Source organism: Dyadobacter jiangsuensis (assembly GCF_003014695.1).
In the GTDB taxonomy this organism is placed as follows: domain Bacteria; phylum Bacteroidota; class Bacteroidia; order Cytophagales; family Spirosomataceae; genus Dyadobacter; species Dyadobacter jiangsuensis.
In genome coordinates, this window is sequence record NZ_PYAS01000020.1 from 1 (window position 1) to 87,668 (window position 87,668).

At 49.7% G+C, this 87,668-nt stretch carries 72 protein-coding genes; 31 read left to right on the forward strand and 41 right to left on the reverse strand.

Annotated features, from left to right (window positions below):
• The first annotated feature begins 474 nt into the window (after positions 1-474).
• The 6 genes from CLV60_RS30085 to CLV60_RS30110 all read left to right on the forward strand — a co-directional run bounded on the left by CLV60_RS30085 (position 475) and on the right by CLV60_RS30110 (position 6,347).
• Positions 475-849, forward strand: coding sequence for a BlaI/MecI/CopY family transcriptional regulator (locus CLV60_RS30085; protein ID WP_106599120.1), 375 nt, complete (start codon positions 475-477; stop codon positions 847-849).
• Positions 850-861: 12 nt separating this feature from the next.
• Entirely contained in the window at positions 862-2,601 is a 1,740-nt protein-coding gene (locus CLV60_RS30090) for a M56 family metallopeptidase (protein WP_106599121.1), read from the forward strand.
• A complete protein-coding gene (locus CLV60_RS30095; protein ID WP_106599122.1) occupies positions 2,598-3,179 on the forward strand; it encodes an OmpH/Skp family outer membrane protein in 582 nt (193 codons plus the stop codon). Before CLV60_RS30090 ends, CLV60_RS30095 begins: the two co-directional genes overlap by 4 nt.
• 390 nt (positions 3,180-3,569) lie before the next feature.
• On the forward strand, positions 3,570-4,466 hold the full coding sequence (locus tag CLV60_RS30100) for a helix-turn-helix domain-containing protein (protein ID WP_106599123.1): 897 nt from the start codon (positions 3,570-3,572) through the stop codon (positions 4,464-4,466).
• A gap of 92 nt (positions 4,467-4,558) precedes the next feature.
• The gene (locus tag CLV60_RS30105) at positions 4,559-5,377 is read left to right on the forward strand and encodes an enoyl-CoA hydratase/isomerase family protein (protein ID WP_106599124.1); all 819 of its coding nucleotides are present in this window, start codon (positions 4,559-4,561) and stop codon (positions 5,375-5,377) included.
• A 34-nt stretch (positions 5,378-5,411) separates the two neighbouring features.
• Positions 5,412-6,347 (forward strand): NADP-dependent oxidoreductase, encoded by a 936-nt coding sequence (locus CLV60_RS30110; protein ID WP_106599125.1) that lies wholly within the window; start codon positions 5,412-5,414, stop codon positions 6,345-6,347.
• Between the two features lie 908 nt (positions 6,348-7,255).
• Here the strand turns inward: CLV60_RS30110 and CLV60_RS30120 are convergent.
• A complete protein-coding gene (locus CLV60_RS30120; RefSeq protein WP_106599127.1) occupies positions 7,256-8,995 on the reverse strand; it encodes a serine hydrolase domain-containing protein in 1,740 nt (579 codons plus the stop codon).
• Between the two features lie 205 nt (positions 8,996-9,200).
• Positions 9,201-9,950, reverse strand: a complete 750-nt coding sequence (locus CLV60_RS30125) for a DeoR/GlpR family DNA-binding transcription regulator (protein ID WP_106599128.1) — start codon at positions 9,948-9,950, stop codon at positions 9,201-9,203.
• A gap of 123 nt (positions 9,951-10,073) precedes the next feature.
• Between CLV60_RS30125 and CLV60_RS30130 the strand changes: the two genes are divergently transcribed.
• The gene (locus CLV60_RS30130; RefSeq protein ID WP_106599185.1) at positions 10,074-10,940 is read left to right on the forward strand and encodes a sugar phosphate isomerase/epimerase family protein; all 867 of its coding nucleotides are present in this window, start codon (positions 10,074-10,076) and stop codon (positions 10,938-10,940) included.
• A gap of 43 nt (positions 10,941-10,983) precedes the next feature.
• Here the strand turns inward: CLV60_RS30130 and CLV60_RS30135 are convergent, their stop codons facing one another.
• Positions 10,984-11,550 (reverse strand): glycosyl-4,4'-diaponeurosporenoate acyltransferase CrtO family protein, encoded by a 567-nt coding sequence (locus tag CLV60_RS30135; RefSeq protein ID WP_106599129.1) that lies wholly within the window; start codon positions 11,548-11,550, stop codon positions 10,984-10,986.
• 67 nt (positions 11,551-11,617) lie between these two features.
• Entirely contained in the window at positions 11,618-12,181 is a 564-nt protein-coding gene (locus tag CLV60_RS30140; protein ID WP_106599130.1) for a dihydrofolate reductase family protein, read from the reverse strand.
• A gap of 442 nt (positions 12,182-12,623) precedes the next feature.
• On the opposite strand from CLV60_RS30140, the gene CLV60_RS30145 reads away from it, so the two are divergent.
• On the forward strand, positions 12,624-15,749 hold the full coding sequence (locus CLV60_RS30145) for a SusC/RagA family TonB-linked outer membrane protein (RefSeq protein WP_106599131.1): 3,126 nt from the start codon (positions 12,624-12,626) through the stop codon (positions 15,747-15,749).
• A gap of 20 nt (positions 15,750-15,769) precedes the next feature.
• On the forward strand, positions 15,770-17,344 hold the full coding sequence (locus CLV60_RS30150; RefSeq protein ID WP_106599132.1) for a SusD/RagB family nutrient-binding outer membrane lipoprotein: 1,575 nt from the start codon (positions 15,770-15,772) through the stop codon (positions 17,342-17,344).
• A 189-nt stretch (positions 17,345-17,533) separates the two neighbouring features.
• Here CLV60_RS30150 and CLV60_RS30155 read toward each other — a convergent pair whose 3' ends face one another.
• The 4 genes from CLV60_RS30155 to CLV60_RS30170 form a co-directional block, all read right to left on the reverse strand.
• Positions 17,534-18,220: a phosphoribosyltransferase gene (locus CLV60_RS30155; protein ID WP_211302295.1), complete on the reverse strand. Its 687-nt coding sequence runs from the start codon at positions 18,218-18,220 to the stop codon at positions 17,534-17,536.
• A gap of 70 nt (positions 18,221-18,290) precedes the next feature.
• Positions 18,291-18,620: a DMT family transporter gene (locus tag CLV60_RS30160; protein ID WP_106599133.1), complete on the reverse strand. Its 330-nt coding sequence runs from the start codon at positions 18,618-18,620 to the stop codon at positions 18,291-18,293.
• Between the two features lie 74 nt (positions 18,621-18,694).
• Positions 18,695-19,258, reverse strand: coding sequence for a Crp/Fnr family transcriptional regulator (locus tag CLV60_RS30165; protein WP_106599134.1), 564 nt, complete (start codon positions 19,256-19,258; stop codon positions 18,695-18,697).
• Positions 19,259-19,262: 4 nt separating this feature from the next.
• Positions 19,263-19,622: a DUF4180 domain-containing protein gene (locus CLV60_RS30170; RefSeq protein ID WP_106599135.1), complete on the reverse strand. Its 360-nt coding sequence runs from the start codon at positions 19,620-19,622 to the stop codon at positions 19,263-19,265.
• Between the two features lie 440 nt (positions 19,623-20,062).
• On the opposite strand from CLV60_RS30170, the gene CLV60_RS30180 reads away from it, so the two are divergent.
• The 3 genes from CLV60_RS30180 (at position 20,063) to CLV60_RS30190 (ending at position 23,238) form a co-directional block, all read left to right on the forward strand.
• Entirely contained in the window at positions 20,063-21,676 is a 1,614-nt protein-coding gene (locus tag CLV60_RS30180; RefSeq protein WP_106599137.1) for a sensor histidine kinase, read from the forward strand.
• Positions 21,669-22,082 carry a response regulator gene (locus CLV60_RS30185; protein ID WP_106599138.1) on the forward strand — a complete coding sequence of 138 codons (414 nt, stop codon included), beginning with the start codon at positions 21,669-21,671 and terminating at the stop codon, positions 22,080-22,082. The genes CLV60_RS30180 and CLV60_RS30185 overlap by 8 nt, the downstream gene beginning before the upstream one ends.
• A 175-nt stretch (positions 22,083-22,257) precedes the next feature.
• Positions 22,258-23,238, forward strand: coding sequence for a glycosyltransferase (locus CLV60_RS30190; RefSeq protein WP_229211197.1), 981 nt, complete (start codon positions 22,258-22,260; stop codon positions 23,236-23,238).
• A gap of 23 nt (positions 23,239-23,261) precedes the next feature.
• Here CLV60_RS30190 and CLV60_RS30195 read toward each other — a convergent pair whose 3' ends face one another.
• Positions 23,262-24,161 carry a DMT family transporter gene (locus CLV60_RS30195; RefSeq protein WP_106599140.1) on the reverse strand — a complete coding sequence of 300 codons (900 nt, stop codon included), beginning with the start codon at positions 24,159-24,161 and terminating at the stop codon, positions 23,262-23,264.
• A 421-nt stretch (positions 24,162-24,582) separates the two neighbouring features.
• Here CLV60_RS30195 and CLV60_RS30200 point away from each other — a divergent pair, with 421 nt between their 5' ends.
• The gene (locus CLV60_RS30200) at positions 24,583-25,698 is read left to right on the forward strand and encodes a hypothetical protein (RefSeq protein WP_170118906.1); all 1,116 of its coding nucleotides are present in this window, start codon (positions 24,583-24,585) and stop codon (positions 25,696-25,698) included.
• A gap of 71 nt (positions 25,699-25,769) precedes the next feature.
• Here the strand turns inward: CLV60_RS30200 and CLV60_RS30205 are convergent, their stop codons facing one another.
• From CLV60_RS30205 to CLV60_RS30215, 3 genes are all read right to left on the reverse strand, one after another.
• Positions 25,770-26,351: a DJ-1/PfpI family protein gene (locus CLV60_RS30205; protein ID WP_106599141.1), complete on the reverse strand. Its 582-nt coding sequence runs from the start codon at positions 26,349-26,351 to the stop codon at positions 25,770-25,772.
• Between the two features lie 89 nt (positions 26,352-26,440).
• The gene (locus CLV60_RS30210) at positions 26,441-27,082 is read right to left on the reverse strand and encodes an SCO family protein (protein WP_106599142.1); all 642 of its coding nucleotides are present in this window, start codon (positions 27,080-27,082) and stop codon (positions 26,441-26,443) included.
• An 81-nt stretch (positions 27,083-27,163) separates the two neighbouring features.
• Complete coding sequence (locus CLV60_RS30215; protein WP_229211198.1) at positions 27,164-27,556, reverse strand: hypothetical protein; 393 nt, start codon at positions 27,554-27,556, stop codon at positions 27,164-27,166.
• Positions 27,557-27,739: 183 nt separating this feature from the next.
• On the opposite strand from CLV60_RS30215, the gene CLV60_RS30220 reads away from it, so the two are divergent.
• The 5 genes from CLV60_RS30220 to abc-f all read left to right on the forward strand — a co-directional run bounded on the left by CLV60_RS30220 (position 27,740) and on the right by abc-f (position 31,673).
• Complete coding sequence (locus CLV60_RS30220; RefSeq protein ID WP_106599143.1) at positions 27,740-28,324, forward strand: TetR/AcrR family transcriptional regulator; 585 nt, start codon at positions 27,740-27,742, stop codon at positions 28,322-28,324.
• Positions 28,325-28,399: 75 nt separating this feature from the next.
• Entirely contained in the window at positions 28,400-28,810 is a 411-nt protein-coding gene (locus CLV60_RS30225; RefSeq protein WP_106599189.1) for an OsmC family protein, read from the forward strand.
• Between the two features lie 218 nt (positions 28,811-29,028).
• Positions 29,029-29,241, forward strand: a complete 213-nt coding sequence (locus CLV60_RS30230) for a hypothetical protein (protein ID WP_106599144.1) — start codon at positions 29,029-29,031, stop codon at positions 29,239-29,241.
• 165 nt (positions 29,242-29,406) lie between these two features.
• Positions 29,407-29,907 (forward strand): methylated-DNA--[protein]-cysteine S-methyltransferase, encoded by a 501-nt coding sequence (locus CLV60_RS30235; RefSeq protein WP_106599145.1) that lies wholly within the window; start codon positions 29,407-29,409, stop codon positions 29,905-29,907.
• Between the two features lie 176 nt (positions 29,908-30,083).
• On the forward strand, positions 30,084-31,673 hold the full coding sequence (abc-f, locus tag CLV60_RS30240; protein ID WP_106599190.1) for a ribosomal protection-like ABC-F family protein: 1,590 nt from the start codon (positions 30,084-30,086) through the stop codon (positions 31,671-31,673).
• Positions 31,674-31,867: 194 nt separating this feature from the next.
• On the opposite strand, the gene CLV60_RS30245 is transcribed toward abc-f, so the two are convergent.
• Together CLV60_RS30245 and CLV60_RS30250 are read right to left on the reverse strand one after the other, a co-directional pair.
• Positions 31,868-33,037 (reverse strand): DUF4139 domain-containing protein, encoded by a 1,170-nt coding sequence (locus CLV60_RS30245; RefSeq protein WP_106599146.1) that lies wholly within the window; start codon positions 33,035-33,037, stop codon positions 31,868-31,870.
• 44 nt (positions 33,038-33,081) lie between these two features.
• Positions 33,082-33,627: a DUF4140 domain-containing protein gene (locus tag CLV60_RS30250; protein WP_106599147.1), complete on the reverse strand. Its 546-nt coding sequence runs from the start codon at positions 33,625-33,627 to the stop codon at positions 33,082-33,084.
• Positions 33,628-33,784: 157 nt separating this feature from the next.
• Here CLV60_RS30250 and CLV60_RS30255 point away from each other — a divergent pair, with 157 nt between their 5' ends.
• The gene (locus CLV60_RS30255) at positions 33,785-34,699 is read left to right on the forward strand and encodes a pirin family protein (RefSeq protein WP_106599148.1); all 915 of its coding nucleotides are present in this window, start codon (positions 33,785-33,787) and stop codon (positions 34,697-34,699) included.
• Positions 34,700-34,781: 82 nt separating this feature from the next.
• On the opposite strand, the gene CLV60_RS30260 is transcribed toward CLV60_RS30255, so the two are convergent.
• The 7 genes from CLV60_RS30260 to CLV60_RS30290 form a co-directional block, all read right to left on the reverse strand.
• On the reverse strand, positions 34,782-35,600 hold the full coding sequence (locus CLV60_RS30260) for a helix-turn-helix domain-containing protein (protein ID WP_106599149.1): 819 nt from the start codon (positions 35,598-35,600) through the stop codon (positions 34,782-34,784).
• 15 nt (positions 35,601-35,615) lie between these two features.
• Complete coding sequence (locus CLV60_RS30265) at positions 35,616-36,503, reverse strand: oxidoreductase (RefSeq protein ID WP_106599150.1); 888 nt, start codon at positions 36,501-36,503, stop codon at positions 35,616-35,618.
• A gap of 89 nt (positions 36,504-36,592) precedes the next feature.
• On the reverse strand, positions 36,593-37,270 hold the full coding sequence (locus CLV60_RS30270) for a GNAT family N-acetyltransferase (RefSeq protein WP_106599151.1): 678 nt from the start codon (positions 37,268-37,270) through the stop codon (positions 36,593-36,595).
• A gap of 317 nt (positions 37,271-37,587) precedes the next feature.
• Positions 37,588-38,409 (reverse strand): helix-turn-helix domain-containing protein, encoded by an 822-nt coding sequence (locus CLV60_RS30275; RefSeq protein WP_229211199.1) that lies wholly within the window; start codon positions 38,407-38,409, stop codon positions 37,588-37,590.
• Positions 38,410-38,780: 371 nt separating this feature from the next.
• Entirely contained in the window at positions 38,781-39,917 is a 1,137-nt protein-coding gene (locus CLV60_RS30280; protein WP_106599153.1) for a sensor histidine kinase, read from the reverse strand.
• Between the two features lie 9 nt (positions 39,918-39,926).
• Positions 39,927-40,730, reverse strand: a complete 804-nt coding sequence (locus CLV60_RS30285; protein WP_106599154.1) for a LytR/AlgR family response regulator transcription factor — start codon at positions 40,728-40,730, stop codon at positions 39,927-39,929.
• Between the two features lie 59 nt (positions 40,731-40,789).
• Positions 40,790-43,948 (reverse strand): lantibiotic dehydratase, encoded by a 3,159-nt coding sequence (locus CLV60_RS30290; RefSeq protein WP_106599155.1) that lies wholly within the window; start codon positions 43,946-43,948, stop codon positions 40,790-40,792.
• A gap of 227 nt (positions 43,949-44,175) precedes the next feature.
• Between CLV60_RS30290 and CLV60_RS30295 the strand changes: the two genes are divergently transcribed.
• Positions 44,176-45,309, forward strand: a complete 1,134-nt coding sequence (locus CLV60_RS30295) for a glycoside hydrolase family protein (protein WP_106599156.1) — start codon at positions 44,176-44,178, stop codon at positions 45,307-45,309.
• An 87-nt stretch (positions 45,310-45,396) separates the two neighbouring features.
• Here CLV60_RS30295 and CLV60_RS30300 read toward each other — a convergent pair whose 3' ends face one another.
• The 3 genes from CLV60_RS30300 to CLV60_RS30310 form a co-directional block, all read right to left on the reverse strand.
• Complete coding sequence (locus CLV60_RS30300) at positions 45,397-46,671, reverse strand: T9SS type A sorting domain-containing protein (protein ID WP_106599157.1); 1,275 nt, start codon at positions 46,669-46,671, stop codon at positions 45,397-45,399.
• Positions 46,672-46,678: 7 nt separating this feature from the next.
• Positions 46,679-48,217 (reverse strand): tail fiber domain-containing protein, encoded by a 1,539-nt coding sequence (locus tag CLV60_RS30305; protein WP_106599158.1) that lies wholly within the window; start codon positions 48,215-48,217, stop codon positions 46,679-46,681.
• 430 nt (positions 48,218-48,647) lie between these two features.
• Positions 48,648-49,319, reverse strand: coding sequence for a response regulator (locus CLV60_RS30310; protein WP_170118907.1), 672 nt, complete (start codon positions 49,317-49,319; stop codon positions 48,648-48,650).
• A 182-nt stretch (positions 49,320-49,501) separates the two neighbouring features.
• Between CLV60_RS30310 and CLV60_RS30315 the strand changes: the two genes are divergently transcribed.
• Positions 49,502-50,143 (forward strand): response regulator transcription factor, encoded by a 642-nt coding sequence (locus tag CLV60_RS30315; protein ID WP_106599160.1) that lies wholly within the window; start codon positions 49,502-49,504, stop codon positions 50,141-50,143.
• A 35-nt stretch (positions 50,144-50,178) separates the two neighbouring features.
• On the opposite strand, the gene CLV60_RS30320 is transcribed toward CLV60_RS30315, so the two are convergent.
• From CLV60_RS30320 to CLV60_RS30330, 3 genes are all read right to left on the reverse strand, one after another.
• A complete protein-coding gene (locus tag CLV60_RS30320; protein ID WP_106599161.1) occupies positions 50,179-50,805 on the reverse strand; it encodes a response regulator in 627 nt (208 codons plus the stop codon).
• Between the two features lie 81 nt (positions 50,806-50,886).
• Positions 50,887-57,780: a DUF7948 domain-containing protein gene (locus CLV60_RS30325; RefSeq protein WP_106599162.1), complete on the reverse strand. Its 6,894-nt coding sequence runs from the start codon at positions 57,778-57,780 to the stop codon at positions 50,887-50,889.
• A 244-nt stretch (positions 57,781-58,024) separates the two neighbouring features.
• Complete coding sequence (locus tag CLV60_RS30330) at positions 58,025-58,654, reverse strand: response regulator transcription factor (protein WP_146151622.1); 630 nt, start codon at positions 58,652-58,654, stop codon at positions 58,025-58,027.
• Positions 58,655-58,944: 290 nt separating this feature from the next.
• Between CLV60_RS30330 and CLV60_RS30335 the strand changes: the two genes are divergently transcribed.
• Together CLV60_RS30335 and CLV60_RS30340 are read left to right on the forward strand one after the other, a co-directional pair.
• Entirely contained in the window at positions 58,945-62,046 is a 3,102-nt protein-coding gene (locus CLV60_RS30335; protein ID WP_146151623.1) for a sensor histidine kinase, read from the forward strand.
• A 100-nt stretch (positions 62,047-62,146) separates the two neighbouring features.
• Entirely contained in the window at positions 62,147-63,163 is a 1,017-nt protein-coding gene (locus CLV60_RS30340) for a TolB family protein (protein WP_106599165.1), read from the forward strand.
• 23 nt (positions 63,164-63,186) lie between these two features.
• On the opposite strand, the gene CLV60_RS30345 is transcribed toward CLV60_RS30340, so the two are convergent.
• Together CLV60_RS30345 and CLV60_RS30350 are read right to left on the reverse strand one after the other, a co-directional pair.
• Positions 63,187-63,726, reverse strand: a complete 540-nt coding sequence (locus CLV60_RS30345; protein ID WP_146151624.1) for a hypothetical protein — start codon at positions 63,724-63,726, stop codon at positions 63,187-63,189.
• A 101-nt stretch (positions 63,727-63,827) separates the two neighbouring features.
• The gene (locus tag CLV60_RS30350) at positions 63,828-64,706 is read right to left on the reverse strand and encodes a hypothetical protein (RefSeq protein ID WP_106599167.1); all 879 of its coding nucleotides are present in this window, start codon (positions 64,704-64,706) and stop codon (positions 63,828-63,830) included.
• Positions 64,707-65,052: 346 nt separating this feature from the next.
• Here CLV60_RS30350 and CLV60_RS30355 point away from each other — a divergent pair, with 346 nt between their 5' ends.
• The 3 genes from CLV60_RS30355 to CLV60_RS30365 all read left to right on the forward strand — a co-directional run bounded on the left by CLV60_RS30355 (position 65,053) and on the right by CLV60_RS30365 (position 67,961).
• Positions 65,053-66,003, forward strand: coding sequence for a hypothetical protein (locus tag CLV60_RS30355; protein WP_106599168.1), 951 nt, complete (start codon positions 65,053-65,055; stop codon positions 66,001-66,003).
• A 91-nt stretch (positions 66,004-66,094) separates the two neighbouring features.
• On the forward strand, positions 66,095-66,652 hold the full coding sequence (locus CLV60_RS30360) for an RNA polymerase sigma factor (protein ID WP_229211200.1): 558 nt from the start codon (positions 66,095-66,097) through the stop codon (positions 66,650-66,652).
• Positions 66,639-67,961, forward strand: coding sequence for a hypothetical protein (locus CLV60_RS30365; protein ID WP_106599170.1), 1,323 nt, complete (start codon positions 66,639-66,641; stop codon positions 67,959-67,961). Before CLV60_RS30360 ends, CLV60_RS30365 begins: the two co-directional genes overlap by 14 nt.
• A gap of 30 nt (positions 67,962-67,991) precedes the next feature.
• On the opposite strand, the gene CLV60_RS30370 is transcribed toward CLV60_RS30365, so the two are convergent.
• The 12 genes from CLV60_RS30370 to CLV60_RS30425 all read right to left on the reverse strand — a co-directional run bounded on the left by CLV60_RS30370 (position 67,992) and on the right by CLV60_RS30425 (position 82,271).
• Positions 67,992-68,582: a TetR family transcriptional regulator gene (locus CLV60_RS30370; RefSeq protein ID WP_106599171.1), complete on the reverse strand. Its 591-nt coding sequence runs from the start codon at positions 68,580-68,582 to the stop codon at positions 67,992-67,994.
• Positions 68,583-68,633: 51 nt separating this feature from the next.
• The gene (locus tag CLV60_RS30375) at positions 68,634-69,248 is read right to left on the reverse strand and encodes a c-type cytochrome (RefSeq protein ID WP_106599172.1); all 615 of its coding nucleotides are present in this window, start codon (positions 69,246-69,248) and stop codon (positions 68,634-68,636) included.
• Positions 69,249-69,272: 24 nt separating this feature from the next.
• Positions 69,273-69,632 carry a hypothetical protein gene (locus CLV60_RS30380; RefSeq protein ID WP_106599173.1) on the reverse strand — a complete coding sequence of 120 codons (360 nt, stop codon included), beginning with the start codon at positions 69,630-69,632 and terminating at the stop codon, positions 69,273-69,275.
• A 1-nt stretch (position 69,633) separates the two neighbouring features.
• The gene (locus CLV60_RS30385; protein WP_106599174.1) at positions 69,634-69,963 is read right to left on the reverse strand and encodes a DUF3817 domain-containing protein; all 330 of its coding nucleotides are present in this window, start codon (positions 69,961-69,963) and stop codon (positions 69,634-69,636) included.
• A 14-nt stretch (positions 69,964-69,977) separates the two neighbouring features.
• Complete coding sequence (locus tag CLV60_RS30390; RefSeq protein ID WP_106599175.1) at positions 69,978-70,442, reverse strand: hypothetical protein; 465 nt, start codon at positions 70,440-70,442, stop codon at positions 69,978-69,980.
• A gap of 70 nt (positions 70,443-70,512) precedes the next feature.
• Complete coding sequence (locus CLV60_RS30395) at positions 70,513-71,229, reverse strand: ThuA domain-containing protein (protein WP_106599176.1); 717 nt, start codon at positions 71,227-71,229, stop codon at positions 70,513-70,515.
• Positions 71,230-71,257: 28 nt separating this feature from the next.
• Positions 71,258-73,570 (reverse strand): glycosyl hydrolase family 95 catalytic domain-containing protein, encoded by a 2,313-nt coding sequence (locus CLV60_RS30400; protein WP_106599177.1) that lies wholly within the window; start codon positions 73,568-73,570, stop codon positions 71,258-71,260.
• Positions 73,567-75,453 carry a glycoside hydrolase family 97 protein gene (locus tag CLV60_RS30405; RefSeq protein WP_211302296.1) on the reverse strand — a complete coding sequence of 629 codons (1,887 nt, stop codon included), beginning with the start codon at positions 75,451-75,453 and terminating at the stop codon, positions 73,567-73,569. The genes CLV60_RS30400 and CLV60_RS30405 overlap by 4 nt, the downstream gene beginning before the upstream one ends.
• A gap of 8 nt (positions 75,454-75,461) precedes the next feature.
• Positions 75,462-76,925: a RagB/SusD family nutrient uptake outer membrane protein gene (locus tag CLV60_RS30410; protein WP_106599178.1), complete on the reverse strand. Its 1,464-nt coding sequence runs from the start codon at positions 76,923-76,925 to the stop codon at positions 75,462-75,464.
• An 11-nt stretch (positions 76,926-76,936) separates the two neighbouring features.
• Complete coding sequence (locus CLV60_RS30415; protein WP_211302297.1) at positions 76,937-80,335, reverse strand: TonB-dependent receptor; 3,399 nt, start codon at positions 80,333-80,335, stop codon at positions 76,937-76,939.
• A gap of 239 nt (positions 80,336-80,574) precedes the next feature.
• Entirely contained in the window at positions 80,575-81,582 is a 1,008-nt protein-coding gene (locus CLV60_RS30420) for a FecR family protein (protein ID WP_106599179.1), read from the reverse strand.
• Between the two features lie 113 nt (positions 81,583-81,695).
• Entirely contained in the window at positions 81,696-82,271 is a 576-nt protein-coding gene (locus CLV60_RS30425; RefSeq protein ID WP_106599180.1) for an RNA polymerase sigma factor, read from the reverse strand.
• A 387-nt stretch (positions 82,272-82,658) separates the two neighbouring features.
• Between CLV60_RS30425 and CLV60_RS30430 the strand changes: the two genes are divergently transcribed.
• The 5 genes from CLV60_RS30430 (at position 82,659) to CLV60_RS30450 (ending at position 87,168) form a co-directional block, all read left to right on the forward strand.
• Positions 82,659-83,618 carry a hypothetical protein gene (locus CLV60_RS30430; RefSeq protein WP_106599181.1) on the forward strand — a complete coding sequence of 320 codons (960 nt, stop codon included), beginning with the start codon at positions 82,659-82,661 and terminating at the stop codon, positions 83,616-83,618.
• A 106-nt stretch (positions 83,619-83,724) separates the two neighbouring features.
• Positions 83,725-84,591 carry a helix-turn-helix domain-containing protein gene (locus CLV60_RS30435; RefSeq protein WP_106599182.1) on the forward strand — a complete coding sequence of 289 codons (867 nt, stop codon included), beginning with the start codon at positions 83,725-83,727 and terminating at the stop codon, positions 84,589-84,591.
• A gap of 219 nt (positions 84,592-84,810) precedes the next feature.
• On the forward strand, positions 84,811-85,737 hold the full coding sequence (locus CLV60_RS30440) for an alpha/beta hydrolase (protein ID WP_106599183.1): 927 nt from the start codon (positions 84,811-84,813) through the stop codon (positions 85,735-85,737).
• Positions 85,738-85,831: 94 nt separating this feature from the next.
• On the forward strand, positions 85,832-86,758 hold the full coding sequence (locus tag CLV60_RS30445; protein ID WP_106599184.1) for an alpha/beta hydrolase: 927 nt from the start codon (positions 85,832-85,834) through the stop codon (positions 86,756-86,758).
• Positions 86,759-86,763: 5 nt separating this feature from the next.
• A complete protein-coding gene (locus CLV60_RS30450) occupies positions 86,764-87,168 on the forward strand; it encodes an NAD(P)H-binding protein (RefSeq protein ID WP_106599193.1) in 405 nt (134 codons plus the stop codon).
• The last annotated feature ends 500 nt before the right edge of the window (positions 87,169-87,668 follow it).

The following is an 87,668-nucleotide window of genomic DNA, read 5'->3' on the forward strand; positions in this document are numbered from 1 at the left end:
CCGCTACTTTACCGCCAGCTTAGTGGCGTACTTTGCCCAGGAATAAATGGCGTACTTTCGGAGGAATCGTGGCGTACTTTGGAGAGGAATATCCATTCCTTCAATTATCAGCAGTCCAACTACCGGACCTCACATCTGACATTATACAACGACCATTCGAAATCCAGATTGTGCTTTCGTGGGTTGTCCTTGAGCCCAAATTTTCCCATTTCTCAGTGCAGGCACGCCCGATAGAGTACATAAAAACCCCCGAACAAATTGTCCATACAGGCCAATAGAGTAAATCTATAAACTTCCCAATGACCAAGGACCGGAAGTCGTTCCGAGGGACGGTGGAACACTATCATAATGGGAAGCAAGAAAGAACGAGAAATTGAATCCTACTAAAACATTAGTAAAAAAACTAACCACTTAGCTTGTATACTAAATTTTTAGTAGTTTACTTGCGCCCATCATCAGTCATTAATCCAGAATATGGAACCTCGTTCACTTACTAGGGCCGAAGCAGAAATCATGAAAATTCTCTGGCAATTGGGTAAAGCATTCATCAAAGATATCCTCGCGCAAATGGATGAACCCAGGCCCGCATATACTACTGTGGCGACCTTCGTGCGAATACTGGAAAAAAAGGGCATCGTTGCCCATAAGACGTATGGCAACACGCACGAATTTTACCCGCTAATCAGCGAGCAGGAGTACCGCAAATATGAAGTTCAGCAACTTGTCGAAAATTACTTTGACAATTCTGTGACTAACCTGGTCTCTTTCTTCATGAAAGACGATAATTTAAAGAAGAGTGACCTTGACGATTTGGCCGCATTTATCGAGAAAAATAAAAGCAAAAAATAACCATCCTGAAATATGGAAGCACTTCCCTATCTACTGAAAGTCAATATCTGCTGGGTAGTATTCTATGGGTGCTACTGGCTGCTATTCCGGAAGCATACCTTTTTTATGCTCAACCGTGCCTATTTACTTTTTTCATTGATCGTCAGCTTTATAATTCCCGCTCTTGAATTGCAGCAAACGGTCAGCGTCGTTGAAAGTGCGGGAGCTGCGGTAATCGCAACCGGCACAGTGATAGTTGGGGAAGTAACCCCTAACACAAATTATACAGCATATTTGCTACTCGCATGTTATTGTGCCGGAGCGATTTCAATGGCTATTGCTCTGATCAAAGCTATTTTACAAGTATGTCAAATCGTACGAAGCGGGATCTCGGTTCCCATGCAGGAGTACCAACTGGTGATAAGTCAGCGCCAATATGCCCGGAGCGGATCGTTTTCATTTCTGAAATGGATGATTATTTCCAATGATGACTACGAACAAAACTTTGAACCCATTTTTACGCATGAAATGGTGCACATCAGGCAATGGCATACGCTCGATATTCTTCTGATTGAAATCTTAAAGGTGCTATTTTGGTTCAATCCGGCCCTCTGGCTCTACAAACGCGCATTGCAGGATACCCATGAGTTTCTAGCTGACGAACAGGCTACCGACAGAGATAATTATGCTACCTTTCTGCTTACATACGCAAAAGGTGCTATTTCCTCTTCGGTAACCAACCAATTCTTCAACGCATCGCTACTTAAAAGGCGCATTCATATGATATACAGGAACCGGACAGCCGCCTGGCTAAGGGGCAAGTACCTCCTGTTACTGCCGGTGCTCGCATTAGCAGTAGTTCTGATGGCTGCCAGAAAGTATGTCTCCGAAGAAAGGAACACCGAAACCAAAAATAAATATGGCACCGGTTTGATATCGGTTAAGGGAATTGTAACTGATGAATCAGGATTGCCTGTGACCAATGCTGCAATCACTTTCTCTGGTACCTATGAAAGTACGGTAACCAATACGACCGGCAACTTCGAGGTCAATAATATCCCTCGAGGGTCAACAATCACAGTGATACATGACGATTTCTTGCGCTACACTCAAAAAATCCGCAAGCCGAACGCCGAATACCATATTCGCCTAAAAAGCAATGCAAAGCAACTTTTGACGAAACAAGAAAGAAGTGCAGCCAAACGAATGCTTGCCGGTAATGAATCGTCCCGCATTCCACTGGACCGTTGGCCAGGACTTCCTGGTAGGAGCAATTTTATCGCCATGACGCTAAAATATCCGGAGCAGGCCATACTTGATGGTGTTGAAGGGCATGTCTCGGTATCTTTCCATATTGATACAGCTGGAATTGTAAGCGATGCTAAAATAGAAAAAGGCGTTAGGAAAGATCTGGATAATGAAGCTTTACGAATCGTTCGCATGATGCCAAGATGGCGACCCGCTGAAAAAAACTTCAAACCCGTGGCGGTTCGCTATACGATGAATATCGCCTTCAACATTGCAGTCGATACGTTACCGCTTGCCGTGCGGCAGACAGCGCCACCAGGATTTTGGGGAAATAGATCCATTTATTCGCCCGCGAAAACCGGCCCGATTGGTGACAAACTCGTCAGGGAGCTTTTCGAGAAGAGCGTCCTTGACCTTCGTGACAGCACTCCTCCGACGACAAAATTGCAAAGATTCCGAATCGCGATGTATCGCCCACTGCCGGGGAAAATGGTCGATATGAGAATTAAACTACCAAAAAAATGACGCGCATCCTGCTGTACATATCGGCAATAACATCGCTAGCGTCCACAAGAGCACTAGGTCAAAACATTAAGATCGCAACAGTTGACCTCGAATATGTGTACGCTAATCTTCCGTCGTACAAAAAACTGATGACCGAGATCGATAGCTCATCTTCAAGATATCAGGTACTCCAAAAAGAAAAATTGGCAGCTTACCAGCAAAAATTGCAAGCTTATCAGAATTTAGGGAAACAGACGCCAGAACCCGTTTTGAAGGACAAAGCGACCGAGCTAGAAACGCTTCAAGCCTCTATGCAGGAATTTCAGGCTAATGCAGAAAATGACCTGCGCATGAAATATGCGAGCAAGTTTCCCGAGATTGAGAAGACGGTTAAAGCTGCAATCGCTGAATGCGCTAAGGAGCTTCACGTGACTTACGTTGCCAGAAATTATCCAAACTACAATGCCGGCGAATCAGCGCCCCTAGTACTATATTCGAATGATCTACAAACCGATCTAACAGATCAAATTCTAAGTAAACTGGGAGTTCCGAATCATACTGAAAAAGGTAAGAATAGGAAAAATGGAATAATCAGGTAATTCCCGCTTTCGACAGCACAAATAAGAGAGCCAACCATTCATCAGTCATTGGCTAAGTTGCATTTAAACGCGTGCACTTCGTAATTTATGAACTAAACAACCCTGCTTAGACCCTCCGATTGCACTTTATACACATACCAGCATAGTACGCTTAAACCACCGTATTTTCGTACGCTCTTAGTTCCAACACTCAACTTTGCATCTCGTTTTCAGGCATTTAACTCAGATATTGATTCTAGATCATCAAGAAAATGGTTCGACATTTGTTCCGTTGCGGGTACGGTAGCCCTTCAACGCAAGTTGAGGGGCTTTTTTTGTGCCTAACACGACAACTGTTGCCGTTTATCTTGTAAAAAGGCCACAAGCCGGCATTCTGATTACTTTTGTGGCATGAAAGTATTCGACGATCTCACCCCATATAACAAATACCTGAACCTATCTAACCCGATGCATCCGTTGATGGACAGCCGGATTTGCAAACAGGCCATCCCCAGTTTTCCAGCTCAAAGCGCCGAGATCCAGGTAAATCTTTTTAAGATAGCATTTAAAAAGAATTTTTCGGGTGATATCAGATATGGCAGCGGCAAGTACAAGACTGAAAACGGTGTGATGCTCTTCAGCGAACCGGGCCAAGTCGTTTCATGGGACACACTGACTTTTTGGGACGGTTACGCTTTTGTTTTTCATCCCGATCTGATCAAAAGAAATCCGATCGCTGCCCGGATCAGTCGTTACAAATATTTCAGCTATGAAATTGATGACGCGTTGTTTCTGACCCCAGAGGAGGAAGAGACCATTACCTGGCTTTTTACCAGGATTCATACGGAACTGCTCAACAACAAAGCCGATGCTAATATAGAGGTGGTTCTTTCATTGCTGAATGTGGTACTCACTTACGCGGAAATCTATTATGAAAGGCAATTTCGTGATCGCCAAAGCCCTTCGCGATCGATCATTTCCAAAGTAAAACAGCTTCTGCAACAGCATTACAACAACTTTTCCAAGCCTGTAAGCGGGGTACCAACCGTATCCGCATTAGCCTCAAAGCTCAACCTTTCGCCTAATTACCTCACTGACCTGGTACGGCAGGAAACAGGGAAAAACACCATTGCACTGATCCATGAATATGTGATAGAGCAGGCGGAAATTCTGCTAACCCAAACCGATATGAATGTACAGGACGTGGCGTATCAGCTGGGTTTTGACAATACCCCCTACTTCTCTCGTCTCTTCAAAAAAATAAAAGGCAAATCGCCGGTTGAAATCAGAAATCAGGGAAAAGTGTAAGGATCTCCTTGGTTTGTGTTGGCTGGCTGAAAGTGTCGGTTTATAGTTTTGAGCATTCTAAATATTTGCTCCATAACTATTCAAACACAAACATGATTTTCAAAACCGACAAGATCAGCGAGGGCTATTGGAAAGTCACTTTCGACAATCCGCCGATCAATATGTTTGATACCGAGTTCTCCAAACAGCTGATGGTACTATTGGATGAAATGGAGGCTAACGACAACCTGAAAGTGGTCGTCTTTGAAAGTGCTAACCCTGACTTTTTTGTGGCCCATGTCGAGCTGCTCAATGTAAATGACTTCCCCAAGGGTATGGGTAAAACCGGCCTGTCAATTGCCTGGCCGGATATGGCCAAGCGTCTGGAGCAAGCCAGCTTCGTAAGTATCGCAGCCATTCGCGGAAGAGCGCGGGGACTGGGAAGCGAGTTCGCTCAGGCATTCGATATACGTTTCGCCAGCAAGGAAAAGGCCCTCCTCGCGCAAGTCGAGATAGGCATCGGTTCATTTCCAGGCGGCGGCGGATTGGAGCGTTTGCATCTGTTGACAGGCAAGGCCCGGGCGCTCGAAATTATTTTGAGCGGACAGGATTATGATGCCGAAACAGCAGCAGCCTATGGTTGGGTAAACAGGGCTATTCCGGACGCAGAGCTGGATTCATTCGTTGAGCAGTTTGCGAAAAGGATTGCCTCATTCGATCAAAAAGCAATTGCCTCAATCAAATCCATTATGAATGAAAGAGCAACCCTTCCCAAAAACGAAGATATCACTGATACGCAGGTCAAATTTTTCGCATCCCTGGAATGGCCTGAAGCCCGCCGGCGAATCAAAAATCTGTTGGGCAAAGGCTTGCAACAAAATGGAGATCTCGAACTTAATCTGGGTGAGCACATCTTCCAAAGTGACATTTGAAAGCTCACAACACTTACAAAGCTGACTAAAAACAATGAAGGCAATAATATTAAACGGGCCCGGCGGCGTCGACCAGTTGGAGCTTGTTGACATCGCAATTCCCGAAATTAAGACTGGCGAAGTATTGGTCAAAGTGAAAGCAATCAGTGTCAACCCCGTCGATACAAAAGTGCGCGAAGGCAAAGGGATATACGCTGCTTTGAAGGACACATTACCAATTATTCTCGGTTGGGACATTGCGGGAGTCGTGCAGGAAAGCCAGAGTGAATTATTCAAACCCGGAGACGAAGTTTTTGGCATGGTCAATTTTCCAGGCCATGGAAAGGCCTACGCCGAGTATGTTGCTGCGCCCGCGACTCAGCTGGCCATCAAACCGGCCAATGTTTCATTTGAAGAAGCGGCGGCATCGACCCTTGTCGCGCTGACTGCCTGGCAGGCGTTCGTATCAAACGGTAAAGTGCAGCGCGGCCAAAACGTATTAATTCACGCTGCCGCGGGCGGAGTTGGCCACGTGGCAGTACAGCTGGCAAAATACCTGGGCGCCAATGTTACCGGTACATCCTCACACAGCAATCAGGACTTTGTGATGAGCTTGGGAGTCGACAGGCATATCGATTATCATGGTTACGATTGGCTGATCCAGAGGCGCGAATATGACTTCGTTTTGGATACCATTGGCGGAGTTAACATCGAGCACTCTATCGCAGTAACCAAAGAAGGAGGAACAGTCATCAGCATTCCAACCGGGCTAAATGACCAGGTGACCGAAAAAGCAAATGAGATGCGAGTAAACGCTTACTTCATTTTGGTGAAGTCTGATGGAGATGATATGAGGCAAATAGCTTCGCTTCTGGAAAAAGGTGTGATTAAGCCCCACGTGTCTCACATATTTAACTTTTCTGAAATGCCCCAGGCACACTTGCAGATCGAAACGGGAAGGACTATCGGCAAAGTCGTTGTCGCATTGTAAACCTATTATTATACTGATGAAATTTCAGGGGCCCTCATTGCGCAGGGTACCATTCATTTGGTACTCTGTTCAATGATGAGATTATCGTACTCCAAAAGCAAGCCACAAGCAAATAAACACCTCTCTGTTAGCCACCTATCTGCAACACAAATTTTAGATCATCGAGAAACCGGTTCGACATTTGTCCCGTTTCGGGTGCGGTAGCCCCTCAACTTGCGCTGAGGGGCTCCTTTTTGTGCTTAGGAGTATTCCAAAACACCATTTTTGAATATTTGACGGTTGATTTGGTGTTCGACTATCCCGTCAAACACCTTCCCGACTTACAATTCAACTTTGACCCAATAGCGTTACAATTGCATTGGCAGTTCATGGAGAGAGGAAGAAGGTTTTAGTTTGTATCTTGCTCGCAAACTATCACGTTATCTTTGGCGTGTAGTGCTGGCAGGCATTTTAACCACAACGCAATGAAGGAATCGATCAGCAAAAAGGCATTTATTCCTGTGGGGATACTTCTCAGTTTGGGCGTACTATTGAGCTTCATTTTATGGTTAAAACTAAGTCTAACGAACGAGATCAATTTTGAAACCGCCAGGCAGTTGTATTTATCAAATTACCCGCCATTTTTAAGAAACGCCCGTGTTCTGACTACTTTGCACATAGGTATGAACGTATTGGCAATCACCTGCTTGCTACGGGTCTCACTTTCTTCACCTAAACTCACTACACTGATAAGATTCTTCGTAATTCTCAACCTTGTGATGATGATATGGCAGATATTCAGCTTAATGTAGAATCCAGGAAATCTTTTTGATCAAATCCGGATCATATCATAAAATTCCTAAATAGCCAAAAAGCCCCTCGGCATAAGTTGAGGGGCTTTTTTGTGCATAATTCGTTTCAAATAGCTATCATTTTTCAACGAGATCGCAATCCGTAACCAAGCCATCGGACGTCAGATGGACGAGAATATAGGTGTCCGGCTGATTGGATTTTAATTGGTAAGTTACTATTTCGCTTACATCACTTCCATGGCGCTGGATCCCCCGCCCTGCGACGTTTTCTGAATGAATAAAAGTCAATGATTTCAAAGCTTCCGGCTCCCGCATTCCTTGGGCAAAATCGCGTTTGGCTCCGGAAGTGAGGGCTGATGCTTCTTCTAATATTTTACCACCTTTTACCATAGCCTGCAAAGCCGCCATGATTTTGGGAGTGCGTGACGGATCAGGATCGGCGTTGTTTTTACGGCCATCGGCAAGAGGCCCGATACGCGGTACCGTTCGCTCATAGCCTTGATTGTTGTCTTCAAGCTTAAAACTTGTCACATTTCCATTTGCATCGGAAATGAAGGTCACTGAAACATTGCGGTCAGTCGATGTAAATTTATTGCTGCCGACTGGCACAAACTCTTCATCAACAAATCCGTCTTCCAAGGTAAAGAGTCGCTGATTTTCAGCCTCAAAAGTGACCATTCGATTATTAAACAATTCATATCGACCTTGAAAAGCCTTTAAAGTTTGTGAATCCACCTCTACTGCAACCGGTTTAGTCTTTACAGGAAATCCATCCCAGTGGTAATAGTCGGCGATAAAATCAACAATCCTGCCCATCATATGCGAGTTGTCATTCGCATTGATCATGATCACAACGCCTTGTCCCTTGGCCACACTGGCAGTAAGTAACGCATCAAAACCCTCGTCGCGCCCATTATGACCGAAGCGGAGCGAAGTACTATCACCCTGCAAAAAAACACCAAGTCCATCCCTGTTCTTCTGATCTGTCAACATTTGGCGGGTCATGGACTGCGATAAAACGCCTCCTGATTTTCCTGCATAAGCATCCTGAATGCTAATCGCGAATCGAGCCAGATCGGATGGCGTTGTCCACAATCCTGCTGCCGCCATCTCGGGATAAACGTGCCAGCGCCCTTCCACCAAGCTTCGGTTGTTATAGTGGCCGGTCGCCGTCAATTTTGCCAGTTCCGAAGGCAACGGTTGCTGGTAAGTACTATTTTTCATACCCAATGGTGAAAGCACACTTTTTTTCATGAATTCCGGAAAAGCAGCCCCAGTCACATCCGTCATCAGTTGCTGCATGACGGTATAACCGCCCCCTGAATACCTCCACCGGGAGCCCGGAACAAAGTCCACGCGGACCGGTGGTGTATTGGCTGGGTCCGCCCCATCGAGAATCTGAACTATCGAAGGAACCTTCGCGCCCACCGCGTATCCCGGGAATCCGTGCACGGTCAAGCCGGTCGTATGGCTGAGTATCCCGCGCAGCGTAACCTTTTTGTCATTTGTAAATTCATTATCAGGTACTTTCCAACTTTTAAGTTTTTCATTCACGTTCTCATCCAGAACAAGTTTATCATGCTCAACAAGATACAGCGCGCCCATAGCCGCCACCGATTTACTCACCGAGCCCGCCTGAAACAAGGTGCTGGTCGTGACAGGCACCTTTCCATCCTTATCAATAAATCCATATGCCTGAGCTTTCAAGATTCTTCCGTTCTGAATGATAGCCAGGGATAAACCGGGAATACGCCGCTTCTGCATTTGGCTCCGGATAAAATCGTCCAGATCATCGGCCTGGACTTGAAATACAACTAATAGAAAGGAAAGAATCAGAAAGAGGCGTTGATTTTTCATGGATGGTTTGGTCGGAAAAGTGATTACTTTTTTTTGCTTTTAAGAATTTCACCCACTGGGTGGTCGCCACCCGGTGGGTACCCGGTGCGGTGCCAGCAAAGCTAAACAGTTTCCGTCCTGTCGTCTGTTAATGCCTTGTAAAAGAAGGTTAATGAAATGTAAATACTGCAACCAATCAACATGGCAAACAAAGTATTTACCAGCGTCAAAGGATCTCGCGACCGGCAAAGCGATAGGCATTTAACCGGAAGTCGTCGCTAGGTAAATCTGTGACGATCGTATCGATCGCATCCAGATTTGCGACTTTGAAAAAATCAATCCGGCCTATCTTCTCTTGTGTAACCACCGCAATGGTTTTGCGAGAGGATGCCAGGAAGGCTCTCTTTACTTCTCCATCTTCTGCGACTTGGGCAGTTACGCCCAATGCATGGTCGATGCCGCATGCGCCCATAAGGTAAAGATCAGCCACGTATTTGCACGCCTCCAGGCAAGTTTGTGCTCCGGTAGTGGTCCGCGTGTTCCGGTTATAGTTTCCGCCGAGAGAAATGATTTCTACCTGCTCGTGTTCGTGCAATACCGCAGGCAAAGCCATATTGTTGGTAATGATCCGTAACTCGGCATTGATTGGAATAGCCGCGGCGATAGCCAGTATTGTAGTGCCGCCATCCATGAATACCGTCTTCGCCTCCGACAAATGCGGCTGCACCTTAAATGCAATACGTTCCTTTCCCTCCGGAAACAAACTGGCCCGCTCCTGAAACGAAAGAGGGTTAATCGCCGGGATAATGCCCCCCCGGCGCACCTTGACCAGAAGCCCGTTTTTCCCAAGAATATCTATATCTCTTCTGATCGTATCTTCGGACACATTCAATTCGACAGCAAGCTCTTCAAAATGAACTCGTTGATTAACACTCAGCTTCGTCAAAATATGCTCAAAACGGTCTTCCTTGGTCATTTTGTCAGATTATACACTCTGCAATATTTTGCGAAAAATCAATATTTTGCAATAATTTGCAAGAAAAATTTCAATTTCTACATTTTCAATTTTTATAGTCGCTACGACATTCCCATTATTATCATGTTAAGAAGAAACTTTCTAAAACGCTCCGGCCTGGCGGTTGCCGGTGCATTGGCTGCTAATTCGTTGGAGGCATTAGCTGCACCTAAAAAATTGATTGACCCATTTGGTGTTCAGCTTTTCAGCGTTCGCAGCTTGCTGCCGGATGATCCGAAAGGCGTCATGACAAAACTTGCCGAAATGGGTTACAAGCAATTCGAGAGTTTCAGCGGACCCAAAGGCTTTCTGTGGGGTATGGAGCCGAAGGAAATCAAGAGCTTCCTGGATGGGCTTGGCGTAAAGATGGTCAGCACGCATTTCGATTTCAAGGGTGCGGCCGAGAACCCCGAGACCCTGAAAAAATACATCGACATGGCGCAGGGCGCGGGACTGAAATATTTGATCTGCCCGTGGATTGGCCCGCAAAAAACATGGGACGAGTGGAAAATCGTTGCCGACAACTTTAATCAGGTCGGTGAACAGGTAACCAAATCGGGATTGAAATTTGGTTACCACAACCATGACTATTCGTTCCGTCCGCTGGATGGCAAGCTGCCGCAGGACTACCTGCTTCAAAACACCGATCCGAAAAGTGTCATGTTTGAACTAGACCTTTGCTGGATCGACGTGGCGGGCGTTGCCACTGCGGAGCACCTTAAAAAGCATGGCAAGCGGTATGAGCTCTGCCATGTGAAAGACTACAATAAGGAAAACGGCAAGCCCGTACAAAACGACCTGGGTAAAGGTAGCGTCGATTTCAAAAAGACTTTGCGCCTGGCTAAGGATAGCGGCATCAAGTATTTCCTGGTGGAACAAGAGGAATACCCGGTATCCCCTCTTGTCAGCTTGGCAAACGATGCAGAATATATGAAGAAGCTCTCAATCTAAATCGACGGGTAAAGCTCATAGCCCCTCATTTGTTCGATTGCATTTACGAAAGCCTTCCAGCAAAAGCCGGGAGGCTTTTTTTAAGTTTCTCAATCATCCGCAGCAATCTTGGACGGGTATAACGCTGTAACAACACAGGGTAGAAATTAAGTAAGACATTGAACACAACCAGCCATAGCGCATCCCTGACCGAGTAGGCCAACATTACGTAGCCAGTGACGATTAAAACAACGACGCCTGCTGCCAAATGTCCTGCTTCTGCCACGCGGCTTGCCCGCTCGTAGGCCTGAAAGTCATGAAGGCTTTTTCTGATGGGGGTAGACTTTTGCCGCAACTTCTCCCACCCGCTTTTGATCAGAATGGCCCGGTACCACTCTACACCTAACATCCGGTATACTCTCCCCTCCTTCTCAAAAGGGTAAGAATTAAAAAAGGGCGAGTCGAGAGCGGGTTTGAGCTGAGTTTCGAGCACCGAGGCCCAGAACATTTGCGCAAAATTGAATCCGAAACTGAATGCTGCCGACGTGACATCCATATAACGAAGCATCAGGCCCGTAGTCACCAGCGCAAGACAGACTACAAGCAGAATTTTGACCCATTTAATAAGCATAGGGAGCGATCTCTCATTTTTCGCCCTAAACTATCAAAAATTTCGCACCGCAGGTGACATGGAGAGTTCATTTATCACCCGGTTCTTTCACGGGTTCATAATAATGTAGTACCGCCCCGGAGTCGAAGACTTTTACTTGGGTCAATTTCAAAAGCTTCCTGTCGCGGATGTTTTCAAACAACTTCATACCCTCTCCCGCAATAACGGGATGGATCATCAGCTGAAACTCATCTATTAAATTCAATCGCAAGAGGTCGATGATGAGGCTGCGGCTACCCACCAGAATGCGCTTGCCGGGTTGCTCTGCAAGCGTGCGTGTCTCTTCTTCCAGGTTCCTCTTTGCCAGCGCAGCACTTTTCCAGTCGACATCATGCAACGTGCGCGAAAAGACAATCTTCGGGATGCCATCGATCGCCACCGCGAAGTCGTCCAGGGATTGATTACCCGACGGACTTTCCAGAAGGCTCTTCCAGAATTCCATCAGCTGGTAGGTGATCCTCCCGTACAGAATCGCGTCGGTCTGGCGCAGCAATTCTTCATAGTGTTTATGGACTTGAGCATCCGGGTCCACCTTCGTATGGTCGCATACGCCATCCAGCGTCATGTTAATCCCGGCTATTATTTTTCCCATGTTAATTGACGTCTATTGATCAGCTTTAAACTGACGCCAAATTAGACAGATGCAGCACAACATCGCGTAGTCATTCGGGACAAATAGAGGGGGAATTAGGGACACGATATTCGGCTGTGTGTCCTTCGGTAACTACCTAAGCGAGAAAATTGAAATTTTTTAGAATAAACTCCTACCAAATGTATCAGGTACCCAATAAAATTACTATTTTTAAAAAAACTTCAAAACGAACTACCTGTTCAATACACTTATTGCATAATTTAATTACTTTTTAATAAAAATTACGAGTATTGCCTATGCCCTAACCCTCTACATCTCAATCCTTCCCATCGAAAGAAGCCTTAAAGTCAGCACTTTGACGCTCTTCAACGCCTGGTCACCTCGCAGAGGTGATGCAGAGCCTCTATGCCAAATTTTTCCTAAAATTTAACCATTCAGAGTTATGAAAAGAAAACAGGAAGTAAAGTGTCCGCGGTGGATGAAACTTTCTTTTTACCAGATTGCCGCGCTTACGGCTTCCGTAGGCACGTCCTTTGCCGTTCCCACGATCGCCCCGGGAGGCATTTCGAAAAACAGAGTCGCGTCGGTAGCCGCTGTAAGAGGCGTTACCGGAAAAGTAACCGATAACAAAGGTGAAGCCGTACCGGGTACCACGGTAGTGATCAAAGGCAGTGAAGTCGGTACGATTACGGATGCCGAAGGTAAGTTCTCCATCGAGGTTCCAAATGATCAGACCATATTAATATTCTCATCCATTGGCTTCACCCGTAAAGAGGTGGTCGTTGGATCACAAAGTGTGCTGGATGTAGTCCTGGAAACATCAGCCGCTACACTGGACGAAGTGGTCGTAACGGCATTGGGTGTTCAACGCGACAAGAAAGCGCTGACCTATGCAACACAGCAAATCGGCGGACAAGAATTACGTGCCGCTGCCAACACCAACTTCGTAGATGCTCTTAACGGTAAGGCCGCGGGTATCGACATTAAAGTGAGCAGCTCTGGCGCGGGCGGTTCTACCAGAGCCGTACTCCGCGGTAACAAGTCGTTGCAAGGATCCAGCGAAGCCCTCTATGTAATCGACGGTATCCCGATGGTCAATAACAAAGGTGGCCAGCCAGGGTCTTACGGTGGAACTGATGGTGGTGATGGTCTTTCGTCTATCAACCCTGCCGACATCGAAAGCATCAGCATTTTGAGAGGTGCAAATGCTTCTATCCTTTATGGTAGCCAGGGCGCCAACGGGGTGATCCTGATCACTACTAAAAAAGGAAAAGAAGGGAAACTCTCGGTGGACTTCAATTCCAGCGCAGTTTTGGAAAAAGTATCGGGTCTTCCCAAGTTCCAGTACCGCTACGGCACCGTGGGCGGGGATTACAGCTGGACACCCGTCGGAACAGCTGAAGTAAAATCTGACAATTATCAGAAAAATTACATCGACGACTTCTTCCGCACCGGTACTACCTTCACCAATTCGGTAGCCGTCACAGGCGGAAATGCGAAGACGAATGTATACTTCTCCTACGCCAACGTGTCTTCTAATGGTATTATGCCCACAAATACCTACCGGAAGAACAATTTCTCGTTCAGACAGAGTACCAAAATGCTGAAAGACAAAATTACGATCAGCTCCGGTGTAATCCTGTCTTCCGAAGTATCCAAAAACCGCCCTGGCGCAGGTTATTACAACAACCCGCTGACCGGCCTGTACCTGTTCGCCAGAGACCGCGACTTCCAAAGCTATAAGGACAATTACGCGGTGTTCAATAAGGAGCGGAATATGGACAAAATGAACTGGTATTCCACCGAAGAGAAGCAAAACAACCCTTACTGGGAGCTTTACAAGGATCCGAAACTGCAATCCTACAAAAGGATCATTGCGAATGTAAAAGCATCCTACGATATCGTTGAGAACCTGCGATTCGAGGTACGTGCTAACATTGACTACAACAACGTGTTGGACGATAAGCGTTACGCAGCGGGAGGTAACTCTGTGAGCGTTAGCCCGAACGGTACCTGGAACTACGCACGGTATACAGACCAGTCTATTTATTCGGACGGTATCCTTACCTATAATAAGACCCTGGGCGATTTCAGTTTGAATGCATTGGCTGGTCTCAGCTATCAGAAAAACAAGTACTATGATGGTATGACCGTAAACAACGGAACGGTATCATTGCAGTATCCAAACGTGTTCACCTTCTCGAACATGCCTTACAACGTGGTTTTCAATAACCATCCGGGATACAGCAATACCATCAAGCAAGGAGCCTTCGCCAACTTGTCTCTCGGGTACAAGGAGTTCCTCTTCCTCGACCTGGCCGGACGTAACGACTGGGCTTCAACCCTGGCGCTTACCGGTAACCAGTCGTACTTCTACCCATCTATCGGTGGATCGGCTGTGATCAGCCAGATGCTTGATTTGCCACAGGCTATTTCCTTGTTGAAAGTTCGGGCTTCGTTCTCGCAAACTGCCAACGAAGTACCTTATAACAGAGTACTTCCTTTGAGCACCATTGGCGGCGCGGGTGGACCGAGCGGTATCGGTGGTATCAACAGACCTACGCAGGTTCCGTTTACCAACCTGAAACCGGAAAAAATCGTAGCTAACGAATATGGTATCGAAACCAAGTTCTTCCACAACAAACTGGGACTTGACTTCACTTATTACAATGGCGTAAGTACCAATCAGTTCCTTTCGCTGGCAGCACCTTCGGGCTCGGGTTATACTACCTATTATGTCAATGCAGGAAGGATCGAGAACAATGGATTTGAGCTGACTTTGAATGCAGAGCCTATCCGCACGGACCGTTTCAGCTGGAACACGACTGTCAATGCCTCACAGAACAAAAACAAGATTGTTGAGTTGATCGCTTCTAACCCTAACTATCAGGTAGGCGGCGACAACGAGGGTTTTGCTTCGATCATCAAGGCGGGTGGTTCTTTCAATGACGTTTACGTTTATCATTTCGCACGCAACGACGCCGGCCAGATTATCCTGGATAAAAACGGTGTTCCTACCAAAGCAGCCAAACAAGAAAAAGTTGGTAATGTGAACCCCAAGCTTCTTTTGGGATGGACTAACAACTTCAACTACCGCAACTTCTTCGCTAATGTGCTCGTTAACGGTAAATTCGGCGGCGTTGCATTCTCTAAAACAGAGGCGTTCCTGGATTCCTACGGTGTGAGCGAAAGATCAGCGGAAGCAAGAGATGCAGGATCGGTAGCGATCAATGCGGTTTCGTCTGAGGGAGCAGCTGTCAGCTCTATCGCTCCTTATACCTATTATTCTGCCATCGGAGACCGGAATAAAATCATGGAACCATATGTGTATTCCAGAACGAATATCCGGTTAGGACAGCTTGTATTGGGCTATAACTTCAAAAGCAAAGGCAATGTGTTCAAAGACGCATCCATCTCTTTCGTAGGCCGCAACTTGTTCTTCTTCTACAAAAAAGCGCCTTTCGATCCTGAGCAGGCTATGAGTACCAACAATGATCTGCAATCGACGGACGTATTTGGTTTGCCGTCAACCAGATCCTATGGTTTGAACCTGAAGTTTTCTTTCTAAAAAACTCTAAAGTTATTGACATGAAAAAATTAGTTATAGCACTGGTATCCCTGATTGCATTCGCGGCTTGTACCGACAATTTCGTGGAGACAAACCAGAATCCATATCAAATTTCGGATGACCTCCTCAAGCAGGACTTCAACCTTGTAGGGTCGCCTTTCTCCAATATGATTTTCAACCTCAATGGTCACCAGATCGAAGAGGACCTTTGTTCCGACAACTGGATGGGTTACATGGGAACCCCTACGGACTTTGTGGGTAACGTCAATAATACGACGTATTACATCCGCTGGAACACTTACTGGGATCGCGTGTATGGCAGCGTAATGTCGCCCGCCAAGCAGGTGATCAAGCTCGCAGCAGATAACAACCTGCCGTTGTTTGCAACCTGGGCTAAGCTGATCCGCATTTACGCGGTTTCCAAATTGACAGGCGTACACGGGCCGGTTATTTATTCCCAATACGGAACTACTGCCAATTCGATTGCATACGACAAAGAGTCGGACCTGTACCCGCTCTTCTTCAAGCAACTGGATTCAATCCAGACTGACCTCGGCGCCAACAAAGAGTATACCGGATTCAAAAAATTCGATCCTTCCCAATACGGCGGAAGCATTCCACGGTGGCAAAAGCTGGTCAACTCTTTGCGTCTGAGATTGGCTATGCGTATTTCAAAAGTGGATCCTGCGATGGCAAAAACCGAGGGAGAAAAAGCGCTGGCCGATCCTGCCGGCTTGATTGTCGCCAATTCGGACAACTTTATCAACTCATTGAACGGTAATAAAATACCGGTAGCGCAAATCTGCTACGAATGGGATGATACCCGCATGGGTGCTGTCATGGAGTCGTTCCTGGTGGGCTTGAAAGACGGTCGTATTTCCAAATACTTCGCTCCTATGTCCAATGCTGCCTTGTATGCGGACCACCCTTCTGTGCCTTACAAAGGCGTACGCAATGGTGCTTACATTAAAGCGAAAGCCGACCACGTTCCATTCTCGAAAGTGAGCGAAGATTTCCAGACGGTTCAAACCAGAAGAAACTTTACAGCGGCCGAAGTGGCATTCCTGAAAGCCGAAGCCGGATTGAGAGGCTGGGCAGGCGCCGGAGATCCTAAAACCAACTACGAGGAAGGTATCAAGCTGTCGTTTGCCGATTGGGGCGCAGGTGGTGTAGACGCTTATCTGGCCGATGCAACCAGCAAACCGATCAGCTACGTGGACCCGATCGACGCCCGCAACAACTTCACTGCCGCTTCCACCATCACCGTGGCCTGGAACAATGCAGATTCAAACGAGTTGAAACTGGAAAAAATCATCACCCAGAAATACCTCAACACCTTCACCAATACACAGGAAGCGTGGGTAGATTTCAGACGTACAGGCTATCCTAAAATCCCGCACGTGGCCAAAAACGATAGCAACAACGACTGGGGTGTAATTCCGGCAACAGAATGGATCAAAAGAATGCCGTTTGTAAATGCGGAGAGAAACGGCAACACGGCTGCCGTTGCGGATGCAGTTTCCAAAATGGGCACCGGTGCAAAAGACGATATCGCTACCCGCTTGTGGTGGGATACAGGCAAGGCAAATTTCTAATTACGCCTGACAAAGATTAAGTTATTTCGTACGTACATCGAGAGGCTACCTGAAATCCGGGTAGCCTCTTTTCATGAAGCCAGCGACCGCCGGTAATTCAGCGGCGTCATCACCTGCCCCGGCGCAGTACAAACCATAATACACTTGTCGAAATCATAGTAGCCGTGCCCGTAATGAAACAAAATAACCCTAAAAATGTAACCCCCGCACGTGTTCCCAACCCGACCGCAGGTATGCGCCCTTGCGAACGATCGCCAGCAGTTCATCGTCGGTAAGGTCGCGGAATGAGGCATACACCTGCTCCACCGCGTAAAACCATTCGGGCATAACGAGTATTTCGATGGCGTCGGCGTCGTTCAGGTGAGCGTCATAGTTATTGCCGGCCACCGGCACGGCCACTATCACGCGGTCGGCACCGCGGCTGCGGCAGAGGCGTAGTACGGGCACGAGCGTTACGCCGGTCGCAATGCCGTCGTCGACGATAATGACGGTCCGCCCCCGCAGATCCGGGAGCGGTTTGCCATGTTTGTATACGCCGATCCGGCGGTTCACCTCGTCGGTCTGCTCGTCGATGATCTCGCCGATAGTCTCCGGTTCGAGCGACCGCCTGAAACGCGGAGCGATGTACACCGACAAGTCTTCCGCAATGGCCCCGAAACCGACTTCCGGGCAGCCCGGTACCGGCAATTTCCGGGAAATAACCATATTCAGGTCTGTTTCCAGGCATTGGGCAACATAGTATGCCACCTCCACCCCTCCCCGGGCAATGCCCATTACGAGTGGGTCCGCGCCTTTATAGCGTGGGCTCAGGAAATGCCCCAGTTGCAGTCCGGCATCCTTCCGGTCGGCAAAAATGATTTGGTTGCTTCGGTTCATAGGCTTCGCGTCTGTACAAAAAAATCCACAGGACCGAATTGGTAAAAATCAATGCCGGAACTGCCATTGGCTAATGCTGCGAAACCATTTTGAGTCCCGCGATGGAGAGAATCAACGTGCTGATGAAGAATATCCGCCAAAAACTGACAGGATCTTTAAAAACCAGTATTCCCACCAGTACCGTTCCAACCGCTCCTATACCCGTCCACACAGCATAAGCCGTGCCAATGGGAAGCGTTTGCGTCGCTTTCAGCAACAATGCCATGCTCACAACCAGTGAGATGATAAATCCCGTAAACCATAAATACATTTCGCTTCCGCTTGTTTCACGGACTTTTCCTAAACAAGAGGCAAATCCGACCTCAAACAGGCCGGCGATAATCAAAATAATCCAGTTCATAACACTTTGTTTTTGCTTACAAAGGTCCGGCGCCGGATCCACAAAAAATTTTACAAATGATAAAAAGCGAAGCGCTACCTGATCTCCGCGCGAATGCGGCTCAGGCTTACCTGCGTAATGCCCAGGTAGGAAGCAATATGGCACAGGGGCACACGATGAAGCAGATCAGGGGTCGAAGATAGTAAATCGAGGTACCGTTGCTGGGCGGTTTTGAATTGCATGGAAATGAGCCGTTCCTCGGTCTTGATCAGCTCCTGGCCGATCAGTTTGCGTCCCCAGTTGGCAATGTGAATATCGCTGGCAAAAAGTGATTCCAGGTCCAGCGCCTTCATCTGGTACAAATCGCATGCTTCCAGGGTTTCGACATGCTCATAGCCCGGTTGTCCGGAGACATAGCTTTTCATCGAAATCACTACATCTCCCTCCTTTCCGAACCAGAAAGTCACATCCCCGCGATCGGCGTCTGAATATGCGCGTACGATGCCGCTCCGTATGAAGTAAAGCGTTTTCTCTACCCTGCCCGAGCGAATCAGCGTATGTCCTTTCGGATATTCTGCCTCCGAAATGCGCGCTTTCAAAGCCTCCCTGGAACCGGCCGGCAGCGGGTGAAAACGTTCGAGGATCTCATCTATCTCCATTGCATTAGCTTGCTAATCTTCCAACGGCTTCTTCCACCGAAGATACAAAATTGACCTGCCTGCCTTTGTTGCTTTCGAAAATGAAATCGCGCAGGCTTTTGCTTTCGTAGCGCCCAAAGTCACCCACGATGGCCAGGCGGACACGGTAAGTAGTAAACTTCTGCAAAATCTCGCCCGCAATACCCGTTTTCAGATCAAAGAAATCCGGCGTAATATTTTGTTCGTGCAAAATCATCTCACCATAACCCTGATAGTACAAGTCGACCATCAATTGCAGGCCGTCGCTCGGCGTGTGTACAAGGATCTGGTCGGAGGTTACTTCCGCAATCGCGGTTTCATTGTGTTGATGGATCTGAATATTCATAGCAAAAGCGCCGCCTGGTTTGTTGAGTGCGGCCTGCTAAATTAGTCAAAAAGTCCGCTGCCGGGCACATCTGGCGTTTGAACTTTTTCTACATTTCAATTTATTTATTCTAACTCCGTTTTATATTCCAGGAATAAAAGACACAAACAATCGTGACCCTCCATGGAGATAGAAATGTTGCACTGGCAGCTGATATTTGCGTCTTACAGTGTACAATCCAGCATTAAACGCAGCTCAACATAAGACCGATCGTCGGCAGAAAAGCCCCTGATACGCTTTACTAATTGCGATTCCTGTCTGTTCCTAAAACTATTTTTACAAATAAAGTAGAATAGTATTTTTACGGCATCAGGCAGTCTTGTTTTGAAAACGAATGCGCTGTTGTTTGGCATGAGTTTTATCATTAATATTTGCATACGCCTCCCGTTAATTAAGCATCCATGACCCCGCAAGCTGCGCAACATCATGCCATTTCAGACGACCGTATAACACTTTGCCATACGGGTTCAGCTCCCCTAAAAACAGGCGAGCAAGGGCTGCCGGAGCAAGTGGCAGAATTCTTCCGGGGGATTTTCAGCCAATCGGAATGGCCGGCACGCTGGTACTGCGGCTCGTGGTCGGATTTTCATGGTTGGATGTATATTATTTCCGACATTCTCATCTGGGCGGCCTATTTCCTGATCCCCATTTTCCTGATCCGGTTTATCCGCAGCAGAAAAGACTTTCCATTTCCGAAAACAATCTGGCTCTTCGTTGCATTCATCGCTTTCTGCGGCGCTACGCACCTGATCGATGCATTGATCTTCTGGATACCCGTCTACCGGTTCAGTGCATTGGTGAGGTTTGCCACGGCGATCATCTCGATGACCACGGTCTACTACCTCTTCAAAATCTTCCCCAATGTGCTCCTGCTCCGCTCCGTCTCCGATCTGCAGCGGGAAATCGACGAACGAACGGCCGTAGAGGAAAAACTGGCGGAAAGCGAGTTCCTGCTCAGTGCCGCAAGCAATGTAGGTAAACTCGGTGGCTGGGAATACGACCCGGCTACGGGGCAATTCCGCTGGACCGCCACCTGTGGTAACATACTGGAAACCAACGAAGAACATATCCATAGTGAAACCGACCTGCTGCGCTTTTTTCCGGAACCCTATCAGCTCATCGTCCGCGCGGCGCTCCGGGAGTCGATTGAAACCGGCAGCTCATGGGACCATGAACTGCAACTTACTACGGCCACGGGTGTGCGTAAATGGGTGCGATTTTCAGCGACGCCATCGCTGAATGCCAGCGGCCAGGTGACCCAAATCAGGGGCATTATCATGGATATCGACCGGTACAAAACGTTGGAACTGAAACTGGTCAAATCGATCGATCAGATGGCCCAGAAGAACAGCCAGCTGCAAAGCTTTACCCATATCCTTTCCCACAACCTCCGCAACCATTCGAGCAACATCGCCCTGCTCGCGGATTTTGTCGATGAATCGACCCTTACCAAGGACAACGAAGAGCTGTTCCAGAAGATCAAAACGGTATCCCGGCATTTGAACGGGACGCTCGACGATCTTTCACAAGTCATCAAAATCCGCGACAATCACCTGGAAGGCGAAAAGCTGAATATCAGGGAGGTAACGGAGCAAGTCCTCAGCGTGCTCGATGAAAGCCTGCACACCAGCCAGGCGGAAATCGGGATGGATTTCATGGAGGAAGAGATTACCTTCCCGCGCATTTACCTGGAAAGCATTCTGATGAACCTGATTTCCAATGGTATTAAATACAAAAAAGACAGTCAGCATCCCGTAATACAGCTTCGGTTCTACCGGAATGAAAAAGGCCTTAAAGTGTTGGAATACAGCGATCAGGGCAAAGGCATTGATCTTTCGCTTCACGCCGATAAGATTTTTGGTCTGTATAAAACTTTCCATAAACATGAAGATGCTCACGGAGTTGGCTTATTTTTGATAAAAAATCAGATAGAAGCCCAGGGCGGGAACATTCAGGTATTCAGTAAGGTCGACGCGGGTATTACATTCAAAATTACATTTAACGAAAATGCTTGAAATACTCTGCGTGGTAGACGACGACAAAATATTCACCTACCTGCTGAAACGCATCATCGAAAAAGCCAAAGTGGCCCGCGAAATCATTTTTTTTGAAAACGGGCAGGAGGCAATGGACTACCTCAACAGCCACAAAGAAGATGCGCTGAAACTACCCCAACTGATACTCCTGGACATCAATATGCCTATCCTCGACGGCTGGCAATTCCTGAACGAATACGGAAAATTGAAACCGGACGTCCCCAAGCCGATTTCAATCTGCATGATGAGTTCTTCCTCCGAAGTGGAGGATTACGACCGGGCCATGGGTTCGGGGCACGTGATGGATTACCTCCAGAAGCCCGTCCAGGTTCCTTCGCTGAAAGAGGTTACCGAGCGCGTACTGTCATTTCTTGGCCCGAAATAGCAGCAAACCCGCTATTTTTGCTTTGTAACTAAATTCCAAATCTACCCTGCCATTCCGTATCCTGATAGCGCCGCTGGACTGGGGACTGGGACATGCCACCCGCTGCATCCCCGTCATCCGCTACCTTATTGACAAAGGATGCGAGGTTACCATTGCTGCCTCCGGGGCGACCGCGGTGCTGTTGCAAAAGAACTTTCCTGGCCTGCCCCAGCTTCCGCTTCCCGGTTACAACATTACGTATAGTAGCAGCGGCGGCACTTTTGTACTGAAAATATTATCCCAAATCCCGAAAATTCTGAGGGCAATCCGTCGGGAAAGACAATGGCTCCGCGATATGCAAGCCACGCATCAGTTTGACCTCGTGGTTTCCGACAACCGGTATGGATTGAAAATTGAAGGCTTAAAATCGGTGATTCTCACCCACCAGTTACAAATCATGACGGGTTTTGGCTCGACCGCTGATTCCATCATGCGTCGGCTGCATTACCGTATGCTCGAAAAATTCGATGAATGCTGGGTAGTAGATGAACCGGAAAATGGCGGGCTCGCCGGCGCATTATCACATCCGCGAGAACTTCCCGCCAATTCGCATTACATTGGGTTGCTATCTCAACTGCTACCTCCGGCCGGGCATGTGCAGAATCGTCACAACACTATCCTTGTACTGCTTTCCGGCCCGGAGCCCATGCGGAGTATTTTGGAAGAAAATATGCTTCAACAAGCCGTTTTGGCCACGAATTATCATTTCCATATTATTGCCGGCAACCCCTCGGGCGCGGCGCGCGCGCATTTGCCTGCGCATATCACATACTCCACCTATGCGCGCACGCGGGAGCTTGCGGATGCGCTTATACATGCCCGGCTCGTCATTTGCAGAAGCGGTTACTCGACCCTGATGGACCTCGCGGTATTCGAAAAAAAGGCATTGCTTATTCCCACACCAGGGCAGTCGGAGCAGGAATACCTGGCCGGACATTTACAAACTCAGGGGATTGCTTTGAGCAAGCGTCAGGAGGAAGTTAATCTGGGCAAAGACATTACCGAAGCGTTGGGTTATCAAGGATTCACGCGTAAGCTTGCAGGAAGGCCAGACCTTATGCAAGTGGTCCTTGATAATACATTACAAAAACTGGAAAACGAAGCGGGGCTGCTTTAAAGAACATTCCCGCTTCGTTTTGCTCAATGGCTCTCCACCACCACCTGGCCCGCATTCCGATGCGCTCGCATCACTTGGAGCATTTGCAGCACCACGGATAGTATAATCAGCGCCAGACCGAGATAAAATGACCAACGGAGTTCCTTGTTTTCATGATAAATCAGAATGGCGAGGATAATCGTGTATACCGGTTCCAGGTTCAGGCTGAGATTCACCGTAAATGCCGAAATCCGGCGCAGTACCTGCGTTTGGAGCATGTATAGAACGAATGTACAGAAAAATGCCAGCAGCAGCAGGTAACCCAGGTCGGCCCATGATGGTAGCAGCGTTGCGACGGGGAAAAAATGGAAATACAACGGCATGAGCGGGGTCAATGCAATGGCGCCGCCGATCAGTGCATATACGGTGGCCGTTTCACTTTTGAAGGAATGCGCAAGCCGTTCATTGGTGATCGTGAAAAGTGAGCCAAGGGCCGACGACACCACGCCCAGCGTGATACCGATACGATACCGCGAGTCGAAACTGAAAATCAAAGCAATACCCAGCAATGTGAGCAAGCTCAGCAGCAACTCGGAAAGCACGAAACGCCGACGGTTGATCAACGGAGAAAAAATGGCCGTAAAAAAGCCGACCAGCGAGAAACATACCACCCCTACCGAAATATTGGAATACTTAATGCTTCCGTAAAAGAAAATCCAGTGCAACCCGAGCAACAGCCCGGTCAGCGATGTACGGCTAAAATCGCGGAAAGATATGCGTTCGAGCCTTTGGGTGGCTGCCAGGATCAACAGCATCAGAATGCCCGCGAGCCAAATGCGGTACCACGACAGTAGTCCTTCGTTGACCGTAATGAGTTTTCCGAAAATACCGGTAAAACCGGCCAGAATAATGGAGATATGGAGCTTGATGAAAGCTTGTTTCATTGGAATATCTGTTCAAAAAGGTATTGAAAATGAATATCGGGCGCAGTGAGTACAGCGCAAACCGGTTAAGCACAACCCTGCGAAAGGGCTAAGGCTCAACAACCTTCGTGAACAATGGTAACAGGGAATAACACTACCGCCTCCCAAGAAAACGGGAAGTACCAAAATAGATTCCGGTCATTAAGCCATTCAGGCTACCGGAGGAGGCGAAATGCAGAAAAGAAGTCTGTTCTCGGACATAAGATTGGTAATTGTCTCGCAAAAGTAGGGTTATTTGCCCGGAAGAGCAACGGTACATCTCTTTTTCAATTTTTCCGGACGAAATCATTGTACAATATTTTCATTTTTTTGACTTTATTTACCTTTGCAGCAATCAATTTAAAACAATCTCAACACAACAGGAACATTCCCCGAAAACAGAATGAAAAAACTTTTACAACTCTCAGCCGCATTGGTAATTACCCTTTGCGCTACTCAACGTTCATTTTCCCAGGGTTGTGTCGCCATTCGCGGCACCGGTAACGCGTGCATGATCGCGCACGCCGACAGCAGCAACCACAGCCAATGGGTTGTGAGCGCGAGCGGGCGCTATTTCAAATCATTCCGCCATTTTTCCGGACCCAACGAGAACAAGGAACGGCTCGTCCAGCACACCGAGGTGATCAACCACACGGCATCCCTCGATATCAACATCATGCGCGTTCTGAACGACCGCTGGTCGTTGATGGTCGATCTCCCGATCATTTCAAATGCGCGCTCTTCGCTCTATGAACACGGGCTGGTGAACGGCTCCAACAAGTACAACGAACGCCACAGTATGCATTCGTTCGGTATCGGCGACTTGCGTATCGCTGCCTACCGGTGGCTTTTGGATCCCAAAAAGAGTTATCGGGGTAATATTCAGCTGGGCTTGGGCATTAAGCTGCCTACCGGCGATTACAACTACCAGGATTACTGGTACAATGTAGGCCCGAACGGCGCGAAGGAGCTTCGCACCGTCGACCAATCCATTCAATTGGGGGATGGTGGAACGGGTGTGACCGTGGAGCTGAATACGTTTTATAATATCTTCCACAACTTCGGCGTATACGGCAACTTCTTTTACCTCGTGAACCCTCGCGAGCAGAATGGCGTACGCACCTACCGCGAAACGCTTTCACCGCGCCTCGCCAACGAAGCCATAATGAGCGTTCCCGATCAATATATGGCGCGCGGCGGTTTCAGCTATTCACTCAATCCGTTTTTGAAGGGCTGGGCCGTGTCTGCGGGCGCCCGTCTGGAAGGTATTCCTGTGCATGACCTCGTCGGAGGCAGCGGCGATTTCCGTCGCCCGGGGTACGTGTGGAGTGTAGAGCCCGGCATCACCTATTCGGGTGAGAAATTCAGCTTCTTCGCTACGGTTCCGGTTGCATTCGTTAGAAACCGCACCCAAAGCGTAACGGACAAAGAATATTCAGACAAAACCGGTGTCTTCACGCGCGGCGACGCTGCATTTGCAGATTATTCCATCAATGCAGGTGTATCCTTCAAGTTTTAGTTCAAATTAATACATTACAAAAAATGCCGGACCTGCGTAGCAAGTCCGGCATTTTTGCTTCAAAACCTTCATTAAATACCGCTGATCTGCACGCCGAGCAGTTTGTAAAACTCTCTCAAAATGGCGGGGTGACCGGGCCAGGCAGGTGAAGTAACCAGGTTACCATCCACAACAGCCTGATCAGCCGGGATGTTCTTCCAGGTTCCGCCAGCCAGCTCAATGTCGGGGCCCACGGCTACATAGGCTGTCAGTGTACGGCCTTGCAGCACTTTTGCGGCGGTAAGTATCTGGATCCCGTGGCAAATGGCAGCCACAGGTTTGTTAGCATCAAAGAAATGGCGGGTAATTTCCAGCACGCGCTTGTTGAGGCGTGTGTACTCGGGCGCGCGACCGCCTGCGATGTAAAGCCCATCATAATCAGCCGGATTGATACCGTCGAAATCGGCGGTAATCGCAAAACGGTGGCCCGGCGTTTCCTTATAAGTCTGGTCACCCACAAAGTCATGCACGGCCGTAGGCACGGTGTCACCCTTTTGGCGATCGGGAGCGAGGGTATCCACTTCAAATCCGACAGAAAGCAAGGCCTGGTAAGGCACCATAGCCTCGTAATCTTCTACATAATCCCCTGCCAGCAACAGAATTTTCTTCGACATAATGGTTTAAGGTTAGTGATTAAAGAAGTTGTACTGCGCTTAAAGCTACATGAAAATCGGCCTCCTGGTTCCTCCGGAGGCCGATTTTCCTATTCATATTCTTTGAGCAGCGTCCGGATATCCCGGATGAGCTCGTAGGTACCTTCGTCAGTCGTCCCGTCGTACATCCCGCGGATGTGACGGTCTTTATCCAGCAGCACAAAATGGCCGCTGTGCAGGAACCCTCCCGGCGATTTGGCGTCTTCGGCGGCCGTAATCAGGTAATGCCGCTGACCAATATTGTAGATTTTTTCACGGTCACCGGTAACAAACTGCCAGGTTGCATTGCTTACGCCCAGGTCGTTGGCGTAGGTTTTCAGCACCGCGGGCGTGTCGTGCTCCGGATCGATGGTATGCGAAAGAATGCGGACGGTCGGGTTATCCTTTACCTCGTCGTACACTTTGAGCATATTCTTTTTCATCACCGGGCAGATCGTCGGGCAAGTCGTGAAGAAGAAGTCGGCGACGTAGATTTTGTCTTTGAAATCCTGTTCAGAAACGGCTTTGTTATCCTGATTAATGAATGAAAACGCCGGAATCGACGGATAATCCGTTTCCTCGGTGGTTTTACCTTCCACAGTTTTAATAACAGTATGTGGTTCTCCCAGATAGGGCAGTTTGCGGTCTTCGCAGGCAGTCAGCACAGCCGCCGCCAGCAAACCGACGATGAATCTTCGGGTATGCACGCGCATGGTAAGTTTTTGGAAATAAAGAAATGGAAATGGTGGGCGGCAGTCTGGACCGCGCCTTTGGAAAACTAAGAAAGTGGCACTTTAAGCCAGTGGGGGATGAAAAATGTCCGCAGTTACCGTGCGGGAAAGGAATGGAGAAATATAGTCAAATGTTACCATCACCCATCCTTCGAAATGCTCGGGAGATTTGAAAATGAATGGCCTGCCGGTGTCCATAGCCTGGAATAGCAGATTAGCCATGAACGACTGTTCTGCCCGGCGCTCATCTTGCTTTTTCGCGTCGACAATCTTTTCGGCCAGGTAGCATTTACCTTCGCAGACCACAATCGGATTGTCGCGGTTGACGCAAAGATTTGCGATGATATATTCCTTCCGCAGTTCATAATCCAGGTACACCAACGGAATAACCCACGCTTTGACCAGCATCAGAAGCGTGAAACCCAGGGTGATCCATTGTTTACCGGCAGCTTTCAAGAAATGAATGGCAGATTTAGAATATGATAAATGCCCGCAAAGCTAATGCCACAGCCCGAGATAACCTACCGCCTCTTGCTCCTCCCCTTTCTCCATCCTCCTTTCTCCTCAAAAAAAAGTTTACTTTTATTTTGTACCAATTAGTAAAGTATTATACCTTTGTCCTATCAAACAAAGCAGACAATGGCAGGCAGACCTAAAATATATGACGAAACAGCGATCCTGGACAAGGCGGTGGAAGTCTTTTGGGAGAAAGGATATGCCAACGCGACTGCCGACGACCTGCTCCATGCCATGGGAATCGGAAAAGGCAGTTTTTATTTCGCATTCAAGGGTGGCAAGGAAGAACTGTTCCGGAAATCTATGGAACGGGTCGTAGAACTGAACTTCAAAGCCATCCGTGACGCGCTCACAACTTGCGCGGACCCGGTGCAGTTCATCAAAGATTTCTTCCTGTCACTTACCGGCAACGAGTCTCCGGTTGGTAACAAGGGTTGCTATTTCGGTAATGCATTGATCCAGGTATCGGCCGACGATGCAGGCCTCAAAATGATTGCTGCGAAATACCTCCACTTGCTCGAAGAAATATTCACAGAGGCCGTTCAAAAAGGTAAAGACCTCGGGCTGCTCCAAACTCAAGAGCCCGCGGCCGCACTTGGAACATATCTGGTGAACCTTTGGAATGGCATCAATGTGACACGCAGAATGGAACCCGATCAGCGCAAGCTTGCTGACCTGGTCCGTATGAACCTGAAAATCTTAGATTAATTTTTTTACCCAATTTTGTACCAAATAGTACAGTTTATTTTCAAACCATTTTTCAATTTTAAATTCAAAAAGATCATGAAACGCAAAGCAACAGCCGTATGGAATGGTGATATCAAAACAGGCGCCGGACATATCACAACAGGCAGCACCGTACTCAACAAAACGCAATATTCATTCAACAGCCGCTTCGCAGACGGTATCGGCACCAACCCGGAGGAGCTTCTTGCCGCCGCTCACGCGGGATGTTTCACCATGAAGCTCGACCTTGACCTCACCCAGGCCGGTTACACGGTCGAATCCCTGGAAACCCAATCGGTTGTTACGCTGGATAACGGCAAAATCACCAAATCGGAGCTCACCCTCCAAGCCAAAGTACCCGGCATTTCTGAGGAAGACTTCCAGGCTATCGCCAAGGGTGCCGAAGAAACCTGTCCGGTGAGCCAGGCATTCAGCTTCGAAATCGTATTGAGTGCCACCCTGCTTTAAGCAGATCAGTCATTGAATAGCGGTTGTCAACTGATTTTTAGACAGTTGACAACCGCTATTTTTTATTATTCAGCAGGCTATCATCCGTCTCACATAGCAATAAATACTACAAAAAACGTCAAAAATTGAGGGGTTAAATCGCTTTGTGATCATAGCTTAGCACTTTACTTTTGTAACAGGTACTAGCTAAATTGTTAACCACATTAAACACACTACCTATGCAATCCTCCATCACAACAACTAAAAAGCATTGCAGCGGAGATCAATGGAGCTCCCTGGTCCCTTCTCTTATTTCTGCTTCCATGGGCGGTGCCGTGATTGGCGGCAGCATTGCCAACATTTCCGGCGCATTGGCAGGCGGGGCGTTCAGGGTTTTCATCGCCCTTTGCTCCGAGTACAAAAACAGTAAAGCGTCCTTCACCAAGAACTGATTTCGACTTGGTTGATATGCTGAACTCAGTTATCAGGGATGCTCTCGCTCCCAGGACCATCTTTGTATTGGCCGGTTTGAGAAGCATTATTCTGCGATTCGGAATACTACCCATTCGAACCAATAAAATCCGGTTTTTTGTTGCATAAGGACAAATGCAGCAAACATGAGCAGCTTCTTTAAAAGAATGGCATCGCCGACAGGCACACTTACGCTGATCGCAAGCGAGAAAGGATTGAGGGCGGTGCTTTGGAACTACGATCCGCGAAAATCAAGCATTGACTGCGGCGTAGAAGATCAGGACCACCCGGTACTCGTCGAAGCGGAAAAGCAGCTAAACGAGTATTTTGCCAAAAAGCGCAAAACCTTCTCTCTCGAACTAGACTTCGTAGGCAGCGATTTTCAAGTACAGGTCTGGGAAGCCTTGCTGACAATTCCTTTTGGCGAAACGAGAACCTACGGAGATATCGCACGGCAGATAGGCAATCCCGATTCGGTAAGAGCCGTGGGCGGTGCGGCCAATAAGAATCCCATTCCCATTATAGCGCCCTGTCACCGCGTCGTGGGTGCCAACGGCAAACTCGTCGGGTTTGGCGGCGGGCTTGAAAACAAAGCGCTATTGCTTGAACTGGAAGCACCGTATCGTCAAACCAGCCTGTTTGATTAAGGAAAGCAATATAGTAACCGATAGTTAACCTATTATACTTTCGGAATTTGTTCTTACCTTTGCATTATTATTCACCAACCGGAAACACCAGGTGTAGGAAATCATTTCTTTCTGAAAAATAAATGCACGCGGCCGTGATGGCGGCTGCTATTATCCATTCTCAAAAGAAATTTGCTATGCTTTTTTTGCAAGGTGTTACCTATGCACACCCGAACCGGGATGTGCTGTTTTCTGATATAAATCTTACTGTCAATAAACAGGATAAAATCGCGCTCATAGGCAACAACGGCGCGGGAAAATCTACTTTGCTGGGCATTCTGGCGGGAAGGTTAAAGCCCACGTCCGGAACGGCAGGGGCCGATTCGAAACCCTATTTCGTTCCCCAGCTATTTGGCCAATATAATGCGCTGACAGTTGCAGAAGCGCTGGGCATTCACGACAAGTTACTGGCACTCCGCGAAATCCTGGAAGGGCATTTGACGGACATGAACCTCGAATTGCTCGACGACGACTGGGGTATTGAAGAGCGCTGCCAGGAGGCTTTTGCTCATTGGCAACTTGAGGGAATAACCCTTTCCCAACCCATATCCGAGCTAAGCGGCGGGCAAAAAACAAAGGTTTTCCTCGCAGGAATCATGATTCACGAGCCCGATATTGTGCTGCTCGATGAGCCCAGCAACCACCTCGATGCCCCTGGCCGGGCTCTTTTATACAACTATATTCGCTTAACGGGCAATACGCTGGTCGTAGTGAGCCACGACAGAACGCTCCTGAACTTGCTCGATACAGTTTGCGAACTCAGCAAACGCGGCGTTACCATGTATGGCGGCAACTATGATTTCTACGCTGAGCAAAAGGCGATCGAGCAAGAAGTCCTAAGCCTTGACGTAAAAGCGAAAGAAAAAGCGCTTCGCAAGGCCAAAGAAGTCGAAAGGGAGTCGATGGAGCGGCAGCAGAAGCTGGACGCACGGGGAAAAAAGAAGCAGGAGAAAGCAGGGCTGCCTACGATCGTTCAGAATGCATTCCGCAACAGCGCAGAACGAAGCACAGCCCGCATGAAGGGCATTCACGCCGAAAAAGTGAGTGGAATCGCTCAGGAGCTCAGCCATCTGCGCAGCGAACTGCCCGCACTCGATAAAATGAAGGTCGATTTTGACAATTCTTCCCTGCATAAAGGTAAAATCCTGGTCAAGGCAGAGCAAGTTAACTTCACCTACGGCGATCAGCCACTCTGGCCCGGTAACCTCGATTTCCAGATCACCAGCGGCGAGCGCATTGCCATTAAGGGTGCTAACGGATCCGGCAAAACGACATTGATACGGATGATCTTGGGCGAACTTCAACCCCTATCGGGCACCACTGACCGCGCGGATTTCAAATCGGTTTACATTGATCAGGACTACTCATTGATCAACAATACACTGACCGTCTACGAGCAGGCCCAGCAATTCAATTCGGGTGCATTGCAGGAGCACGACATCAAGATCCGTCTCAATCGCTTTTTGTTTACGCGGGAATACTGGGATAAGCCGTGCGCCAGCCTCAGCGGTGGTGAAAAAATGCGGCTCATGCTCTGTTCGCTGGCCGTCGCCACGCAGGCACCGGACTTAATCATCCTCGACGAACCGACCAACAATCTCGACATCCAGAACGTCGGGATACTCACCGCGGCGATCAACGAGTACCGCGGGACACTGCTCGTAGTGTCGCACGACGCGCACTTTCTACGCGAGATTGAGGCAGAAAGGGAGCTCATTTTGTCCTAGATAATTCGGGCTAATAATGCCGTTGAAATACCGGAGAATGCAGGCGACTATCTAAGAGTAGGCCCTCATTCTCCGGTCATATATCCGCTTTTGGGATATTTGACAGAATACCGCAAATTCAACTCTTTGCTTTCTCCCGCAGGTAGTGACAAGTTCCAGGTAAGCTCGCCGGTATTCTCATCCACCTTTGCATCCTAGGCCGACTTATCAAATACCTCGACATCTTTACTCCGTGCTAACGGGTATTGATCCTTCACCACGATCCTGACAGGTACCTTCTTCGTGTTGCGCAACGCAATACGGTACGAGCGATTTTCGGTCACGTTACTTCCCAGGAATTGCCTTTTGGTATAGCTCTTTACCTGTTCGCGGCGCACGGACACCGATTTATCCACACCAAAAGAAAGGCTGAGCGTATCCTCTGCATTGGCCGGATCGAGACGGGTTTTGCCTACGTAGCTGTTTTCGAGATACAGATTCACGTCGCCAGGAAGCAAATTCAGATTCGCCCATGACGGCAGGTAAGCATTCAAAAACACCTCTTGCCTCACTTTTGGGACGGCAAGGTATTCGTAATAACTGTCGGAAATTTGTTCTGTTTTCAGATCCGCGGTGTAAGTTTTACCGTCGGACAACAAGGTGTAAGCAACGGGGATTTCGTAGGTTACGCTCGTTGGTGCTTCTTTTTCACTGGTATTAAGACCAATAGACGCACCCTGCGCCAAACTCATACCGGCAACACGCGAGGCCAACCTTTTACTCTTCCCGCCGTAGCCTACCACAGCTACTTCCTGCAAAGCTTTAACATCCGGTTGTAGATTAATATCAATACGCCGGTCTGTTATGACCTGTGATTGAGCGACATAACCAACAAAAGCAAAAGTCAACTGACGCTGTTTTGCCGGTAGATTGCCTGGAATTGACAATTGATAAAAGCCATTGACATCCGTAGTCGTTCCGACATTCGTTCCCGTGATAATCACCGAAACCCCTGGTATCGGCCCATTCTGCTCGTCTTTTACAAATCCGCTGACTTCCGTGATACTATTATTGCCCGGAAGATCGTCCGTCGAGACCGCCTGATACTGGCTATAATCGTTTGGAGAGCCCCAGTACCAAGTCTTCAACTCCGGTACCAGCAATTTGTCTTTCGGATTGGCCGATGAAAGGATCAGTTTCACTTTCTTCCAATCTTCGCCGGAGTATTGGTACAGCCCCGCTTTGAATTGCAATGATAGCGGCGTCGATAAATCCGTCAGCTTCGCATCATAGCTCGGGTACCAGCCCGCATCCGCCAAATAGTAGCTCAATTCCAGTTTGACCTGTGCAGCTTTCTTTGCCGAAACCGTTACCACGATTTCCATCGTAGCCTTTTGAGAATCTGTAATGAGGGGTGAGAGTTCCTTGCCTACGGCTTTGAGGCTATCGTCCCACTTTTTGATATTGTTGGCAGTTTCTTTTGCAAAACCTCAATCAACCTTTTTCGCTGAAATTCAATGGCCTCCTTTAATTCCAGTGTCTTCACGGCAACCTTGTCCCCGCCCAATTGCTGGTTTTTAATCAGCATTTCCTCTTCCTGCTTATAAATCTGCTCCATACCGCGCTCGAAGGCGAGTTTTTCCTTAAAAGCCTCGCTCCTGGCCTCCAACTGCTTCATGGTCTTTGATTTCTCCCCTTCCTGGTTGTAATTCATTTTGGGTAAAACCGACAAAACGGTTAGATCGGCCAGACCTGAAAGCCGGATGCTCTCCTTATCCAGCGACCCCGACAGCCCCTTGAATACCAGTTCATGCATACCTTCATCCAATGCCACGGCGATATCCCTCGTCACTTCCGCACCATTTCGGTACATCGTAACTTGCCTGATACTGCTGTTTACGACTTGCGTCTTTTGTGCAAGTGCCTGAAACGACAAAAAGGTCGCCAAAACAATGCAAGCGGAAGATATTCGCATGTTTATATTTTGATTAAGGTGAGTCGGGATTGACAAGAGATCATGTTCAAAAAGTAATCAAAAAAAGTAAAACACAAGCGCTCTAAGTAACCTCAACTAACAAAAGGCACTTCTCACTTATCCCGCATTCCCTTATCTTTAACCAAAAAAATACTTGATGCTGGATATTGTAATCGAAGCCCGCAAGGCGGCAATCAGTGAATCGGTGGTGGTGAAGCGGATACTTCCTTTTCGCCTCAGGAGGATGGTCGGGCCATTCATTTTTATGGATCACGCAGGGCCGCTGGGTTCAGTTCCCGCCAACCCGTCCTCGATGGATGTGCTGCCGCACCCGCATATCGGGCTGTCCACAGTGAGCTATTTGTTTGACGGACAAGTTACACACCGCGATAGTACGGGAGCCCAGCAGATCATTAAGCCCGGCGAAGTAAACTGGATGACGGCCGGCAGTGGCATTGCCCATTCGGAGCGTTTCGAAGATCCGGCGGCGCTGGCTGGCGGACTGGAAATGATCCAGACGTGGGTCGCATTACCCGAAAAGGATGAAGAATCTACCCCGACTTTCAGGAATTACACCAAAAGCGAGCTACCGGTATTCACCGACAAAGGTGTGTGGATGCGACTCATTGCCGGCGACGCATTTGGCCTTTCCAACGGCGTCGAAACCCTCTCGCCGCTGTTTTATCTGCATGTCGTGTTGGAGGCGGGCGCTGTTTTTCGAGTTCCTGACGGATATTCCGAGCGGGCTATCTATGTAGTGAAAGGTTCTGTGGAAACCGCCGGCCACTTCTATGAGCCCGGCAAAATGCTGGTTTTCAATAAGAATGCGGAGCCGGTTATCAAAGCCCGGGAAAATACCACCCTGATGCTGCTCGGCGGCGAGCCGCTTGGCGAACGTTTTATATGGTGGAACTTTGTTTCGTCCCGGAAAGAGCGCATTGAGCAGGCGAAGGAGGATTGGAAACAAGGGCGCATTCAGCTGCCGCCAGCCGACGACCACGAGTTTATCCCCCTGCCCGAGGACTATTCGCGTCCGGCGGGGGCTCCTCCCCGGCCGGAACCGCTTTCCTGATATTCATACATTATACCGTGTTGCAAATTTCCTGATGCACTGAAACGTCAGGAAATTTGCAACACGGCTATACTGGTAGTTTTCAACTGGCCAACCTCGAAGGCGGCACGCCGAACATCTTTTTGAATGCAAACGAGAAATGGGAAAGGTCTTCGAAACCGATTTCGAGGTACACCTCTGAGGCCGCGCGCCCCTTTTCCTTGATCAGGTAATGCGCCTCCTGCAATCTGCGCTGTTGCAGCCAGCGGCTCGGTGATGTGTGAAATATATGTTCAAAATCGCGCTTGAATGTCGCCAGGCTACGGCCCGTCAGATAAGCAAACCGGTTCATTTGCACATTGAAATGGAAGTTTTTGTTCATGAATGCTTCCAGATCGATCTTACCCGGCTCACTGAAATCGAACAAAATATCTTTCATCGCGGGCGACGAGCGCAAAAGGATCATAATTGCTTCCCGCAATTTCAAGGCCTGTAAATCCACATCGATCAGCTGGTCGTCCTCGCAGTAGGGCATCAGCGAATCCATAAATCCTTTCACGAGCCCTCCGCCTTTCAATGCAATCACCGACCCCGCTTCCAGGCTGTGTGCATGATCGGCCTGGTACCCGTGTTCCATGGCGAAACTTCTCAGCGTTTCCTGGTCGAGGTAAACCGAAACGGATTTAAAAACGCCGTCCGAGGGTGGTTGTTTGATAAATTTCAGTAATTGGTTGCGCCGGGTAAACCGGTAATCGCCTGGTTTGAAAACATATTCCTGTTCCCCGTTGTTGATCGTAAGTGTCCCCGAAATCTGATAACTGAACACGTGCTCGGGTGCAAACTGCTCTCCCTCGCGGTTCCGGGTGAAATAGCAGGAATACGCGATGGGAGATTTATGTGTGTTGGATTTAAGATCGGCCATGAACAAAGTTAGCGATTAGGCGTTCTTTTTGATGCCGGTGTACCATTTGCCCATGGAGGTTTCCAGAAAATCCTCCGATTCGTGGTGGTCGGTTGAAATGCTTACCTCTTCCCACGCTTCCATCTCTGCCTTCCGGGCCTGGTCGGCGCTTTTCAATATGCCGATCGCCTCGCTACCCAGTACCAGGTGAACAGGCGGGGCGGGATGCACAGCCAAAGCTACCATTACATCGGCAGCTCTTTCCGGGTCGCCCACGGGCACAAATTTACCGGATTTGAAATAGTCGGTGCGCTGATTGACCATCTCATAACCTTCGATTTCACGGGCATAAGTCATGGAAGCGCCTGCCCAGTCAGTACGGAAACCACCCGGCTCCACACTCGTTACATGAATGCCCAGTGGAGCCACTTCTTTGGCGAGCGCTTCGGTGAACCCGCCCAGCCCGAATTTGGCCGCCTGGTACATCGTGAGTCCCGCATTGCCGACACGGCCTCCCACCGAGCTGATCTGCAAAATACGGCCGCTTCTTTGCTGGCGCATGTAAGGCAACACGGCGCGGGTGATTTCGATCGGCGCGTAGAGATTTGTTTCTAACTGGCTGCGAACCTGCTCATCGGTATAGGCCTCGGCGGCGCCGATGATCCCGAAACCGGCATTGTTCACCAGCACGTCAATGCGTCCGAAATGCGAAACGGCATCGGCCACCACGCGGTAAACCTGCTCGTAATCCGTCACGTCCAATGAAACCGGATAAATCTGATCGCCATATTGTGCCACCAGTTCATCGAGTTGCGCGGTGTTCCGTGCTGTGGCAACCAATTTATCTCCGCTTTTCAAAACTGCTTCTGCAAGGTTGCGTCCCAATCCGCGGGAGCTGCCTGTAATAAACCATACTTTTGTCATTGTCTTTGTGTTTTAAGTACAATGCAAAAGTAGCTTGCGTCGAAGGGCGTGACTTTGTTGAAAAGCTCAGAGTTGCTTTGTTAAAAAGCTCATCGCTGCAATACGTAAAAGTATATTTCGGTGCGAATCTCGAAACCCAGCGATTCGTACACGCCTATCGCACGGGTATTATCCGCCTTCACGTGCAGGAAAGGCTGTTCGCCGGCCTGTTGAATGCGGCTTACCTGCCGGAGGAGTAAATGCCTCGCATATCCCTTGCCCAGATGATCGGGATGCGTGCAAACAGCACTGATTTCCGCGTAGCCTTCCGGATGCATCCGTTGCCCGGCCATGGCTACAAGCTTGCCGTCGTCGAAAATTCCTTCGTAGTGTCCAAACCGGATAGTTTCCTCTGAAAATGGACCGGGAGCAGTAAGACTGGTCAATGCCACCATTTCCGGAACATACTCCAATGTGAGCGGAACGGTCGCCGGGCCGCCAGATCCCGGATTCTCCGGGCCGCGGTAGAGCATCTGGTAGCCGGGTACGGCTGCCAAAAGTTGCCACGGCTGCGGTATTTCCACGTTTTCGTTGCTCACAAATATCACGTTGCTATCGAAGGGAATGGCTTCATACAATGCAGGTAAGCCTTGCAGCGCCGGACCTTCCACCGCTACAAAAGGCGAAACTGCCGGTTGGAAATAGGCCGAACCTCCCTGCACGTTTCCGAGCACTCGGTTGTGTGTACGCAATGCATGCCAGGCCGGATTGTCGAGGATTTGTTTCATTTTGAATAGTTACTTCTCGGGCTGACTTATGCCAGCCAGCTGTTTCATCGGTCAACAACAGCTGCCGCGGCTTTGTTGCATTCGCGGGCGTAAAAACAAAAAAGTGGCTGCTATGAAAAGCAGCCACTTTTGCCAAAACACACGAAAACACTATTCGAAACAGAAGGCCGCAAAGCCACTTCATGCTAGTCAATAACGGGTTGTCGGCCCGTATTTTGCTTGCGCAAAATTGATATGACAAATATCGGGAAAGCGGAGCCGATCGGCCCGCACGATCTGTCCGAAGATTAGGACAATCTGAACATCGGCCTCACCAGCTAGCGGGCGCCGGCGCGGAACTCTTCCGGGGTGAGTCCGGTCTGCTTTTTGAAAAAACGTGCAAAATAGGATTGATCGCTAAACCCTAACCCATAGGCTATTTCCTTCACCGAATGCTGCCGGTGGTACAGCTCCCGTTTCGCTTCAATGAGCATGAGGCGGTAGAGCAGCTTGCTCACCGTCGTTTTCATTTTTTCGCGAAGGAGCTCGTTCACCCTCTTCGGTGTAAGACCAATTTCCCGGGCATAAAATGCGGCCGACTTTTCCTGTCGGTAATGCATTTGCATCAATTGAAACAGCTTTACCAGTCGGTGATCCTCGGCACCAGCTACCCTGTGGCTACGCTTGCCAAAACGGTAGAGATGGGTAAGGTAGGCCGTCGTATATTTCAGAAGTAACGTTAAATCCGCTGCGCCGGCACATTCGAGTAGTATGAGGTCGAAAAGCTGCGTCAAAGGCATCAGCATTTCGGGAGGAATGACGAATGCCTCGTTTTCAAAAGGCAGAAATAGCTGGCGTAAATGCGGCTCGTCGATGCGGTCGAAAACATCATGTGCAAACACGATCGTACGCGCACGCGGGAGCGTGGCCGCAGGAATGGAATGAACCTGATTAGGCGCCAGCAAAAAAACTTCATTGGCCTTTACCGGAAATGATTCGAAGTCGATATGATGGGTACCGCCGCTCTCGGAAAACCAGACAATGGCAAAAAAACTGATACGGTGGCTCGGCGCATGATCCCCCAATGCAAGGCCGCTATCCGACGCCATAAAACGCGCCGGTGGTAGTTCATGCAAGGGAAAATCGGTATGTTGTGCCATGGGCAATCGACCGTGAGATCTTGTTATGTGGAACGTGCCGGGGATCTCCCCGACGCGTTCCACAAATTTACATACCAAAACTACACTGTCACTTTTTACATCAGGATTGTTCTACATGACATTGTACTGTGCGTGGTATCTAACTGTATAAAGTCCTTATTACCACCGGCTTTTGAGACGCCTTTGAGCCGTGCCACTGTGATTCTGACCAATTGGAGCTTTGACTGAGATGATGCTTGCGTTTTCATCGGGTAGGTTATCGTTTAAAGGTTATCACTATCCCGAAATAAGACAGTAAAAACATTCCTTTTAAACTTTTTATACCAACGTAAGTGGACGTTCGACCAAAGTGCGAATCCTGTCGTACAAGGCTATTGTACTGGTATTTGTACAGAAACCTTAAACTCGGTCTCAGTTTCAAACTTTCCAAATTTGTACCGTCCTGGAAAATAAATCGCCAACCGTCTTTCCAGGTTAACCAGCCCGATGCCGCCACTTCCCGACTTACTCCTCAGCGGCTGCGATGGCTTGCTATTGGTAATATCAAAAGTTAAGGTGTCGCCTTGCACAGTAACTTGAATATCAACGAATGAATCGTGACGGGTGGAATGAACACCATGCTTGAACGCATTTTCAACCAGGGTAATCAGGGAAACAGTGGGAACACGGTGCGTCTCTTTAATTTGCCCGTGTTGCTCCACATTAATCTGACAGCGATGGCTACTGCGTATCGATTCCAATTCGACATACAGGCTCATATATTCGAGTTCTGTTTCCAGCCTGGTAAACTCATCGTCCATCTTGTACAACGATAATCTCAGAATCTCAGAAACTTTCTGCAAGTACTCCGCGGCGTCTTCCGAAACGGGTAAGACCTTGGCGTAAGCGGCATTTAGTACATTGAAAACAAAGTGAGGGTTAATCTGAGACTTCAATGCTTTCAACTCCATAGTACGGGCGTCATCCTGAATCTTTTGCCTCATAAAACGCTCATTAGCAGCATACTTAGCCGTTTTCAAAGAGGCAGGCAATATAAAGAATTGCACGTCGGAAATGTCATTACCAAATACCAACCATGCAGCAGGGTCTCGGAAGTTGAAGGGTACAAGATACATACTGGCATACATCCTATACCTTTCTGTCATGTTTTCCAATCCAAAAAAATGATCTACGGCCGAATACAACGCAAACGAAAACACGTGATTAATCGCCAAAGCGAAAATGAAGAGAGTAAGAAAAAGGAAGAAGCCTTTTAAGTAATCACGAAGCAAATAAAAGAATCCAACGCACAGATAGTATTCCGGAATTACCTTCATGAAATAGCCAAAGCTCGCGATCGATACGGTTGGATCCGCATTCTTCTTTAATATCGTCGGCAATGCATACGAATAATGCAGCAAAATAAACAAGACCCAGAAAAGAATATGATACGAAATCCTTAATCCCTGCGTCCGGGGAAACAGCAGCCTCTCTATCAATGATCCCCTCTTTGTAATATCGTTATTCATTCAGCGGGCTTATCTTTCGGTCAGTTGACGGAGCACTTCGTCCCGCGTGGGCGACACGGCAATCGACACTTTCATGCCGTTGAGCATGGTAACCATGTTTCCTTCAATCATCTTGATCATGTTACGGTTGACAATGTAGGATCTGTGTGTCCTGACGAACGTGGGAGAAGGCAGGCGGGTCGTCATGGCAGCCATGGAAGCTAACGTTACCAGCACGCCGTCGGAATAATATACTTTCACGTAATCTTTCAATCCCTCGACAAAGTAGATGTCCTTGAACCAGACACAATACATTTTGCGATCGGCCCGGATCCACATGTATTCTTCCTGAGCGGTATCAGGCCGCTGTTCGGGAAGAACGGGCGCTGGCGCCTGCTGGCGATCGGCCCCGTCATGAGGACCCGCCTCGGAGATCGCCCGAGCCCTTTCGTGTGACAAATGGCTGTCGCCGATGAGCCTTCTCACCTTGGTGACGGCTTTCAAAAATCGGTCGAAACCAACGGGTTTCAATAAAAAAGCGGTAACGTCGAATGTAAAACCGTCTACTGCATACTCAGGATAGGCTGTCGTCATGATCACGTGCGCATCCGGAGCATGAACGATATTCAGCAGATCAAGGCCCGATAGCTCAGGCATGTTCACATCCAGAAAAATAATATCCGGCTTGACCTCCGGGATCATCTCCAGCGCCTCCAATGCATTATAGCAACTTCCTGCGTAGGTCAACCAACTAAGTTTTGAAATCAGAAATTTAAGGACTTCATGAGCCGGTTCCTCATCATCCACAATGAGGCAACTAATTTTCCCTGTCATACTTAAACCGCGTCCGGGTAGTAACTTATGAACTTACTGCCCGTGCAAAGCAAATTCCGCTAAGCACAAACAAATGTCAAATGTGCCACTTTTTCCCTTCTTGCCAACTTAGACTCGTAATATTTTTTCAAATAATGATATACAACTAACTCATGTTCACGCTGTTGAGAAACAAAAAGCCGGTTCAGGAACATATGAACCAGGCTACTGGCGAGGTTGTTCAGTGAAACTTCGCTGCGCGGCAGGATGATCGCCAGCGAGGCCCTAATGCGTACAGACCGCCTTTCGAGCACCCCGACGATCCCGTCGATGCCATTCCGGGCGTCATGCCCCGAATCGAGAAAGCTCCTGATTTCTTCGGCATGCTGGCGGTACTTGTTATTCAGCTGCACATTCAGATGGGTATCTCCCCGAAATTCCCGAAAGAAGCGTTCCTGTAACAGCCCGGCAAATCCTTTTTTATCTTCCAATGTAAAACCCAGGTCGCTCAGGAGCATATCCACTCCCCTCAGCCCCGTCAGCCACCGGAAATGCTCGCCTTCGTCACCGGAGAGCATATTCAGAAGATCGGCTGTTGCGACGCTATCGGCAAAAAAAATGGATTCGATTTCTTCAAATGCATGGTGGCCGTAGCGTTCCAGCTCGCGCTTGTAAGTATCGAGCTGTATTTTGTGGACGGTGCCGTTACCCAGGTACGGCTCCATTAATATATGTAGTTCAGCCAGTACAGTCTGCCAGAACGATTTATCATGGCCATGGAAGAACCGCAGCCGGATATGGTTATCGGGGTCGCCGTAACGGATAAAAAACCATTTTTCGATGGCGCTTTCGGCCATAAGCCGGTCGGCAAACGGTTTAATGACCGACGTCAGCAAACGATCGGCCGTGCGCGTACCGGCGTATATTTTTACATACAGCCATTCACTACCCGTCATAAAATCACGCCTCACAGCAGGCCCGGTTACCGACTGTTCTTCCCAAAGCTGCTTCCGTAAAAAAGGCTCTTTTTTATGCAAAAGCGGCAGCAGGATCTCATTCAAATAGGTTTCTCCCGGCTTGCCCAGGAAGCCATTTTGTTCGTACTCGGGAAATTCCGTCAAAGTGACCTTGTCAAACTTCCTGATGGCGTCACTCACTATTTCCACCGCAAAGTCCGAATCTCCGTCGATCAGCAGCTCGCTGTCTCCTTGCCGGAGTTGAACAAAGCGGGGAATGTGAAAGGCATTCCTGAGAATGCGCCACTCCCGGACTGTCAGCAGGTCCTTTCCCACAAGATTCTTCACCATTTTCCCATCGATATTCCATGTCGCGCGGCTTAAAATCCAATGCTTATATTCGACACGCGGCAGGAACGTATTGGAAGCAAGATGCCCCCATTCCCAGCCGAGATAGCGGTAGTCGTGCTGGTAGGTGAGCTCGCAAAGAAACCGGTAAACCGGCAACCCCTCGGAGAAGTTATGAGCATTCGTAAGCCTCGGAAAAACGCGTTTATTCAACCTTTTCGACCGCAATATCACTTCTCCTGCAACGGAGACCGACACCATCAGGTCTTCGGGCAGAATCTGGTTTTCACGCGGCATCGAGGAGCCCGAAAGATAGGGTATTTCAAATTCGCGCAAATGCGGGCGCATGAGCACATTCCCCACGCGCGCCTCGGGCAAGTGCGCTACTTCCGCATACACGCCTTCACCGCCAAGTGCTTCCTCCTCGGCGACAGCTTTTTTTGCCCATTCGGCCAGCCGGCTGTTCCCATGACAAAACCGTCCGATCAGTTTCAGGCCCGAAGGCCCTCCCATTGCTTTGAATGCGAACTTAAAATTTCCGCTATCGACTTCGTCCTGAGAGCCCGCAATGATGTTTCCGAACAGGTAAAAACTGTCGGGCGACTGTGCCTTGTCACTTATTGTCTTCCGGAATTCATTCAAAATACCGTCTGTAAGACAAATACACGCGCGCTTTTCCGCAAGGGATTGCTGATAGAGCGCGTCCCGCAGTTCCGCTACTGCTGAAACGTCGGCTTCCGCAGTTTTAGGACCTTCCGGCCACTGCATTTCGTCCAGCAAAGGCAGATTATCCGCTCTGCCAGCCATGGCATCGCCGTAACCGATCCCGGTCTCGCAGTCCAGCACTTCCAGCAGCGGCATTTCGCGTTGCTCATACCTTGCCAGGAACCGCTTTTTAAACTGATCTAGCTCCGGCAGCGGATTCCGGTAGCCCAGGCAGGCCAGGTTTTGATATTCCTTAGTCAGCAAAGCTACCGCCTTCTCATTGATCGTACAGGATTGTGTTTCCAGAAATAGGTCCGTCTGCACCAGATCCTTGCTGCCGGTCGTCACAAAATGCTCCGCCAACACCGATTCCACTTCCCGGTACTTGTCCACGCCCTGTTCTTCCGATTGGAGCAGGTGGGCAATTTTGTTCAATTGTTCCAAATCCTCCGTCGCCCCTGGTATCCCTTTGAGTTTGTCGACAATGGTGAAAAAGAACTCTTCCCCTGTAACCGTCGCCGCCAGCTCGGAGACCAGGATTTGCGCCCCCACGATCGCGTCGACGAACTGTTCCGCGTCCTCCCTATTTACATCCTCAGAAATAATGCAATCCGCCAGCTCGCGGATGGTAGCGCCGTTGCGGGCAGTGGAAATGACCTTGTCGAGATAGACATTCCGGTCCACTGACGCGAGTACGTACAGCCTTTTTTTATTGTTCAATGCGCTTTCCACGTAGCGGTAGGCATCGCCGATTTGGTAGAGGCTGGTGTTCGGAAAAAACTTCACTTCGCTGCGAATGGCGTTTTTTTGTAAAAGTCCGTCCGCCAGTTCGGCCATGTAGTTCATATCCAGCCGCACGTGTTTCCGGAATGGTTCGGCCCCGTCGAATGCGATGCAGGTTTTCTGGCCTAGCTCGCCCACTGCGCACCCGGCAAAGAGGCCGTACGGCGTGCTGCGGGTTGTCATCCTCACAAGGTATTTGTATAAAGTTTTCAGCAACTTGTCTACACCCGTTTTGACTCTGCCTTCGATCAGCCCGGTGAACGAATTATAAAGCTCCGGCGAGGCCACGTAAAGTGCCTCCAACATGGATGATTGTGAGAAAAAACGGATCAGTTCCCGCTCAAACAGTTCCGGCCGGTTGCCGGCGCGCTCGTTGAATGCGTAAAGGACGTCCAATGGCAACCGGGGACGTCTCAGCATGAAGAATCCTTGGGATACAATTGACATATAATAGGAAGGTTTACAATCTCTGGATGAAACTAATCACCAGAACTAACTGAAACCAAACTATTTATGCGAACAATAACCTTTCATCGACAAAGCTGGCGGTACACCCGACAACCCTTCCTGCCCACGGTTTCGCAGTTCGTCGAATTAGATACAAGGTTGGTCTAAAAAGTTCTGTGCGCACTCCCGGTTGTATTCACATTTGTATATAAAAACCAACGGGTACCATGACGACATCAACAGGAATAACGGGGCTTTCGGCTATGATTGCTGCTGCCAAAATCGATGAGATCTACGAAGTTGTAAGTACACACAAAAAACAACTGAGCAGTTTCGGTTTTACCCGGGGGTACCTCGGCGTTTCTGTCTTCACTTATCTATATGCGGTGCATTCGGGTAAAAAGCAATACCTGGATGTTGCCCGGGATACTTTCGATCATGCTTGCGACCTCGTCGACAGCGATCCCCTCAAAGCCTATCCGCAAGATTTCGCCAGTCTGGGCGCAGTGGCGCAATACCTCTGCCAGGTGAGCGTGCTGGATCTCGACCCCAATGTTTTCCTGAGCGACATCGATGCCGTACTGCTCAAAAAAATGCGTTCCGAACTATACATCGGGAATCTGGGCGGCTTTGGCAGCGGAGCACTCGGGTATGGCATTTATTTTCTTCAAAGAAGCTATTACAACAGGGCGTTAGCGCTGCCGATTATCGACGAGCTCGTTCAGGGCATCGTGCGCTACGCGATACCCACGGGCGAGGGTTGCTACTGGAAGTCGGGAATGAACGGGCACCATGCGAAAGCGGCCGTTTTCTACCCTACCGAAACCACGGCAGTGCTCCTTTTTCTCGCCCGGGCGATCGATATGGGCCTTTGCCCGGCCGATTTCCTGGAAGGGATCGTCAACGAAGCGATCATTTACATAGAGAACCAGGAAGCTGACGCAAGCGCTGAAACCGGCTATGCCCTACTGCGCGCCGGCGCGGCATTCGGCAATCCGTCCTGGACACGGGAAGGATTGGAAATACTGAGAAAACATGCAAAATGCCGCCAGGAGCACCTGACCGCTACCAGGGATGCCGGCATTCAACATGGTGCCGCCGGCCTCGCATTGCTCTTCGATCGCGTGGCACGGCTTACGTACGACCAAACGCTCGAAAACGCGGCTGGCTTCTGGTACAGGCAAATTCTGCGGTTCGATATCCATCCCGATGGATTTGCTGGCTACAAAACCCTCGAAAACTCGTGGAACATGCAAAAAAACCTGGCATTCGGTGAGGGCATCGCGGGCATAGGGAGCGCGCTGGTGAAAGCGCTGCATCCGGAAAAAGTCAATTTCGACGACCTTATCTGGCATTTCTGACATAACGCTTCTTCAACATTATAAAAAAATAGCCCCGGAGAAATTCCCCGGGGCTATTTGCATAAAGAGGTTTAACACATGAAGCAATTATCTTGCAACGATGATTTTCTGTGATCTCACTCCCCCATCTTTGGTAACGACTTTCACCAGGTACATACCGGCGGCAAGCCCGTCGACCCGGAACGTTCCACCAGCTGTAATGCTGGTCTCCTTCACGGTTTTTCCATTCAAATCGATCACGGAAACACTTTTCACGTGATCCGCGTGCTGAATGTACACGACGTCGCGCGCCGGGTTCGGATAGGCGAGCTGATCGGAAATGTTGTCGAAAGTCAGGCTTCTGATGGAGCTGTAAGCGAATGTTTCATCCTTGTCCACCATTTTCAGGCGGTACAGGTTTTCACCGGGCAATGGGGCCGCATCAGCGAAACTGTATTTCACCAGCACCTTGCTTTCACCGGTAGATGCCACGGTACCGATCTTGCTCCAAATCTTGCCGTTCCGGCTGCGCTCGATCTCGAAGCGGTCACTGTTGGTTTCGGCCGTAGTCGACCAGGTGAGCGAGGCCGTCGAACCTTCCTTCCTGGCATCAAATGCTACCAGGGTTACCGGCAGTGCGATGTTTGCTCCAAACGTGAATGCCGAATAGTTGCCGAGCGTCACATTAGTGGCCGTAACGCTGCCGCTACCGGCCAGCGTGCCGATAGTACCACCCGCTTTACCCAGGCTTTCCCAGCGCAAACTGTCTGCGTTGTAGCCCACTACGATAAGATTCGCGATGTTGGAGCTGGTCAGTGCGGTCAGATTGCTGGCCGCATCCCAGGTGAGGGTAACATCAACTGCACCAGCACCGTCCAGGTCCCAATATTCCACGGCACTTACGCCGGTCACGTCGGACTTCATGCTCGTGAGTGGAAACGGTGCACCAGCGGGCAAGGTTGCCGTACCGGCACTTTCCGACCAGTATGCAGCCTTGTAGACCCCTGACGTCGGAGGCGCCGAAATTCCGATTGTACGCAGCTTCGCGCCATCACCGACCGGAAAAACGAATGCGCTGTTACCGTCCTTGGACACATAGCCATCTACGTGGTTAGCATCGTTCTGGCCCGAGTAGGAACCACTGGTTCCGAACCCCAGGATACCCGGCGAAAGGGCGCGGTTGGCTTTAATGATGCCCGGTTGGATGCCCGCGCCGCCCGTGAGGAACGTATGCGCACCGAACACCGTCATCTGCGTGCCTTCGGAGATGACCGTGTTCCCCTGACTGCTCGATTGCGCAGCCGCGGGATCGGTCATCAGCGAGAGCGACAGGCACAAGCCCGCGCTCAGGCCAATGAGCTTTTTATGGATGATTTTGTGCATAGTTCACTCATTTTGAAATGGTAGCCTCGGACTTTTCCTGAGCAGCATTACCGAGCATCGCTTTGATGCTGGCAACCTCAGCTTTGAGCGCATTCATTTCGCTCAACTGCGCTTTCAACGCAGCGATTTCCTTTTGCTGGTCTTGCACGGCTTTTACGAGAAGTGGAGTGATTTTAGTCGCATCCACTCTCCATGGATTGGCTTTTGCATCATCTCCACCCACAGTAACTGCCTCAGGAAACACTTTATACAAATCCTGAGCAATAAAACCGATGGTAGTCTCCTTCTTAGGGTTGGTGATGTAGTTATACTCCACGACACCTATTTTCATCAGGTCATCGATCGAATAATGCGTGCTTTTGATGTTTTCTTTCAAACGACGGTCAGAAGTCGCAGCCGGAAAGCGAACGTCGCCATTGGCATCACGGAATATCCTACCCTCTTCCGTACCATTCACGCGGAAAACGACAAACGGTTCACTTGCTGCGGGCATTACTCTTTTTGTCAAAACCAGATTCGGAGTATCGCCGGATTGAACTATGATTTGAGCCCTATTAATCTGCGTATTTACGCCATTTACCACTCTCACACCTTCCTGATAAAACCGGTATCCGCTTAAAGCAGATGTCCCCTGTGCCAGCCCAGCTGCATCAACGTCTGCTTCAGACCCCTGAAGCGAGCCGTTGACATGAACTATATTATCAGCGGCAACGAAATTAACTCCAATACCCAGTTTACCGCTGGGAGTCAGCATCATTCTAGCTACCGGACCCGCAGCAGCACTAGCTGCAGTGTGGAATACCAATCCTCCGTTGCCGCCTTGCACGGTTGGTCGAATGGCGATTCGGTACTTGAGTGGGTTACCCGGAGCATCCGACAAATCAATCGCCGCACCGTAGCCAGCATCTATACCAGGGCCCCTGAGAAGCTGAATGATCCCCCCCGGCGCGATGGTCGATTTACCCTGCCCCGCGGGCGTCTCCCGCATGGATACGATATGCCCGTATCTGGAAATGACTCCCCTCTTCGCGCCCCCGGCATCATTCTGCGTAAACCCAGCAAAAAATGCGGTCTTGGTTGGAGATTTGTAAACCACCCAGGCCCCATTGATGCAAGTCCACTGCTGACCGAAAGTTCCGCTATCTTCATCGCTATCGGTGTAGATTGTTTTAGCTGGGCAAGAACCGGTTGGCGCACCATTACCCTCAATGTAATTATACGTATCGTTTGAATTTAGCCTTACCCAAGTCGAGCCGTCGTAAAAGTATTCCCCTGGTTGCACCTCATCATTTTCATTCGTATTGTACACGTGCATACCTGCCACAGCGTTGGTTACCGGAGCTGCGACGCTGGTGGACGTCAGCGCCACGCGCGGAAGCAAAAGTCCTTTGGTTGCACTTTCCAGTTCGAGAATAGAACTTGGATTAATTGTGTTCGGGTTATCCCCGATCTTCACCTGCGCCATCAAAGGCGAACCGACAAAAAGCAAACCGGCGGTAACTCCGAGTGCACCGGTAGTGCGTGTTAGTAGTTGTTTTACTTTCATTGTTTAATTGGTTTTAATTAATAAATCATTGAAAACAATAGGGTATTGAAAGGGTGGTTAATGCTGGATCAAAAGGATACACCACGACCGCTCGAAAACAGGGCTTTCTGGCCTGGCTTCTAAATGGATATGGATGATCTTCTCGTAAAATGAATGGGGCTTAAATCAGCACGCAATCCCGTTGGATAGCGGCCCGTTTGCTGCATACCTGCGATGCAAACTATATCTACAAAGTAGCGGGAAAAATGTATCCGATTCGATGGACGGACAAAGTGAAGCGAACGCTCAATTCAAACAATCGGCTTATTTACAATGAGTTATAAATCATATTTTTTACAAAGCATAGAAACACTTCTATGCATTTTCCTCGTCAGAAATAGAGCATTAATGGAGATATTTTTACCTCATTATCAACATGGGTAAGTCGAAGCTATTTCTCAGCATTTAAAATAGCATCACCGTTGGACAAGTGATACATCTCGACGCGCCTGGCGAGATCGAGCAGATTGTTGACGCCCAGCTTTTTGAAAATCCGGGCCTTGAAAGTGCTGACAGTCGTGCTTTTCAGGTTCAACTGACCGGCGATATCCTTTGTCCATTTGCCTTCCAGCAGCATCTCCATGACCACCAGTTCCTTGGGCGACAAAAGCTCTGCGGGATCAGACACGCCCTGTTGCAGCATGGAGCCGATCAGCTGAGCCCGAACGACGGCGCTGAGGTATTTCTGACCATTGAGTACAACACGAATGGCCTCCTGTAACTCGGTTGCCTTTGATTCCTTGGAGACAAATCCGGCCGCACCTGCGCGGATACAATGCAGGCCGTAGAGCTCCTCCTTTTGCCCGGAGAACACAAGCACCGGAACGCCGGATTGCAGCGCCCGCAATTTCTCGATCGTCAGCAAATGATCGGTACCGGGGATATTCAGGTCGAGGATAACCAGTTGATAGTGCGTCGAAGAGACCGCGTGCGCAGCCTCTCTGAAATTGGAAGCTGTATCCACGACGGCATCGCTGATCATCTCCTGAATGAGCATACTGGTAGCGATTCGGACAATATCGTGGTCTTCAACAAGTAAGATTCGGGCTGAGGGAGATTGCAATGGTAAAGCGGGTTGTCAATGATATCCCGAATTAACAAAAACTCCACGAAATTCCATCGAGAAGTGTAGTACTATGTTGACAACTAAAAGTCAACATCTCCATTGTACCCGCGCATACCCGTGCCTAGTTTTGGCACAATAAGTCTTACCTGCTCTTGTATGAATCAAATTTGCCACAATTAATGAACGTATTACTGATTGAAGATCACGCAGTTGTTAGAATGGGCATGCGCCTGGTGATACGCGAACTATTTCAAAACGTGACGATCTTGGAATCCGAAGATTTTAATGAGGGTATCCGGATCGTCCAGGACAAGCCGGTCGACCTCGTGGTGCTGGACATCCATGTTCCCGGCGGCCAGGATGTCAAAATGATCGATATGATCAAAAAGGCCAGGGCAGAAACAAAGATTTTGGTTTTCAGCGGATTACCAGAAGAGAAATACGCCCTTAAATATGTGCAGGCCGGCGCGGATGGTTATTTATCCAAACGGTCGGATCCTGAAATGTATGGGGAAGCAGTGGCGGCGGTGGTCAACGAAAAAAAGTACCTCAGCGAGGCCGTCCGCGAGCAGCTTGTGACGCAGTTGCCTCAGAATTACAACAAAATCAAGCGCAGGAAATGGATCGGGCTCACCGACAGGGAGCTGGAAATCAGCAGATTACTCATAAAAGGTATGTGGACCAAAGAGATCGCTACCCAGTTGCAGCTGAAACTAAGTACCGTGAGTACTTTTAAAAAGAAAATCTTCCAAAAATGCGGCGTCACAAGCGCCATCGAACTATCGAAAATCATCGATGATGTTGCTGCTACGGCCCAGTGATGCGCCATCGTTCAGGTAGCCTTCCTCCCGGGAGGCTACCTCAGCATTTCCATTTTCTCCGATAAAGCCACCAGGTTACTCACTTGCAGCTTTTTGAAAACGTTCGCTTTGAATGTGCTGACCGTGCTTTCTTTCAAATTCAGCATTTCCGCGATCGCTCTTATTTTATTTCCTTCCAGCAACAAATGCACGACCAGCCGCTCCCTTGACGTGAGCGATTGCAGGGGATTGTGATCCGAAGCGTCTACATTCGCAATCACCTGTGAAAGCAGACTTTCCTGTATCGCTTTACTAAAATACGTCCTCGAATCGAGTACCATATCTATCGCAATTCGCAGCTCGTCACCGGAAACATCTTTGGACAGAAAGCCATGCGCGCCCGAAGAAACCGCCGGAAGTGCATAGGTGCTCTCGCTCATCGATGAATAGACGAGTATCTTAGCCCCGCGGGCGATCGCCCGCATTTCGCGGATCGTGTGCATACTTCCGCCGGGAATACCTATTTCAATGATAACGAGGTCAAAATACTGGTTCTCCATGGCTTCCAGCGCCGCGTCGAGCTGCGCGATGAGCATAACCCTCGCCTGCGGCTTATGGTCTTTTACTTCCCGTTTAATGGCCGATCTCATGAGTGGATGGCCGTCAATAACGAGCACTTTCATACGTCAAAACAGTGGGTTAAGGCTTAAAATTGGTGCAGTAGAATAACGGTTGCCCGTTGAGAGCGGGCAACCGTGCATCGTCTATCGAATGTGGACGAACTTGTGTGTGTGAACAGATCCGTCCGTGTGCGTTATGTGAAGAATGTAAACACCTGCTTCCAGTCCGGAAACATCGATGCTTCCGGATGCGATTGGCCCCGAGCTGTAAACTTTGTAACCCGAGAGGTTATCGATGCGAACCGTTTTAACCTGTTTCCAGCTGGCAACTTTCAGATTAAGCACCGTTGCTGCCGGGTTCGGGTAAATGCTGCTTTCCAGCTTAGCATCAAAGCGCACGCTCCGGATGCTGCTGAATGCAAAGCTTTCGTCGCGATCGATCATTTTCAACCGGTACAGATTGGCATTGGCGCCGGCGTCAGGCTGCCGATCGGTGAAAGTGTACGTTTTCCGCACCTTGCTCTCACCTTCCGCATTTACGCTCCCCAGCATTCCCCACGTTTTGCCATCGACACTGCGCTGCACCTCAAATCGATCACTGTTGATTTCCTCCGTAGTAGCCCAGCTCAATTCCACAACATTTTCACCTGCCACTGCCAGGAACGACACCAGCTGTACAGGAAGCGCTCCTTCCCAGCGCACGGTGTAAGGGACAGAAGGCGATTGTTCGCCAGCTTCATCGAGGAAAGCATACTCGAACGTAACATTCGTATAGCCCAATCCCGTCAGCTTAATGGCCATCAGCGCCGGATCGTAGGACCTGATAACCTGCCCTTGCGTAACGAGCGAACCATTGTAGTAGAGCTCGGCCGTACCCGGCAATGCGGTGATCACCACTGTGCGGTTCTTACCCGATCCATTCAGAGTACCATCCTCCTGATCGTTTCCGGTGAACCCTGCGGGCGACGAAGTGCCTGCTCCGGTTGAGGAATGCGTACCGTCCAGGGAAATGGTCGCGTCGGCCGCTGGCCTGTCGATCTGGTATTCCTTGGAATCGGCCAGCGGAGGCTGCTGTATACCGAAATTGGCATTGGTTACCGGCTGCCCGGCCACGACTACGTTCGTAAGGATTCCATTGACGGCATCGTCGCTTCCCACGCCAGCTCCCAGGTTTTCGCCGGTGTTGATCCAGCCCGAAGGAAGCCCGGCCACTGTATTGCCGCCAGCATTCTGATGCAGCACAATGCTGTAAGTACCGGCAGGCGTAGCGCCGAAATCATAGGTACCATCCACACCAACCGCCACGGTTTTGACGGCACTACCACCAGCGTTCACCAGCGTAACATAAAGTCCCGCAGGCAACGCCTGCACATTACTGGCGTTCACTGTTACGTCTTTCAGCCCGTTACCGTCATGAAATACGTTTCCAGACACCCCTGCTGGTGCCACGCATGCTTCTGGCGCATTGATAGTCACATTTACGGTTTTCACCAGCTGACATTGATTGGCATTGTCGGTCACCGTAACGGTGTAGCTGCCGGAAGCATTGGCAGTAAATGTCGGATTGGCGGCAAATGCATTGGAAAGACCCGTCGAAGGGCTCCACGCATAGGAATAGCTGCCCGAAGACGTCACATTCAGCGGCAATGTGCCCGACGCGCCCTCACAAAGTGCCAGGTCTCCGGCTGTTGCCGCAATCGTATTGGGGCTCACTGCCACAATTACCTCCTTGTAGTTGCTGCAACTGGTTGCAGTTATGGTTTGGGTTAAACGATAAGTCCGGGTTGCCGATCCGGTGATCGCCGTGGTGGAGCTGTTGGGACTGGCCACACCAATAGCCGGCGTCCATTGCCAGGCGCTGCCGGCCGCTGGATTAGCCACAGAAAGCGTGGTAATGCCGCCTTCGCAAATGGCCGTACTGCCTGCGATATTGAAATTGGCAGGGGTATTAACAGTCACGATAACCTGGTCGGTGGTCGTACAGCCGTCAACGGTCACCTCCACGGTGTAGGTGGTCGTAGCGGCCGGTTTCACGATTGGCTGTGCCACATCGGCTGCGCCTATAATGCCCGCGCCTGTCCAGAGGTAGGTAGCTCCGCTGATGGCTGCTGATCCGATCATCACCGATTCGCCGGGACATACGGCCACGTCCACGCCTGCATTGGCGGTTTGTGTAACGGTTACGGTGTCTTTGAAAACACAACCGCTTGCCAGTGTTACCGTCACAATGTAATCCATCTTGCCGGCCACGGTAGCGGTCGGGTTGGCGGCGGTTGCATCGCTCAGTCCGGCCGCAGGCGACCATGCATAGCTTGCGCCAGCCGGTGCAGCCGGGTTGCCAGCGGCTCCATAACCGATTTCAATCGGCCCCGCAGGACAGATCGTCTTGTCGGCCAGTTCCAGCCCCGAAACCTCGTTCACGGTAAGCGTCACTTCGTCGGTGATCGGACTCACACAGCCCGGATAGCTCACTTTTACGACGTAGGTAGTGGTTACGGTCGGTTTGAGGACTGTCGGATTGGCTATGGTGTTGCTGCTCAGACCGGTTGCAGGTGTAACGCCGTCGGCCATAAACCATTCGTATTGCGCCGACACTTCTCCCCCGCGTCCGAGCGTAACAGGCTCGCCTGCACAAGTGGTTGCACCTGTACCCGCGTACTCTACCGCAGTGACCGAATTGCTCAGCACTACCTCGTCCACAGCCGTGCAGCCCGACAATGGGTCGGTTACGGTTAGTTTAAAGGTTTGTGGTGAGGCAGATGCGAATAGTACCTGCGGCTGCGCGTCGGTCGCGCTTGTTCCATTTGCCCAGGCTGCGTTGGTAGGTTCCCATGCATATTGCCAGTTGGTACCGGCAGGTGCGGGAGCACCCAACGTGACGGTTCCCCCGTTACAGATCGCGCGGTCGGTTCCGGCTGCTGCAACTGGCGTTGCCACATTCACAGTAACCGTGTCGCGGGTTACACAGCCGGAAGCAGTTTCAGTGACCAACACCCGGAATTCCGTGTTCGAGCTGACCGTTGCGTACGGATTGGCAATGACTGCATTATCCAGGCCTGCAACGGGCGCCCATTCGTAGGTAAACCCTGCTACCGGCGCGCTGCCGATGCGTACCGGAGCACCTGCACAAGCATATTTATCCTCTACCGAAAACACCGGCAACGCCCAGCCCGGAGGATTGATCACCATTGATTTTACACAGCTAAAAGATGCATCGTACTTGTTGGTAATGGTTACGGTAATGGTAGCCTGCGCAGTGGATGTGATGTTTACTGTTGCCGCACGTGCATTATCCACGAGATTGGCCGGGCTCCATGAGAAGTTGTAGTCGGAGGCATTGCCCAGAGAGGTTCCCAGTTTCAATACCGATCCCGCGAATACTTTCGGACATCCCTGGTCGGAAAGCGTCACAATCTCGAAATTACACGAACCCGGACCACCCGAGCAAGGCTGTACCGACACCTCCGCGCTGCATTCAACGCCATTCAGACTTACCGTACGGCGGAAGGTCGTAACGCCGGTATTGCTTTTGAGATAGGCATTTTTGCCACCCTCAGCAGTTTGCAGCACCACGCCGTCTCCCGAAACCACGCTCCATGCATAGGCGGTACCCGGCGCATTGTCTTCATCCATATGCTTACTCCAAACCGGCCCGCAAACGGTTTCTGTCTGATCGGAAATGCGGCTATTGAGCACGGCTACTTTCACCTGATCGGTGAATGTGCAGCCGCTTTTCACCGCGGTAACGGTATAGTTTGCTGCTCCTCCCGTCACACCCGCGGTTCCTGCATTGAAAACAGGGTTGGCAACCTGCGAATTGTCCAGGTACTGGCCGGTAGTCCAGGTGTAGGTAAACGTATTGTCGGCAGTACCGCCGAGCGTTACCGGTGTATTTTTACAAATGGTTTTATCGTCTCCTGCAAATGCAACTATCCCGTTCGGCGCTGTAACCGGCGTCACGGTGACATTGGAAGTAGACGAACAGGTTGCACCTCCCTTACGCTGCACTGTTACCCGCAGCCGGTACACGGTAGTTACAGTAGGATTGGCTATTGGCTGGGCACAGCTTGTGCAGCTTAGCGTGGTGATGGGATCGCCTGAAACCCGCTCCCATTCATAGGATACCATCGGGCTTACGATGGGCGAAGTGCCGATCTGCACGCCGCCTGATCCTTCACAGACAGACTTCGCAGGGCCTGCGGCTGCCACGGCGGGCACAATCGTTACCTGATCGATATCGACACACCCGGCCGCATCACTTACCTGTAATGTGTACGTGGTCGCCTGCGTCACGGCCGGAGTCGTCCACGAGGCGGTGTTAGCCAGCGGCGTACCGTTGGTGGTACTCCCTTCAAACCATTGGTAAGTAAAAGAGCCCGAGCCGCCCGATGCCGAGTCATCCAGGGTTACCGTGTTGGCGCCTGCACCGCAAACATACCATTGAGGCCCATCCGCATTAGCTACCGGAGCCGCATTTGCGCCGATCACCACTTCGGCAACAGGAGATGCATCAACCTGCGTCAGCGCACAGTCCTGGCCATAGATTTTCACCAAACGGCGGTAATACAAGGTGGTCTGCGATGCCTCCGGCTGCAAATCGCGAAAAGTTTCACCCGGAATATCTTCCCAGGGTCCGGCAGCCGATTGGGCTTTCTGCCATTGGAAATACAGCTGGCTGCGGTAACCCGTAGGCGCGGTAATGCTCACCGCATTCCCGGTGATCACACCCGGAATACCGAGGATACAGGCTGTCTGAGTCATCGGCGCGAGGTTGCTCGGGGAGACCGCCAGCCCGGCAGGCAGTGCATTCTGATTGAATTTGACGATCATACCATCGCCGCCCCCAGCCAATGCTGCCTGGTGACTACCCACAGTTCCCAGCGTGGTACTCGAAGATGTGAAGCCCAACAAAATGCCTCCGTCGCCGGCAATCGCCATGTTAAACGAATTGGGCGACATGCCTTGCAGGCCGCTTGTGGAATATCCGCCCTCTGCTCCGGCACCGCCGAAATACGTCCCCCACAACCGTTGCCCGCTTGCGATGCTGAACTTGTTCAGGAATAAGTCGCCGGCAGCGCTGGGTGTGACCTGGTACGCGCAATCGGTAGAAAGTCCGCCGCCATTGGCATTGGAAATACCCATGATCAGTAAATTCCCCTTGCCATCCAATGCGCAGTCCAGCGCCCTTGCATGATTCGTTCCCGTGGCGATCGCTCCAAGATAAGTGCCGCTCAGGTAATGTCCTGCCAAATCGAAACTTACCCAGATTCCGTCCCGCGAGGCCGCCAACGTGGTACGGTGCGCGCCGGGTGATGCCACGCCCGAGGCGACGTTTGAGCTTCCTACCAAATGGATTCTGCCATTGCTTTCATCTACTTTCAATCCTGTAATTGAGGCATTGAAGAATCTGCCCCAGGTCCTAGCCCCGGTGGCGCCATCGAATTTTCCGATATAACCTTTTTGCGAAACCGTACCTTCACCCACACCCGCTGCGAAGCCGGCATCAAAGGTCGCATTGGTACCCGTCCCGGCCACATACACATTCCCGTCAGCGCCGAGATCGATGGCTAAACCTGCTTCGGAATACAAACTGGTGGCAGCGGTAGAAGATCCTGCCACATAAGTTCCCCATTGCCTCACACCTGCCGCATTGAATTTCACCAAATAGGAAGTGTTACATCCGCCATCAGTGCGGAAAGCACCCGGCGTGGCAATGTCTCCTGTCCGGCAAGAGATACTGCCTAATGAACGTGTACTGCCCCCATAGGCAAACAAGTTGCCCTGCGCATCGACTTTCAGCGCTTCAAACCACCCGGAATGGGAAGCGTCGCCCGTTCCGCCGTAATAGCTAGCCCACAACCTTGCCCCGGTATTCGCATCAAAACGAGCCAGGAAGGGAATTTCACTGTCGGCGGCCGATATGCCTGTGGTTGTCTGATGCGCTCCGGCTGTTGCCAGACCTTCGCTGTTTGTTTCACCGCCTAAATAAACCTGACCGTTGCGGACGGCAATCGCATAAGCCTGTTCTGCATTGGCACCACCGTAGTAGGTGGCCCACTGACGTACCCCGGCGCTGTTGAACTTGACGATGAGAAAATCATTTCCACCCGCTGCAACACCCTGATAAGCACCGCCGGATGCAATGTTGTTCGCGCTGTTCGTGTGTCCTACGGCATAAATGTTACCGCTTTCGTCTGTATCAACGGCCGTGATTTCATCATTACCATCGCCACCGTAGTAGGTCGCCCATTCCAGGTTCGGCGAAGGATCGATCACCAACGTCTGGCTTTTGTCGTAAACCGGCACATGAAAGGCGAACAGATTATCGCCCAATGCTTTGTAAGAAACACCCACAGGCTTCCGCTTTTCCCCTACCCAGCTGGCCGGAATACGCTCCTGTAAACGACCGTGGACGGTTTCCATTACAATGCGCCCCTGGCTGAGCGCTACTTTTCTGCTGCCCCGGTACCGCATTTGAATGCGCCCCGGATCGGCACCTGGATGGACGATAAAATTGTATTCGACTTGCTTATCCGATTTCGGATCGGCGACGAATTCGAGGTCGATGCCCGGGTAAATGTCGGGGTAAGTAACGCGTTGAAAATGATGAATATTCCGGAACTCACCGCGCTCGTTGATCACGTTGCTGACCGCATTGCCCGGCATATCGGCTTTCAGCGTCGCTGCCTGGTTGGCGCCTACCAGCTCGATATCGACCCGGTGGAACTTGCGCGAGTTGCCGCTCTTTCGCAGGTAGGTATCATAGCTGAAACCATTCTGCCGCAGTTGCACATGAAGCGGACCATTTTGCAGCAGGTACTTCACTCCGCCATTGGGTTTCCCGCTTTGATCGACGAGCTGCCCTTTGTTTTCCAGAAAGCCCGCACGGTATGCACCGGCAGATTTGGAGAGTGTGTTAGGGACGTCGATGGCCGTCTTGCCCATGTGCTGCGGCTCCGCGGGAGCCGGTTTCTGGGCGCAAACGGCAAAGGAAGTCCAGCCGCTGATTACCAGCGACAGTAGTAGTCTTCTTTGCATAGAAGTTTGGATTGGATTTAAACTAATTTTCGGGGTATCACTAACGAGAGTTCATGGGTATGCCCGCCTTAAATAGCGGAGTGTGTGTATAGTGTAAACAAACGCATATCTATATACGCGCTCGATAACTTCCTTCATTTGATAGTGCGGTGTGGGATTATGATATCCGCACCAAAACTAATTAGAATTGTGTCGTATTAGCTCGCATTAGCCAAAACTAGACCATAGAAAGATTTCTATTAGTTTAAAAACCCGCAGCTTTCTGCGACAACTCGAATGTATCGGTTACATTCATTTTCTTGTAGATGCGCTTCTTGTAGGTGCTTACCGTGTTGCATTTTACATTGAGCAGGTATGCGATCTCTTTGGTCGATTTACCCATCACCACCTGATTCATCACAATCCGCTCGCGTTGCGAGAGGGTTTCCAGTGATTCCATAGCATCCTTTTGACGGTCTGAGTCGATCATGGAGATGAGTGATGCCTGCAACTCGACGCTCAGGTACTTGCCCCCCGAGCCCACAATGGAAATCGCCTTGCCGAGGTCGGCTGGCTTTTCGCGTTTCATAATGAACCCGTCGGCCCCGGCACGGAGCGCAGGTAAGGCAAAAATCCGCTCTGCGAGGCCGGAATAGAACAAAATGGCGATATCCGGCTTGACCGATTTAAGCAATTGGATAATCTCCGAAGAAATCAGGCCCTCCATTTTCACCTCGGTAATCACCATTCCGATACCGGGATTTTCTCTGAGAACAACCCTGGCCGTTTTCAGGTCGGCCGCTTCAAAAAGTTGGTAATCGCTGGAAATGGTTTCCAAAAATAGCCGCATTCCAGTGCGCAGCAGCGTTTGGTCGTCGATGATGAGAATCTTCATGATGGTAGGGCCGATGGGCCGGTCAATAAGGTAACGCTCGCGTCCGGGACGCGATAGAAAGGAGTAAAAAGGATAAGCCGGTGACAACGGTAAAAGTAGGGTGAAACACTTTTGGATACAATCGCTTCCTCGTAAATAGGGTATAGAATGATTTCTATACTTCCCATGCGGGTATTTACGATTACCTGTCGTTCTTTTATTATTAGTAACGGAACGATTTCACTTACTTTGTATTAAATATCCCCCCGCAAGTCACAGTGTCGAGAGTCGTTAGATTGTTATTATGTTTGGTGTTTCAGGTGGTTGTTTTCCCGCTTGCCGCTCATACAACTACAAAAACCCCGAACTACACCTTACGCCATTTCACAAGCGAGGACGGCCTGCCACAAAATTCCGTCCGGGCGATCGCGGAGGACCGTGATGGCTTTTTGTGGCTGGCAACTGACATGGGGCTGGTCAGGTTCGACGGGCAATCGTTCAAAACATTCGGAAAAAAAGACCTCGGCACACGCACAGACCTCGCCATGTTCTTCGCCCCCGACTTACATGGAAGAAGGGACAAAATATATGCGCTGGACGAGCGCCTCGACCATATTCAAATATCCCGGGGCAACGCCGCGCTGGACAAACATTTACTTGAAACCCATTTCCCGCGTATGCCAAAGGGCAAAGAGCAATACAGCGGCTGGTCTTACACTATGAGCTTGCCCGACCGTTTTCGTGGCGGATATCCCGTTTCTCATTATCTGTTTTTGCTGCCGGACGAGCGGGGTAGCTTTTATCTATGGCAAAAAGGCGGGCGGATAGATTTGTATCGGAACTGGAAAAAACAAAAGACCTCCGCAACAGAGGCGCTGTCTGCGTTCGGGATTTTCAGGCTGGGCAAAAATCTGTATTATGACGACGGACACGGCAATATCAGGCTCGTGGCGTCAGACTCCAAAGCAGTCGACATTCCGCGGAAGGCTAAACTCACACCTGCAAATGCGCGGGCTCCGAAGTTGGATCTGACCAAACCTTACGTTGTTCATTCCCATGATCTATCGGGAAATGCATTTATTTACCAGGACCAAAAACTCTATTTACTTTCGCAGCGAAGCCAGGGGGAGATCCAAACCAGCCTCCTGCTCGAAGACTTCGACTTTCACCGAAACAACGTCGTTTCCGTCTTCTTTGATGAAAGACATCGAAGATTATACCTGGGAACGCTCACGAACGGGCTTTACATTCTTGACTTCCATATTTTCGAAACGCTGACCGTTGATACCAATGAACCGGAGGCGAATGTGTTCTATTCGCACATTGCGTTTTCGGATAGTACCGCACTGACACCCTCGTTCAATGTGCTTGGCAAGACGGCTGCCGGTCAAAACCTTGCATATAATGTTCCGCAATTAGTCGATGGTTTCCCGATGAACCGGCACAGCGTACTTGTAAGCCGCACCGGCGATATTTGGTGTACTAAGCTCAGTGAGCTGTTCTGGTTCGACGGCAAAACTAAAAGGTTGAAGGGCAAATGGGACACAGGCAAGGAAATTGCACGGATTTACGAAGATAACTCAGGGCGTATCTGGATAGGTACGAGGTTCGACGGCCTGCAATATATCGATCCGAAAGAGAAGGGGGCGCCAGCCCATATCTTTACCCGCAAAATCAATGGCACCACCTATATTTTAGAGGAAACTCCTGAGCTCTTTTGGGTTTCGACCGGTCGCGGATTGTTTAAAATTAATCCGCGGCGGAAAACAGTTTCGATGGTCCCCCAAACTGAAAACCTATGTGTCAAAAGCCTCTATTTGTCAGGCAAAGGCGAGCTCTGGTTCACTACCTTTGAGCACGGACCTTTTGTTTTACGAAACGGCAAACTAACGAGGATTCCCGTTGATAAAAATAAGATACTAACCAATGCGCATTGTATCGTCGGAGATCAAAACGGTTATCTGTGGATACCAACGAATTCGGGGCTGTTCCGCATGTATCGCCAGGACTTGCTTGATTTCACAATTCATAAAGACAGCACCCGGCTTTACTATCACCGCTATTCGAAAAAACACGGCTTTCGCATCGACGAATTCAATGGCGGCTGCCAACCTTGTGCGGTATACCTGAAAAACGGTTATGTGTCGTTACCTTCTATCGACGGACTGGTTTTCTTCAAACCTGAACATACCCCGGTTGATGTACCTGATTCCAAAATTTTCATCGACCGTGTTGAGGCTGATTCCAGAGCTCTCCCTTTAAGCGGCTCACGAATCGAACTGACTGACATCAGCAATGTGCAGGTGTTCGTGTCTTCGCCCTATCTGGGTAACCGGGAAAACCAGCAGCTCTATTACAATGTGTCGAGTGACAGGAAAACCGAAACCAGGCGAATTTGGTACCCCATCGAAAATGAGCAGCAATCCATTCACCTCAATAACCTCGAATCAGGGACATATACCCTGAAAGTTCGCAAAAATGCGGAATTTGGGCGTAACTCAGAGCAACTGACTACATTCACGATTATCATTCCGTACGCCTGGTACGAAACATGGCCGTTCAAATTACTCATCATTACCCTTCTACTGGTAGGCATTTACTTCTATTTCAAACGCCGCCTGAAAAAGGCTGACCGATTGAACAGGATTCTCGAATCACGCGTATCCGAAAAGACGCGCAACTTGCAGGACACACTCAGTGTATTGAAAGGTTCTGAGCAGGAGCTCTTGCGCCAAACGCGACTTCAAATGCACCTGATCGCGTCCATCAGCCACGACATCCGCAGTCCATTGAGATCGATCGAATTTGCTTCGGGGAAGGTAACCGGCCTCATCCAAAATGGCGATTTACAACTGGTGGAAATGATCGGTTCGAGCGTCAACGAGTCTTCCAGAAGGGTCCTTTCGTTGCTGGAAAATATGCTATCCTATGTCAAATCGCAGATGTCCGGCAGTTCTGCGGCTCACGACACGTTTGCTGTACGGGATCTGGTTGATGAAATTGCGGTCATTTTCAACGACTCATTTAAAGTTCAGGAAAACAAGTTTGTCAATCATGTTCCTGAAACGCTCCTGCTTAAATCGAACCGGCAATTGCTGAAAATCATCCTGCATAATCTGATCGACAATGCCAACAAATATACCTCCGGGGGTACGGTGACCGTGACGGCCAGTCAGGAAAACGAGGTAGTCAGGTTGCTTGTGACCGACACCGGCCCCGGACTACCGGAAACTGTCCTGAATTGGGTCAATGGGGATAATGAAATCATTTATCCAGAATCGGCACATAGCGGACCGGGCATTCATGGCATCGGGCTGGTGATCGTGAAGGAGCTCGCCGGGATGCTGAATGTACGCATTCGAGCGACGTCTGTTTCGGGAGCAGCGTTCTCTATCGAGTTTTGGAAAGAATAAAATCCATGCGATGTATCAAAATCGTGAGATGACGATCCGAATGCAACTAATCCGTCACGCAGATTGTCACAAGTAAACTATCGACAACTTATTCGACTATATGAAACAATCACTACTGATCGCGGCTGTAACATTTTTATTTTACAGCTGTTCAACAGACCCTAACGAGGAATATAACAACAAGCCGGGTGAATTTCTGAGCGAAGTTCTGCCGTTAACCGAATTCAATTCCGAATACGATGATTACAATATGGCGTTGCCAGCCAATACGTTGGGGCAATCGCATTTGATATTCTCCTCAAAAAGAGAGAAGAAACAATTTCTGAACCTGGTTTACTTCCCGGTCGTAATCTCCTACAAACAACACGCGGTACTTGAAAAATCAGACGGTACCAATACCGTAAACATGGGATATCTGGGTGCGTTCAACCCGGCCAAATCCCTGGCAGCGTGGGCGAACGGGAATTTCAATGTGTACGGACCAAAGGTTTTATCGTTCGAATATGACATGGCTTCTTTTGGAAATGCGAAGGATCTGGTGCTTTTCTACGCCGACGATTCCGAAGGCAATATGGAAATCAAATACCTGATCAATAACAACAAGGGTATTTCGGGGCCTTTCAAGTTCGATATCCTGAACTCCCCCAAAGACGACGGCTATCCCAGCTTTTCCAGGTTCGGAGATAAGATTTTTTTCAGTTCGAACCGCGACGGGGATTTCGATATCTACGAACTGTCGATCCCTCGTGTAACCGGAGAGATCAACACGGTAGAAAGTCTGATTTCGCCCAAGAAGTTTCAGCTGAGAAAGGTGGAGGAGCTTTCAAGTGACAGTGACGATAAATGCCCCTATTTCCAGGATAACATGATGGTCTTTGTGTCCGACCGGCCAGGCGGAAAAGGTGGCCATGACATTTACTATGCCCGCTTGGTGAACGGGAAATGGTCGGAGCCGGTGAATGCGGGCGACCGCATCAATACTCCCCATAACGAGTACCGCCCCATCATTCCCGACTTGCTGAATTTCACCTACCCGATCGTTTTCTTCTCCTCCGACCGCCCGGGAGGCAAAGGTGGATACGACTTGTATATGACAGGTTTAACAGAGAAAAGGTAGTCCGCAACAAGCACTTCCGGCGCTCAACGCCAGCCCACGCCCACTCCTACGCCTGCGTGGGAGGCGAGTGCATTATGCAGCAACGGCGGCGTGTAGCGCAATTTGAGCATGTAAATCCATTTTCGGGATACAATATGAAAGCGGAAACCGGCCACGCCGGAGGGTGTCAGCAGCCGTTGCTTGTTTCTGTCGTAATAGATACCGTTGTCGTAACGGTCGACGAGGAAACCACCCAACCCGGCTTCAAAATAGCTTTCGACGAGATAGCTTCCAGGCTGCGGAACGCACGACCTGCGTTTGTAGGGATTTAGTACGAAACAGTGCGTCAATGCGGCTAAACCCGTAGGGCTCCGAAAATGCGCGCTGGTGATGATACCCAGGCCTGCCTGAACATTCCAGTATGATTTTTTGAGATAACCGAAGGCTGCTTCGGCGGTAATCGCCGCCCTGGGAGCGATACCAAATGCGTCGGCTCCAAAAGCCCCGCGCATGCGCGTGTAGTACGGCTGCGCGGCGGCATATTGGGAACAGAAGAAGAGGATTAACAAATATCTGGATAACACGTATGAAGGCTTTGCCTTTTAACGGTTGAAAACGACTGATAATTATCTCGGTTTCTGGTTTGAATTATTCAATTATATATTCCAAAACCAATCCCCAACATTCAATAATGAGAATATAATGAATATACTAATTCCTTGTTTCCGTTAAAGCACAAATACCAGCGCTCGTTCTTATCATTGCTGAGATCGAATGTATATCCCCGGTTGTCTTCGTATTCATTGCGGAAACTACTGTTGAAATTAACAAAGTTGTCGAGGTTAAAGCCCATAAACTGCGAAGATGCGGCGAGCAAGTCACGGAAATAGGTAATTTCCTTGGAAGTCAGATTAGGTAGCCCAAAGCCCGGTCCGCCGTTGAAATCCTGATTAAACTGACGTATCCTGTTAAAGGCGCCGATCCATATTACCTGTCCGTCTTCCTTAAAAAGAATAGGAAGGCTAGTCGCTCCAAGAAACTTGACAGAAACCATGTATTGCTTACTTCCGTCAGGCATTATAGTGGTTGTACAATCAGAAAATACCAATTCATTATTATTGATAATGTACTGGCGACTCACCTCGTTAAGGTTCGTAAGCGAATTCACAAATACCGGGTTCGGTTTATTTCGGGCAGCAATATATTCCTGGATCACATCGGGCAAATCCTGAATTTCTCTCGTTACAAATCCTTTTTCATAGCTGGTAAGCCTTACACCTCCATTAACGAACCGCACTAAATATCTCAACCCATTCAATTCATAATCAGCACCATACGAATCCTGCTCATTGAGATAAACCAACCTTCTGTAATTAGTCAATTTACCTCCCCGGATCGCCAAGCTCTGCACCCTTGCAACCAATGAGTCCGGTACTGCTTCACCGACTGTCGCATCCACCCTGAGAATATCGGATGTACCGACGATCGCATTATAACCGGCGTTATTGCTTTCAAAAAATAACTCATATACCCGACCCTTTTCTATTTCCGAGAGGCCTTTCAAATTGCTTGCTGACGGATAAGATTTGTAAACAAGGTCCCGAACTGATTGCGGCAATTCCACGGCCGACTCCGGCGTAACTATATAATTATCAGGAGATTTACACCCCTGAATAGCTATTAGCATTATCGTGAAAAGCAAAAAAAATCTCATTGATATCTGGCGTTATTTACGGACTTTACTGATAGACTTGTTTTTACATTTCAAACGTTGCCTCATTTGAGAAAAATCGCAACCACTTCGAATCTTGAAAAATATTTCTCAAAAAACTGTTAACACAGGCAACACTTTTCACCGACCAACCTGTCTGTTATGAAACCAAGTCGGCAATACGCTCTATTATATATTAATGAACTTCGAAAAGATTGCACTTTTTGTCACAATCATCTGCTTATCATTTCTGATAGGCTGCAATAAGGTTTTCGATGTGCAGGAACCGGATACGGAAACCGTTCCCGAAGCCACCATTACGGCAATTAAAACTGATTACCCGAATGCGGAAAAGTTTGTGTTCAAAACTTTATTGAAAGATAAATTATGGAAAGCAAGGTTCGTCAGTAATGCTTCCAATTTTGAAACACAGGTGAGCCCCACGGCAATCGTAGCCCAGGTTTACAGGGAGTCCGCCGACTTTACATTGTACAAAGGCCTCACCGACAAGCTGAAAGTTAAAGGCGGAGCAATATCCGGCGTGCAGCTGGCCGACAAGGCCACCGATAACGGCGCCCGGATGAAATACGTTTTCAACGGCAAGCCATTCCTGATGGATTATTATATCCTCAATGACTGGCATATTATCAAACTCACTGCGAAAGCTCCCTCCGAAATCATTGCGTTGGATGTAGTGGATTTGCCGGGGAACATTCAATCATTCTGCCAGCAAAAGGCTATATCACTGACTAACAGCACCATGAATCTGATTACCGATTCCGACGGCAGGAAGGCCTATTACATCTATCCCGTAGCGCAATTGTACCCGGTTATTTTTAACGAGGCGGGTGAACTGCTGTGGATAGCCCGCAATTCCGACGGATCAAGTGTCGTCAACAAGCCCAATAATGAAGTGGGTAACGCGGAACTGCTCGCCAAGGTCACCGAGGGCTACGAGGACTTCACCACGCCCACCACCGTCGCCTTCGAATCGCAATTCGACGGCCTGAAAAGTGTCCGGTATGTGTTGCAGAAAAAATCCGGGGTGGAAGGCACACGCACATTCATTAATGAACTGAGAGAAGTTTTTGTCAACGCCACCACAGGGGAAATCATTTATGACCAATACTCATCCTATGTCTTTAGATAGCTTGTTCGTGCAGGACCTTCGAACAGTCAGCAATTAACAGCCTCTGGTTCGATAAAACTTGCGAATGGCCTTATTTCAAACAAAAAGTAAAATGGAATTAGCGGAACTCGTGAAGGCTTGCCAAAGGCAGGACTCGCGGGCACAGGCTGTTTTCTATGATCGCTACAAAAGCAGATTGCTGGGCGTTTGCCTCCGCTATGCGAAAACCGTGGCCGAGGCAGAAGATATTTTTCAGGAGGGGATATTAAGGATTTTCGCCAAGATCAACGACATTCAAAACCCCCAGGCGATCGACAACTGGGTCAAAACGATTATGGTCCGCCATGCGATCGATTATTACAACCAGGTGACGCGCAAGGAAATGCTGAGCACGTCGCACGAGGATGTAAAACTGGATTGGGAAAACAACGACTACACGCTCCTGTTCAGCAAGCTGGACATCAGCCTGCTGCTCGAAGCGATCAACGAACTACCCGACGGCTACCGGATTGTGATCAACATGCATTTCATTGACGGGTACAAACATGCGGAAATAGCAGAAATGCTGGGCATTAAAGAGGTAACATCCCGCTCCCAACTTTTGAAGGGGCGGAATCTTTTAATTAAAAAACTGGAACAAAAAGGGATCAAGCAGCATGAAATCTTTTGATGACGAGTTAAACGATGCCATTCAGAAGGCCCTTCACGATTCCTTTGAGAATTTTGAAAGAAAGCCTGGTGCATCCATTGACCAGAAAATATATGAAGCCCTGGATAAACCGGCCAGGGTAAGGCCGTTACTACTCTCCGCAGCAGCGGCACTTTTGCTGCTGCTGGGCTTCGGGGTGAAGGAAATAAGCGACCGCTATGCTTCCTTCCAGTCGATTACCCGTCCCAGGGCAACCAGCGAGAAACTCAAAGAAAGTGACAATGTGGTACCGCTTCACGGCAGCATCGTTCTCAGCGGTGCCGAGCCAGCGCATACGACAAAACATACCGCGCATGCAACTGCTGCCAGACCAAAAGCCAGAAAACCGCTGAAATCAGCAGCACCGGAAAAAACGGCCAATGTTCAAAACGAATCACCGAAGCCGGCATTCAATAAGGCACGAGCTGGCGCGGGTCCCGTATTGCCTGCTGAAAGCAATGCATTGCCCGTACACGAGAGCGAGTACGCGTTGCCCGTTCAGGTAGAGGACACCCCTGATGCGCACATTAATGCTCGCGCAATCACCACCGTCCGCCTGGCATCATTGCCTGTTGATCTGGTGATGCCGGAAATCAGCTATCCGGTAAATGCGGAGGATTCGGCATCACAAGCACCGGAGCCTCAGCGCGTGCGGGAAAAACTCGATTTTCCGCGCTATCAGCCGTCCGGCAAAAAGTCGTTTGCGTGGCTTTTCAATCTTTCGGCAACCAATACTTTTCAGAGCATTTACCTGCTGCCCAATGCCGAATCGCGTATCCTGAAAGTTTCATTTCCGGTGTCAACCGCGAATCTGGGATATAAGCTCAGCGCCGGGTTTCAAACGCTGGGTTTCCAATGGCTGTTCCATTACAGCCACGTCAGCTGGAAAGCAGAGTACATTTACGCGATTGACGAGTTTAAAGCCGATGAACAGGGTGCCGATCGCTATGTTTTCGAGCGGTTGGGAAAAGCAGAGACGGTTACGAGCAAAGTGGAATTGGCAGGACTAGGAATCAAAAAACAATTCGATTTCAAAGGCAAGCGTACCGGACGGTTTTTCGCGCAAATCGGTGCCGACTATTCCCGCCAGCTCCAATCCGGCGGACAGAATTTCGTCACGGGTGCAATTTCAGCAGGAAAGATCCTGACGGTGAACAAAACCACCGATCTGGCCATCGGCCCCTATTTCGAATATAATTTCAACAAAGTACCGACAGCCGAATATAGCATCAAAGTACGGCCTAACCAGCTCGGTTTGTCGTTGGGTTTGAGGATAAACAGAACAAAGTAGCGGCGCTGAAACGCGCCATAGTCTTGCAGCTCAGCGTAGCGTTTCGAGATAGTGCTTCAACTCGTTCAGGTAGGGTAAATACACTTCTTTACTCCTTTCCAGTTTGCCGAAGTTGCGAATGCCCCAGTAGCCCGATAGCACGAACACCGTGACCTGCCGCGCATTTACATCCTTACGAACGGCGCCATTGGTCTTACCCCGCTCGATCAGATCGGTCATCGTGTCGATCCATTGCTGGGTCAGTTCATTCAATGCTTTGTTGAAATCTGCATTCCAGGAGGTCATTTCATGGGTCAGGTTGGCGGCGGGACAGCCGTATTCCACTTTTAGAAATTCATTTTCCATCAGCAGGCTATGCATTAGTCCATAAATGGCGGTCAGCGGGTCGGTGCCGGTTTGCAGCGGCCCGATGAAACTACCGGTGAGCGTAGGCTTTAAAAGTTCATTGATGATTGCCAGGCCCATTTCATCCTTGTTTTTGAAATGGTAGTAAAATGCACCTTTCGTAACCCTGGTGGTCGCGATGATATCGTCAATGCTGGTGGTTTGGTACCCCTTCACATAGATCAGCTCAAATGCTTTTTCAAGAATAGTCAACCGGGTCGCTTCCGCCTTTTTCATGGGTTTGCCTCATCAATTTTCCACCAAACCTACAATTTTTTACAGGCCAAATTAATCCGCGAGACTTTTAATGTAATCCCTGATCAGCTTCACCCCTTCTTCGTCGACCGTCGTCGTACCGATTTTAGGCATATGGTACTCGCCCATCGTATTCATCCGGATCACCATATTTTCCTTGTTATACCCGATGCCCGTTTTTTCAAACGGCGTGTCAAACCGCAGGTCCAATGAAGTACTGGCGGCTGTACCGGTTTCACTGTGACAATGGGCACAATTCATTTCAAGATAAGCCCTGGCCCGCGGCGTCAATGCCAGGGACGAATCCTTGTAATCAGGAAGCGAAGTGAGTCCCCGGACATCCGCCTGCGCTAACAATCCTCTTTTTTCCAGATATGCCAACTGATTCATATGCTTCTCTCCCACTTCCACACGGATATTCAAATTACGGATTTGAGGCCCCAACGGCACCAACTTATCGCCTGAACGATGGCAGGTACCGCAGTCTTTTTGGGCCGGAATCTTGTACACCAAATGCCGGCGTTTCCCATACCTGTCTTCGAAGTAGACCGGCACCGCGGCTCCTTCCGTCAACAGCTCAGCGTCGGTTTGCGCTTCGTTCCACCGGTAAGTAGCGACGTTCCATTTGCTTCCGGAATACAGCAGCAAGCGGGTTTCTACAATCAGTCTTTTTCAGTTTCCGGCCTTTGAATAATAGAAGGTTTTCGCAATCAGCGTACCATCCGGGAACACAGGAAGCCCGCCTCCTTGAATGCGCATTTTTCGGCCTTCCGGAATTCTGATGAGGCGCTGCTTTTCGGCATAATCGGTGAACAATGACGAGCCAATCCGGATGGGCACCACATCCTGAGCCGGTACCAGATCCGGCATGTGGCCTTTGAACAACGCATATTCCGACAATCTGGTTTTGAAGGAAACATTATTACTGATTGTCTGCGGCCCATTGTTGCACGCCTGCATTAACATGCATGCCAATGCCAGCGGGAACAGAACCGCCAAGCCTGCACCCTGCTCCTCTCCCGTTCTCGCCATCTTAATCTTTGCGATTATCCCAAACAGATTGCTCACGGGCGAGAATGTACTTGTCAATGTAAAAAGTCCCGAATGGGATGACACACGCAAGCAGGACCTTCCAGGAAGTTTCCGAAAACTTCCAGCTATAAGTGACCGCGGCGCTCAATGTGGCTAGTACGAACAGCGTGAAAAGCAGGCCGTGAATTGGCCCTATAACCCTAACGAGCACGGGTTCACCGCCCCAATATTTCAGCGGAACAGCGATAAAAACCAGTAAAATCAACGAAATGCCTTCGAAAAACCCGAGTATTCTCAGTCTGCCGATGGGTGTTTTGAGTAAGTGAAGCATGGGGATGTGAATAATTAAAATGATCTGAAATAGGGCCTGGCAGCTAATGGAGAGAATGGCCAGGGAATGGCTGCAAGGATGATCAGCAAGGCAATGGCAAACCAGACAAACATAGTGCTGAATTTTTCCCTGTCCGGCGTGACGCGCTTCGCCCTGGCCGATCCGATGGTAATCACCACCACCGCAATAGCCATGAGAGCAATGTGAATCAGCCGGAAAAAGGTGTGCTCGCTGACAAGCCCGGCGCTTGCGGATTCGGCAACATCGAATTTCACCACCGGACTGATCATGTAAAGCGAAAGTCCCAGTAATAGCTGGATGTGCGCAATGGTGGCCGTAATGTGCCTGACCGCATTGTGAGCACCGGAAAAAGCCCTGCCCGACCGAAGGCCGGACAGGGCGATCCCGATTGCATAGAGAAGGCTTGCCAGGACAAGCCATCTGTTGATGGAGTGTAAGGTAAGAAGTATTTGATGCATGGTTTTTGAGTTTCCATGCAAAGCTAAACCAAAAACATACTAGTTAGTATGTTTTTGGTTTAAGATATTTTTACCGGTGTCGCATAATCGACCATTCAATGCCCTGGCGCAGCAATTTCCGGTAATTGGCGTTGCCAAATGCTTCCGGCCCGTGACCCAGCTGAATGAACAGCACTTCACTTCGACCGAATGGATTGGTCCAGGCAATGTATTTTGAGCTTCCGGGATGTGTTGTACTCAACAGTGGCCGGATGGTTGGTTGCGTAAGGAAATTCCCGTAAACCTCATCATAGATTTCAAAGTCGGCGAGACCCTGCGTCATCGGGTGTGCCGGATTCTCGATTTTCACCGGGATCGTCACATCGTGCTGGTAAGTCGATTTCACCCCATTCACCATCGTGGCCTTTTCGTAATATTTGCCGCCGATAATGCGCTGGAATTCGTCCCAGTTCTGATAGGAAACCAATGAATGATGCAGAAAAACCATCGCCTTGCCTTTTTGCAGCAACTGCAAATAGGCCTGTTTTTGAGCCGGCGTAATCGAATCGTTCATGTCATAAAAAACCAGCGCATCGTACTGGTCGACCTCGGCCGAAGCGATCAGTTCATTGCCTTTGGGTTGTTCGATCCGGTCGTAGGAAAAATTACCCAGTGAATCCATCATGTTGTAAAACGGTACTTTCTCGAAACCATGCCCGCCCGTAATCACTAACAGACGGTGTTTCTTTTGCGAGAGGACCGTTAAATGAACAATGCATAGTAAGAAGGTCAGCAACAACGACTTCATAGCAGATCAGATTAGTTGAATATAATTTCTAATGACTAATGAGCTCCAACCGCTCCCCACGCGAAGTCTCGAAAGAAAACACCTTGCCGCTAAGATGCTCTGCCTTCTTTCCATTCCGGAGCAACTGTACCGAATGACCGGGCCAGGGATTTTCTATACGGCAGGGCCTCCCTGCTTCGCTCAGCATTTTAACAGACCCTATTTTCCCCTCCTGCAAACCGCTGCTGACCAGGAATGCACCATAGGCCCGAAGGTGATCAAAACGGGCATTTTTTCTTCTGTTCCAATTGGGAAATATCCTGATGACGCCTTCGTAACTCTGCATCATCATTTCATTGATCGTCAGCGGAACTGCCGCGAGCGTCTCAATCCCGCCGCCCTCCGCGGTAATCCAGAGATTAGGCAACGACTGCCGGTTGATGCGATCCGTAAGCTGCTTCATGACCTCGTCGGAGTCATAGCCTACCCTGACGACCGCAGGGAAACACGTTTCGATGCCGTTACCAAGGGTATTTGCCCATTCTCCCGGTCCTTTCATTTTATCTTTCCAACGGCCGACGTCGCTCAGCAACACCTGGTTGAATGCAGAATCCGTCACCGGCCCGCATACGCCTCCCGGCAGCACCAGTCCGTGGATCGACACCCTGGCCAGCCCCTCCACCCCGCTGTGAATCGGTGATGGGCTGGTTTCTACACCTTTCAGGCTCAGTTTACCATCTACTTCGCGTACCGTGAATTGACTCATGTGTTTTACAATGTGTTCCCACTTTTCCCGTCTGTCCTGGTCTGCATTTAAAAACCCGCTCACGTCGATCATCCCTTTGAACAGCATTTTGACCAATCCAACCGACAATGTCGAGTTGAAATCGCCGAGAAGCTGGCGCCATTGACCTTTGTTTTTAAGGTTGGGCATCACCTCATTATAATGGTCCATGTATATGACGTACCGCCCGTTCTCGAATTTCAGATAGTCTTCCCAAAAATTCGCGCACTCGCGCATGTAGGGATACACTCTTCGTGCATACGCGGCGTCATACGTGCTGTAAAAACGCATGAGCATATTGCCCACACTGAACACCGCATTGATCTTTTGCCCCAGGAATTTGAGTCCTCCATCAATTGTATTTTCACGGGAAGCGTATCGCTTCTCCATTTCATCGGCCGTCAATGGCCAGCGTGTAGTGACCAGCCCCATCGGCCCGATCCCGACCGGGTAATAGATTCCATTGATCCCGAGCAGCTCTTTCGCATGGCGCTTGCCGCTTTCCATGTAATCGAGCAGCGGCTTGTCGAAATTATCGGTTTCGTCAATATGATTGGAGGAATAGGCGGCCCAGTAAGGAGCCTGATAGTTGTAGTTCAGATGGTAATCGCCGCCCCAGGCGGCAGAATCCTTCGTAATGAATGGTCCCCAAATCCCCGGCGCAAACTTGCCCGCCCGCGAGGTCGCACCGAAAAGGTACTGGGATGCATAATAGTATTTTTCCAGAAACGGGTCACCGATCTGCACCGACGAACGGCCCCAATACTTTGCCCACCAGCCTTGATGGTCCTTCTGCAACCTGGTTATGGTGGCCGGCGTCATGGTCTTGGCCTCTGTTATCGCCTTCTGTTTCCAATTTTTCGCATCGTGATTGGAATATATGGTTACTGCCAACGTCACCTTGCTATTAGGCGTCAAAGTAACGCTCCCGCCACTCTCCGGCTTCGTTCCTATTACTTTCACGGCCATCGCCACATGCGACGGCCATGCCAGCAATGGGGTATTTTCAAAAGAGCGCGTAACCCAATGTGTGCCTGCATCATTTCCTTCCGCATTGACAGACGTGTTTCCTTCCGCCGCTTTCAATGCAAACTGCATGGAGCAAGCTTCATTAGCACCCAGCTCCACGACCACCGTGTTGGTCGTCGCGGAAACCCAGGTCTTCACCGATACGGCAAGATTGCCCTTCGTAAACCTGGCCGCAATCTCCGCTTTGTCCTGTATTTGTTCGGCATAATAACCTGCACCGGCCAATGCGGGAATGTCGATTTCCAACCACCCGGGCAGTGCAATGCCCCCGCCCGGGTAGACCGGATACGCTCGCCAGAAATCGTTCTTCCCGAGGTAGAACCGCAGCTTATCCGGGTTGCCTCCCAGCGTCAGCCCGATATCTCCATTTCCCGCCAGCGGCCCGTCCGGCGTTTTGGAAGTCGGCACTTTACGGGGAACGCTGGTAAAAACGGCCTTGTAGCGTCCTGCATAGATTTCCTGAGCCCCCGCCGCTTGCCGCAGGCCCAAGAGCATTACAATCGAAAGGCAAATCCTGAAAGTGGTTATGGTTCTTAAAATTGCGTTCATGGGCGTACGAATTTTGCAATGAAGCCGCCCCCTTCTCCCAGGTTCAGCCGGATGCTGCCATTTTTGTCATAGCTTCCTTTTCCAAGCGTTACGCCCGCAGGATTCCCGGCCGAATCCCTTACTTCCGAGGCGCTGAAAGTGCCCTCCCCCAGGAAGTTCAGCGGAATATCGAAGCTTTTAGGTACAGCGCCATTCATCACCGCCAGAAACCACTGCTTTCCGCTCCGGCGGGCATACACGGCCGCCTCGCCGATCGCAGATCCCCGAAGTACAATCGTCTCGTCCCAAACGGAAGGAATGCTTTTGATCATATCCACCGCCGGGTTCTCCAGCAAATGCTCCGGACTGGCCGAATAGGTTAGCAATGGAGCCGAAAAGATGGCTGCACTGGCGATCTGATGCGCCCAGGTCGTGTTTTTCCGGCGGTCGCCAAAATGCACGGGCGTGTACTCCGCGTGCCCGGTTACGAAACGGGTAAACGGCAAAGTAACATTGTGCCCTGCACGGTCTTTCAGCTTGCTGGCTTCCATTCCCTTCACTGCTTCACGGGTGAGCTCATTCGGCCAGGTACGCTCCTGACCGGTGGGTTTGTTGGCACCATGAAAATCCACCATGAGCTTCAACTCCGCTGTTTCCCGCAGGATGGATTGGTATAGGTCGATCTCCTCTTTTGCCTCATGGTCGAAAAAATCGAGTTTCAAGCCGCTGATGCCCAAATCACGACAATGTTTGAAAAACGCCTGGCGGGTTTTCGCATCGCGAAGCTCCTTCGAATGCTCCCATAGCCAGATGTGAACACCTTTTTCGCGGGAGTAATCTACAAGCGATTTCAGGTCGTTATCCGGCCATTTTTTCCAGAAACCTTCGAGAATATTGTGTTTAAAACCCAACTCGGCTGCCTGCCGGGAGTATTCCTTCATCGTTTCCAACGTGCCTTCACCCCCATTGTCAAGGTATTTCCAAACTGCGGAGCCGGGCTGAATCCAGGCAGTTTTAATGCCCTGCGGGAATAGCTTCTTATCCGGCGGCGGGCACAGGTTATGAACGATATCGCTGTTAACCAGGGCATTCAACCCATTGGCAATCATAATTACCCGCCAAGGTGTGGTTACGGTTCCGGTGATGGCCGCTGGCTGCGACAGCCGGAGCACATCCTCGGCGCTGTAACGCAATTTGTAGGGATATGAAGTGGGTTGGTTTTGAGGCAGCCTCAGTACCACGCCCCTGTTGCCGTCGGTTTGCAACGCCATTCCACCATAATTTTTAAGGTCCGCCTCCGTCACCGACAGGTAGAGCTCGCTATCCGGCAGCCGGAACGTCACCGAAGGCGCCGCCCACTGTCCGGCTTTCACGGTGTCCATGCTCTTCCGTACGTATTCGCCTTCGTAATGCATGTACAGGTCGTGGTACCAGGCTGTGGTTCCTGCGGGCAACCTGAAAACCGTTGCCTCATCGGCAATGCGTTTGGCATCGGGCTTGCCGGGAACGGTCAGCTGAAACGCAGCGCCGTCATTAAATACCCTCACATCGGCGGTATACCTTATTGCCCCATGGCTGATGCTGATTTTCGAGCCGTTGCAATGGTTCCGGGCAACGGAATGAGCGCCATTCCAGGGATATTCCTCATTTACGCGGTAGCTTTCCGCTTTACCAATACTGACCTTCTCGGTAATACTCTTCTCATCCAGCGACATGCGGATGGGCGAAGCTTCGACTACGTCCTTACTTTCGTAAGAAATGCGGTAGAAAAGGGATTCGTCTTTTGTAAAAAGATGGAAGGAAATCTTGTTATCGGGGCTCTTGACCGTCAGATTTTGCGCAGACAATAGCCGGGTGGATGCCAGAAGTACCAGCACCACCAATCTTTTTATACCAAACATCATTTCTGTTATCAGTAATTTTCGTTTTGCGTCCAAACTCCCTTCATAATGTCCATTTGTCCCAGCGGAATGGGCAACAGGTAGGATTTGAACTTTCTTTTTGTGCCTTTCGCATCGTAGGCTACCTGCGGGATCACCTTGTCGGCCAGCTTCCAGCGGACCAGGTCGTTGTAGCGCAATCCCTCGAAAGCCAGCTCGATGCGTCGTTCGTTCCGGATTACATCGCGGGTGAGGGCGGTTTTGGCAGGCATTCCCACGCCCGGCCTCGCGCGCACGTCGTTCAATGCCTTCAATGCATTCGCATCACTTCCTTTCCCGCTTTCGAACATCGCCTCGGCATACATAAGCAGCAAGTCGGCGTAGCGGATCTTCACCATATGCTGTTCGCTCAATGTGGAACCCGATCCGTTATTAATCGCCGGATTAACCCATTTTTTGAAGGCCATACCGGTGTAAGGGATTTGTCCTTCGGCAAGACTCCCGGTTTGTTTGAAACCAGCCGGATTATAAGCCCAGGGATCGCCTGCTTCGAAAATGGTCATTTTCCTGCGGGGATCGTTCGGCTCGTAAGCGTCGCGGAGCTCCGTCGTGGGGAATACCGACATCCGCGCACCAATTACCTGATCGAGCGAGTGGTAGTCGTCCGGCGCCTTGAACTGGACGGAAAACATAATTTCCCGGTTATTAGCCTGGTTTCCAAAGAATACGCCGGAATAGCTGTCCGCCAGTTTGAACGGGTTGGCAGCATCGCCGATCAGGCTCCATGCCGCGTCGGCGGCTTCACTGTAACGCTCGGCGTTCAGCAATACCCTTGTTTTTAATGCAATAGCAGAACCTTTCACCGCACGCCCATCCGTATACGCATTCGCAGGAAGGTATGAAATGGCCAGATCCAGGTCTTTCAGTATCTGTGCCACCACCTCCGTTTTGGATGCCCTGGGCGTCTCCCGGATATTGTCGTCGAGTTCTGCCGGTTTCAGGAGAATAGGCAAATCGCCGTAGAGCTGCGTGAGGTCATTGTAGTAAAAAGCTCTCAAAAACAATGCTTCGCCCTTCATGCGGTTGCGAACGGCGTCGGTGGTAGCGGTTACCCGGTCGATGTTCGCAAGGAAGTAATTACACGCGGCGATCCCCTGGAAACCAATGGTAAACGATTTGCTGACAATCCCGGTCGTGGCCGAATTGTGCTCACCACGCATTACGACATCGAATGACTCGTAACCCGAGGTATTGGATGCATTATCGGACAGCGACTCCCAAAAGAGGAAGTTACCGCTCTGCGCCGGGCCATTGGATATGATCGGTTCTTTGAGTTTGGCATAACACGCTATCAGCGCCTTATTGGCTTCCGTCTCCGTTTTCCAGAAGTTTTCGGAGTTGGGATTGGCCAGCGGATTTTTGTCCAGCGTGTCGTTGCAGGCGAACACGACCGCCGTCAATAGGAGGATAAATATATTTGTGAATCTGGTTGTCATAGCATTACGAATTAAAATGTGACTTTAACACCAAATGAGTAGATCTTGGCCTGCGGATAAATGGCCGCTCTGCCGCTGGCCGCTGCGCGTTCGGGATCGATACCCTTGAAAAACTTGGTGAATGTCACCAGGTTGTCTCCTGAAACATACAATCTGAGCATCTGGACTTTCACGCGGTTGATCAGCTTGGCAGGGAAGCTGTACCCCAGCTGAAAGTTCTTCAACCTCAGATAGGACGCATCTTGCAGCCACCAATCGGACACCTGGGTGTTGGGGGCATAGTTCTCATTGAAAATGTGCGGGATCGTGTTCGATGTTCCTTCGCCATCCCACGCCTTCTCCCAGAATGTAGGCGGCGGTCCTGCCTGCCGGAAAGGTGCTATCCCCCACTCCTTAATGTAAATCTTGCGGCCTTCTACACCTTGAAGGAAGATCCCGAGGTCAAAGTTTTTATAGTCCGCATTGAAAGTCAATCCGTAATTGAATTTCGGGAAGGCACCGCTTACGACCATACGATCGTCGGTAGTGATTTTGCCGTCCGGAACGCCATTCGGCCCGCTGATATCACGGTATTTCATGTCGCCGGGTTTAGGCTTCACGAGCGGCGTAGGCCCATTGTCAATTTCACCCTGATTTTGATAGATACCATCAAAAACATACATGAAATAGGAGTTATAAGGCAAACCTTCCTGGGTTACGGTACCATTTCCATTGTTCACTTCCCGCGCACCGAACTTCACCACCTTGTTTTTATAGGTTTCGAAATTCCCCTGGATTTTGTAGCGGAAGTCCTTGATCCTGCTCTGGTAACCCAATGAGATTTCAACGCCCGTATTGTTCATTTCCCCCAGGTTGACCGTCGGGCCGGCAACACCAATAAAATCAGGCACCTGCAAAGGTCGCAGGATATTCGTCGTCTTTTTGGAATACCAGTCCACGCTACCGAACACCGATGCCCGGAACAATCCGAAGTCAAAGCCGACGTCGGTTACGGTAGTCGTTTCCCACGTAATGTTGCGGTTGATGAGGTCGGTTTGGGTTACGCCTTGCTGCAATGAGCCGCCGATATTGTACACCACGGGGTTGAGCACCTGCTGGTACGGGTACGGCACCGATTCGCCGCTCAGCGACCGGTTTACGTTCTGGTTACCAACCTGCCCCCACGATACGCGCGCTTTCAGACTTTCGAGCCAGCTAACCTGTTTCAGAAATTGCTCTTCCGAAAGCCTCCATCCTGCCGAGGCCGACGGGAAAAAGCCCCATTTGTTGCCTTTCGGGAAGCGCGACGAGCCGTCGTACCGGAAATTCCCTTCGAGCAGGTATTTCTCTTTGAAATTATAACTCAACCGGCCGAATACCGACTGCAATGCCCATTCATAAGCCAGGCCATCGGACAATTGCCCACCGGGCGAATAGGCGCCCAGTTCCAGGATGTCGTTCGAAGGCGCATTCCTTTTGAAACCCTGCAAGCGATCGTAGCGGAACGTTTCCTGGCTCACACCCAGCAAAGCATTCAAATCGTGGTTAGCGCCAATTTTCTTCGCGTAGTTCAAAGTACCGAACACGGTATACTGCACGTCATTTTCCTTGCGGACCGTCAGGTTGTTTTCACCCACGGTGCCATTCCATTGTGTGTTATACAAATACTGCCCACTCGCATCCGGCAAGAACATATAGGCCGGAATACCCACCACATGAACCTTGGTTTGCCGGTCGTTGAATTTCACGGCCCCCTTAATCTGCCCTTTCAAACCCGGCAAAATGTTGACATCCATAAATGCCGATGCCAATGCGTAGTAGTTTCTCACATACCGCCCGCCGTTTTCCGCGAGCGCGACGGGATTCTTGTTACCACCTTCCTGAATGTAGGCCTTGGCGGCATACCGGCCGCTTCCATCGGGGAGCTTCGGCGTGAATGTAGGGTGCGCTGCCAAAGCGCTCAAAATCTGGTCCTCGGTCGAATTGCCATCGAACTGGGTATTCAATGCCGTCTCATTCCGGTCGCCTTTGGAAAAAGCGAGGTTGGTGCCGAAGGTAATGGTCTTGTTCAGGCTTGTTTTGAAATTGAACTGGGCGTCATACCTTTTGTAGCCTGTCGCGATCAGAATACCCTCCTGATTAAGATAACCCGCTCCGAAATTGTAAGTCGTATTTTCCTTGCCGCCATTCACGCTCACGTAGTGCTGCTGCATCGGGGAAGTCCGGAAAATGGCGTCCATCCAGTCGTAACTTGGGTATTGCGCGGGGTTGGTAATGCTACCCTGCCGGTATTCCTCGATCTGTGCAGGCGTGTAAAGCTGGTTGGCGTTGGTTCCTGTGTGGGCAATGGCCTTGTTGAGCAATTCCATAAACTGCACCGAATTCGTAATCCTGTCGTAGACGGACGTTGCCCGCTGGCTGCCGAAATTATAGCTGTAATCGACATTCAACCGGCCGGCCGTACCGGTTTTGGTGGTTACCAAAATCACCCCGTTGGCTGCCCGCGAACCGTAAATGGCCGCCGACGCTGCATCCTTCAATACCGAAATGCTCTCGATCTGGTTCGGGTTGACGTTGTTCAGGTTACCTTCCACGCCGTCGATCAATATGAGCGGATCGTTCCCGGCGCCACTGAATGTCCCCTGGCCACGGATCTGGATGCTCGCGTTCTCCGCGCCGGGCTGCCCGGAGTTCTGCGTTACCTGCACGCCGGGCATTCTTCCCTGCAAAAGCGACGTCGTGTTCGGCGCCTGCCGGGTAGTCAGTTCAGAGCCGGTTACGTTGCTTACCGCGCCCGTCAGGTTCACCTTCTTCTGGGTACCATAGCCGATCACGACCACTTCCTCCAATGCCTTTTCGTCGGTAGCCAGTACAATATCCAGCACTTCCCGCGTGCCTACTTCCCGCTCCTGCGCTACGTAGCCCACAAAACTGAATATGAGCACGGGGTTATCCTCCTGCAATTCAAGATTGTAACTACCATTCTGATCGGTAATGGTACCGTGGCTGGTTCCTTTGATGATCACACTCACGCCCGGCAAACCTTGCCCGTCCTTGTCCGTCACTTTACCTCTGACCGGCGCGCGTGTCTTCGTTTCCGGAATAATGACCTCCCGTTCGGTGAGAATAATGTTTTTGCCCTCCTGCCGGAACGCCAGGTTAGTCCTGTCCAGAATCATTTCCAGCGTTTTCTGAACGGTGCGAGATTCCTTTCGCAGGCTAATGTTATCAAACGGCGAAACGGCCTTCGAAAGATAGAAGATATTGTAGCCCGATTCCCGTTGAAGCGTTTGAAGTGCTTCCCTTAAAGAAGACTTTTCCAAACCCATGGTGACATTGGCATCGCGGATGTCCTGTGCGCCGCTCACCCCTGCGAGCAGCAGCTGGGTTGCCATGATCAAAACACCGACACCATAAACGCTGATCTTCATTAGATTGCAAAGATATCGGCACAAGATACCTTGCCGGATAGGCACAGTTCTTCTGCCTACGGATATAGGTTTTTTCATATATTTGTATTGTCTAGAAATTTGTTTTTGCGAATTTTCTATTCAAAGCTCCCTATTGCTGTCCAAGGCCGGGGAGCTTTTTCATATGACTGCCGGGAAGCTACGGAGCCCTGCCCGAGTGGATGGAAATCTGTTTCATAAGAATTTAGTTATTAGTCAGTTCAACGGCACCCTTCCCCGGTCAATACCAGTTCGCCGCTTTCCAGGGCATATTTTGTATTGCTGGTCAGTGTCAGCACCTTAAAGACTTCTTCCAGGGTCTCCGTCCCTGAAAACCGTCCGGTAATAAGGCATTGCTGCAATTGCGGGTTTTGAAAAGAAATATTTACGCCATACCGTTTTTCCAGCATTTCCGCCAATTCACCAAAAGGCATTTCCTGAAATACCATATCGGCCCGCACCCAGGCGGTGAGCTCCTGCGATTTCACCACTTTCTCGTCCGCGACGGTGGTATGGGTGTTGTAGGTCACTTGCTGGTTCGAGGTCAGCAGGCTGGTGTGTTTATCGCCGTCGTCCACCCGCACTTTACCCCGCGTAACCGTCACCACCACTTCGGTCTCCGAGGGCAACGACTTGATACTGAAAGCCGTCCCGAGTACCGTGGTTCTGATCTTACCTGTCTTAATCACAAAGGAGGCGGGTTTTCTGCCACTCACATTTAAATGCACGACATCGAAGTAAGCTTCGCCGGATAGCGACACTTCCCTGGTTTCGCGGTTAAAGTCGCGGTCGTACTCGATGCGCGTATCGCCGTGCAAAACCACCCGGCTCCCATCCGGGAGTACCACAAATTTCGTCTGGCCTTTCACAGACTGATGAATCACCGTTCTCGCTACTGAAAGATTGACTCCGGGCTTGCGCTGTTCCCTTACCAGATAGAAAAACCAGCCCGCACCGATCAGGATAAGTGCCGCAGCCGCCACACGCCAGAAAACCATCGGCAGAAGCGGCCGTGATCGCGCAGGCGGCGCAATGCGTTTGGCAATATTCCCTTTCATTCGTTCCCGGACGTCGGCAAGCTCGTCCTCCGAAAGCTTCGATAGCCGGTCGGACTTTCCTGCGAAAAGTTCATAGTATTTTTCGATCATGTCCGATTCCTCCTCATCGGCGTTACCGCTGAGGTACCTGGCGACGATCGATCTGAACTTATTCCTATTTCCACTTGGCATGTTTATAGAACGCTGTTTATATACCAGTGAAGGAATTCCCAAAAAAGTCCCAAACGAACTGCTAATTTTTTCAAAAAAAATTCAGGCAAACTGGAAAAAGCTACTATACGAGGCTACGGGCGAAGCAGAAAAATGGCAATAGCAAGAAGCCTCCCGATGCTTTCGCGCAGGCTTTGCTGTGATGTATTAAGCTGGTTTTGAACGGTTTTTCGCGAAATATCGAGCTGTTCGGCGATTTCCATGGTGGAAAGTCCTTCCAGGTAACGTAACCTGAAAATTTCGCGTCGCTTTTCGGGCTGCGTTTCCAGCCACAGATGAATGCTTGATAGCAGTTCATCCCTCATGTAACCGGAATCGGCGTCGTCACTGGAAAACGCCATGTAATCGAGCGGTTCCTCGAAGGCCGGAAGGTTTTTCCGCTTATGGTAAACCGCAAAAACCTGGTATCTCACCGCTCCCAGCAAATATCCCCGAAGGTTTCCGATCTGGCGGTTCCCCCGCTTATTCCAGAGGTCGACAAAAACATCCTGGACGATTTCTTCACTATCCGAAGAATCATTAAGCCTTTTATAAGCCTCGTTATACAGTTTTTTCCAGTACCGCTCGTAAATCAAGTCGAATGCTGCCTCCGAACCATCCATGAGCATGGCCATCAGATTATCGTCCGCTGCATTTTCGTCGATATACATTTAAGGGAGTGGCGAAATTTGAAACAAAAATAGTAAAAAAATAAAGACGTTATGTCCTATTTTTCTTCACGACGTGGCTTGCTATACCGCACAAATTGATTGAAATCCAACCAAATAGCCTACCGATACGACGTATACGTTGATCAATAAGACAGGCTTTCGACTGCGTCATCACCGTCATCAGGTTTTATCCCAGCCAGCGAGGCAACGCTTGGAGCGAACAAACCTGTCTGTATTTTGGTTGACCTGAAACCGAATCTAATTCGAACATTTTCCCGCAAAAAATTAGCCAGTACGTTGAAAACTAGTCCTGCAATCTGTTTATTCAAACCTTACCACACAACTCTTTTCGTAATAACCCTGCTTATATTAATGTACGGGTGTACGATGAAAGATACCTCCCCAAACAGGAACCCGGAGATTTCCGAAAAAGCACAGCATATCGTCCGGGAAAAATATCCCGATGCCAAAAATTTGTCGGGCACAGTCATCGAAAAAGATAAGGTGTTCGAATTCTCGTTCCAGGTTGGCCACGAGCAGTATTCGACCATTGTAAATAATACTGAAGTTATATCGACTGCCCGAACCAGCGCAGAGCAAGTACCCGATTCATTGGTCAGCAAACTTCAAAATGCGACAATAAAAGGCGGCACGATCTCGGATTACCGGACCATTACCTTGTTCGATGGATATGTACCTACCCCGGCGGTAAACTATCACTTAAACGGAATGGATTTCGTGGCAATTTTTGGGCCCTCTGCGATTTACATGTCCCCTCATCCCAGATTGTATCATATCAGGGACATCAACGATTTACCAGACCACATTATCGATTTCATCCAAAAACGAAGTAAACCTAACCCTACGTTTGTTAATACACTGACCAACTTCAATGAAGAAACAAGGCAGACGATCGCCCAAAACAACGAATTCGAATTCGGGGGTGGTACTGTTTATATTAACCTTGATGGGACAAAAACGTACGAAGTCATTGTCAGATTTCTGGGGGTTGATTCACAAAGCCTGCTCTTCGACAAGGATTACAATTTGATATGGGTAGGCAGTTTCAATCAGATCCGGCAATACAATGAAGACTTCACCGGGCGCAACTTCGATACCAACCTTACGAGAAAAGAGATATCGGCCTTTACCGATATTCTCGGAGCCCCTTCCCATTTCCTTAATTTCGGACTGGACGTGGGCTATAATCTCATGAGAAGTTACCGGAATGAATACGAAGGGATCACAAGCTACATTTTCTGGCTCGATAACGGCCGGGGAGAACAATGGATGCTTCGTTATAACGCCGACAAGAAGATCGTATTTTCTTCCTATTCGAAGGGGTGAACGGGTGTTCAGGGCCGGATCAGTGAAATGTATCCTTTTATCCGTTATTTGTCTCCGGACGCGGCGGAATGAAATGACTAATTTTGTTTCAAATAGGGATGACCAAATGAGCACGAGAATACTGAGTATACCGGAGTTCTGCCGCTACCTGAATGTGGGCAACTTGAAGAGTGAGGACCTGCATGTGGTCAATTTCGAGGGGAAAAATGATATGCGCCTGAAATCGGAGCCGGTCACTATCGATTTCTACCTTTTGGCAATCAAGCCGCCGATGGACAGCAAGCTGGCCCCATATGCATTGCTTGAAGATCAGACCGATTCTTCCTATATGTATGTGGACTGTCCGCAAAACACTTTGAGCTGGGAAATCCAGCCGCCGTTTTCGGGATATGCCATTATGGTAAGCGCCAAGTACCTGGACAAATATGCCAAGGATTACACTTTTGTACACTACAACAACCATGAAGCTCTTTTCCTGACCAAAGATGAAGAAACTATCCTTTGGGACCTTTTCGGAAAAGTGGATCATGAGTTCGGGAAAGAACATTATTCGAGTACAGTTATCATTTCTTACGTCAACCTGATTTTGACTTACGTCAAGGGGTTTTATGACCGGCAGTTTGATACCCGGAGCAATATTTACCATAAAGTGATCGCAGATTTTTATAAGAACCTGGAAAAGCATTTCCGCGAAAATGAAAGTATTCCAGGACTACCCTCGGTAGCCTACTTCGCACAGAGCAGCTATCTCTCTCCCAACTACTTCGGGGATCTGATCAAGCATTTTACCGGAAAATCGCCCCTGGACCACATTCAAGACCACGTGGTGATGCTCGCAAAAGACAAGTTGCGGAATACCACACTTTCCATCAGTGAAATATCGTATTCCCTGGGTTTTGATTACCCGAATTATTTTGCGCGCTTCTTCCGCAAGAAGACAGGCCTTTCACCGAAAGTTTTCCGGAATCAATAGCCCAGCATCTGGTAAATGAGTTTAATGTAGCGTCAATACGATCATTTGTAAAGCAGCCTCGAAAGGGCTGCTTTACCTTTTTTGCGGCCATCGTTTTTTGCCCCCTTTCTCAGAAAACGTAATCTGTATCCTTCTTCGAGTAATCCGTATCCGTCCCGAGGCGGAGGCCTCATTTACCTTTGTTCTGTCAAAATTGATAACCATTTAAAGATTAATAGTATGGCAACGCAAGAAAAAATCAGCATCCATAATGCGAACGGACAAGGAATTACGCTTTCTGCAATTATCCATTTTCCCGGGGGCTTTGAGCAAGGCAGAAAATATGCAGCGGTAGTTGTATCCCATCCGGGCGGAGGTGTGAAAGAACAGGCCGCAGGCCTCTACGCCCGTAAATTGGCTGAGGCAGGGCTGGTCACCATTGCCTACGACGCGTCCTACCAGGGCGAAAGTACCGGGGAACCACGGCAATTGGAGAATCCGTACATCAGAACGGAAGATGTCAGCGCAGTAATTGATTATTTGACGACACTGCCTTATGTGGACGCCGAAAAAATCGGCGCGATGGGAATTTGCGCCGGCGCGGGTTACACCGCCAATGCTGCCATTAACGACCATCGTATCAAAGCTGTCGGGATGGTCAGCGCCGTCAATATCGGCTCGATGTTCCGCAATGGATGGGAAAACAATGTAAAAGATGCAGACGCGCTTCCTTACCTGGTAGCAGGTTCCAACGCCAGAACCGCAGACGCAAAAGGCACAGGCATTCAGACAATCCCATTGGCTCCCTTGAGGGAGGAGGACGCACCTAACGAGGAACTAAGAGAAGCCTGGGAATACTACCATACTGATCGCTGCCAATACCCGACTGCACCTGGCTTCGCCACGGCCAGGAGCCTGACACAGATCATCTCTTACGACGCCTACCATAAAGCAGAAGCGTTTTTTACTCAACCGCTGCTCGCCGTGGTCGGCAGTGTGGCCGGTAGTGCCTGGATGAGCGACGACCTGCTTAAGATCGCGGCATCTGCCGATAAAAGAAAATTCATTATAGAAGGTGCAAACCACATGTCCCTGTACGACCGGGATACCTATGTAAACGAAGCCATTTCGCAACTGGCACCTTTCTTCGCTGAAAAACTGGCGTAAACATTAACTGCAATATAAAAGAAAAGCCGGGGCATCCTCTTGCCTGCCCCGGTTCCGGAAATCAAATCGGTTAATGAAAACAAACAACTTCACAATGAAAACGCTATCAATCAGATTCAATAACATAGCATGGGACAACGCAGGTACCCTGATGTTCCCGGCGGACTTCAACGAAAGCAAAAAATATCCGGCTGTTGTCACCATGCACCCGATCGGAAGCTGCAAAGAGCAGACGGCGGGTAATGTTTATGGCAAAGCCCTGGCGGAAGCCGGCTTTGTGGTGTTGAACTTTGATGCCTCCTTCCAGGGAGAAAGCGGCGGAGCGCCGAGATATATTGAAAATCCTTATCAACGCGTCGATGACGTTCGCTATGCGATCGACTACCTGGTGACCTTGCCCTATGTTGACGAAAACAGAATCGGGATCCTCGGTGTATGTGGCGGTGGCGCCTACTCGCTGAATATCGCCATGACCGAAAGGCGTATCAAAGCCGTGGTTTCCATTACCGGAGTGAATTTTGGGCGTTTGCTGCGCGATGGATTTGCGGGTGGGGCGCCACTGGATGTACTCGACAAGGTAGCGGGTCAGCGAAGCTTCGAAGCGAAGGGCGGCGATTTACTGACCATTAATATGCTCCCGGAATCCGTTGAAGCTGGAAAAGCAGCAGGGATCAAGGATATAGACGTCCTGGAAGCAACGGATTACTACAAAACCAGTCGCGGCCATGCGCCGGGAGGTGCTACCAGCGCGGTCTATTCACGCCTGAGCACCGGTATGGGCTGGGATGCATTCCATCTCTGTGAAACCCTGTTGACGCAACCGATCCTGGTGGTGATTGGAGATAAACCAGGTGGTTTCGGCGCATACAGGGATGGCTATGAAGTTGTTCGCAGGGCCGCTTCGATTCAAAAAGAATTGTTGGCAATTGAAGGATATTCTCACTATGACCTTTATGACCAGTCCGATCCAACCGGACAGGCTCTGGCAAAAGTTATCCCTTTCTTTCAATCAAACCTTTGATCAAAATGGCTGTAAAAGTTTTGGTGCTGGGCGCTCGCGGAGGTATCGCACAGCACGTCACAAGATTTCTCAAAGGCAACAAAGGCGTCGAACTAACCCTTTTTTCACGCAATACAAGTGTTTTGAAAGATGAAGCACCTGGCGCGGCGGTTATCGAAGGAGATGTACTCCGCAACACCGACCTGGACACGGCAATTAAAGGACAGTACATTGTGTACGCGAACCTGGCAGGGCAGATCGATAAGATGGCTGCGGCTATCGTAAAATCAATGGAGGCTGCTGGCGTAAAACGGCTGATATTCATCACCTCGTTGGGTATCTACAAGGAAATCCCGGGTAAATTCGGGCAATGGAATGAAATACGGATACGTTCGCTCCCTATCGCAACAAAAAAAGCACTTAGAAACTAATCTAAGTGCTTGATTTTGAAGTGATCCCGTTGTGATTCGAACCGCACCGGCGGCCCGGACAAGACCTACTGCTTAGAAGGCTACGCGCCCCGGGCAGTTGCTCTATCCAGCTGAGCGGCATCGTTATGCAACAAAAAAGCACTTAGAAACTAATCTAAGTACTTGATTTTGAAGTGATCCCGTTGTGATTCGAACCGCACCGGCGGCCCGGACAAGACCTACTGCTTAGAAGGCTACGCGCCCCGGGAAGTTGCTCTATCCAGCTGAGCGGCATCGTTATGCAACAAAAAAGCACTTAGAAACTAACCTAAGTGCTTGATTTTGAAGCGATCCCGTTGTGATTCGAACCGCACCGGCGGCCCGGACAAGACCTACTGCTTAGAAGGCTACGCGCCCCGGGCAGTTGGGATCAAGCAGAAAATCTGGGGGGAAATTAAGCATAAAGTTTCGAGAGCCTGAATAGGAAGAACGGAATATCCCTTACACCTCTGGAAGATGAC

Excerpts from the sequence above, each read along its gene's own strand:
- CLV60_RS30085 (WP_106599120.1), top strand. The coding sequence starts at position 475 with ATGGAACCTCGTTCACTTACTAGGGCCGAAGCAGAAATCATGAAAATT.
- CLV60_RS30090 (WP_106599121.1), top strand. The coding sequence starts at position 862 with ATGGAAGCACTTCCCTATCTACTGAAAGTCAATATCTGCTGGGTAGTA.
- CLV60_RS30095 (WP_106599122.1), top strand. The coding sequence starts at position 2,598 with ATGACGCGCATCCTGCTGTACATATCGGCAATAACATCGCTAGCGTCC.
- CLV60_RS30100 (WP_106599123.1), top strand. The coding sequence starts at position 3,570 with ATGAAAGTATTCGACGATCTCACCCCATATAACAAATACCTGAACCTA.
- CLV60_RS30105 (WP_106599124.1), top strand. The coding sequence starts at position 4,559 with ATGATTTTCAAAACCGACAAGATCAGCGAGGGCTATTGGAAAGTCACT.
- CLV60_RS30110 (WP_106599125.1), top strand. The coding sequence starts at position 5,412 with ATGAAGGCAATAATATTAAACGGGCCCGGCGGCGTCGACCAGTTGGAG.
- CLV60_RS30120 (WP_106599127.1), bottom strand. The coding sequence starts at position 8,995 with ATGAAAAATCAACGCCTCTTTCTGATTCTTTCCTTTCTATTAGTTGTA.
- CLV60_RS30125 (WP_106599128.1), bottom strand. The coding sequence starts at position 9,950 with ATGACCAAGGAAGACCGTTTTGAGCATATTTTGACGAAGCTGAGTGTT.
- CLV60_RS30130 (WP_106599185.1), top strand. The coding sequence starts at position 10,074 with ATGTTAAGAAGAAACTTTCTAAAACGCTCCGGCCTGGCGGTTGCCGGT.
- CLV60_RS30135 (WP_106599129.1), bottom strand. The coding sequence starts at position 11,550 with ATGCTTATTAAATGGGTCAAAATTCTGCTTGTAGTCTGTCTTGCGCTG.
- CLV60_RS30140 (WP_106599130.1), bottom strand. The coding sequence starts at position 12,181 with ATGGGAAAAATAATAGCCGGGATTAACATGACGCTGGATGGCGTATGC.
- CLV60_RS30145 (WP_106599131.1), top strand. The coding sequence starts at position 12,624 with ATGAAAAGAAAACAGGAAGTAAAGTGTCCGCGGTGGATGAAACTTTCT.
- CLV60_RS30150 (WP_106599132.1), top strand. The coding sequence starts at position 15,770 with ATGAAAAAATTAGTTATAGCACTGGTATCCCTGATTGCATTCGCGGCT.
- CLV60_RS30155 (WP_211302295.1), bottom strand. The coding sequence starts at position 18,220 with ATGAACCGAAGCAACCAAATCATTTTTGCCGACCGGAAGGATGCCGGA.
- CLV60_RS30160 (WP_106599133.1), bottom strand. The coding sequence starts at position 18,620 with ATGAACTGGATTATTTTGATTATCGCCGGCCTGTTTGAGGTCGGATTT.
- CLV60_RS30165 (WP_106599134.1), bottom strand. The coding sequence starts at position 19,258 with ATGGAGATAGATGAGATCCTCGAACGTTTTCACCCGCTGCCGGCCGGT.
- CLV60_RS30170 (WP_106599135.1), bottom strand. The coding sequence starts at position 19,622 with ATGAATATTCAGATCCATCAACACAATGAAACCGCGATTGCGGAAGTA.
- CLV60_RS30180 (WP_106599137.1), top strand. The coding sequence starts at position 20,063 with ATGACCCCGCAAGCTGCGCAACATCATGCCATTTCAGACGACCGTATA.
- CLV60_RS30185 (WP_106599138.1), top strand. The coding sequence starts at position 21,669 with ATGCTTGAAATACTCTGCGTGGTAGACGACGACAAAATATTCACCTAC.
- CLV60_RS30195 (WP_106599140.1), bottom strand. The coding sequence starts at position 24,161 with ATGAAACAAGCTTTCATCAAGCTCCATATCTCCATTATTCTGGCCGGT.
- CLV60_RS30200 (WP_170118906.1), top strand. The coding sequence starts at position 24,583 with ATGAAAAAACTTTTACAACTCTCAGCCGCATTGGTAATTACCCTTTGC.
- CLV60_RS30205 (WP_106599141.1), bottom strand. The coding sequence starts at position 26,351 with ATGTCGAAGAAAATTCTGTTGCTGGCAGGGGATTATGTAGAAGATTAC.
- CLV60_RS30210 (WP_106599142.1), bottom strand. The coding sequence starts at position 27,082 with ATGCGCGTGCATACCCGAAGATTCATCGTCGGTTTGCTGGCGGCGGCT.
- CLV60_RS30220 (WP_106599143.1), top strand. The coding sequence starts at position 27,740 with ATGGCAGGCAGACCTAAAATATATGACGAAACAGCGATCCTGGACAAG.
- CLV60_RS30225 (WP_106599189.1), top strand. The coding sequence starts at position 28,400 with ATGAAACGCAAAGCAACAGCCGTATGGAATGGTGATATCAAAACAGGC.
- CLV60_RS30230 (WP_106599144.1), top strand. The coding sequence starts at position 29,029 with ATGCAATCCTCCATCACAACAACTAAAAAGCATTGCAGCGGAGATCAA.
- CLV60_RS30235 (WP_106599145.1), top strand. The coding sequence starts at position 29,407 with ATGAGCAGCTTCTTTAAAAGAATGGCATCGCCGACAGGCACACTTACG.
- abc-f (WP_106599190.1), top strand. The coding sequence starts at position 30,084 with ATGCTTTTTTTGCAAGGTGTTACCTATGCACACCCGAACCGGGATGTG.
- CLV60_RS30245 (WP_106599146.1), bottom strand. The coding sequence starts at position 33,037 with ATGGAAATCGTGGTAACGGTTTCGGCAAAGAAAGCTGCACAGGTCAAA.
- CLV60_RS30250 (WP_106599147.1), bottom strand. The coding sequence starts at position 33,627 with ATGCGAATATCTTCCGCTTGCATTGTTTTGGCGACCTTTTTGTCGTTT.
- CLV60_RS30255 (WP_106599148.1), top strand. The coding sequence starts at position 33,785 with ATGCTGGATATTGTAATCGAAGCCCGCAAGGCGGCAATCAGTGAATCG.
- CLV60_RS30260 (WP_106599149.1), bottom strand. The coding sequence starts at position 35,600 with ATGGCCGATCTTAAATCCAACACACATAAATCTCCCATCGCGTATTCC.
- CLV60_RS30265 (WP_106599150.1), bottom strand. The coding sequence starts at position 36,503 with ATGACAAAAGTATGGTTTATTACAGGCAGCTCCCGCGGATTGGGACGC.
- CLV60_RS30270 (WP_106599151.1), bottom strand. The coding sequence starts at position 37,270 with ATGAAACAAATCCTCGACAATCCGGCCTGGCATGCATTGCGTACACAC.
- CLV60_RS30275 (WP_229211199.1), bottom strand. The coding sequence starts at position 38,409 with ATGGCACAACATACCGATTTTCCCTTGCATGAACTACCACCGGCGCGT.
- CLV60_RS30280 (WP_106599153.1), bottom strand. The coding sequence starts at position 39,917 with ATGAATAACGATATTACAAAGAGGGGATCATTGATAGAGAGGCTGCTG.
- CLV60_RS30285 (WP_106599154.1), bottom strand. The coding sequence starts at position 40,730 with ATGACAGGGAAAATTAGTTGCCTCATTGTGGATGATGAGGAACCGGCT.
- CLV60_RS30290 (WP_106599155.1), bottom strand. The coding sequence starts at position 43,948 with ATGTCAATTGTATCCCAAGGATTCTTCATGCTGAGACGTCCCCGGTTG.
- CLV60_RS30295 (WP_106599156.1), top strand. The coding sequence starts at position 44,176 with ATGACGACATCAACAGGAATAACGGGGCTTTCGGCTATGATTGCTGCT.
- CLV60_RS30300 (WP_106599157.1), bottom strand. The coding sequence starts at position 46,671 with ATGCACAAAATCATCCATAAAAAGCTCATTGGCCTGAGCGCGGGCTTG.
- CLV60_RS30305 (WP_106599158.1), bottom strand. The coding sequence starts at position 48,217 with ATGAAAGTAAAACAACTACTAACACGCACTACCGGTGCACTCGGAGTT.
- CLV60_RS30315 (WP_106599160.1), top strand. The coding sequence starts at position 49,502 with ATGAACGTATTACTGATTGAAGATCACGCAGTTGTTAGAATGGGCATG.
- CLV60_RS30320 (WP_106599161.1), bottom strand. The coding sequence starts at position 50,805 with ATGAAAGTGCTCGTTATTGACGGCCATCCACTCATGAGATCGGCCATT.
- CLV60_RS30325 (WP_106599162.1), bottom strand. The coding sequence starts at position 57,780 with ATGCAAAGAAGACTACTACTGTCGCTGGTAATCAGCGGCTGGACTTCC.
- CLV60_RS30330 (WP_146151622.1), bottom strand. The coding sequence starts at position 58,654 with ATGAAGATTCTCATCATCGACGACCAAACGCTGCTGCGCACTGGAATG.
- CLV60_RS30340 (WP_106599165.1), top strand. The coding sequence starts at position 62,147 with ATGAAACAATCACTACTGATCGCGGCTGTAACATTTTTATTTTACAGC.
- CLV60_RS30355 (WP_106599168.1), top strand. The coding sequence starts at position 65,053 with ATGAACTTCGAAAAGATTGCACTTTTTGTCACAATCATCTGCTTATCA.
- CLV60_RS30360 (WP_229211200.1), top strand. The coding sequence starts at position 66,095 with ATGGAATTAGCGGAACTCGTGAAGGCTTGCCAAAGGCAGGACTCGCGG.
- CLV60_RS30365 (WP_106599170.1), top strand. The coding sequence starts at position 66,639 with ATGAAATCTTTTGATGACGAGTTAAACGATGCCATTCAGAAGGCCCTT.
- CLV60_RS30370 (WP_106599171.1), bottom strand. The coding sequence starts at position 68,582 with ATGAAAAAGGCGGAAGCGACCCGGTTGACTATTCTTGAAAAAGCATTT.
- CLV60_RS30380 (WP_106599173.1), bottom strand. The coding sequence starts at position 69,632 with ATGGCGAGAACGGGAGAGGAGCAGGGTGCAGGCTTGGCGGTTCTGTTC.
- CLV60_RS30385 (WP_106599174.1), bottom strand. The coding sequence starts at position 69,963 with ATGCTTCACTTACTCAAAACACCCATCGGCAGACTGAGAATACTCGGG.
- CLV60_RS30390 (WP_106599175.1), bottom strand. The coding sequence starts at position 70,442 with ATGCATCAAATACTTCTTACCTTACACTCCATCAACAGATGGCTTGTC.
- CLV60_RS30395 (WP_106599176.1), bottom strand. The coding sequence starts at position 71,229 with ATGAAGTCGTTGTTGCTGACCTTCTTACTATGCATTGTTCATTTAACG.
- CLV60_RS30400 (WP_106599177.1), bottom strand. The coding sequence starts at position 73,570 with ATGAACGCAATTTTAAGAACCATAACCACTTTCAGGATTTGCCTTTCG.
- CLV60_RS30405 (WP_211302296.1), bottom strand. The coding sequence starts at position 75,453 with ATGATGTTTGGTATAAAAAGATTGGTGGTGCTGGTACTTCTGGCATCC.
- CLV60_RS30410 (WP_106599178.1), bottom strand. The coding sequence starts at position 76,925 with ATGACAACCAGATTCACAAATATATTTATCCTCCTATTGACGGCGGTC.
- CLV60_RS30415 (WP_211302297.1), bottom strand. The coding sequence starts at position 80,335 with ATGAAGATCAGCGTTTATGGTGTCGGTGTTTTGATCATGGCAACCCAG.
- CLV60_RS30420 (WP_106599179.1), bottom strand. The coding sequence starts at position 81,582 with ATGCCAAGTGGAAATAGGAATAAGTTCAGATCGATCGTCGCCAGGTAC.
- CLV60_RS30425 (WP_106599180.1), bottom strand. The coding sequence starts at position 82,271 with ATGTATATCGACGAAAATGCAGCGGACGATAATCTGATGGCCATGCTC.
- CLV60_RS30430 (WP_106599181.1), top strand. The coding sequence starts at position 82,659 with ATGAAAGATACCTCCCCAAACAGGAACCCGGAGATTTCCGAAAAAGCA.
- CLV60_RS30435 (WP_106599182.1), top strand. The coding sequence starts at position 83,725 with ATGAGCACGAGAATACTGAGTATACCGGAGTTCTGCCGCTACCTGAAT.
- CLV60_RS30440 (WP_106599183.1), top strand. The coding sequence starts at position 84,811 with ATGGCAACGCAAGAAAAAATCAGCATCCATAATGCGAACGGACAAGGA.
- CLV60_RS30445 (WP_106599184.1), top strand. The coding sequence starts at position 85,832 with ATGAAAACGCTATCAATCAGATTCAATAACATAGCATGGGACAACGCA.
- CLV60_RS30450 (WP_106599193.1), top strand. The coding sequence starts at position 86,764 with ATGGCTGTAAAAGTTTTGGTGCTGGGCGCTCGCGGAGGTATCGCACAG.